The 93,358-nt window shown below is 70.7% G+C and carries 78 protein-coding genes, 1 tRNA gene and 1 riboswitch; of the genes, 34 read left to right on the top strand and 45 right to left on the bottom strand.

All coding sequences use genetic code 11. The annotated features are described in order from the left end of the window. Positions 1 to 26 precede the first annotated feature (26 nt). On the bottom strand, positions 27 to 191 hold the full coding sequence (locus MOX02_RS12865; RefSeq protein ID WP_109891394.1) for a YqaE/Pmp3 family membrane protein: 165 nt from the start codon (positions 189 to 191) through the stop codon (positions 27 to 29). Between the two features lie 114 nt (positions 192 to 305). On the opposite strand from MOX02_RS12865, the gene MOX02_RS12870 reads away from it, so the two are divergent. Next, a complete protein-coding gene (locus MOX02_RS12870; protein WP_147026192.1) occupies positions 306 to 1,088 on the top strand; it encodes a hypothetical protein in 783 nt (260 codons plus the stop codon). A gap of 90 nt (positions 1,089 to 1,178) precedes the next feature. Here the strand turns inward: MOX02_RS12870 and MOX02_RS12875 are convergent, their stop codons facing one another. The 5 genes from MOX02_RS12875 to MOX02_RS12895 form a co-directional block, all read right to left on the bottom strand. Further along, positions 1,179 to 2,192 carry a DUF4167 domain-containing protein gene (locus tag MOX02_RS12875; protein ID WP_147026193.1) on the bottom strand — a complete coding sequence of 338 codons (1,014 nt, stop codon included), beginning with the start codon at positions 2,190 to 2,192 and terminating at the stop codon, positions 1,179 to 1,181. A 418-nt stretch (positions 2,193 to 2,610) separates the two neighbouring features. Further along, complete coding sequence (prmC, locus tag MOX02_RS12880; RefSeq protein ID WP_147026194.1) at positions 2,611 to 3,516, bottom strand: peptide chain release factor N(5)-glutamine methyltransferase; 906 nt, start codon at positions 3,514 to 3,516, stop codon at positions 2,611 to 2,613. Between the two features lie 7 nt (positions 3,517 to 3,523). Beyond that, entirely contained in the window at positions 3,524 to 4,609 is a 1,086-nt protein-coding gene (prfA, locus tag MOX02_RS12885; RefSeq protein ID WP_147026195.1) for a peptide chain release factor 1, read from the bottom strand. Between the two features lie 189 nt (positions 4,610 to 4,798). Further along, positions 4,799 to 7,063 carry a phosphoenolpyruvate--protein phosphotransferase gene (gene ptsP / locus MOX02_RS12890; protein WP_147026196.1) on the bottom strand — a complete coding sequence of 755 codons (2,265 nt, stop codon included), beginning with the start codon at positions 7,061 to 7,063 and terminating at the stop codon, positions 4,799 to 4,801. Between the two features lie 74 nt (positions 7,064 to 7,137). After that, complete coding sequence (locus MOX02_RS12895) at positions 7,138 to 8,373, bottom strand: aspartate kinase (protein WP_147026197.1); 1,236 nt, start codon at positions 8,371 to 8,373, stop codon at positions 7,138 to 7,140. A gap of 171 nt (positions 8,374 to 8,544) precedes the next feature. Between MOX02_RS12895 and ubiG the strand changes: the two genes are divergently transcribed. The 3 genes from ubiG (at position 8,545) to MOX02_RS12910 (ending at position 10,962) form a co-directional block, all read left to right on the top strand. Then, positions 8,545 to 9,291 (top strand): bifunctional 2-polyprenyl-6-hydroxyphenol methylase/3-demethylubiquinol 3-O-methyltransferase UbiG, encoded by a 747-nt coding sequence (gene ubiG / locus MOX02_RS12900; protein ID WP_147026198.1) that lies wholly within the window; start codon positions 8,545 to 8,547, stop codon positions 9,289 to 9,291. Positions 9,292 to 9,354: 63 nt separating this feature from the next. Next, a complete protein-coding gene (locus MOX02_RS12905) occupies positions 9,355 to 9,927 on the top strand; it encodes a YbhB/YbcL family Raf kinase inhibitor-like protein (protein WP_147026199.1) in 573 nt (190 codons plus the stop codon). Between the two features lie 60 nt (positions 9,928 to 9,987). Further along, entirely contained in the window at positions 9,988 to 10,962 is a 975-nt protein-coding gene (locus tag MOX02_RS12910; RefSeq protein ID WP_147026200.1) for an NADPH:quinone oxidoreductase family protein, read from the top strand. A gap of 15 nt (positions 10,963 to 10,977) precedes the next feature. On the opposite strand, the gene MOX02_RS12915 is transcribed toward MOX02_RS12910, so the two are convergent. The 3 genes from MOX02_RS12915 to msrQ all read right to left on the bottom strand — a co-directional run bounded on the left by MOX02_RS12915 (position 10,978) and on the right by msrQ (position 13,538). Next, positions 10,978 to 11,991, bottom strand: coding sequence for an adenosine kinase (locus MOX02_RS12915; protein WP_147026201.1), 1,014 nt, complete (start codon positions 11,989 to 11,991; stop codon positions 10,978 to 10,980). 266 nt (positions 11,992 to 12,257) lie between these two features. After that, positions 12,258 to 12,575, bottom strand: a complete 318-nt coding sequence (locus tag MOX02_RS12920) for a hypothetical protein (protein WP_147026202.1) — start codon at positions 12,573 to 12,575, stop codon at positions 12,258 to 12,260. A gap of 72 nt (positions 12,576 to 12,647) precedes the next feature. Further along, complete coding sequence (gene msrQ, locus MOX02_RS12925) at positions 12,648 to 13,538, bottom strand: protein-methionine-sulfoxide reductase heme-binding subunit MsrQ (RefSeq protein ID WP_147026203.1); 891 nt, start codon at positions 13,536 to 13,538, stop codon at positions 12,648 to 12,650. Between the two features lie 314 nt (positions 13,539 to 13,852). Between msrQ and ligA the strand changes: the two genes are divergently transcribed. After that, complete coding sequence (gene ligA / locus MOX02_RS12930; RefSeq protein WP_373866740.1) at positions 13,853 to 16,234, top strand: NAD-dependent DNA ligase LigA; 2,382 nt, start codon at positions 13,853 to 13,855, stop codon at positions 16,232 to 16,234. 81 nt (positions 16,235 to 16,315) lie between these two features. Then, positions 16,316 to 17,230, top strand: a complete 915-nt coding sequence (locus MOX02_RS12935; protein WP_147026205.1) for a 3'-5' exonuclease — start codon at positions 16,316 to 16,318, stop codon at positions 17,228 to 17,230. Between the two features lie 57 nt (positions 17,231 to 17,287). Here the strand turns inward: MOX02_RS12935 and MOX02_RS12940 are convergent, their stop codons facing one another. From MOX02_RS12940 to MOX02_RS12955, 4 genes are all read right to left on the bottom strand, one after another. Further along, complete coding sequence (locus tag MOX02_RS12940; protein WP_147026206.1) at positions 17,288 to 19,489, bottom strand: 3-hydroxyacyl-CoA dehydrogenase NAD-binding domain-containing protein; 2,202 nt, start codon at positions 19,487 to 19,489, stop codon at positions 17,288 to 17,290. A 194-nt stretch (positions 19,490 to 19,683) separates the two neighbouring features. Further along, the gene (locus MOX02_RS12945; RefSeq protein ID WP_147026207.1) at positions 19,684 to 20,166 is read right to left on the bottom strand and encodes a DUF2059 domain-containing protein; all 483 of its coding nucleotides are present in this window, start codon (positions 20,164 to 20,166) and stop codon (positions 19,684 to 19,686) included. 128 nt (positions 20,167 to 20,294) lie between these two features. Then, positions 20,295 to 21,503: an acetyl-CoA C-acetyltransferase gene (locus MOX02_RS12950; protein ID WP_147026208.1), complete on the bottom strand. Its 1,209-nt coding sequence runs from the start codon at positions 21,501 to 21,503 to the stop codon at positions 20,295 to 20,297. 73 nt (positions 21,504 to 21,576) lie between these two features. Further along, on the bottom strand, positions 21,577 to 23,370 hold the full coding sequence (locus MOX02_RS12955) for an acyl-CoA dehydrogenase C-terminal domain-containing protein (RefSeq protein WP_147026209.1): 1,794 nt from the start codon (positions 23,368 to 23,370) through the stop codon (positions 21,577 to 21,579). Between the two features lie 284 nt (positions 23,371 to 23,654). Here MOX02_RS12955 and MOX02_RS12960 point away from each other — a divergent pair, with 284 nt between their 5' ends. Together MOX02_RS12960 and MOX02_RS12965 are read left to right on the top strand one after the other, a co-directional pair. Then, positions 23,655 to 26,999, top strand: coding sequence for an SEL1-like repeat protein (locus tag MOX02_RS12960; protein ID WP_147026210.1), 3,345 nt, complete (start codon positions 23,655 to 23,657; stop codon positions 26,997 to 26,999). Positions 27,000 to 27,120: 121 nt separating this feature from the next. Beyond that, positions 27,121 to 27,558, top strand: a complete 438-nt coding sequence (locus MOX02_RS12965; RefSeq protein ID WP_147026211.1) for a DUF3429 domain-containing protein — start codon at positions 27,121 to 27,123, stop codon at positions 27,556 to 27,558. A 7-nt stretch (positions 27,559 to 27,565) separates the two neighbouring features. Here the strand turns inward: MOX02_RS12965 and pdeM are convergent, their stop codons facing one another. Genes pdeM through MOX02_RS12980 form a run of 3 tightly spaced genes read right to left on the bottom strand, consistent with a single transcriptional unit; the run spans position 27,566 to position 31,785 of the window. Further along, on the bottom strand, positions 27,566 to 28,279 hold the full coding sequence (gene pdeM, locus MOX02_RS12970) for a ligase-associated DNA damage response endonuclease PdeM (protein ID WP_147026212.1): 714 nt from the start codon (positions 28,277 to 28,279) through the stop codon (positions 27,566 to 27,568). 35 nt (positions 28,280 to 28,314) lie between these two features. Beyond that, a complete protein-coding gene (locus MOX02_RS12975) occupies positions 28,315 to 30,816 on the bottom strand; it encodes a ligase-associated DNA damage response DEXH box helicase (protein WP_147026213.1) in 2,502 nt (833 codons plus the stop codon). Between the two features lie 6 nt (positions 30,817 to 30,822). Further along, complete coding sequence (locus tag MOX02_RS12980; RefSeq protein ID WP_147026214.1) at positions 30,823 to 31,785, bottom strand: alpha/beta hydrolase; 963 nt, start codon at positions 31,783 to 31,785, stop codon at positions 30,823 to 30,825. 274 nt (positions 31,786 to 32,059) lie between these two features. Between MOX02_RS12980 and MOX02_RS12985 the strand changes: the two genes are divergently transcribed. After that, complete coding sequence (locus MOX02_RS12985; protein WP_147026215.1) at positions 32,060 to 32,398, top strand: DUF6460 domain-containing protein; 339 nt, start codon at positions 32,060 to 32,062, stop codon at positions 32,396 to 32,398. A gap of 58 nt (positions 32,399 to 32,456) precedes the next feature. Then, complete coding sequence (locus MOX02_RS12990) at positions 32,457 to 33,812, top strand: MATE family efflux transporter (protein ID WP_147026216.1); 1,356 nt, start codon at positions 32,457 to 32,459, stop codon at positions 33,810 to 33,812. A gap of 16 nt (positions 33,813 to 33,828) precedes the next feature. On the opposite strand, the gene MOX02_RS12995 is transcribed toward MOX02_RS12990, so the two are convergent. Next, positions 33,829 to 34,215 (bottom strand): hypothetical protein, encoded by a 387-nt coding sequence (locus tag MOX02_RS12995; protein ID WP_176601344.1) that lies wholly within the window; start codon positions 34,213 to 34,215, stop codon positions 33,829 to 33,831. Positions 34,216 to 34,307: 92 nt separating this feature from the next. Next, positions 34,308 to 34,697 carry a tautomerase family protein gene (locus tag MOX02_RS13000; protein ID WP_147026217.1) on the bottom strand — a complete coding sequence of 130 codons (390 nt, stop codon included), beginning with the start codon at positions 34,695 to 34,697 and terminating at the stop codon, positions 34,308 to 34,310. Positions 34,698 to 34,872: 175 nt separating this feature from the next. Here MOX02_RS13000 and MOX02_RS13005 point away from each other — a divergent pair, with 175 nt between their 5' ends. Beyond that, entirely contained in the window at positions 34,873 to 35,757 is an 885-nt protein-coding gene (locus tag MOX02_RS13005; protein WP_147026218.1) for an HpcH/HpaI aldolase/citrate lyase family protein, read from the top strand. A 55-nt stretch (positions 35,758 to 35,812) separates the two neighbouring features. Here the strand turns inward: MOX02_RS13005 and MOX02_RS13010 are convergent, their stop codons facing one another. Both MOX02_RS13010 and MOX02_RS13015 read right to left on the bottom strand, forming a co-directional pair. Beyond that, positions 35,813 to 36,889 carry a quinone-dependent dihydroorotate dehydrogenase gene (locus MOX02_RS13010; RefSeq protein WP_147026219.1) on the bottom strand — a complete coding sequence of 359 codons (1,077 nt, stop codon included), beginning with the start codon at positions 36,887 to 36,889 and terminating at the stop codon, positions 35,813 to 35,815. Beyond that, positions 36,886 to 37,245 carry a DUF952 domain-containing protein gene (locus tag MOX02_RS13015; protein WP_147026220.1) on the bottom strand — a complete coding sequence of 120 codons (360 nt, stop codon included), beginning with the start codon at positions 37,243 to 37,245 and terminating at the stop codon, positions 36,886 to 36,888. The genes MOX02_RS13010 and MOX02_RS13015 overlap by 4 nt, the downstream gene beginning before the upstream one ends. A gap of 235 nt (positions 37,246 to 37,480) precedes the next feature. Between MOX02_RS13015 and MOX02_RS13020 the strand changes: the two genes are divergently transcribed. The 3 genes from MOX02_RS13020 (at position 37,481) to MOX02_RS13030 (ending at position 40,402) form a co-directional block, all read left to right on the top strand. Beyond that, the gene (locus MOX02_RS13020) at positions 37,481 to 38,113 is read left to right on the top strand and encodes a S24 family peptidase (protein WP_147026221.1); all 633 of its coding nucleotides are present in this window, start codon (positions 37,481 to 37,483) and stop codon (positions 38,111 to 38,113) included. Positions 38,114 to 38,207: 94 nt separating this feature from the next. Beyond that, the gene (locus MOX02_RS13025; protein WP_147026222.1) at positions 38,208 to 39,287 is read left to right on the top strand and encodes an ATP-binding protein; all 1,080 of its coding nucleotides are present in this window, start codon (positions 38,208 to 38,210) and stop codon (positions 39,285 to 39,287) included. Positions 39,288 to 39,427: 140 nt separating this feature from the next. Next, on the top strand, positions 39,428 to 40,402 hold the full coding sequence (locus MOX02_RS13030) for a Tim44 domain-containing protein (RefSeq protein ID WP_147026223.1): 975 nt from the start codon (positions 39,428 to 39,430) through the stop codon (positions 40,400 to 40,402). 36 nt (positions 40,403 to 40,438) lie between these two features. On the opposite strand, the gene rsmA is transcribed toward MOX02_RS13030, so the two are convergent. From rsmA to lptF, 5 genes are all read right to left on the bottom strand, one after another. Next, positions 40,439 to 41,302, bottom strand: coding sequence for a 16S rRNA (adenine(1518)-N(6)/adenine(1519)-N(6))-dimethyltransferase RsmA (gene rsmA, locus MOX02_RS13035; RefSeq protein ID WP_147026224.1), 864 nt, complete (start codon positions 41,300 to 41,302; stop codon positions 40,439 to 40,441). Further along, complete coding sequence (gene pdxA, locus MOX02_RS13040) at positions 41,299 to 42,426, bottom strand: 4-hydroxythreonine-4-phosphate dehydrogenase PdxA (RefSeq protein ID WP_147026225.1); 1,128 nt, start codon at positions 42,424 to 42,426, stop codon at positions 41,299 to 41,301. The genes rsmA and pdxA overlap by 4 nt, the downstream gene beginning before the upstream one ends. A gap of 118 nt (positions 42,427 to 42,544) precedes the next feature. Next, positions 42,545 to 45,136 (bottom strand): LPS-assembly protein LptD, encoded by a 2,592-nt coding sequence (locus MOX02_RS13045; RefSeq protein WP_147026226.1) that lies wholly within the window; start codon positions 45,134 to 45,136, stop codon positions 42,545 to 42,547. A gap of 55 nt (positions 45,137 to 45,191) precedes the next feature. Next, positions 45,192 to 46,280 (bottom strand): LPS export ABC transporter permease LptG, encoded by a 1,089-nt coding sequence (gene lptG, locus MOX02_RS13050; protein WP_147026227.1) that lies wholly within the window; start codon positions 46,278 to 46,280, stop codon positions 45,192 to 45,194. 9 nt (positions 46,281 to 46,289) lie between these two features. Then, on the bottom strand, positions 46,290 to 47,450 hold the full coding sequence (lptF, locus tag MOX02_RS13055; RefSeq protein WP_147026228.1) for an LPS export ABC transporter permease LptF: 1,161 nt from the start codon (positions 47,448 to 47,450) through the stop codon (positions 46,290 to 46,292). Between the two features lie 297 nt (positions 47,451 to 47,747). Between lptF and MOX02_RS13060 the strand changes: the two genes are divergently transcribed. The 4 genes from MOX02_RS13060 to msrP all read left to right on the top strand — a co-directional run bounded on the left by MOX02_RS13060 (position 47,748) and on the right by msrP (position 52,862). Beyond that, on the top strand, positions 47,748 to 49,244 hold the full coding sequence (locus MOX02_RS13060) for a leucyl aminopeptidase (RefSeq protein ID WP_147026229.1): 1,497 nt from the start codon (positions 47,748 to 47,750) through the stop codon (positions 49,242 to 49,244). 73 nt (positions 49,245 to 49,317) lie between these two features. Next, positions 49,318 to 50,037 (top strand): hypothetical protein, encoded by a 720-nt coding sequence (locus MOX02_RS13065; RefSeq protein ID WP_174804919.1) that lies wholly within the window; start codon positions 49,318 to 49,320, stop codon positions 50,035 to 50,037. An 11-nt stretch (positions 50,038 to 50,048) separates the two neighbouring features. Further along, entirely contained in the window at positions 50,049 to 51,797 is a 1,749-nt protein-coding gene (locus tag MOX02_RS13070; RefSeq protein WP_373866739.1) for an AMP-binding protein, read from the top strand. Between the two features lie 120 nt (positions 51,798 to 51,917). Continuing rightward, positions 51,918 to 52,862, top strand: coding sequence for a protein-methionine-sulfoxide reductase catalytic subunit MsrP (gene msrP, locus MOX02_RS13075; protein WP_147026231.1), 945 nt, complete (start codon positions 51,918 to 51,920; stop codon positions 52,860 to 52,862). 6 nt (positions 52,863 to 52,868) lie between these two features. On the opposite strand, the gene MOX02_RS13080 is transcribed toward msrP, so the two are convergent. From MOX02_RS13080 to carA, 8 genes are all read right to left on the bottom strand, one after another. Then, complete coding sequence (locus tag MOX02_RS13080) at positions 52,869 to 53,759, bottom strand: LysR family transcriptional regulator (protein WP_147026232.1); 891 nt, start codon at positions 53,757 to 53,759, stop codon at positions 52,869 to 52,871. A gap of 356 nt (positions 53,760 to 54,115) precedes the next feature. After that, entirely contained in the window at positions 54,116 to 55,093 is a 978-nt protein-coding gene (trxB, locus tag MOX02_RS13085) for a thioredoxin-disulfide reductase (protein WP_147026233.1), read from the bottom strand. A 23-nt stretch (positions 55,094 to 55,116) separates the two neighbouring features. After that, on the bottom strand, positions 55,117 to 56,109 hold the full coding sequence (locus MOX02_RS13090) for a mitochondrial fission ELM1 family protein (RefSeq protein WP_238178928.1): 993 nt from the start codon (positions 56,107 to 56,109) through the stop codon (positions 55,117 to 55,119). A gap of 73 nt (positions 56,110 to 56,182) precedes the next feature. Then, a complete protein-coding gene (locus tag MOX02_RS13095; RefSeq protein ID WP_373866741.1) occupies positions 56,183 to 56,689 on the bottom strand; it encodes a hypothetical protein in 507 nt (168 codons plus the stop codon). A gap of 50 nt (positions 56,690 to 56,739) precedes the next feature. Next, entirely contained in the window at positions 56,740 to 57,216 is a 477-nt protein-coding gene (greA, locus tag MOX02_RS13100; protein ID WP_174804920.1) for a transcription elongation factor GreA, read from the bottom strand. A gap of 126 nt (positions 57,217 to 57,342) precedes the next feature. Continuing rightward, positions 57,343 to 60,816: a carbamoyl-phosphate synthase large subunit gene (gene carB / locus MOX02_RS13105; RefSeq protein WP_147026236.1), complete on the bottom strand. Its 3,474-nt coding sequence runs from the start codon at positions 60,814 to 60,816 to the stop codon at positions 57,343 to 57,345. 219 nt (positions 60,817 to 61,035) lie between these two features. Beyond that, the gene (locus MOX02_RS13110) at positions 61,036 to 61,410 is read right to left on the bottom strand and encodes a hypothetical protein (protein WP_147026237.1); all 375 of its coding nucleotides are present in this window, start codon (positions 61,408 to 61,410) and stop codon (positions 61,036 to 61,038) included. A 113-nt stretch (positions 61,411 to 61,523) separates the two neighbouring features. Further along, a complete protein-coding gene (gene carA, locus MOX02_RS13115) occupies positions 61,524 to 62,759 on the bottom strand; it encodes a glutamine-hydrolyzing carbamoyl-phosphate synthase small subunit (protein WP_147026238.1) in 1,236 nt (411 codons plus the stop codon). A 194-nt stretch (positions 62,760 to 62,953) separates the two neighbouring features. Between carA and MOX02_RS13120 the strand changes: the two genes are divergently transcribed. The 9 genes from MOX02_RS13120 to MOX02_RS13160 all read left to right on the top strand — a co-directional run bounded on the left by MOX02_RS13120 (position 62,954) and on the right by MOX02_RS13160 (position 74,090). After that, a complete protein-coding gene (locus tag MOX02_RS13120; protein ID WP_147026239.1) occupies positions 62,954 to 63,418 on the top strand; it encodes a GatB/YqeY domain-containing protein in 465 nt (154 codons plus the stop codon). Positions 63,419 to 63,499: 81 nt separating this feature from the next. After that, on the top strand, positions 63,500 to 65,410 hold the full coding sequence (dnaG, locus tag MOX02_RS13125) for a DNA primase (protein ID WP_147026240.1): 1,911 nt from the start codon (positions 63,500 to 63,502) through the stop codon (positions 65,408 to 65,410). 198 nt (positions 65,411 to 65,608) lie between these two features. Beyond that, a complete protein-coding gene (gene rpoD, locus MOX02_RS13130; protein WP_147026241.1) occupies positions 65,609 to 67,603 on the top strand; it encodes an RNA polymerase sigma factor RpoD in 1,995 nt (664 codons plus the stop codon). Between the two features lie 241 nt (positions 67,604 to 67,844). Further along, positions 67,845 to 69,113, top strand: a complete 1,269-nt coding sequence (locus MOX02_RS13135; RefSeq protein ID WP_147026242.1) for an adenylate/guanylate cyclase domain-containing protein — start codon at positions 67,845 to 67,847, stop codon at positions 69,111 to 69,113. 28 nt (positions 69,114 to 69,141) lie between these two features. Further along, a riboswitch (TPP riboswitch) is annotated at positions 69,142 to 69,271 on the top strand. Positions 69,272 to 69,342: 71 nt separating this feature from the next. Further along, positions 69,343 to 70,557 (top strand): glycine oxidase ThiO, encoded by a 1,215-nt coding sequence (thiO, locus tag MOX02_RS13140; RefSeq protein WP_147026243.1) that lies wholly within the window; start codon positions 69,343 to 69,345, stop codon positions 70,555 to 70,557. Continuing rightward, positions 70,554 to 70,766, top strand: a complete 213-nt coding sequence (gene thiS, locus MOX02_RS13145; protein ID WP_147026244.1) for a sulfur carrier protein ThiS — start codon at positions 70,554 to 70,556, stop codon at positions 70,764 to 70,766. The genes thiO and thiS overlap by 4 nt, the downstream gene beginning before the upstream one ends. Before the next feature lie 3 nt (positions 70,767 to 70,769). Continuing rightward, complete coding sequence (locus tag MOX02_RS13150; RefSeq protein WP_147026245.1) at positions 70,770 to 71,576, top strand: thiazole synthase; 807 nt, start codon at positions 70,770 to 70,772, stop codon at positions 71,574 to 71,576. After that, positions 71,573 to 72,202, top strand: coding sequence for a thiamine phosphate synthase (locus tag MOX02_RS13155; protein ID WP_147026246.1), 630 nt, complete (start codon positions 71,573 to 71,575; stop codon positions 72,200 to 72,202). The genes MOX02_RS13150 and MOX02_RS13155 overlap by 4 nt, the downstream gene beginning before the upstream one ends. 112 nt (positions 72,203 to 72,314) lie before the next feature. Then, positions 72,315 to 74,090, top strand: a complete 1,776-nt coding sequence (locus MOX02_RS13160) for a peptidase domain-containing ABC transporter (RefSeq protein ID WP_170267850.1) — start codon at positions 72,315 to 72,317, stop codon at positions 74,088 to 74,090. A gap of 4 nt (positions 74,091 to 74,094) precedes the next feature. Here MOX02_RS13160 and MOX02_RS13165 read toward each other — a convergent pair whose 3' ends face one another. From MOX02_RS13165 to map, 6 genes are all read right to left on the bottom strand, one after another. Then, positions 74,095 to 74,844: a proteasome-type protease gene (locus MOX02_RS13165; protein ID WP_147026248.1), complete on the bottom strand. Its 750-nt coding sequence runs from the start codon at positions 74,842 to 74,844 to the stop codon at positions 74,095 to 74,097. A 41-nt stretch (positions 74,845 to 74,885) separates the two neighbouring features. Continuing rightward, a complete protein-coding gene (locus MOX02_RS13170; protein WP_147026249.1) occupies positions 74,886 to 75,713 on the bottom strand; it encodes a transglutaminase family protein in 828 nt (275 codons plus the stop codon). Between the two features lie 28 nt (positions 75,714 to 75,741). Continuing rightward, on the bottom strand, positions 75,742 to 76,686 hold the full coding sequence (locus tag MOX02_RS13175) for an alpha-E domain-containing protein (protein ID WP_147026250.1): 945 nt from the start codon (positions 76,684 to 76,686) through the stop codon (positions 75,742 to 75,744). A gap of 104 nt (positions 76,687 to 76,790) precedes the next feature. Further along, on the bottom strand, positions 76,791 to 78,221 hold the full coding sequence (locus tag MOX02_RS13180) for a circularly permuted type 2 ATP-grasp protein (protein WP_147026251.1): 1,431 nt from the start codon (positions 78,219 to 78,221) through the stop codon (positions 76,791 to 76,793). A gap of 279 nt (positions 78,222 to 78,500) precedes the next feature. After that, the gene (radC, locus tag MOX02_RS13185) at positions 78,501 to 79,262 is read right to left on the bottom strand and encodes a RadC family protein (RefSeq protein ID WP_373866742.1); all 762 of its coding nucleotides are present in this window, start codon (positions 79,260 to 79,262) and stop codon (positions 78,501 to 78,503) included. Then, positions 79,259 to 80,089 (bottom strand): type I methionyl aminopeptidase, encoded by an 831-nt coding sequence (map, locus tag MOX02_RS13190; RefSeq protein WP_147026253.1) that lies wholly within the window; start codon positions 80,087 to 80,089, stop codon positions 79,259 to 79,261. Before map ends, radC begins: the two co-directional genes overlap by 4 nt. Positions 80,090 to 80,342: 253 nt before the next feature. Here map and MOX02_RS13195 point away from each other — a divergent pair, with 253 nt between their 5' ends. From MOX02_RS13195 to MOX02_RS13210, 4 genes are all read left to right on the top strand, one after another. Further along, positions 80,343 to 80,600, top strand: a complete 258-nt coding sequence (locus tag MOX02_RS13195; RefSeq protein ID WP_147026254.1) for a zinc-finger domain-containing protein — start codon at positions 80,343 to 80,345, stop codon at positions 80,598 to 80,600. 18 nt (positions 80,601 to 80,618) lie between these two features. After that, the gene (locus MOX02_RS13200; protein WP_147026255.1) at positions 80,619 to 81,806 is read left to right on the top strand and encodes an FAD-dependent oxidoreductase; all 1,188 of its coding nucleotides are present in this window, start codon (positions 80,619 to 80,621) and stop codon (positions 81,804 to 81,806) included. A gap of 34 nt (positions 81,807 to 81,840) precedes the next feature. Then, a tRNA-Leu gene (locus MOX02_RS13205) sits at positions 81,841 to 81,927 on the top strand. 541 nt (positions 81,928 to 82,468) lie between these two features. Continuing rightward, positions 82,469 to 84,142 (top strand): methyl-accepting chemotaxis protein, encoded by a 1,674-nt coding sequence (locus MOX02_RS13210; protein ID WP_147026256.1) that lies wholly within the window; start codon positions 82,469 to 82,471, stop codon positions 84,140 to 84,142. A gap of 52 nt (positions 84,143 to 84,194) precedes the next feature. Here MOX02_RS13210 and MOX02_RS13215 read toward each other — a convergent pair whose 3' ends face one another. Next, positions 84,195 to 84,605, bottom strand: a complete 411-nt coding sequence (locus MOX02_RS13215) for an MliC family protein (RefSeq protein ID WP_147026257.1) — start codon at positions 84,603 to 84,605, stop codon at positions 84,195 to 84,197. 287 nt (positions 84,606 to 84,892) lie between these two features. On the opposite strand from MOX02_RS13215, the gene edd reads away from it, so the two are divergent. Beyond that, the gene (gene edd / locus MOX02_RS13220; RefSeq protein ID WP_147026258.1) at positions 84,893 to 86,716 is read left to right on the top strand and encodes a phosphogluconate dehydratase; all 1,824 of its coding nucleotides are present in this window, start codon (positions 84,893 to 84,895) and stop codon (positions 86,714 to 86,716) included. 28 nt (positions 86,717 to 86,744) lie between these two features. Beyond that, positions 86,745 to 87,362 carry a bifunctional 4-hydroxy-2-oxoglutarate aldolase/2-dehydro-3-deoxy-phosphogluconate aldolase gene (gene eda, locus MOX02_RS13225; RefSeq protein ID WP_147026259.1) on the top strand — a complete coding sequence of 206 codons (618 nt, stop codon included), beginning with the start codon at positions 86,745 to 86,747 and terminating at the stop codon, positions 87,360 to 87,362. Positions 87,363 to 87,399: 37 nt separating this feature from the next. Here the strand turns inward: eda and MOX02_RS13230 are convergent, their stop codons facing one another. From MOX02_RS13230 to MOX02_RS13245, 4 genes are all read right to left on the bottom strand, one after another. After that, complete coding sequence (locus MOX02_RS13230) at positions 87,400 to 88,125, bottom strand: Crp/Fnr family transcriptional regulator (RefSeq protein ID WP_147026260.1); 726 nt, start codon at positions 88,123 to 88,125, stop codon at positions 87,400 to 87,402. A gap of 165 nt (positions 88,126 to 88,290) precedes the next feature. Then, on the bottom strand, positions 88,291 to 88,584 hold the full coding sequence (locus tag MOX02_RS13235; protein WP_147026261.1) for a hypothetical protein: 294 nt from the start codon (positions 88,582 to 88,584) through the stop codon (positions 88,291 to 88,293). Between the two features lie 191 nt (positions 88,585 to 88,775). Next, a complete protein-coding gene (locus MOX02_RS13240) occupies positions 88,776 to 90,890 on the bottom strand; it encodes an ABC transporter ATP-binding protein/permease (protein ID WP_147026262.1) in 2,115 nt (704 codons plus the stop codon). A gap of 182 nt (positions 90,891 to 91,072) precedes the next feature. Beyond that, a complete protein-coding gene (locus MOX02_RS13245; protein ID WP_147026263.1) occupies positions 91,073 to 91,369 on the bottom strand; it encodes a hypothetical protein in 297 nt (98 codons plus the stop codon). Between the two features lie 384 nt (positions 91,370 to 91,753). Between MOX02_RS13245 and MOX02_RS13250 the strand changes: the two genes are divergently transcribed. Further along, a complete protein-coding gene (locus tag MOX02_RS13250; protein ID WP_147026264.1) occupies positions 91,754 to 92,458 on the top strand; it encodes a hypothetical protein in 705 nt (234 codons plus the stop codon). Positions 92,459 to 92,805: 347 nt separating this feature from the next. Here MOX02_RS13250 and MOX02_RS13255 read toward each other — a convergent pair. Then, a partial coding sequence (locus MOX02_RS13255) for a TCP-1/cpn60 chaperonin family protein (protein ID WP_280525317.1) occupies positions 92,806 to 93,358 on the bottom strand: 553 nt, incomplete at its 5' end.

Consider the following 93,358-nt stretch of genomic DNA (forward strand, 5'->3'; position numbering starts at 1 on the left):
GGCACGTTCAGGACACCGAAGCCGCCTCAGCGATTGCGCATGATGATCCAGATCGCGTGGATCATGCCCGGTACGCCGCCGAGCAGCGTCAGCAGGATGTTCAGGAGGAATTGCAGCCCGATCCCCTCCGTGATCAGCACGGCGATCGGCGGTAGGAAGATGGCGAGCAGGATGCGGACGAGGTTCGACACGGGATCTCCGGGGGAGGGGGCTTTGTCCATGGCGGAAACGAAGCTCTGCCGTTCGCGTTCCCGCGGTTCGGGTTTCGACACCGGCATGAGCGCGCCTCCGAACCTGAGAATGGCATGCTGAGGGCCTGGGCGCTCTATCTTACGAACCCGGCTCATCCGGCCTTGCGCCGGTTGGGCTACCTTCGTGAGAGCGTCTCCCTGTATTACCGATCTCGCCGTTGCCGCGCGGCGTGGCATTCGCATCTCGAGGCGAGCCGCGGCGTCATCCTGAATGCCGTGGAGCAGTTGCCGAAGCGGCGGACGGTGATCGTCCTCGGTTCAGGGCTTCTGGACGATATCCCGCTCTCGGCGCTGGCGAGCGGCTTCTCAAGGGTGGTCCTGGTCGACGCGATCCATCTCTGGCCCGTGCGGATCGCGGTACGCCGATATCCGAACGTCGAGCGCGTGACGCTAGATATCAGCGGTACCGCCGGGATGTTGCTCGGCAGCGCCTCCGCACCCGACGACACGATCGGCTCGCTCTGCGCGGAAGAGAATGTCGACCTCGTGGTCTCGGCGAACCTACTCTCGCAACTCCCGATCCTTCCCCTCGACTGGTTCGAGGAGCGTGGCCTGCCGGTGCCGTCCCATCTCGCGCGCAACCTGATCAGGTCACATCTCGACGTGCTCACACGGATGGAAGCACGGGTCTGCCTGATCACAGATACCGTGGAGATCGAGTTGGATCGGAACGGCAGCGAGACGGACCGTCTGGACCTCATGCACGGGGTCGCCCTGCCAAAGCCGGACAAGACCTGGGATTGGGACTTGGCGCCCTTCGGCGAGGCGGCACCCGATCACCGCCTCCTGCATCGCGTGGAGGCCTATTCGGACTGGCACGAGGCAGTGCGCGGCTGAGGGTGCGGTATCGAAGCGCGAGAGCCGCCTCCGTGGTTACGGAAGCGGCTCTCGACAGCTACAATTTTGTGTGAAGGGTGCGGCAGCCTCTTACTCTGCCGAACTCTCGGCCGGTGCCGTTATCTCAACGGCGCCTTCGGCACCCTCCGTGCCTTCGAAACGCGCGCGACGGCGGCGGCGGGGCTTGGCAGGAGCGCGCGCCGTCTCATCGGCGGCGTCGGGCGCCGCATCGACGGGATGCGGAGCTGCGCCATTCACAGGCTGCTCCGCGGGCGTCTCGACCGGAGTGGACGTCGGCCGGGCCGGGTTGACCAGAAAGGCCGGCAGCCCGCTCTGCTCCTCGGGAGCGTTGCGCGCGGCCTCGTCCCGACGGCGCTCACGGCGCGACTGCCCCTCGCCGGAGCGCTGGAAGTCCTGGCGCGGCGAGTCCGGCCGCACCGGCTCCTGCCGCTGGTACTCGCCGCGCCCGTTCTCGAAGCGGCTCTCGCGGGACTGGTCCTGGCGTCCGAAATCCTGGCGCGGCTGCTCGGACCGGGCGTAGTCCTGCCGATGTTCCTGCCGATGTTCCTGCCGGTTGTCCTGACGCTGATTGTCGAAGCGCGGGTTGTCGAAGCGCTGGCGGTCGCCGCGGTTCTGGTTCTGGAAGCGCTCGCGCCGCTCATTGCGGCTCTGCCGGCCCTCCTGCTGGCGCAGGTCCTGGCCGTTGTCCTGCCGCATCTCGTAGGGCTGCGGCTGCTGGCCGGGATCGGCGTAATCGTCGCCGTACTGGCCGTAGCCCTGGCCGTTCGGCCCGCCGTGACCCTGCTGCACACCCTCCTCGTCACCCTCGTCGATCTCGTCCTCGAAGGACTGGCGGGCGTAACCGAGGCCGGCCTGCGGCCGGTTCTGCTCCTGAGCACCGGAGATGATGCGGAAATAGTGCTCGCCGTGCTGGAAATAGTTCTCGGCCGCCACCGGGTCGCCGGCCGCCAAGGCATCGCGCGCGAGTTGGGCGTACTTGTCCGCGATGTGCTGAGCGGTGCCGCGGATCTTCACATCGGGACCGTTGGACTCGTACGACCGCGTGAGAGGATTGGGACCCTTCGGGCGGTTGCGGCCACGCATCCGTCTATTCTGGTTTGGTCTCATCGGTCTCGATTGACCCTCGTTCGTGCGAAAAGCGCGTCTGTTGATCCGGCCGTGCCGGCGAAGCCTCGATCCGCATCGCTTCGTCGACAGGCATTGCCCATCGTGAGCGATCCGTGATCCGCTTGCCGTGCTGGCCGTCCGTCCCGTCCAATCGGGGCCTACGCTTGCGTCCGAGACGCCGTTCGATTGTCAGGTTCGAATGTCACCGAGCCGCGTCGCGACATCTGAAACGCGCCTGCTCGGTGGTGAGGAGATCTGGAACAGCTCGGCGGGAGGGATCGTCGCCAACCTTACCGCTGCCCGACTTAACGGACCGTTCGCGATCTACACCCCGGACAGTAACGGCTCGACCCGGGCACAACAAGCTTTTTTTCATGCGAAAGCGATGATCGGCCTAGGATTTTCCCTGCGAATCGCTTTCCCGGACGCGGCGGAGCATCACGACGCGTCCATGTCCTGCGAGATCGTATCGGATTGCGGCGTCTTCAAGACCTGCCCTCGCGCCGATGGCGCGGACCGCCTCCGCCTGGTCGTACCCGACCTCGACGCAGAGCGCCCCGCCCGGCATCAGGAGGTCGCCGCCTGCCACGTCCGCGAGGATGCGGCGGTACGCGTCGAGACCGTCCGTTCCCCCGTCGAGCGCACCTGACGGGTCGTGCAGGCGCACCTCCCGCGCGAGCCCCGGGATGACGACGCTCGCGATGTAGGGCGGATTGGAGACGATCAGATCGAACGGTCCGCGCAGGCTCGCGCACCAGTCGCCGGCCAGGAAGGCGGCGCGGCTGAGAATGCCGTTCCGGTCTGCATTCTCGCGCGCCGTGCGCAGCGCGCCGATCGACCGATCCAGCCCGAACCCGAAGGCGCTCGGCAACTCGCTCAGGAGCGCGATCAGGATGCAACCGGAGCCCGTGCCGAGATCGAGAATGCGCGCGGGAGCCCTGCGGTCGGAAAGAGTGGACAGGGCCGCCTCGACGAGCGTCTCCGTGTCGGGCCGCGGGACAAGTGTCTCGGGGGAGAGCCGGATGGGCAGGCCCCAGAACTCCCAGGCGCCGAGAATGCGGGCGACGGGCTCTCCGGAGAGGCGGCGCGCCAGTGCCGCGCCGAGGGCGGCCGCCCCGTCAGGGCCGATCGGCACCTCGCCCTCGATGGTCAGCTCAAAGGCGGAGAGGCCCAGGATGCCGAGGAGGAGGAAGCGCGCGTCGCTGGATGCCGCCTCCATTCCCTCGCGCGCGAGAGCCTGCTCGGCAAGTCGCTGGGCGGCTCGTCGCGACAGCGTCGGCGCGAAGTGCGGCGCGACCATGCCAGGCTCAGGCCATGCCTTCGGCGGCCAGAAGTTCGGCTTGGTGCTCTGTCACGAGAGCATCCACAAGTTCGTCGAGGGCGGTGCCGTCGAGAATCTCGGCGAGCTTGTAGAGGGTGAGGTTGATGCGGTGGTCGGTCACCCGCGCCTGCGGGAAATTGTAGGTCCGGATGCGCTCGGAGCGGTCGCCGGAACCCACCTGCGCCCTGCGGTCGGCGGCCCGGGCCGCGTCCTTGGCGGTGCGCTCGGCGTCGTAGAGCCTCGCGCGCAGCAGCGCCATCGCCCGAGCCCGGTTCTTGTGCTGCGAGCGCTCCTCCTGGACGAAGACGACGATGCCGCTCGGGATATGGGTGATGCGAATCGCGGATTCCGTCTTGTTGACGTGCTGGCCGCCGGCGCCCTGGGCGCGCATCGTGTCGATCTTCAGATCGGATTCGTTGACGACGATGTCGACGTCCTCGGCCTCCGGCAGCACGGCGACGGTCGCCGCGGAGGTGTGGATGCGCCCCTGCGTCTCGGTCTCGGGCACACGCTGGACGCGGTGCGCTCCGCTCTCGAACTTCAGCCGGGCGAAGACGCCGCGGCCCTTCACCTCCGCCACGATCTCACGGTAGCCCCCGACGGTGCCCTCACTCTCCGAGATCACCTCGACCTTCCAGCCCTTCGCCTCGGCGTATTTCGCGTACATGCGGAAGAGATCGCCGGCGAACAGCGCCGCCTCGTCGCCGCCGGTGCCGGCGCGCACCTCGAGGATGGCGCTCTTCTCGTCGGCCGCATCCTTCGGCAACAGCATGAGTTGGAGGGCGCGGTGGGCGGCGAGCAGCGCCGCCTCGGCTTCCGGCTTCTCGTCGGCAGCCAGCGCCCGCATCTCCGGATCGCTGCCGGGCTCCTCGATCAGGGCCTCGACTCCCCGCAGGTTCTCGTCGGCCGCCCGATAGGTCCGGATCGCCGCGACAACGGGGTCGAGCTCGGCGAGTTCGCGGGAGAGCTGAACGAAGGTCTCGGCATCGGCCGAGCCGGCGCTGAGCGTGGCGGTTGCGATGTCGTGGCGAGCCAGAATGGCGTCGAGCCGGTCGGGAGGAAGTGGGGTCATCGCCCGGATGTTACTCTTGCCTGAAGCTGTTTGATCTGGAGGCGCCGCCCGGCAGGCGGGGCGCCCAGGTCCGGCCGCCGACGGGAGCGGCGTGAAATCACGAACCGACGATGCGCGGGGCACGGCATCCCCGCGAAACTCCCCGCGCTGCCACCGGGGCGCCCGGGGCGGGAGTTCCGCGGGGAGCCTCTAGATAGGCACGCCCTGGGCCTTGGCGAAAGCCGTGAGGGCCGGGCGCAGGCTCTCGCCCTCGCTACCGCGGGCGAGTTCCGTCTCGATCAGGGCGCCGACAGCGGCCGCGTCCATGCTGAGGACCGTCGCCTTCACGGGGCCGATCGCGGCGGGCGACATGGACAGGTCGCGGAAACCGAGGCCGATCAGCGCCATCGCCTCGAGCGGACGCCCGCCGATCTCGCCGCAGACCGTGACAGGGCAGCCCGCGGCCTGGGCCCTCTCCGCGATGATGCGGAAGGCGCGCAGGGCGGGGGCGCTGAGCGGGTCGAAGCGGTCGGCGACGCGCCGGTTCTCACGATCGACGGCGAACAGGAACTGCATGAGGTCGTTCGAGCCCACCGACAGGAAGTCGGCGTGGCTCGTCAGCTCGTCGAGCTGGAACAGGAGGGACGGCACCTCGATCATCGCGCCGAGGCGGCAGTCGCTCGGCAGAGGGTGTCCATGCCGGCGCAGATGCGCCTTCTCGCGGTCGACGATGGCCTTGGCGCGGACGAACTCGTCCACCGTCGCCACCATCGGGAACATGATCTTGAGCGGGCGCCCGCCCGACGCCTTCAGGAGCGCGCGCAACTGCACCCGCAGGAGAGCCGGGCGGTCGAGGCCGATGCGGATCGCGCGCCAGCCCAGGGCCGGGTTCTCCTCCTCGAGCTTCGGCATGTAGGGGAGGATCTTGTCGCCGCCGATGTCGAGCGTCCGGATGGTGACCGGCTTGTCGCCGGTCGCGGCAAAGACCGCCTCGTAGAGATTCTGCTGCTCCACCGCCGAGGGCATCCGCTCGGCCACCATGAACTGCAGCTCGGTCCGGAACAGACCGATGCCCTCCGCCCCCGTCTCCTGAAGGTGCGCGAGATCGACGAGCAGGCCCGCATTCAGGTGCAGGCCGATGCGCAGACCGTCGCGGGTGATCGCGGGCACGTCGCGCAACGCCCGGTATTGTTCCTGCCGCCGTGCGCGCAGCCGGACCATTTCCGCGTAGGACGCTTCGACCTCGGGACTCGGCCGGACATGGATCTCGCCGGCCACCCCGTCGACGATGATGGCGTCGGCCGAGTCGCACAGGGCCGTGGCGTTGGCGACCTCGCCGACGGCCGGGATGCCGAGGGCGCGCGCCACGATGGCGATGTGGCTCGTCGGGCCGCCTTCCTCCAGCACGACGCCCCGCAGGCGGGTACGGTCGTAGTCGAGCAGCGCGGCCGGTCCCATCGAGCGCGCCACGAGGATCGCGTTCTCCGGCAGGGCACCCGCGCCCTCCGCGGACTGCGCGCCGATGAGCTGGCGCAGGAGGCGGTTGGCGAGATCGTCGAGGTCGTGCAGGCGGTCGCGCAGGTAGGGATCGCTCTGTCGCAGCATCCGGGCACGATTGTCGGACTGCACCCGCTCCACCGCGGCTTCCGCCGTGAGGCCGGAAACCACCGCCTCGCGCATGCGCCTCAGCCAGCCCTTGTCGTGCGCGAACATGCGCACGGTCTCCAGCACCTCGCGGGACTCGCCGGTGCCGATCGAGTCGCCACGCTCCACGAGGTCGTCGATGGCCGAGCGCACCTCGCCGATCGCTGCCTCCAGCCGCTCGACCTCGCGCTCGACGTTCTCGGCGATGAGCGTCTTCACGACGATACGCGGCTCGTGCAGCACCACGTGGCCGAGCCCGATGCCCTCGGCAAGCGCGACGCCGCGCTGGCTCACGGGGCGTCGTGCAGCCGGGCCGGTGCCCGGAGCGAGGCTCTGCAGCTCGCCCGAGGCGATCATCTCCGCGAGCACCATCGCGGTGGTCTGGAGCGCCTCGATCTCCTCCTCGGAATAGACCCGGTAGGTCTTGTTCTGGACCACCAGCACGCCGAGCGTGTTGCCGGCCCGCAGCAGCGGCACGCCGAGGAAGGCGTGATAGGCTTCCTCGCCCGTCTCCGGACGATATGAGAAGGCCGGGTGGGACTGGGCGTCGGAGAGCGAGAGGGGCTCGGCCGTGCGCGCGATCAGACCGACGAGGCCCTCGTCCGCGCGCAGCCGCGTCAGGTGCACCGCCTCGCGGTTCAGGCCTTCGGTGGCGAACAGTTCGAGGATGTTGTCATCGCGCAGGACGTAGACCGAGCAGACCTCGGCCACGACGTTGGCGGCGATCAGGACGACGATGCGGTCGAGGCGTGCCTGTGCGCTGACCGGCTCCGCCATCGCTTCGCGGAGGCGGCGCAGCAGCAGGCGCGGGCCTCCAGGCGCAGCGGGCATCGTTTCGTCAATCCAACCTGGCGGCCGGTGCAACCTTGACGCCGCTCGGGCGCCAGCCGCACCAGCGCGGAGGTTCAGGCCTGATCGAGGCCGTATAGCGAGTGGAGCGTGCGAACGGCAAGCTCCGTATAGGCCGCGTCGATGAGGACGGAGAACTTAATCTCAGATGTGGTGATCGCGCGGATGTTGATGCCCTTCTGCGCCAGCGCCCGGAACGCCTTGGCGGCCACGCCCGCATGGCTGCGCATGCCGACGCCGATCGCCGAGACCTTCACAACGTCGGTGGCGCCCTCGATCTGGCCGTAGCCGATCGTCTCGCGCTGGCCGTCGAGGATCGTGCGGGTGCGCTCGTAATCGGCGGTCGGCACCGTGAAGGTCATGTCCGTCGTCGACTGGTCGCCCGACACGGTCTGGATGATCATGTCGACGTTGATGTTGGCGTCGGCCAGCGGACCGAAGATGGCGGCGGCGACGCCGGGGCTGTCCTTCACGGCCCGGAGCGTGATCTGCGCCTCGTCCTTCGAAAACGCGATGCCGGTGATGATCTGCTGTTCCACGATATCGTCCTCGTCGCAGATGAGGGTGCCGGGGCGGGCGGCGTCCGGCGGGTCGAAGCTCGACCGCACCGTGGTCGGCACGCGATGCACCATGGCGAGTTCCACGGAGCGGACCTGCAGCACCTTGGCGCCGAGCGAGGCCATCTCCAGCATCTCCTCGAAGGTCACGCGCTCCATGCGCTTCGCCTTCGGCACGACGCGGGGGTCGGTGGTGTAGACGCCGTCCACGTCCGTGTAGATGTCGCAGCGCTCCGCGCCGATGGCCGCTGCCACCGCGACCGCGCTGGTGTCCGAGCCGCCGCGCCCGAGCGTCGTGATCCGGCCGGTCTCGGCGTGGATGCCCTGGAAGCCGGAGATCACCGCGACCTCGCCGCGCTTGAAGCCGGCATCGAGATTCGCGCCGTCGATACCGGCGATGCGCGCCGAGCCGTGCGCGTCGGAGGTCTCGATCGGGATCTGCCAACCCTGCCAGGAGCGGGCCTTGATGCCGTCCTTGCGCAGGGCGACGGCGAGGAGGCCGGAGGTGACCTGCTCGCCCGAGGCGACGACCGTATCGTACTCCGCCTCGTCGTAGAGGGTGTTGGCGTCCTTGACCCAGCCCACGAGCTCGTTCGTCTTGCCCGACATGGCCGAGACCACGACGGCGACATCGTAGCCGGCCGCGACCTCGCGGGCGACGTGGCGCGCCACGTTGCGGATTCGATCGACGTTGGCGACGGAGGTGCCGCCGAATTTCATCACCAAACGGGGCATGTCGCGTCCGCTTCGATTTGTATCGAGCCTGTCCGGGAGCGCCGCGAGGCGCACGTCCGAGTGCCGGGGCCGCATTGCGGCTGTACCGGGCCGGGCTTCGGCGGGTACAAGGGGTGCATCCACCTGTCAACAAAGAGCCCGGGTGCCGGGCGCCGATATCCCGCGGAGCCGATGCGCGTCACTGAAGCCTCCTCCATCGATCGCGACGAGGTCGCGCGCTTCGATGCCCTCGCGGCGACGTGGTGGGACGAGCGCGGTCCGATGCGGGTGCTGCACCGGTTCAACCCGGTGCGCCTCGCCTATATCCGTGACGCCGCCTGCCGGCACTTCGGGCGGGATCCGCACGCGCCCTTCGCCCTCGATGGCCTCAGCGTCGTCGATGTCGGGTGCGGCGGCGGCGTCCTGTCGGAGCCGCTGGCCCGACTGGGCGCGCGCGTCACGGGGCTCGATCCGGCCGCGGAGAACATCCGCGTCGCCGCGGCGCACGCGGAGGCCGAGGGCGTGCCGGTCGAGTACCGTTCTGAGACGATCGAGGCCGTGATCGACGCGGGCGAGCGCTTCGACATCGTGCTCGCCATGGAGGTGGTGGAGCACGTCGTCGACATGCCGGCCTTCGTGCGCAAGGCCGCGCAGGGCGTGAAGCCCGGTGGCCTGATGTTCGCCGCCACCATCAACCGCACGATGCGCTCCTTCGCGCTGGCCATCGTCGGGGCCGAGTACGTGCTGCGCTGGCTGCCGAAGGGCACGCACGACTGGGAGAAGTTCGTCACCCCGGCCGAGCTCGCGCGTGCCGTCGAGGCCGGCGGCCTCGCCGTCACCGACACGATGGGCGTCGTCTACAACCCCATCGGGGACACGTGGCGGGCGAGCCGAGACACCGGCGTCAACTACATGATCACGGCCGAGCGCCGGAGCTGATCCGCTCCGGCCTGAACCGTGGGCACCGCGCTTCGTTGACGCCGAGAACGAGAGGAGGCGTCCATGCTCGAGAAGATTCCGCACGCGGTCGGCGAGGCGCTGTCGGGCCTCAAGGCCGGCCTCGAGAAGACCGCCTATCACGCCACATTCGCCGGCGTGCCCGCCTCGATCACCGTGACGAGCAGGGATTTCTCGGACGGCGCGCCGATGCCCGCACGCTTCACGGAGGACGGTGCCAAGGTCTCGCCGCCGCTCGCCTGGACCGGCGTGCCGCAAGGAGCGCACAGCGTCGCGATTCTCGCCGAGGACGCCGACAGCCCGACGCCGAACCCTCTCGTCCACCTGATCGTCTGGAACCTCGCGGGCACCAACGACGCGCTGCCGGAGGGCGGGATCGCGGGTCCCGGCGGCCCGGGTGCCCACCTCAACCTCGGCCGAAACAGCTTCCTGAAGGACCGGTACCTGCCGCCCGACCCTCCGAATGGGCACGGTCCGCACCGCTACGTCTTCCAGGTCTACGCCCTCGACCGGACGCTCGATCTCGCGGCCTCGCCGGGCCGCACCGCGCTCCTCGACGCGATGCAGGGCCACGTCCTCGCCAAGGGCCAGCTCACGGGCACCTACGCGCGGGGCTGACGCCCGCTTGCTGCCCGGCGCCGATTCCGGCAAGCACGGCCGGACCGGCGGAGACGCGCGATGAAGGCCTTGCTGTGCACACGCCTCGGTGACCCCGAGGACCTCGTCATCGAGACGCTGCCTGACCCCGAGCCGAGACCGGGCGAGGCGCTGGTGCGAATCACGGTCGCGGCCCTCAACTTCTTCGACACGCTGATCATCGCGGGCCGCTACCAAGTGAAGCCCGACCTTCCCTTCTCGCCGGGGGGCGAGGCTTGCGGGACCGTCGAGGCGTTGGGGTCCGGGACCGAGGGTTTCGCGGTCGGCGACCGCGTGATCGTCCACGTGAAGCACGGGACGGCGCGCGAGCGCGTCGCAGTCTCCGTGCGCCATCTCACCAAGGTCCCGGAGGGGGTCTCGGACGAGCAGGCGGCCGGGCTCACCATCACCTACGGCACATCGCTTCACGCCCTCAGGGACCGCGCCCGCCTGCGGCAAGGCGAGACGCTGGCCGTGCTGGGCGCCTCGGGCGGGGTGGGGCTCGCCGCGATCGAACTCGGCGCCTTGCTCGGCGCCCGGGTGATCGCCTGCGCCTCCTCCGAGGAGAAGCTTGCCGTCGCCCGCGCGCACGGGGCGCACGAGACGCTGGTCTACAGCCCCGAGACGCTGCGCGACGACCTCAAGGCGCTGACCGGGGGCGCGGGCGTCGACGTGGTCTACGATGCAGTCGGCGACGCCTATGCCGAGCCGGCCCTGCGGGCGCTCGCCTGGAAGGGCCGCTTCCTGGTCGTCGGGTTCGCCGCGGGCGAGATCCCGCGGCTGCCGCTCAACCTCGTCCTTCTGAAGGGCGTGGACGTGCTCGGCGTCCACTGGGGCGTCTTCGTCGAGCGCGAGCCGGAGGCGCATCAGGCGAACCAGCGACAGCTCCTCGACTGGGTCGCCGACGGCCGACTGACCGCGAAGGTCCACGGGGTCTACCCGCTCACCGACTACGTCGAGGCGCTGGGCATCCTCAAGCGGCGCGAGGCCGTGGGCAAGGTCCTGCTGAGGCCCTGATCCGGCGACCGGATCTCAGATCAGGCCCTGCTCGCGGGCGAGCGCCACGAGATCCGATTGCGGCCGCGCACCGATGTGCTGGATGACCTCCGCGGCCGCGAGCGCGCCGAGGCGAGCGCTCGTCACGTAGTCGAGGCCGCGGGCGTGGCCCGCGAGGAAGCCCGCTGCGAAGAGATCGCCCGCGCCGGTCGAGTCCACCACCTCGCGCACCGGCGAGATGCCGACACTGCGGATCTCGCCGCCCTTCACGACGACCGAGCCCTCCTCGGAGCGCGTGACAAGGCCGAGCAGGTGCCGGCCGTGATTGTCGCGCTCGTCGCGAAGCGCCCGGATCGCCGCTTCGGCATCCTCGGTCTCGTAGAGGCTCTTCAGCTCGCCGATGTTGGCGAACAGGATGTCGACGCTGCCGTCGCGGATAAGGCCCAGGAACTCCTCGCGGTATCGCCCGACGCAGAAGGCGTCCGACAGCGTGAGGGCCACGGCGTGTCCCGCATTGTGGGCGATCTTCACGGCCTTGCGGAACGCGTCCTTGGCGGCCGGCGGATCCCAAAGGTAGCCCTCGAGATAGGTGACGCGGGCCCTCGCCACGGTCGCCTCGTCGACATCGGCCGGGGACAGGCCCTGACAGGCGCCCAGATAGGTGTTCATCGTGCGCTCGCCGTCCGGCGTCACGAGAACGAAACAGCGGGCCGTCGCGGGGCCGTCGGTCGCGGCGGCCACACCGAAGCGCACGCCGGTCGCCTTGAGGTCGTGCGCGAAGAGGGCGCCGAGCTCGTCGTCGCGGACCTTGCCGACGAACCCTGTGCGGGCGCCGAGGAGCGCTGCGCCGACCGCCGTGTTCGCCCCGGATCCGCCGGAGACGATCGTGGCCGGTCCCATGACAGAGAACAGCTCCTCGGCGCGCCCCTCGTCGATCAGCTGCATCGCCCCCTTGTGAACGCGCTGGGCTTCGAGGAACCCGTCGTCCGTACGGGCGATCACGTCCACGATCGCGTTGCCGAGGACGAGGAGATCGAGAGGTTCGGTCATGCGGGCATCCTGCTCAGACGGTCGAGAAGCGTGGGCGCGCTGTCGCACCCGGGCAGGCGAGGGTCAAGCCGCGGACCTTTCGTCGGGAGGCGGACGACCGGGGAGACGGCGGTCTCCGGAAGGCTAAGCTCGACGAGCCGGACGCGGGGGCGCGGGCCGGATACCGCCGGGGATCTACGACGACGTGCCGCCGCGGCTGCGCGATGAGGTGAAGAAGGGAGTTCGGCCCTGATCGAGACGGCCATCCTTCCGAACGATGGTACCCTCTACTGCAGAGTCTTCACCTCACACTGCGCGTAATCCGAGCTTGCTTTAACGTAGGCGTTGAGCTTCTGGACGTAGGCCTCCGCGAGGGGCCGGAAGGCTTGCGCCTGCGCGTTGTAGGCCCTCACCGCGTCGTTGTAGCTGTAGGCCTCCCAGCCCGGGCAGCCCTCCTTCGCGTCGAGGCAGGCGGGCTTCTGCGGCAGGGGCGGCTTCGCGGGTTTGGATTCCGGCGGTGGAGGCTCGGGCCGCGTGCAGGCGGCCTCGGCACCGGCCGACAGGGCAGCCAGGATCAGAAGACCCCACAGAAGCGTGCGCGCCATGCTCTCCCTCCGCACCGCGATCGGACCGCCGGGTTTTCGGGTATCGCCGCCTGCCGGGCAAGTCCGCCCGCACTACTCGGCGGGCGCCATCCGGGAGGGCGCGGCCGGGCGAGACCGTCCGGTAGCCGGAGAGCCGCGCACGAGGTTCACGAGCGGCAACAGCAGGCCGGCCGCCAGGACCCACCACGCCGGGCGCACGACGTAGGAGAAATCGAGGTTGGCGCCGAGGACCACGCTCGCCGGCACGCCGCTCTTCAGGCCGTACCAGGCCGCCTCCAGCAGCGCGGTGGCGAGCGCCGCGGCGACGGCGAGCCCGACGAGCGCGAACGGACGCGTCGTCACCCCGACTCGCTGCATCAGCCGCCAGCCCATCAGGAGGAGGAACAGGCCGGTCCAGAATACCGGGTCGGACACGTCGATCTTCGACTGAAGGAAGTAGTGGAAGAGGCCGAGCGCCGAGATCGCGTAGACGATGCGGTGGAGACGGTTCCAGGCCGGCCCCAAGCGCCGGATCATCGTGTCTGTCGACGTGACACCGAGCGCGACCAGTCCGAGGAGGGCGACGAAGCCGATCGTCAGGTAGAAGCGGAGCGCGATCTCGGACACGACCTTCGTCAGGATGAAGTTCTGGTCGACCACGTAGAGCGCGAGGTGGATCACCGCGTAGCTGAGCGCCGTGAGCCCGAGCATGCGCCGCAGGTTGATGAGCTTCGGCCAGTTGGCGATCCGCCGCAGCGGCGTGACGGCGAGCGAGAGCAGCAGGAAGCGGATGCACCACTCGCCGGTCCCGTGCAGGAGCGCCGTGATCGGCTTCGCACCGAGGGCATCGAGCGCGTAGGCGGCGGCGAGGTAGAGGCCGGGCGCCAGCGCGAGCAGAAAGGTGGCGAGCTTCAAGCCGGAGAACCGGCCGCCCCGGTCACGCCAGGGCCGGGGGAGGGTATGAGGGTGCGCGGTCGTGGGCATCGTGGGTTTGATTGATCCGGCTTGCGTGGGCGGCGTCCGTCCGGGCGTTGGGGCTGGGCTCAGCACTTGCGTATGAACCGGGACGCACGATGGCGTCGGCCCGTTCCCGCTGAGGGCCATTCGCCGCGGCGCCGCGTCGGTTACCTCGGGCGGATGTCCCATCCCCGAATTTCTCGGCGCGACGCGTCGCCTCCGCACCGGCGTTGGGCTAGGTTTCGCGCCCGCTTCCCGCTTCCCACGGAAACACGCCGCGATCCATGGCCGCACGACACGCCTCACAGGACAGAAGCCTCGACGCCGACGCGCCCGAGGCGATGACCGAGGAGGAGGCCAAGGCACGCCACGAAGCCCTCTCGACCGAGATCGCGGAGGCCGACGAGGCCTACCACGGCGCCGATGCGCCGATCATGACGGATGCGGAGTACGACGCCCTGCGCCGCCGGCTCGAAGCCATCGAGGCGCGGTTTCCGGATCTGGCCGGCACCGGCGTCGCCAGCGCCTCGGTGGGAGCGAAGCCCTCGGAGAAATTCGCCAAAGTGCGGCACGCGGTGCCGATGCTCTCGCTCGGCAACGCCTTCTCCGACGAGGAGGTCGAGGAGTTCGTCGCCCGGGTCCGTCGCTTCCTGAACTGGCCGGAGAATGAGCCTCTCGGCTTCACCGCGGAGCCGAAGATCGACGGTCTGTCCTTGTCGCTGCGCTACGAGGGCGGCCGGCTCGTCACGGCGGCGACCCGCGGCGACGGCGAGGTCGGCGAGAACGTCACGGCGAACGCCCGCACGGTTCAGGACATCCCCGAGACGTTGCTGGGCTCGGATGTGCCGGAAGTCTGCGAGGTGCGCGGCGAGGTCTATCTCAGCCACGCGGACTTCGCGGCGATCAATGCCCGGCAGGAGGCCGCCGGCAAGCCGCTCTTCGCCAACCCGCGCAACGCCGCCGCCGGCTCGCTCCGCCAGCTCGACCCGGCGATCACGGCCTCGCGCCCCTTGCGCTTCTTCGCCTACGCCTGGGGCGAGGTGGTTCCCCCGTTCGAGGGGACGCAGCACGGGGTCATCGAGCGCTTCGGGGCCTGGCGCCTGCCGGTGAACCCGCGCACGGCGCTGTGCGATGGGGCGGCAGCGATGCTCGCCCATTACAGGGCAATCGAGGAGGCGCGTCCGAACCTCGGCTATGACATCGACGGCGTGGTCTACAAGGTGGACGACCTCGCCCTCCAGCGCCGCCTCGGCTTCGTGTCGCGCGCGCCCCGCTGGGCGCTAGCCCACAAGTTCGCGGCGCAGAAAGCCTTCACGGTGGTGGAGGATATCGAGATCAACGTCGGCCGCACAGGCTCGCTCAACCCGCTGGCGAAGCTCCGCCCGGTGACGGTGGGCGGCGTCGTGGTCTCGAACGCGACGCTCCACAACGAGGGCTACGTGCAGGGTGTCGGCGCGGACGGCGAGCCGATCCGCGAGGGGCGCGACATCCGGATCGGCGACACCGTCATCGTGCAGCGGGCCGGCGACGTGATCCCGAAGGTGATGGACGTCGTCATCGAGAAGCGGCCCGCGGACGCGAAGCCGTACGCGTTCCCGACCGTCTGCCCGGCCTGCGGCAGCCGGGCGGTGCGCGAGACGAACGCCCGTACCGGCAAGCTCGACGCGGTGCGCCGCTGCACCGGCGGCCTGATCTGCCCGGCCCAGAGCATCGAGCGCCTGAAGCACTTCGTCTCGCGCAACGCCTTCGACATCGAGGGTTTCGGCGAGACCTACATCGAGGTGTTGTTCGAGGCAGGCGTCGTGCGCCAGCCGGCGGACCTCTTCCGGCTCGACTTCGACGCCCTCAAGAGCGCCATCGTCGCCCGGCGCGAGGCGCTCTCGGCCGAGCGGCGCGCTGCCGGCGAACCCCCGCCGAAGAAGCCGACGAAGAAGAAGGGCGAGGACGAGGACAAGGCGATCAAGAACCTCGTCGCCGCAGTCGAGGCGCGGCGTCGCCTGCCGCTGAACCGCTTCCTGTTCGCGCTCGGCATCCCGCAGATCGGCGAGTCGACCGCCAAGGCCCTCGCCAAGCGCTTTCAGGACATGACCGCGCTGATGGAGGCGCTGAGGGCGGCCGCCGACGCTCAGGCCGGCCCCGACTGGATCGAGATCTCGACGGTCCCGCGGATCGGACCGACCACCCGCGACCGCCTTCTCGAGGTCGAGGCCTCGGAGGGGGCTGAGGGGTCGCGCGCGCGCCTGACGGCGAGCCAGCGCGACAGCCTCACGGCGCATTACGGGAGCCTGGAGGCGGCCCAGGCGGCGCTCGCCCGCGCCGCCGCCCAGCAGCCCGGGGAGGCCTACCACCTCTTCGCCGACGACGGCGAGATCGGTCCCGTCGCGACCGATTCGCTGATCCAGTTCTTCTCCGAGCCGCACAACGACGAGGCGGTACGGGCGCTCCTCTCCGAGGTGACGGCGGAGCCGATGCAGGCCGCCGGCTCGTCGGCGGCCTTCTCCGGCAGAACGGTGGTGTTCACGGGCTCGCTGGAGCGCATGACCCGCAACGAAGCCAAGGCCACGGCGGAGCGCCTGGGTGCCAAGGTCTCGGGCTCGGTATCGGCCAAGACCGACCTCGTGGTCGCGGGTCCGGGCGCCGGCTCCAAGCTGAAGGACGCCGAGAAGCACAAGGTGAAGGTCGTCTCCGAGGAGGAGTGGCTGGCCATGGTGACGGGTGCCTGATCGGGGCGCCGCTACGTCAGTCTGACGCGTCCGGCGCTTCACGGTTGCGCGGCGAGTCCGCCTGCTCCTATCGTCCGCCGCATGACCTGCCTCGCCATCGACTTCGAGACGGCCAACGAACGACGCGACAGCGCGTGCGCGGTCGGGCTCGCCTGGATCGAGGACGGGCGCGTGGTTCGGCGCGCGTCGCGCCTGATCCGGCCGCCGGAGATGCGCTTCTCACCCGGCAACATCCGGGTCCACGGCATCCTTCCGGCCGACGTGCGGGACGCGCCTCCGTTTCCCGTTGCGATGGCGGAGTTCCTCCCCGATCTGGAGCACGGCCTGATCCTCGCCCACAACGCGCCCTTCGACATGGGCGTGCTGCGGGCCTCCCTCGCAGCGCATGGGCTGCCGGTGCCGTCGTTCTCCTACCTTTGCACCCTGCAGGTGGCGCGACAGGTCTTTCCGGACCCGGCGGGATGCGGTCTCGGGAAGGTCGCGAGCCGCCTCGGCATCCGCTTCGAGCATCACGACGCCGGCGAGGACGCCTTCGCCTGCGCCGAGATCGCGCTGGCGGCCGTTCGGGTGACGGGCGCGGAGAGCGTCGCGGGGCTGACGCGGGTACTACCGCTGCGGGTGACCACGCTGCCGCCCGGTCCCGAAATGCCGAGGTACCGGGCACCGGGCCGGGAGGGGATCGCGGGGCGCGCCGCCCTGTCGGCCCGGCGGCAGTTTGCGGATGCCGAGGTGCGCTTCATGATCCGCGGCAGCACCGGCAACCGCTACGAGGTCGCGCTCGAAGAGCGGCCGTCCGGCCTCTACCTGCGCTGCACCTGCATGGCCGGACGCAACCGCCGCCGCTGCCGCCACGTGGACGCGATGGTGGACGGCGACGTCACCGATCTGATCTCGGAGAACCTCGCCGACGTGGAGCGCCTGCGCCGGTTGATCGAGGACGCCCCGGCCGGGCACCGCGTCGAGCCGGAGCGGCTGCGCCGCGTACAGGCGGCGTGACCGCTCCCCCTCCCGGCCGGGAGAGGGAGGCTCGTGTCCGATCCGAAATCGGGTTTCCTACGCCGCCTGCTGAGCGGCGTCTCCGTAGAAGGTGCCGCCGGCCTCGGCCATCCGCAGGAGGTTGTCGGGCACGCTGAAGCGGGCGCCGTGCTTGGCCTCCAGGCCGCGGGCGAGGCCGACGAAGGCTTCCGCACCCATGAAGTCGATGTAGGAGAGCGCGCCGCCGGTGAACGGCGCGAAGCCGAAGCCCAGGATCGAGCCGACATCGGCCTCTCTCGGATCGGTGACCACGCCCTCGCCGACCGTGCGGGCCGCCTCCAGCGCCTGCACCACGAGGAGGCGGTGCTTCAGTTCCTCGACGTCGACGGAATCCGGGTCGAGCCGCGTCGGCTGGAGACCCTTGAGCCCGGGCCAGAGGCGCTTCGGCGCGCCCTCCGGATAGTCGTAGAAGCCCTTCTTGTTCTTGCGGCCGAGCCGCCCCTGGTTCTCGACGAGCTCAACGAGGAGCTGCTTCTGGCCCGGGTCGACCGCCTCGGGTCCGAGCTGCGCCTCGGTGGCCTTGGCGATCTTGAGGCCGAGGTCGAGAGCCACCTCATCGTTGAGCGAGAGCGGGCCGACCGGCATGCCAGCCATCCGACCGGCCGCCTCGATCATCGCCGGCGGCACGCCCTCGAGGAGCATCTTGTGGCCTTCCAGCAGGTAGGCCGTGACGCAGCGATTGGCGAAGAAGCCGCGGGAATCGTTGACCACGATGGGCGTCTTCTTGATCGCACGCACGTAGTCGAGCGCGGTCGCGATGGCGCGCTCGCCGGTGCCCTCGCCCCTGATGATCTCGACGAGCATCATCTTCTCGACGGGCGAGAAGAAATGGATGCCGACGAACTGCTCCGGCCGGCCCGACGCCTTGGCGAGGCCGGTGATCGGCAGGGTGGAGGTGTTGGAGGCGAAGATCACGTCCGCGCCGATCACCGCCTCGACCTTCCCGATCACCTCGGCCTTCACCTTCGGATCCTCGAACACGGCCTCGATCACGAGGTCGCAATCCTTCAGGTCCGCGTAGTCCGCGGATGCCTGTATGCGCGCGAGGAGCGCGTCGCGGTCGGCGGTCTTGGCGCGGCCCTTGTTGATCTGGTTGGTGACGAGCTTGTGGGCGTAGGCCTTGCCCTTCTCGGCGGCCTCCACCGACTGGTCGAGCAGCACGACCTCCATGCCGGCATTGGCGCTGACGTAGGCGACGCCCGCGCCCATGAAGCCGGCGCCCACGACGCCGACCTTCCGCACGGAGGTCGGCGCCACGTCCTTCGGCCGCCGCGCGCCCTTGTTCAGCTCGCCCATCGAGATGAACAGCGTGCGGATCATCGCCGCCGCCTCGTTCGAGCGCAGGATCTTGGCGAAGTACCGGCTCTCGACCTTGAGGGCGAGATCCATCGGGAGCTGCAGGCCCTCGTAGACCGACGTCAGGATCGCCTTGGCGGCGGGATAGTTGTCGTGCGTCTCGCGGCGGTAGATGGCGTTGGCCGGCGGCCAGATCATCATGCCGGCGGGCGAGTAGACCTTGCCGGAGGGCGCCTTGAACTTCGGGACGTCCCAGGACGCGACGGCGGAGCCGCCGCCCTTGATCCACGCCTTCGCGCTGGCGACGACCTCGTCCTTCGGCGCCACCGCGTGGGCGAGGCCCATGTTCTTCGCCATCAGTGGGCGGATCTGCTCGCCCTTGAACAGCATCTGGAGCGCGTCGCCGGTCTGCATGAGGCGGGCCACGCGCTGGGTGCCGCCGGCGCCCGGGAACAGGCCGACCTTGATCTCGGGCAGGCCGACCCGGGTCTTGTCGTCGTCCGAGAGGACGCGGTGGTGGCAGGCGAGCGCCAGCTCGAACGCGCCGCCGAGGCAGACGCCGCTCACCGCCGCCGCGAACGGCTTCCCGCAGGTCTCGAGCTTCCGGTAGAGCAGGCTCAGGCGGCGCGACTCCTCGAAGAAGTGGCGCATCGCCGCCTCCTCGCCCTGCTCGGCCCTCATGCGTTCGTACTCGCGGCCGAGTCCCTGCAGCATGGTGAGGTCGGCACCGCCCGAGAAGTTGTCCTTGCCCGAGGTGACGACGCAGCCCTTGATCGCCTCGTCGCCCGCGACGGCGTCCACGATCTGCGCCAGTTCGTCCATCACCTCGGGGGTGATGACGTTCATCGACCGTCCCGGCATGTCCCAGGTGGCCAGCGCGATGCCGTCGGCGTCGGTCTCGAAGCGGAAATTCGTGAGATTCATCGCTGATCCTCGGGTTCGCGTCGGCGGCCCGATCGTTCGGGCCCCAGGTCGTTCGGGCTGTCCCTCGCCGCGCGGGACGGAGTTTCAGGGTCGCGGCGCCAGTTCTTGGGGCGGGGCCGGGACCCGAAGGTCCCGGCCGCCTCGCGTCGGGGCGGCACCGGCCGGAGCGGCCGTCCGTCCCGAGGCGCGCCGCCTCATTTCGCCGGCATCGGCATGCCGGCGGGCGCGCCCTGGTTGTCGCCGGCGGCGGCGACCGTCAGCATGTTGATGAGCTTGGTGACCGCGTTCTGGGAGATCGTGGTCACGGTGGAGGACGGGTCGGCGTTCAGCGCCTGGAACTTCTGGTAGGTCTTGTCGTCGTAGATGCCGTTGATGTGCTTGAGTTCGTCGAGCGAGAACTTGCTCGCGTACTCCTTGGCGAGGCCCTCGACCATGATCTCGCGCTGCTTCTCGAACTCGGCACGGATCTCCTTGCGGATGGCGTCGGCCTTCTCGTCCTTCATCGGCGCGACGGTCTTCTCGAGGGCGACGTTGAAGCCGGTCTCGAGGTTCTTGATCACGGTCTTCTGAACGAGGGCCTTGGCCTGCGTGAGCTTGTCCGCGGCCTCGTCGGCGTGGGCGGCGAGCGGCAGACCGAGCGAGGCGGTCAGCAAGAGGGTGGCGAGCAATCGCGTCATCGTGGCGTTTCTCCCGTGGATGGTATCGAGGCCGTGCCGCCGAACGGCGGGGCCGGCCGCCCTCTACCAGCCCAGGCAAGGGTTTGGGAGGCGCGGCATCCGCGCCGCACCCCCGGCCCTTGCGGTGTTCACACCCGCTCGATGATGGTCGCCGTACCCATGCCGGCGCCGATGCAGAGGGTGACGAGAGCCCGCTCCTTGCCGGTGCGCTCCAGCTCGTCGAGCACCGTGCCGAGGATCATCGCGCCGGTGGCGCCGAGGGGATGGCCCATCGCGATGGCGCCGCCGTTCACGTTGACCTTGGCCGGGTCGAGGTCGAACGCCTGCTGGAAGCGAAGCACCACCGAGGCGAAGGCCTCGTTGATCTCGAACAGGTCGATGTCCGACAGCTCCATGCCGGCCCGTTTCAGGACCTTGCGCGTCACGTCGACGGGGCCGGTCAGCATCAGGGCCGGGTCGGAGCCGATATTGGCGAAGGCGCGGATACGGGCGCGGGGCTTCAGTCCGGCACCGTTTCCAGCCTCCTTCGAGCCGATCAGCACGGCTGCGGCGCCGTCGACGATGCCCGAGGAATTGCCGGCGTGGTGGACGTGATCGACCGCCTCGACGTCCGGGTGCGCGTCGGTCGCCACCGCGTCGAAGCCGCCCATCTGGCCCATCTGAACGAAGGAGGGCTTGAGGCTCGCTAGCGACTGCATGTCAGTGCCCGGCCGCATGTGCTCGTCGCGGTCGAGCAGCGTGATGCCGTTCACGTCCTTCACGGGCACGACGGAGTTCCGGAACAGGCCCTCGTCCCAGGACTTCGCCGAGCGCTTCTGCGACTCCACCGCGTAGGCGTCGCAATCGTCGCGGCTGAAGCCGTACTTGGTGGCGATCAGGTCCGCCGAGACGCCCTGCGGCATGAAGTAGGACTTGATGGCGATGTGCGGATCGACCGGCCAGGCGCCGCCGGAGGCCCCGAGCCCGACGCGGCTCATCGACTCGACGCCGCCGCCGACGGTCATGTCGTGCTGGCCGGCCATCACCTGCGCGGCCGCGAAGTTGATCGCGTCGAGGCCCGAGGCGCAGAAGCGGTTGATCTGCACGCCCGGGACATGGGTGCCGTAATCGGCGACGAGGGCGGCCGCGCGGGCGATGTCGCCGCCCGCCTCACCGACAGGATCGACGCAGCCGAGCACCACGTCGTCGACGAGGCCCGTGTCGAGGCCGTTGCGCACCTGGATCGCCCGCAGGGCGGCTTCCGCGAGTCGGAGCGCGGTCACCTCGTGCAGCGAACCGTCCGGCTTGCCGCGCCCGCGGGGCGTGCGGACGTGATCGTAGATGTAGGCCTCGGGCATGTGCGTTTCCCTGATCTGTTCGTCGCCGCGCGGGGTGCCTCCGCCGCGTCGGCGGGGAGACAGCGTCGCGTCCTCAGAACGCCTCGACCGGCAGCGCCATCGTCGAGTCGGCGCCGGCCTTGATGCGGGTCAGGCGGAGTGCCGTCTCCGGCAGGACCCGCTCCATGAAGAAGCGGCCGGTGACGAGCTTGCCGTCCATCCGCTCGGCCGAGCCGGCATCCTCCTGCTTCCTCGCGGCCGCCGCCTTGGCGATGCGCGCCCACATGTAGCCCATCGCGACGAGGCCGAGGAGGTGCATGTAGTCGGTGGCGCCGGCGCCCGCATTGTCGGGCTTGGCGAAGGCGTTCTGCATGAACCACATCGTGGCGCCCTGGAGGTCGTTGAGCGCCGCCTGGAGCGGGCCCGTGAAGGCCTTCAGCACCTCGTCCTCGTTGTGGTCCTTGATGAAGGTCTGCACCTCGCCGAGGAACGCCATCATGGCCCGGCCGCCGTCGCGGGGCAGCTTGCGCCCGATCAGGTCCATGGCCTGGATGCCGTTGGCGCCCTCGTAGATCATGGCGATGCGGGCATCGCGCACGAACTGCGACATGCCCCATTCCTCGATGTAGCCGTGGCCGCCGAACATCTGCTGGGCCATGACCGCGTTCTCGAAGCCCTTGTCGGTCAGCACGCCCTTCACCACCGGCGTCATCAGGCCGAGCTGATCGTCCGCCGCCTGCCGCTCCTTCGCGTCCTGCGACCGGTGCAGGATGTCCGATTGCAGGGCCGTCCAGAGCGCCAGGGCGCGGGCCGCCTCGTTGAAGGCGCGGATCTGCATCAGGGTGCGGCGCACGTCCGGATGCACGATGATGGGGTCGGCCGCCTTGTCCGGCGCCTTGGCGCCCGTCAGCGCGCGGCCCTGAAGGCGGTCCTTCGCGTAGGCGACGGCGTTCTGATACGCGACCTCGGACTGGCCGAGCCCCTGCACGCCGACCGCGAGCCGCGCCTCGTTCATCATCACGAACATGGCGTTGAGGCCACGGTTCTCCTCGCCGACGAGCCAGCCGCGGGCGCCATCGTAGTTCATGACGCAGGTGGAGTTCCCGTGGATGCCCATCTTGTGCTCGATCGAGCCGCAGGACACGCCGTTGCGCTCGCCGACCGAGCCGTCCGGGTTCACGAGGAACTTCGGCACCACGAACAGGGAGATGCCCTTGGTGCCGGCCGGCGCGCCCTCGATGCGGGCGATGACGAGGTGGACGATGTTCTCGGAGAGGTCGTGCTCGCCGGCGGAGATGAAGATCTTGGTTCCGGTGAGGCTGTAGGAGCCGTCGCCGTTGGGCACGGCCTTGGTCTTGAGAAGGCCGAGATCCGTGCCGCAATGCGGCTCGGTCAGGTTCATGGTGCCGGTCCAGGCGCCCTCGACCATCTTCGGTACGTAGGTCTTCTTCTGCTCCTCGGAGCCGTGGACGAGGAGCGCGGCGATGGCGCCCTGGGTCAGCCCCGGATACATGCCGAGCGCGAGGTTGGCGCCGGAGGCGAATTCCTGCATCGCGGTATTCAGCGTATGGGGCAGGCCCTGGCCGCCGAACGCCTCCGGCACCGAGAGGCCCATCCAGCCGCCCTGAGCGTAGGCGTCGTAGGCCGCCTTGAAGCCCTTCGGCGTCGTCACGCAGCCGTCGGCGTTGCGGGTGCAGCCCTCTTGGTCACCGACGCGATTCAGGGGCGCCATCACCTCCTCGGCGAGTTTGCCGCCCTCGGCGAGCACGGCCTCGACCACGTCGGGTGAGGCGTCCGCGAAGCCCGGAAGGTTGTCGTGGCGGTGGAAGCCGAGCACGTCGTTCAGGAGGAACAGCACGTCCTCGACCGGGGCGCGGTAGCTCGGCATCTCGTATCCTCCGTCGCGGGGCTCTTGCTCGCCCTCGATACCACGGCCTCGCTCGGCGGACCGCGATTCTCTCGATAGTTCATATGTAAACTATCTGGCGGGTGGAGGGCAAGAGGGTGCCGGTGCCGGGTGCCGCAGCCGAACTGTCCGGAACGAGACCGTGCTTAACGGGGTGTTTACCAAGAAAGTTAATTGTTCGGGGAACCGGCTCGGTCTGCGCAACCAGCATTATGGGCGCGCGGACGGGTGGCCGGCACCGGAAGCTGCCGAGCCCAGGCCCGACGATGACACGCAACGCCAACCCGAGCTTCGACGGCTTCGACCCGGACGTGCTGGACGCCGCCCGGGAGGTGGCCCGGCGCGCCGGCGTGCCGCTCGAGACCTGGATGGCCTCGGTGCTCCCCGCCGAGAAGAAGCCCGGGCGCCGCCGCCGGTCAGCCCAGGAACCCGCAGGCCGGGAGGAGGGCGCGTCCGAGGCGCCCGCACCGCAAGGAGCGCCCGAGGCCGAGATCGCGCCGACGACGATGCCCGACCCGCGGGCGACGGCCGCCGATCCGGGCGAACGCTTCTCGCGGACGCTCGACGCGCTGATGAGCCGCCTCGACGCGATCGACCGCACCATCGCAGAGGATCGCCGCACGAGCCGCGACGCGGCCGGTCGGCGGATCGACGAGATCGAGGCCCGCATCGCCCAGGCGGTCGGCTCCGGCACGGCGCCCGTGCAGCAGGTGGCCGAGCGACTCGGCGACATCGAGCGCCGCATGACCGAGCTCGGCGAGCAGCTCGCCGCCCCGCGGCCGCTCGGGCGCCGGGGCCGGCCCGCCGACGCCGAGAAGCGCGATGCCGTCAGCGAGATCCGCCAGCGCCAGCGCGAGCTCGGTGCGGCGCAGGGTGCTTCGCCGCCCACCGAGGCCGGCACCGTCGGCGCACTCCAGCGCGACCTGGAGAGCCGCCTCGAAGCCTCCCGCAGCCCGTCTCCCGCCATCACCGAGCTGCAGCGCGAGACGAGCCGCCTGCGCGAGTCGATCGGCGGCCTGGCGACGGGCCGCGACGTCGGCGCGCTGGAGCAGGCCATGCTGTCCCTCGCCAACGGCGTGGAGCGGACGCAGAAGCCCGCCGACCTCGCCGCCATCGCCGCGCCGATCGAGCTGATCCGCGTGCAGGTGGAGCGCCTCGCCGATGACGTGGCCGACAACGTCCACGCCCGCGTCGCGAGCGACGTCGAGCGCCTCGCCGCCCGGGTGGACAAAGCGCTGAGCGGTGGCGCGGCCGGCTTCGCGGATCGCGACGCCCTCGCGAATCTGTTCGGCGAGCTCGACGAGATCCGCCGCCTGATCGCGTCGCTCGCCGGGCCGGAGCGCATCCAGAGCCTCGCTCAGGGCGTGCAGGCGATCAGCGCCCAGATCGCGCAGCTGCCGCGCGGCTACGGTGCGGACCAGTCCGAGATGGCGGAGCTGCGCCCGCTGCTGGAGGAAATCCGAAGCGGCCTCAAGGTGCCGAACGCGGGCGATCTCGCGGGCCAGATCCAGGCCATGGCGGCCAAGCTCGACGCCCTTCAGGACAGCGCCGACCGCTCGGCACCCGCCGAGTCGCGGGCCATCCTCGGCCGCATCGATGCCCTCGCCGACCGGATGGAGCGCGTGAGCGCGAGCCCCGTGGGCGATCTCATCGACCGCCTGGAGGATATCGGCGAGAGCCTGCGCAAGCCCGCGCCGCAGGGCGCCGAGCTGGCTTCCATCCAGGCGCAGCTGCGCACCCTCGCCGAGAAGGTCGACCGCGTCGGCGCGAGGGACGGCAGCGAGGGGCTCGACGCCCTCGAGCGGCAGGTGCTCGCCCTGACGAACCGGATCGACGCCCGCGGTGCCGATCCGACGCTCGCGAGCCTCGAGCGGACGATGAGCGAGCTCCTGAGCCAAGTCTCAGCTCTGCGCGACGAGGTGCCGATCGAGGCTGCGGCGGAACTCGCCGCCCGCACCGCCGTGGCCGAGGTCGTAGGGCGCTCGCACGATGCGGGTGCGATCGGCGACCTGCGCACCGCCTTCGCGGACCTCGTCAGCCGGCACGAGGCGTCGGACCAGCGCCTGCAATCGACCCTCGTGGGCGTGCAGACGGCCCTCGACCGCCTCGTAAACCGCCTCGGCACCCTCGACGGCGCCGCCCCGCGGCAGCCGCAGGCCCTCGAGGAATCGGTCGAGGAGCGGCTCCTCGCCTCGACCAGCATGCCGACCGCGCGGACCCGTGCGGCCAAGCGGCCGGAGTTGCCTCGCGTCGCGGTCGGCGCGACCGCGCCCGCCGCCGGTCCTGGCCGGGTCGCGGACGAGCTCCTGGAGCCCGGCGCCGGGCGGCCCCCGCGCGAGCGCGCCGTCGAGCCTTCGGAACCCGCCGAGGCTGCCGACATCAAGACGAGCTTCATCGCCGCCGCCCGCCGCGCCGCTCAGGCGGCCCAGGCCGAGGTCGCCTCGGAGGCGAGCCTCGCCGCGGACCTGCGTGGCGAGCGCACCGGCATCCGTGCCTCCGTTGCCGCGCCGCGCGCGGCCGGCCGGGCGTCGCGGCTCAAAGCCGAGATCGACCGCCGTCGCCGCCCCTTGCTGCTGGGCCTCGCGGCGATCGTGCTCGTGCTCGGCGCGCTACAGGTGATCGGGCTGCGCGAGGATTCGGCCCCGCCCGCTCCGCAGGTCGTCGAGGCCGCCCCGCCACGCGAGACGCCTGCTGCTGAAACGCCCGCGCCCGCCCCCGCTCAGCCGAGCGCCGCGCCGTCTTCGTCCCCCGCCGAGCCCGCCCGCAGCGCGGCGCCCGCCGACCCGCAGACCACGCAGGCGATCGACCGCTCCGGATCATCCGAGCCGGCGCGTCCGGCGCTTGCCAAGTCGGCGGCCCCGCAGGTCGCCGGGATGGGCAGCCTCGCGGGCGACCTCGCCGGCGTGCCGGCCGGCCTGTCCAAGCTGCGGCAGGCGGCGCTGGAGGGAGACGGCGCCGCGATCTACGAACTCGCCGCCCGCGAGGCAGACGGGCGCGGCATGACCCGCGATCTCGCGCTCGCGGCGAAGCTCTACGAGAAGCTCGCGGCGACCGGCTACGCGCCCGCGCAGTACAAGCTCGCCGGCCATTACGAGAAGGGCTCCGGCGTGGTGCGCGACCTCGGGCAGGCGAAGCTCTGGTACGGCCGCGCCGCCGAGCAGGGACATGCTCGCTCGATGCACAACCTCGCGGTTCTCTACGCGGAAAATCCGGGGCCGTCCGGGCGTCCCGACTACGCCACCGCGTCCTCGTGGTTCCGCCGCGCGGCCGAGTTCGGCGTGCGCGACAGCCAGTACAATCTCGCGGTGCTCTATGCCCGCGGCATGGGCGTGACGCAGGATCTCGCGCAATCCTACGCGTGGTTCTCCGCAGCGGCCGCCCAGGGCGACGAGGACGCCGGCAGGAAGCGGGATGACGTCGGCGCCAAGCTCCCCGCAAGCGATCTCACCGTCGCCCGCAGCATCGCCGCCGGTTTCAAGCCCCGCAAGCCCGAGCCCGCCGTCAACGAGCCGCCGGCTCCGAAGGACGCGCCCGCGGCGATGACGCTTCTCGGCGCGCCGCCGCCGAACGCGATCCCCGGCACCTTCACGCCGCCGAAGAACCGGATCTGAGGCGAGGGCTCGGGCAAAGCTTGGCCATATTGCCGCAGCGCGGGAACCGCCCGCAGCGCCGGCCGTATACCCGTTCGGACGCGTCGGCCTTCAGGCCGGCGCCTTGCAGCCGGGAGTGCGGATGCCGCGCGTGACTCCGGTTCCGGTTGGAGCCGTCATCCTCGGTGTTGCCGGGCTCATTCCCTTCCTCGGTTTCGCGGCGCTCGCCGTGAGCGGGAGCGACGGGGGACTCGGCACCATCGGCCTGTCGCCGCGCACGATCCTGTCCGCCTACGGGGCGGTGATCGCCTCGTTCCTCGGCGGGATCCGCTGGGGCGCTGCGGCCGCGCGAAACGCCGGCAACGCCGACTACCTCATCGCGATCGTGCCCTCGCTCCTCGCCTGGGCGGCTCTCGCCGCACCGGCCCCCTGGGACCTGCGCATCCTGGGCGGCCTCGTCCTCGCCTGGGGCCTCATCGACCAGGACCTGCCGCGGCGCGGCCTCGTGCCGGTCTGGCTCGGGCGGCTGCGCCTCGTCCTGTCCGGCGTGGCGGGCGCCGCACTGCTGATCGCCGCCTGAGCCGCGCTCAGTCCCGCGCCAGCATGGTGCGGCCGATCGCGAAGACGCGCCCGTCGCCGAGCAGATGCGCCGTGAAGCCGTTCGGGAAGAGCGGCTCGAAGGCGCGGTCGCGCACGTTGAGACCGCCCGCGTAGGCGCCGAAGGCCGGCATGACGAGGCGGTGCCCGTCCGTGACGAAGCAACGTCGGCGGACGGCGCGTCCCCGCATCGCGACCTTGCCGCAGGGGTGGAGATGGCCGGCGATCTCACCGTCCGCGACACCCGGCGTCGGTTCGTGCCTCAGCGTCAGACCACCGAGCGTCAGGGTCTCGGCATAGCGCCCGCCGACCCCCTCGTTGACCGCCGCATCGTGGTTCCCGGCGATCCAGACCCAGTCGCGGCCCTCCTGCAGGGCCGCGATCATGGCCCTGTCGCCGGGCTCCATCCGATCGGGACCCCGCGCATCGTGGAAGGAATCGCCGAGCGCGACCACGCGGGCCGGGTCGAAGCGGGCGACCGCCTCGTGCAGGCAGGCCAGCGTCTCTCGGGTGTCGTAGGGCGGCAGGAACTGGCCGGAGCGCGCGGCGTAGGCCGAGCCCTTCTCCAGGTGCAGGTCGGAGACGACGAGCGTCCGGTGCGCCTCGAGCCACAGGCCGCCGCACAGGTCGAAGGTCAGGCTCTCGCCCGCGAGCGTCAGGCCGGAGGGCCGAACAATCTTCTCAAGTCTCTGGCCGAGCGCCAAGATCGCATCCTCTCGCGTGGGAGGGGCGTCATCGCTCACGCCAGCGCCTCTTCGAGAAGCTGCGCCTCGGCCTCGGCCAGAATCTCGTCGGCCCCTTCGCCGTAGACCCGCTCGCGCCCGATCTCGAGCATCACGGAGACGGAGAGGGGAGAGACGCGGTCGAGCGCCTTGTGGATGATTCGCCCCTGGATGCGCCTTAGCATCATGCCGAGCCGCCTCACGTCGAGGAGTCCGGTTGCCGCATCCTGGCGGGCTGCACGCAGGAGGAGGTGGTCGGGCTGGTGCTTGCGCAGCACGTCGTAGACCAGGTCCGTCGAGATGGTGACCTGCCGCCCGGTCTTCTTCTGTCCGGGGAAGCGCCGCTCGATCAGCCCCGCGATCACGGCGCATTGCCGGAACGTGCGCTTCATCATCGCGGATTCATCGAGCCACGCCTCGAGGTCGTCGCCGAGCATGTCCTCGGCGAAGAGATCCTCCAGGAAACGGGGCTCGAAGCCGATGCGCTCGCTGAGGTCGCGGTTCGTCCAGATGGCGATGCCGTAATCGTTGGCCGCGAATCCGAGCGGGCGAAGCCGCGCCCGCTCCAGGCGCCGGGTCAGCAGCATGCCGAGGGTCTGGTGGGCGAGGCGCCCCTCGAACGGGAAGGCGGTGAGGTAGTGGCGCCCGCCCCGGGGAAAGGTCTCCACGAGGAGGTCCCGCGGGCCCGGCAGCAGCGAGCGTCGGCGCTGCTGGAGGAGGTAGTCGGAGACCTGCTTCGGCAACCGGTCCCACTCGAACGGGTCGGCGATGAGGGCGCGCACGCGCGCGGCGAGGAAGGTCGAGAGCGGGAACTTGGCGCCCGCGTAGGAGGGGATGGCCGGGTCCGTCCCCGGGCCGGCCTTGGTCACCAGCGCCTCGTCCTCGGCGAGCCCCTCGAAGCGCAGCACCTCGCCGGCGAACAGGAACGTGTCGCCGACGGTGAGCGTCTCGGCGAAATCCTCCTCGATCTCGCCCAGCACGCGCCCGGTCTTCGGCAGGACGGTGCCGGGCTTGCCGCGCAGCGAGCGGGCGAGGCGCACCTTCACCGTCGTCGCCTCGATGATGGTGCCGACATTCATGCGGTACTGCTGAGCGGTGCGGGCGTCACGCACCCGCCAGAGCCCGTCCGGCCCGCGCAGGATCTTGGCGAAGCGCTCGTAGGCGCGCAGGGCGTAGCCGCCGGTCGCTACGTAGTCGACGACCTGCTCGAATTCCTCCCAGGTCAGGCCCACGTAGGGCGCCGCGGCCGTCACCTCGTCGTAGAGGGCGACCGGATCGAAGGCGTCGGCGCAGGCCATGCCGAGGACGTGCTGGGCGAGCACGTCCGGCGCGCCGATCCGCGCGTCGGGCGTGTCCTGCGCGGCCTCCTCGACGGCGTCGAGGGCCGCCCGGCACTCCAGGATCTCGAATCGGTTGGCCGGCACGAGATACGCCTTCGAGGGCTCGTCCATCCGGTGGTTGGCGCGCCCGATCCGCTGCATGATGCGGCTCGCGCCCTTCGGCGCGCCGATGTTCACCACGAGATCGACGTCGCCCCAGTCGATGCCGAGATCGAGGGTGGCGGTGCAGACGATCGCGCGAAGCTGGCCGGCCGCCATCGCGGCCTCGACGCGGCGGCGCTGCTGCGCATCGAGGGAGCCGTGGTGGAGGGCGATCGGCAGCACGTCGTCGTTGAGCCGCCAGAGCTCCTGGAACGTGTATTCCGCCTGGAGGCGCGTATTGACGAAGACCAGCACGGTCCGGTGCGCGCGGATCAGGTCGTAGATCGCGGGCATCGACTGGTAGGCGGTGTGCCCAGCGAGCGGCAGACGCCGGTCGATCTCCAGCATGCGCAGATCGGGCTTGGCTCCGCCCTGGACGACGACGAGGTCGGCCAGGGAAGGCGCGTCGGGGGCCTTCTGCGGCACCAGGTACTTCCGCAGCTCGTCCGGCTCCCGCACCGTCGCGGAGAGACCGATGGCGGTGAGCCCCGGGCTCAGGCGGTGCAGCCGGGCGAGCGCCAGCGACAGCAGGTCGCCGCGCTTCGAGGTGACGAGGGCGTGGAGCTCGTCGAGCACGACGCAGCGCAGCTCCGCGAACAGGGCCGCGGCCTCCCGGTGCGCGATGAGCAGCGAGAGCTGCTCAGGGGTCGTCAGCAGGATGTCGGGCGGCCGGTCGATCTGGCGGGTGCGCTTGTGTGCGGGCGTGTCGCCGGTCCGGGTCTCGACGCGCACGGGAAGGCCGATCTCCGCGATCGGCGCGTCGAGGTTGCGGGCGATGTCGACGGCGAGCGCCTTGAGAGGCGAGACGTAGAGCGTGTGCAGGCCGCCGGCCTTCGCCCCCTTCGGCCTGCCGGCCAGCGCGACGAGGCTCGGCAGGAAACCAGCCAGCGTCTTGCCGGCCCCGGTCGGTGCCACGAGGAGGGCGGAGCGGCCGCTCCCGGCGATCCGCAGCAGGTCGAGCTGGTGCGCCCGCGGCCGCCAGCCCCGCCGGTCGAACCAGTCCGAGAAGATGGGCGGAAGGAGCGGATCCCCGGACAAGGTCCCTCAGACGAGGGCCGTGAGGAAGCGGTCGATCAGCTCAAGGGCGCGCTCGGTCATCTCGCCCGGGTAGCGCACGAAGACGTGGCAGCCTCCGGGATAGACCGCCGTGTGGCCGCCGTTCCCGGCCACCGCCCAGCGGGCCGACATGTAGAGGGTGTCGTCGATGAGCGGGTCGGCGGTGCCGATGGTGAAGAGGGCCGGCGGTAGGCCCTTGAGGTCGGCGTAGAGCGGCGACACGTCCGGCCGCCGCCGGTCGACGCCGGGACGCACGTAGTCGTCGGCGAAGCGCGTCAGGTCGCGGGTGTTCACGACGAGGCGTTCCTCGCCCCAGTTGCGCACGCTCGGCGTGAGGCCGAGATCGTAGAAGCCCGCGTTGAGATTCGCGCCGCGGAAGGCGCGCGGCATCTTGTGCCGGTCGCGCAGGCGCAGGAGCACCATTACGGCGAGGTGGGCGCCGACCGACTCGCCGCCGATCGTCAGCGCCTGCACGCCGAGCTGGGCCTTGCCGGGGCCCGCGAGCCAAAGCGCCGCAGCCTCGCAATCCTCCAGCGCGGCGGGGTAGGGGTGCTCCGGCGCGAGGCGGTACTCGACCGAGAGGCAGACGAAGCCGCAATTGTCGGCGATGCGCTCCAGCCACGGGTCCTGCTCGTCGGCCGAGCCCCAGACCCAGCCGCCCCGGTGGATGTGCAGGTAGGCGCCGCGCGGCGACTGGCCGGGCTTCAGGCGCGGGCGGATCACCCGCAGCGGCAGGGCGCCGCCGGGTCCAGCGATCGTCATCGTCTCGGCGCGCGCGCTGCGCGGCATGGCCGGCGAGGCCTGCGTGCCGCGGCGGCGGCGGGCGCGGACCTCCTCGATCGGCAGGTCCCAGGGGTCCTCCTGCGCGGCGTGCGCAGCGACGATCTCGGCGTTCAGCCGCTTCGTCTCGGGATCGATCGTCGCCGGGTCGAAGAGGGCGTGGTCGATCATCGGTCGTTCGTCTCGTCGGTGGGTTTCGAGCGTAACACAGTTGTGCGCAAGCTTGGACGGCGCGTCCGGCTTTCGCACAGGTCGTTGACCAGGCAAGGATCATCGGCGGCGGCCGTGATCTTGGCGGGTCCGGGCCGCATTGCCATTTCGAGGTGACCCGCGAAACCGCCTAACGCCTCAGTCGCCGGCGGGTTTCGCGGAAGGTGTGACGCTTCCGTCACGCTTCCGCCGGGTTCGGGCGGTTGAGAAGGGGCGATTTCGCCGAGGGACACGCATGATCGTCGAGCACGACCCGCGCCGCCAGGGCTCGCACTACCAGGCGCCGCCGCACGGCTACCGCGAGCCGCACGCCTCGGCGCTGCGCCGCTTCCTCGGCGGCTCGCCGACGGGGGTGTTCCTGCGTCTGCTGTTCCTGTCGATCCTCGTCGGCGCCTTCATGGCGATGCTCGGGCTCACCCCGGCGCGCCTGTTCTGGCACGCCTACGACACGCTGCGCGCGCTGGTCGATCTCGGCCTCGACGCGTTCCACGATTTCGGCGGCTGGATCCTCGCGGGCGCCGTGGTGGTGGTGCCGCTCTGGCTGATCTCGCGGCTGTTCGCGGTTTCGAAGTAGTCCCGTCTCCGCTCCGCGTCGGAGCGGAGGAACCGAGCCTCAGGCGGATCCCGCGCCCATGCACTCCCCCGGCCCCGTGACAGGCCGGCGCGTCCTCGCGCTCGCCCTGCCGATGACGCTCGCGAACGTCACGACCCCGCTTCTCGGCTTCGTCGGAGCGGCGGTGATCGGGCGGCTCGGCGACGCGGCCCTCCTCGGCGCCATGGCGCTCGGGGCGGTGATCTTCGACGCGATCTTCTGGTCCTTCGGCTCTCTGCGGATGGCGACCGCAGGGCTCACCGCGCAGGCGGTGGGCGCGCGCGACGGCGCGGAGGTCGACCGCACCCTCGCGCGAGCGCTGGCCGCCGGCGGTCTCGCCGGCCTCGCCATCGTGATCCTGCAGGTGCCCCTCGGCGCTGGCGCCATCGCGGTGAGCGGGGCGAGCCCGGCGGTGGCGGAGGGGCTCGCGAGCTACTTCCACGTCCGCATCTTCGCCGCACCCTTCACCCTCGCGAACTACGCGGTGCTGGGCTCCGTGCTCGGGCGCGGCCGGACCGATCTGGGGCTGCTGCTGCAGGTCGTGATCAACTGCGTCAACATCGCGCTGACCCTGCTCTTCGTCCTCGGCTTCGACTGGAGCCTCGCCGGCGCGGCGGGGGCGACCCTGCTCGCCGAGGCCGCCGGGCTCGTCCTCGGCCTCGCAATCCTCGCCCGGCTCGGCACCCGTCCGTTCCGGGTGCCGCTCGCGGCGGTGCGCGATCCGAAGACCCTGAGGCGCATGCTGAGCGTCAACCTCGACGTGCTGATCCGGACCCTCGCCCTGGTCGCGGGCATCGCCCTGTTCTCGGCGCTGGGCGCCCGGATGGGCGACACGGTGCTCGCCGCCAACGCGGTCCTGTGGAATCTCTTCCTGATCGGCGGATTCTTCCTCGACGGTTTCGCCACCGCCGCCGAGACCCTGTGCGGGCAGGCGGTCGGCGCGCGCTCGGCCGAAGCGTTCGGCCGGGCCGCCCGGCTCAGCCTCGTGTGGTGCCTCGCCTTCGGCCTGGGGGTGAGCCTGATCGCCTATCTCGGCGGCGGCCTGTTCATCGCCTCGGTGACGACGAACGCGGAGGTGCGGGAGGTGGCTCGGCAGTACCTGCCGCTCGCGGCGCTCGGACCCGTCGCGGCGGCGACGCCCTTCGCCTTCGACGGCATCTATATCGGGGCGACCTGGACCCGCGCGATGCGCGACCTGATGCTGGCGGCCGTGCTCGCCTACACGCTGGTGCTGGCCGGGCTTGTCTGGGCCGGCCTCGGCAACACGGGCCTGTGGATCGCCTTCCTGACCTTCCTGGCGGCCCGCGGCGCGGGACAGGCGCTCGCCTACCCGCGGCTCCTGCGAAAGACCTTCGCCCTGGAAGCCGGTCCCGCGCCCGAGCCGGCGCGGGGATGACGTCGTGGAATCCGCCTCAGCGGGGGTCCTTCCAGGCCGTGCCGGAGACGGAGCCGGTCTGGCTCGGCGCCCGTGGCGTGAGGCTGGGCTGGGCTGCCGAGGACGCGGCCGGCTCGGCCCCGCGCTGGACGTAGCGGCGCACCGGGGCGGCCTCGGCCCGGGACCGGCGATAGGCGCGGACCCTGCGGTAGCGGCGTCCGCTGGCCCGCTCCCTCGACGAGCCGACCACGCCGCCGATGACCGCGCCCGCCACCGCCCCGATCGGGCCGCCGACGATGGCCCCGGCCACGGCGCCCGAGCCGACGCCGATCGTCGTGCTGCTGCCCGCGAGCGCCGCCCGCGGCGCCGCACCTGCGGCGGCGAGCATCAGGCCGAAACAGACCGCCTTCATGGCAAGCTTCATGGCGTGTCATCCCCCATCTGTGCGCCGGCTCTGGCAGCCGAACGTGACCAAACGGGGGCGTATGGGAGCCCGGCCGGGGCGCTCCCGGCCGCTCACAATTCTCCGGTGAGGAACTGTGCGCGGCCGTGGCCGAAGCTCCAGTCCTCGTCCGAATTGACCACGCAGGAGACCATCACGTCGGCCGGCGCGATCCCGCAGCGCGCCTCCAGCTTCTCGGTCAGCAGGCGGTAGAAGGTCTGCTTCATCTCCTGCGAGCGCGGCCGCGTGATCATCTGCACGACCACGACGTCGCGCGTGCGCGGGATGTCGAGGCCCGTATCCTCGATGATCATCCGCGAAGGCTTGTGCTCGGTCACGATCTGGTAGCGGTCGCCCGGCGGCACGCGGAACGCCTCCAGCATCGCCTCGTGCGCGGCATCGAGCAATGTCTTCAGCTCGGCCTCGGAGCGGCCCTCGATCAGATCGAAGCGAAGAAGCGGCATGGGATCTCTCGTTGAAGCATCGGGGGGCCTACCTAGCAGGTGCGGCCTGTGTTCGCCGCGGTGTCGCGGGAATCCGGTATCAAATGCCCGCGTTTATCGCGGATTCCGTGTCGCGTGTTCTGGCGTGGCCGGAGGCTTGCTCTAAAGGGTTGCGCAAACCACGAGGAAGCAACCGATGTCCGATCTCCGCCTGCGCCGTAGCGTGCTCTACATGCCTGGGTCGAACCCGCGGGCGCTGGAGAAAGCCAAGACGCTGCCGGCCGACTCGCTGATCCTCGACCTCGAGGACGCGGTCGGGCCCGAGGAGAAGGAGCTCGCCCGCGAGCAGGTCTGCGCGGCGGCGCGCAGCCGCGAGTACGGCGACCGCGAGATCATCATCCGGGTGAACGCCCCGCAGACGCCCTGGGGCGAGGCGGACCTGCGCTGCGCCATCGAGGCGCGCCCCGACGCGATTCTGATGCCGAAAGTGTCCTCCCCGGCGGTTCTGGAGAGCATCGCCGACCATCTGGAGGCCCTCGACGCGCCGCCCGAGATCAAGATCTGGGCGATGATCGAGACGCCGGCCGCGATCCTCAACATCCAGAAGATCGCCGCGGCCCGGCGCGACCCGCGTACGCGGCTGACCTGCTTCGTGCTCGGCACGAACGATCTCGCCAAGGACACCTGGGCGCAGCTGGTGCCCGGCCGCGTGCCGATGCTGCCCTGGATCATGTTCACCCTGGCGGCCGCCCGCGCCGAGGGCCTGACCATCCTCGACGGCGTCTGGAACGACATCGGCGACGTCGAGGGCTGCCGCGCCGAGTGCCGGCAGTCGCGCGACCTCGGCTTCGACGGCAAGACCCTGATCCATCCGAACCAGCTCGAGCCCGCCAATACCTCCTTCGCGCCGACCGAGGAGGAGGTGCGCCGCGCCCGCCTCGTGATCGACGCGTTCGACCAGCCCGAGAACGCCAAGCGCGGTGCCATCAAGGTCGAGGGCCGCATGTACGAGCGCCAGCACATCAGCATGGCCAAGCGCGCGGTGGTGTGGTCCGAGGCGATCGCCGCCAGGGGGCACTGACCGCCATCGTCATCCCAGGCGCGCCGGCGGCGGTCCGGGATGACGGTCGAGAGGCTCAGGCCGACCGCGCCAGGTCGGCCGCGTCCCGGCCGACGACGGAGGAGAGGCCGGTGAGGCCCTCCGCCTTCATCCGCTCGACGAGGCCCGCCTTGATCTCGCCCACCAGCGCGGGCCCGGCGTAGACGAGCGCGGAGTAGAGCTGCAGCAGGCTCGCGCCGGCCCGGATCTTGGTCCAGGCCGCCTCCGCGGAATCGATCCCGCCGACCCCGATGAGGGGCACGCGGCGCTCGACGCGCCGGTAGGTCTCGGCGAGCAGCCGCGTCGCCGGGCCGAAGAGCGGGCGTCCGGAGAGGCCGCCGGTCTCCTGCGCGAGGCGCGCCTCGACCAGGCTCTCGGGCCGCGCCACCGTGGTGTTCGAGACGACGAGCGCCTGCACGCCGCGCCGCAATGCCGTCGCGCAGATCGCGTCGAGGCTCGCGAGATCGATGTCGGGGGCGATCTTGAGCAGGATCGCGGTCGCCGGGCACGCCCCATCGCGCGCCTCCACGGCGCGCGCGAGCAATTCGTCGAGGAAGGCCTCGCCCTGGAGGTCGCGCAGGCCCGGCGTGTTGGGCGAGGACACGTTGACGGTGATGAAGGCGACGAGCGGCGCGAGCGCCCGCGTGCAGGCGACGTAGTCGGCGAGCCGATCCGCCGAGTCCTTGTTCGCCCCGATGTTGACCCCGACGATCCCCGTCCGGCCGCGCCGCGCCTCGAGCCGGCGCGCGACGACCGAGAGCCCCTCGCTGTTCAGGCCGAACCGGTTGATGACGGCGCGGTCGGCGGCGAGCCGGAAGACGCGCGGGGCCGGGTTGCCGGGCTGGGCTTTCGGCACCACGCCGCCGACCTCCACGAAGCCGAAGCCGAGTCCGAGCATCGCGTCGGGAACCTCGGCGCCCTTGTCGAAGCCCGCCGCGAGGCCGACCGGATTCGGGAAACGCCGGCCGAGGCAATCGACCGTCAGGCGAGGGTCGTCCGGCGCCGGGCGCCGGGGCGGCATCACGCTCAGCGCCCGCAGGGTGAGATTGTGCGCCGTCTCGGCGTCGAGCCCGTGGAGGACCGGGCGGACCAGGGGAAAGAGCGCGCCGATCACGGGCGGTCCTCCGCCGGGAACGCCTCGGGGAAGACGTGGCGCCCGTCTTCGCCGAGGGGCAGGTCGTGGACGCCACGCACCGCGTCGAGGGACAGGTCGCCGTAGAGATGCGGGAAGAGGTCGCCGCCGCGCGAGGGCTCGTAGCGCAGGGCGGGGCCGAGGGCATCCGCCTCGACCGACACGAGCAGCAGGTCGTCCTGCCCCGCGAAATGGCGCGCGGCCGTCTCGCGCGCCTGCACGGCGGTGGAGAGGTGGATGTACCCGTCCGCGCGGTCGACGGGCGCCCCCGTGAAGCGGCCCGCCGCCTCGGCCGCGCGCCACAGCGTCTTCGGACAGATCTTGTAGATGAGCGTCATCCGGGCCCCGAGACCTCCAGTTCGACCGGCCGTCGATAGTGCCGAGCCCGTACCCGACGCAACCGCCGCATCGGTGGAATCCACGTGTCCCGTGTGCGGTTGATGACATTGCCCGCGACCGATCGCGCGGCCGGCTGGAAACATTCGGAAGCACAATTGCCTTTTCGTTCAGGTAGTTCTACTTTCCTACAACTAGGCCGTGCGTCTTAGCGGTCGACCCAGCCTTGAGCCCGAGATGCTGTCCCACGAGCAGATCTGGACTGCGATCGATCGCTTGGCCGAGCGTCACGGATTCTCGGCCTCCGGCCTCGCGCGGCGGGCTGGTCTCGACGCGACGAGCTTCAACCGCTCGAAGCGGATCGGGCCGGACGGGCGCAAGCGCTGGCCCTCGACCGAATCGATCTCGAAGGTCCTCGTCGCCACGGGCGCGAGCCTCGACGAGTTCCTGCGCCTGATCGAGCCCCGGGAGGGCCCGCCGCGGGCGATGATACCGCTCATCGGCATGACGCAGGCGGGCGCCGGGCGCCTCTTCACCGAGGAAGGCATGCCGACCGGCGGCCCGGGCTGGGAGGAGATCGAGTTTCCCGATCTCGGCGAGGAGCGCGCCTTCGCCCTCGAGGTGCAGGGCGACTCGATGACGCCGCTATACCGGGACGGCGACGTGCTGATCGTCTCGCCCACCGCGGGCCTGCGCAAGGGCGACCGCGTGGTGGTCCGCCTCGGCTCGGGCGAGGTGCTGGCCAAGGAGTTGCGCCGCCGCACCGCCCGCACGATCGAACTCGCCTCGCTGAACCCCGACCACGAGGACCGCACGGTGAATGTCGGCGACATCGCCTGGATGGCCCGCGTGATGTGGGTGCGTCAGTAGGATCCGGGGCGCCGCTCCGCCCTCGACCCGTCGCGCCGTTGCCGCTATCCGTGGGCGAACCGTGGCCTCATGGCCCGTCGAGGCCGACAGCGCGATGCCAGAGCCCGGAACGGACGGAACGAGCGGCGTGGCCGGGATCGAGCCGGGCTGGAAGTCCCTGCTCGACGCGGCCGCCCTTCCGGCCTTCCTGACCGACGCGCGCCGAGACGGCGAGCCGGTGGTCTACGCCAATTCCGCCTTCCTGGCCCTCAGCCGGCGCGCCGAGGACGAGGTCTGCGGCCGTCCCATCGCGAGCCTGTGGCCCGGCGCCGTCCCGGGGGAGGGCGGGAGCGCCGCGGAGTTTTTGGCGCAGGCGGGCGACGGCTCCACCTTCTGGGCGAGCCTGACGCTGGCACCCGTGGCGGGAACCCCTTTCCGGTTGGGGCAGATCGTCGATGTCACCCGGCGCCGCGACTTCGAGGGCGCGCTCGCGCTCTCGCGCCAGCGCGAGGCGCTGGGTCTCCTCACGAACAGCGTCGCGCACGAGTTCAACAACTTCCTGCAGATCCTGATCGGCTACATCGATGGCTTGAAGCGGCGGCTCGGCGACAGGCCCGAGCCGTTCATCCAGCGCGCCGTGACGCGCTCGACGGACGCGGCCGAGCGGGCGGCCGTGCTGACGCGCCAGCTCCTCGCCTTTTCCCGCCGGATCGCGCCGGAGGTGCGCCCGGTCGATCTCGACGCGGTGGTGGCCGAGATCGCCGGCCGCCTGCGCATCTCCCTGCCGGCGAGCATCGCGCTCACGGTCGAGACGACGCCCGACCTGCCGCGGGCGCTCAGCAACCCGACCCAGCTGGAACTCGCTCTCGCTCACATCGTCGCCAACGCCTGCGAGGCGATGCCGCGGGGCGGCACGATCACGATCGCGACCTTCCTCGTGCCTGTGGGCGACCGCACGATCCAGCGCCCTGCCGACGGCGCGGTCGGGGTGTCCGTCAGCGACACCGGCACCGGCATGTCGCAGGAGATGCTGGCCCGCGCCCTCGCGCCCTTCGCCACGAGCCGCGAGGCGGGGCGTGGGGCGGGGCTCGCCATCGTGCACGGGCTGATGAAGCGCCAGAACGGCACCGTCGCCCTCGACAGCCGCCAGGGGGAGGGGACGAGCGTCCGGCTGATCTTCCCGGCCGCCGCGTGAGAAAGTCTTAACCGCCGCGCGATCGGGCGCCGCCCGTCAGATCAATTCGTGCGCGGAACCGGACTAAAACATCGGCTCACGCGTCACCATATCGTCGGTGGCGCTCAAGCCACCACGTTTTCTCTCGCAGAGGCGTATCGATGCTCACCTCCACCACGCGCCGCAAGCGCACCGCGATCCTTCTGGCGCTCGCCGCAGCGCTGACGGTCGCCGCGCCCGTCGTCGAGGCCCGTCCGGGCGGCGGCGGCTCTGTCGGCTCGCGCGGAAGCCGCACCTTCAACGCACCGTCCGCGACCACCACGGCGCCCGGCACGGCCGCGCCGATTCAGCGCTCGCAGACCTCGCCGAGCCCGGGCATGAACAATCCCGGCATGCAGGCCCCGAACCAGGGGCGCCGTTTCGGTGGTGGCTTCTTCGCGGGCCTCCTCGGCGCGGGTCTTCTCGGCGCGCTGATCGGCGGCGGCTTCTTCGGCGGTCTCGGCGGCATCGCCTCGTTCCTCGGCCTGCTCCTGCAGGTCGGCCTCATCGTCGGCCTGATCGTGCTGGCCGTGCGCTTCTTCCGCCGTCGCCAGCAGCCGGCCGGCGCCGGCGCGCCCTACGCCCGTCAGAGCCTCGACAACGGGCCGGACCCGCGTGCTCAGCCCGGCCCGGGCGGCCTCGGCGGCATGATGGGGGGCGGCACGATGGGCGGCGCGCAGCGGCCGGCCCAGCAGCGACCCGTGCAGATCGGCCCGCAGGACTATCAGGTCTTCGAGCGGATCCTCGGTGACGTGCAGGACGCCTATTCCCGCGAGGACATGGTCACCCTGCGCAACATCGCGACGCCGGAGATGGCGGGCTACTTCGAGGAGGAGCTTCGGGCGAACGCGGCGCGCGGCATCGTCAACCGGATCTCGGACGTCAAGCTCCTGCAGGGTGACCTTGCGGAAGCCTGGGGCGAGGGTCAGGCCGAGTACGCCACGGTCGCGATGCGCTACGCGCTGAAGGATGTGAAGCTCGACCGCAACACCAACCGGGTCGTCGGGACCGAGCCGGCAGAGGCGACCGAGATCTGGACCTTCGTGCGCGGCCCCGGCCGCCCCTGGATGCTCTCGGCGATCCAGCAGACCGCCTGATCCTCGGAACGACCGATTCTCAAGGGCCGGCGCCGCTCACGCGGCGCCGGCTTTTCTGTGCGCGTCCCAGGCGTTGGCGAGCGCCACGAAGCCCGCGACCGGCACTTCCTCGGCGCGCGCCGTCTCCGGAATGCCGGCCGCGGCCAGGATCCGGCCCGGCTCGGGCAGGAGCGCCTTGAGGCTCTGGCGCAGCATCTTGCGGCGCTGTCCGAAGGCCGCCCGCGTCACCGCCTCAAGCGCTCCGGCGCGGCAGGGCAGGGGGGCGGTCCGCGGCACGAGGCGGACCACGCTGGACGTCACCTTCGGCGGCGGCACGAAGGCCGAGGGTGCCACGTCGAACAGGATGTCGGCCCGCGTCCGCCAGCCACAGAGCACGCCGAGGCGCCCGTAATCCGCGCGCGCACCCTCGTCGGCCACGATCCGTTCCGCGACCTCGCGCTGGAACATCAGCGTCAGCGAATCCCACCACGGCGGCCACGCCTCGCCCTCGAGCCACCCGGTGAGGAGCGCGGTGCCGACATTGTAGGGAAGGTTCGCCACGATCCGGGCGGGGCCCGGCCCGAGAAGCGGGCGCGGGTCGAATTCGAGCGCGTCGGCGTCCACCACCTCCAGGCGTCCGGGATAGTGCGCCGCGATCTCGGCGAGCGCCGGCAGGGCGCGCGGATCCCGCTCGATCGCGATCACCCGCCCGGCTCCGGCAGCCAGCAGTGCCCGCGTCAGCCCGCCCGGTCCCGGGCCCACCTCCACCACCGTCACGCCGTCGAGGGGCCCGGCCGCCCGCGCGATACGGCCGGTCAGGTTGAGGTCGTAGAGGAAATTCTGGCCGAGCGCCTTCTTCGGCTCCAGGCTGTGCCGGCGCACGACCTCCCGCAGCGGCGGCAGCCCGTCGGAGCTGGTCATAGCTCGTCGGTCGGATCGAAGTGGGTCGGGCGGGGCGGGCGCGGTCGGTCGGCGTAGGCGCTGATCGGGATGATGTCGGCGCTGGCCGGCACCGCGCGCCCGGAAGCGGCGTGCCGGGCCAGGCGCTCGGCGAGCCGCAGGGCGGCGATCAGGCTGTCCGGCCGCGCGATGTTGCGGCCGGCGATGTCGAAAGCCGTGCCGTGATCGGGCGATGTCCGGATGAAAGGCAGGCCGAGCGTCACGTTCACGCCCTCGTCGAAGGCGATCGTCTTGATGGGAATCAGGGCCTGGTCGTGAGTGGGCGCGAGCGCGACGTCGTAGGTCTGCCGGGCACGCGCGTGGAACAGGGTGTCGGCGGGCAGCGGCCCGCGGATGTCGATTCCCTCGGCCCGCAGCCGCTCAACCGCGGGCGCCAGCACGTCCCGATCCTCCGTCCCCATCGTGCCGGCCTCCCCGGCGTGCGGGTTGAGGCCGGCGAGCACGAGGCGGGGCCGCTCCATGCCGAAGCGTCCCCGCAGGTCCGCCGCGACGATCCGGGCCGTGCGTTCCACGAGCTCGGCCGTGAGCAATTCCGGCACCCGTCGCAGCGCGACGTGGATCGTCACCGGCACCACCGCGAGTCCGTCGCTCCAGATCATCATGACGGGAAGCGGCGGCTCGGCGCCGGGCGCGACCGAGAGGGAAGCGAGGAACTCCGTGTGGCCCGGATAGGCGAAGCCGACCTGCGTGAGGACGTACTTGGCGATCGGGTTCGTCACCACGGCGGAGGCGCGGCCGGCCTGCACGAAGGCGACCGCGGCGGTGATCGATTCGAGCGTCGCGCCGGCAAGGGCCGGGTCCGGCTTGCCCGGCTCCGCCGCGATCTCTGCGCCGCTCGGCAGGGGCACCACGGGCAGCGCCCTCGGGAAGACCTCGGCGGCGGTCTCGGGATCGATCTCGGCGACGGGAACGCTCTCGCCGAGACGGTTCGCTGTGCGCTCCAGGAAGGCGGGATCGGCCACGACGAAGAAGGGCGGGACGCCCGGATTGATCGTCCGCAGGCGCCAAGCGGCCAGGGCGAGCTCCGGGCCGATGCCGGCGGGATCGCCGAGCGTGAGCGCGAGGGGAGGTCGGTCCTGATTCATGCGGTCACCGGTGGGGTGCTGGCGTTCGGCGCGAGGGGACAACGCGCCGTCGCGCCGACGAGCCTCCGCGCGGCCGACATCTCGCCCGCAGCGCGGGGACGATCCGTGGCCAGGATGCTCAGCGCGCGGCCGCGATGCCGTCGGCCGTGATCGGCGTGCCGACGGACTGGCGCAGGTCGGCCTCGCCGAGCGTCTTCAGCTCGACGCGCAGCAGCACGGTCTGGTTGCGCTCGCGGACGCCGAGGGCGGTGGCGATCGGCGAGACGATGTAGTTCAGCGAGACCGTGGTGCACTCGTCCTGGTAGCCGCCGCCGAGGCTCATCCCCGACAGGTAGAAGCGGTTGCCGCTCGGCGGAAGCGGCATCGCGCCGATCGGGTTGGCGAGATAGGTGCGCAGGGCGTCGTTGTAGGAGTCGCGCGCGTCGAGATAGTGCGTCAGGTCGAGGAGCGCCGAGCCCGTGAGGAACCAGTTCGGCGTGATGTGATAGGTGGCCGAGGCGGTGATGCCCTCGCGACGGTTGTTGAAGCCGAGCAGCGGCTGCGCCTGATAGTACGAGTAGAAGGCCGAGACCGACAGCGGCAGGAAGGGCGAGAACCGCGCGGTGACGCCGCTCTCGAACCGGTTCACGCCGAAATCGGCCTGGTCGAACCGGGCCCGCGTGATCAGGCTGATGTGCTGGTTCGGCGAGAGCTGGAAACGGCCGACGAAGTCGGAGCGGCGGTTCTCCAGGCCCGATTCGAGGCCGACATTGGCGATGTCGCCGCGGCGGAACGAGTTCACGCCCGCGATCTGCACGGACTCTCCGAACAGGACGTTCGCGTACCAGCCGGCCGGCGTTACCACGGAGTACTGGCCGCCGAGATTGGCGCGCAGGCCCCCCTCCACGCGGTCGTAGCCCGAGAACTTGTCCCACTCGAATAGCGAGGTGTCGTCGAAGACGAGGCTCTGCGCGTCCTCGTTCGGCAGCCGGCCGATGCGGGTCTCGCTCGGCCGCGCGATGACCTGGGCGATCGGCTCCAGGGTATGGACGCCGAGGCGGCCGAAATCCCCGACGAAGGGATAGCGGTAGTCGATGCCGACCGCCGGCATCACGCGGCCCGAGGAGCCCTCGCCGATGTTGGCGATCGTCGGCACGAGCGCGTTCTGGTAGCCGGACAGGCTCGGGTTCACGAAGAAGGCGTCGGTGCGCAGGTACGCGAAGGGGGTGATCACCTGACCCAGCGGATCGATGAAGCTGCGCCGCCAGGAGACCTGCGCCGAGGCGCGGGTGTTCGTGCCGGCGAGGCCCCGGATCAGGCAGGTCGAGCGCGTGAAGGTGCTGCACGTGTCGTAGAGCGGGTAGTTGATGCCGTTGACGCTCGGGCTGAACAGGTAGGCGTTCGAGCGCGGCAGGCCCTGGAAGTCCGTGGCCTCGCGGGTCAGGCTCGTGATGTTGCCCTCGAAGCGCAACTCGCCGCCGACCGGGTCCGGCCCGTTGATGCGCTTCTCGTAGTCGATCACCGGGGCGACGACGGGCTGCTCCTTCTGCCAGTCGAAGCTCGACAGGACCTTGAAGTAGTAGCCCCGCGCCTCGAACCAGGAGCGGTCGCCCTGGCCGTTGAGGTAGGCCGTCGAGACCGCCTCGCGGAAGTAGTCGGTGACGAGCGCTTGGTTGCGGATGCGGTAATTGTCGAGGAACCACTTGTCGGTGACGCCGACGACGTCCCAGCCCGTGGTCCAGCGGTCGTTGATGTAGAAGCGGCCCTTGCTCTCGATCGAGCCGCGGAAGTCGCGGTCGCCCGCGCCGAGGGGGCCGGGCAGGAAGGCGCTCGGCGTCGTCTGGAAGATGCCGCTGACCCGCGCGCTGTAGGCGCCGGTCTCCAGCCGGTGGCGGAACTCCGCCTGGCCGAGCACGCCCTGCCGGCTGAGGAAGGCCGGCGTGACGGTGAGGTCGTAGTTCGGCGCGAGGTTCAGGAAGAACGGCGTCGCGACGCCGGTTCCGATCGCCGTCGAGGTCAGGAAGCGCGGCGTCAGGAAGCCGGTCTTGCGCTTCACGCTCGGGTCGGGCGCCTCGAAATAGGGCAGGTAGGCGACCGGGATGCCCGCCAGCTCCAGGCGCGAATCCTCGAAGTAGACCGTGTGGGTCTCGTTGTTGTGGATGATCTTCGCCGCGCGCACCTGCCAGAGCGGCGGCTTCTCCGGGTTGTCCTTGCACGGCTCGCAGGCCGTGTAGGTGCCGTACTCGAAGCTCGTCTGCTCGCCGGCGATGCGCTCGGCGCGGGGCGCCGAGAAACGCGTGCGCACCACCTCGCCGCGCTGCTCCACGGTCTGCTGCACGCGCAGCGAGTCGATGAAGCCGTTCTTGAAGTCGTCCGTCAGCTCCATCCGGTCGCCGGTGACGACGGCGCCGTCCCGGTCTGTCAGGCGGACGTTGCCCTCGGCGATGACCCGGCTGGCGCCGCGATCGTAGCGGACGCTGTCGGCCTGGAGCGTGCGGGGGCCGTAGTGCAGCTCGGCGTTGCCCCGGGCTGTGACCGTGTTGCGGTCGTTGTCGTAGATGAGCTCGTCCGCCTCGACGAGGAGCTTGTCGGCGGGCTGGCCGGCCCTGGCTTTCGGGGCAGACGCGCCGGCCTTCTGGGCAGCCGCCTGCGTCGCGGTCGCCAGCGGTGCGGCGGCCGTCAGCAGCGCCAGCAAGCCGGCGGCCTTCGCGATGTCGGCGACCCTACGCAACGCGCGTCCCAACTCCTGCCACGGTCGACCTCGCCACCCGTCCGAGGCCGGAGCCTCAGCCGTCCTCCTGGTACAGAAGCGTGAGCGTACCGAGAAGACTCCCTACCACGGCCGGGAACCACGCCGCCACTGGCGCCGCCACGATCCCCGAGGCGCCGAGCCCTTCCATGACCTGACGGGCGACGTAGAGGGCGAAGCCCGCCGCGACGCCCCAGAGCACGAGCTTGCCGACACCACCAAAGCGGAAGAACCGTAAGGAAACGGTTGCCGCCACGAGGACCATGGCGACGAAGAGCATCGGCCTGGCCAGGAGCACATCATACTGGAGTCGGTACCGGGTCGCATCCAACCCGGCCCGCTCCGTCCGTGCGATGGTCTCGGGTAGTTGCCAGAATGGCACGGAATCCGGGGGCGTGAAGCGCTGGCGCACCTGCCCCGGATCGAGCGGCGAGGCGATGAGGTAGCTGCCGAACGACTCGGGCGGCGCGCCCGGGGCGAGGAGGCGCGCCTCGCTCAACTCCCAGTAGCCGTCGTGCAGGGTCGCTCGGGCGGCCTCGATCTGCGAGACGAAGGAGCCGGCCTCGTCGAAGGTGAAGACCGAGACGCCGGCCAGCGTCGTCGTCCCCTCGATGGCGGTCTCGGCCCGCAGGATCGCCTGCCCGTCCAGGCTCCGCTGGCGGATCCACAGGTCCTTGCCCGAGCTCGCCTTGGTGGAGCGGGCGAAGATCTTCGCCTCGATCTCGGTGGAGCGCTGCTTCAGCATGGCCGAGACCGGGTTGTAGACGCCGACCGTGAGGGCGCCGATGGCGAGCGCCACGAACACCCCCGGCTGCAGGAACTGCCACGCGGAGATGCCCGCCGCCCGCGCGACCACGAGCTCGAGCTTGCGCGAGAGCTGCAGCAGGGTCGCGATGGAGCCGAACAGCACGGCGAAGGGCAGCACGCCCTCGGCCACGGCCGGCGTGCGGAAGAGGGAGAGCTGCGCCATCAGCCCCGGCGAGGCGCCCTCGGAATCGCCCGCCCGTCGCAGGAGCTCCACGAAATCCAGGGTGTAGACGAGCGCGAAGACGGTGATGAACACGCCGAGCACCGTGCGCACGAAGCGCATGGCGAAGTAGCGTCCGAGGGTCCCGCCGATCAGCATGGCGCGGCCTCAGCTCGCCGCGAGCCGCGGCGCGCGGGGGCGCAGGCGCCGGATCCGGTCGCCGAGGCGGGTGCCGAGCGCGCGCACGGCCGGGCCGTGGAAGATCACCAGCGCGGACAGGCCGATGGCGAGGAGCGGCACGGCGTAGATCGCCACCACGGCCCCGGCGCTGCGCGCGGCCGCGCTCGTCGCCGCGAAGCCCGCGATGCGCAGCACCGTCACGGCGACGATCGCGCCCGCTATGGCGAGGCCCCGGCCCTGGCGCGTGGTGCGCGGGTCTCCGAGGGCCGCGAAGGCGATGAAGGTGAGGGCGATCGGGTAGAGCCAGGCGGAGAGGCGGTCGTGCAGCTCGGCCCGGAAGCGGCCCTTCTGCGCCAGGTAGTAGCGCTCCGTGCGGTCGGGGAAGAGGAGCTGCGTCGTCGAGCGCTCGCGCGGCTTGTAGACGATCTCGGCGTCCGGCGGCGCGAAGGCGGCGAGATCGATCGTATAGCGCTCGAAGGTCAGGATCGAGGAGGCGCGCGAGTCCTTGAGCTGCTGGTGCACGCTGCCCTTCTCCAGCGCGAGGTAGCTCTGGCCGTCGAGCTCGATCGCCTGCCCCCTTTCCGCGAGGTAGACCTTGGTCTTCCCGGCCTCGCGTTTGTCCTGGATGAACAGGCCGAGCAGGGCGCCGCCCTGGCCGCGCTCGCGGAAGTGGAAGGTGATGCCGTTGTCGAGGCTGGTGAACTGGCCCTCCTTGACGACGTTCGCGATGAGGTCGCCGCGCACCCGCGTCACCACGTCCCGCAATTCCTGGAAGCTCGAGGGCATCACCTGGATCGTCAGGAAGGCGGTCAGGAACGAGATCGCGAAGGCCAGCGTCAGGAAGGGGCGCAGGATGGCGCGCGGCTTCATGCCCGCCGCCGACATCACGATGAGCTCGGAATCGCCGTTGAGCTTGTTGAGCGCGTAGATCACCGCGATGAACAGGGCCATCGGCGAGATCACGGCGATCAGGGTCGGCAGCGAGAGGCCGGTGACGAGCAGGAAGATGAGGAGCGTCTGTCCCTTGGCCGTGATCAGGTCGAGCTCGCGCAGCGCCTGCGTGACCCAGATCGTGCCGGTGAGGCCGATCAGGCAGGCGAGGAAGGCGGAGAGCGCGATCCGGAAAATGTAGCGCTCGATCTGCGTCATGGCGTCTTCATGGGGGTCTCGACGGGCCTTCCGCCCCTCGACGCTCGCGCGACCGTGATCGCTCTGCACGGCCGGCGAGCACGTCGCGTCCGCCTGCCGCTTCGCCCGGCTCGCCCCCGCGCCGACCGACCCCGCTCAAGGCTCCCGAAAAGGGGCCGTTTCAGGGCGCGCGACCCGCGAAACGCGCCCCGCCGTCGCGTTGCGTTCTGCGGCTCAGCGGCTACACAGGCAGTCGGACAGCGGGTCGGGCGCCCCGGTCGGCGCCAGAGACACCATCGGCTCACGGAAAGCAACGACATGGCGGACGCTATCACCATCACCTTCGGCCCGCTCGGTTCCGCCGGTCGCGGCGATCTGGTGGTGTTCGTCGGCGACGACCTGGCCCTGGGCGGCGCGGCGCGCGACGTTCTGGGCAGCGGCGGCGCCGACCTCGTGGCCCGCGCGGCCTCGGTCGAGAAGTTCAAGGGCCGCTCGCTCTCCGCTCTCGTGCTGCCGGCCCCGGCCGGCATCGAGGCGGACCGCCTCGTGGTGGTCGGCCTCGGCTCCGACAAGGATCGCGCGAAGATCGACTGGCCGGTGCTCGGCGGCTTCACGGCCGGCAAGGTCTCCGGCCGCACCGCGCGGGTGGTGCTCGGGGCCAACGGCGCGCCCGTCACTGCCGAGAACGCCGCGGAGTTCGCCCTCGGCGCGCGCCTGCGCAGCTACAGGTTCGACCGCTACAAGACCAAGAAGAAGCCGGATTCCGACGAGAACGGCGGCACCACGCTCCACCTGCTCCTGTCCGAGCACGAGGCCGCCGCGCAGGCCGCCAAGGCGGCGGAGGCGGTGGCCGAGGGCGTGGTCATCGCCCGCGACCTCATCAACGAGCCGCCGAACGTCCTCTATCCGGAGGAGTTCGCGCGCCGCGCCTCCGAGCTGACGAAGCTCGGCGTCGAGGTCGAGGTGCTGGAGCCCGCCCGCATGCGCGAGCTCGGCATGGGCGCCCTGCTCGCCGTCGCTCAAGGGTCGGTGCGCGAGCCCCGCGTCGTCGTCATGCGCTGGAACGGCGCCGACTCCGCCGAGACGCCGGTGGCGCTCATCGGCAAGGGCGTGGTCTTCGATTCGGGCGGCGTCTCGATCAAGTCCGCGGGCGGTATGGAGGACATGAAGGGCGACATGGGCGGCGCCGCCGCCGTCGTCGGCACCCTCCACGCGCTGGCGAGCCGCAAGGCGAAGGTGAACGTCGTCGGCGCCATCGGCATCGTCGAGAACATGCCGGACGGCGGCTCCTACCGCCCCTCCGACATCGTCACTTCCATGTCGGGCCAGACCATCGAGGTCATCAACACGGACGCGGAGGGCCGCCTCGTGCTCGCCGACGTGATCTGGCACGTCCAGAGCGCCTACAAGCCGAGGTTCATCATCGACCTCGCCACGCTGACGGGCGCGATCATCGTGGCCCTCGGGCAGGACATCGCCGGCCTGTTCTCGAACGACGACGACCTCGCCGCGCGCATCACCGCGGCCGGCGAAGCGACGGGCGAGAAGGTCTGGCGGATGCCGCTGGCCCCCTCCTTCGACAAGGCGATCGACTCGAAGTTCGCGGACATGAAGAACACCGGCGGTCGCCACGGCGGGGCGGCGACGGCGGCCTCCTTCATCAAGCGCTTCGTGAACGACGTGCCCTGGGCGCATCTCGACATCGCGGGCGTGGGCATGTCCTCGAACGCCACCGAGATCAACCGGAGCTGGGGCGCGGGCTGGGGCGTGCGCCTCCTCGACCGGCTGATGCGCGAGCACTACGAGACGAAGTAGGGCGCGCGGCCCGGCCGGCCCCGACGGAGGCGGCGATGCGAGACGGGCTCGGCGAGCGCGGGGACTGGCGGCCATGAGGCCCGAACTCATCGTGGCGGGTGCGCCGCTCGCCGCCGCGCTCCTCGCCGCGGCGCTCGCGGCGGCGACCGGATTCGACCAGAACGCCGCCCTGCCGCCGGCGCTCCAGGCCCGCTTCTACGGCTTCTTCCTCGACAAATACCCGCTCTTCGCCTTCGCGATCGTCTACGCGCTGGCGCGCATCCTCGCAGTCGCCCTCGGGCCGGGCTCCGCCTCGGTTCCGCGCCGCATCCTCGGTGCGATCCTCGGCGCCGCCCTCGTTCTCGGTGTCAGCCTGCACCCGACCTTCGGCGGATTCGTGCTGCGTGCCGGCTTCGCCACCGGCGGCATCGGCTTCCTGAACCAGCTTCCCTACTGGCTCGCCTACGCGCTGGGCACCGCCGCCGCCGCCTTCCTGTTCGGGGGCGTGCTCGGCCTGTCGGTGATCGTCACGAATCGCGGCACCCGCCCGCGCGAGGGTTGGGGCCGCGTGATCCGCACCGCTCTCGTGGGCGCCGGCCTTCGCTTCCTCGCCCTCTGGCTCGGCTTCGCCGTGCTGGGGCTCGCCCGCGAGGCCGGGATCGGGCTGTGGCCGCGGCGGCCACTGAGCATACCGCAGTTCGGAATTCTCGCGGGATTGCTGGTCGCCGGCCTTCTCCCGCACAGCGTGATCACCGCCCTGCGCGCACATACTTATTCCCGAAATGCCTTGATCAATCCGGTCCGGTCCCGCTAATCGGTTCGGCAATGGGGAAAACCCACGGCGGCCGCGGGCAGCCGACAAGGAGAGGGAGGATCGCCGTGATCCAAGACATCCGTGCCGAGCGGCCCTGGCTGGCGGCCTACCCGCCGGGCGTGCCCGCCGAGATCGATCTGGACCGGCTCGGCACGCTCGCCGACCTGTTCGAGACCAGCGTGCGCCGCTACGGCGACCGTCCGGCGATCATCAGCTTCGGCAAGGCGGTGACCTATTCCGAGCTCGGCGCCCGCGCCGAGGCGCTCGCCGCCTGGCTGCAGGCGCAGGGGCTCGGCAAGGGCGACCGCGTCGCGATCATGATGCCGAACGTGGCGGCCTATCCGGTCGCGCTGTTCGCGGTGCTCATCGCCGGCTGCACGGCCGTCAACGTGAACCCGCTCTACACGCCCCGCGAGCTGACCGCGCAGCTCAACGACTCGGGCGCCCGCGTCCTGCTGGTGCTGGAGAATTTCGGGCACACGGTCGCCGAGGCGCTGCCGGACCTCGACCTCGAGCGCATCGTGGTGGCGGGTCCGGGCGACGGGCTCGGCCTCAAGGGACGCCTCATCGACATGGCCTCGCGCCACCTGAAGAAGGCGGTCAAGCCGTTCCGGCTGCCGCCGGAGAAGACAACGCGCTTCGAGGCCGCGGTGAAGGCGGGGCGGGGGCTGCGGCGCAAGCCCGTCGCGCTCGCGCCGGAGGATCTCGCCTTCCTGCAGTACACGGGCGGCACCACCGGCATCGCCAAGGCCGCGATGCTGACCCACCGCAACATCATGGCCAATGTCGAGCAGTGCCAGCTCTGGTTCGGCGCCACCGACACGGAGGAGCGGCGCACCATGGTCACGGCGCTGCCGCTCTATCACATCTTCGCGCTGACCTGCTGCTTCTTCTTCTTCATGCGCCTCGGCGGCTGCTGCCTGCTGATCCCGAACCCGCGGGACGCAGACGGTTTCGTGAAGACGCTCGCCAAGAGCAACTTCACGCATTTCTCGGGCGTGAACACGCTCTTCAACCTGCTCAACAACCACCCGAAGATCGGCACGGTGGACTTCTCGCACGTCGACTACGTGGTGGCGGGCGGCATGGCCGTTCAGAAGACGGTGGCGAGCCGCTGGAAGGAGGCGACGGGACAGGCCATCGTGGAGGGCTACGGCCTCTCCGAGACATCGCCGGTGGTCTGCGTGAACCCGCACCGCCTGTCGGAATGGTCCGGCACCATCGGCTTCCCGCTGCCCTCGACGGAGGTGTCGATCCGCGGCGAGGACGGGATGCCGACCCCGCTCGGCGAGCCCGGCGAGATCTGCGTCCGCGGCCCACAGGTGATGAAGGGCTACTGGATGCGGCCCGACGAGACGGCCCGGGCCACCACAGCCGACGGCTTCTTCCGGACGGGCGACGTCGGCGTGATGCTGGCGGACGGGCAGATCCGGATCGTCGACCGGATGAAGGACATGATCATCGTCTCGGGCTTCAACGTCTACCCGAACGAGGTCGAGGACGTGCTGGCGAGCCACCCGGCCGTGCTCGAATGCGCCGTGGTCGGCGCGCCCTCCGCCGAGTCCGGCGAGATGGTCGTCGCGCACGTGGTTCTGCGCGACAGGAGCGCCACGCAGGAGGTGATCCGCTCCCACGCGCGCACGCAGCTCACCCCCTACAAGGTGCCCCGCCGCGTCGTCTTCCACGAGACGCTGCCGAAGACCAACGTCGGCAAGGTGCTGCGGCGCGCCCTGCGCAACACGCCCCCCGACGGGGCCTGAATCATCGCTCCCCGGCCAAACTGTCGCGGGCCTGAAACCTCCGGCCCGCCGTTGACGAAGAAGAGGGTCGCAACAGTTTCGCGCGCCCGGCCGGGGCGCCGAGAGACCGAGGGACGAGCCATGCACATCAAGCGCCGCCGCGGCTGGGAGATCCCGGAGAATCTGGCAACGCCGGAGGCCGTCTTTCTCAGCCGCCGCAGCCTGCTCGGCGGCGCAGCCGGCCTCGCCGCCGCCTCCGCCTTCGGCCGCAGCGCCGCGCAGGCTGAGGACGCGCTCTACCCGGCCAAGCGCAACGAGGCGTACACGCTCGACCGGGCGGTGACGGCCGAGCGCTACAGCGGCGACTACAACAACTTCTACGAGTTCGGCACCTCGAAGACCGTGCTGCCCGCAGCCAATGCCCTGAAGACGAATCCCTGGACCATCAGGATCGACGGCCTCGTCGAGAAGCCGTTCGAGATCGACGTCGAGGATCTCGTGCGGAAGACGGGCCTGGAGGAGCGCCTCTACCGGCACCGCTGCGTCGAGGCGTGGTCGATGGCCGTGGCGTGGACGGGCTTCCCGCTCGCGAAGCTCGTGGCGCTGGCCAAGCCCACCTCGGGCGCGAAGTACGTCCAGTTCCAGACCTTCATGGACAAAGCCGTGGCGCCCGGCCAGCGCCAGTTCTTCTATCCCTGGCCCTACGTCGAGGGGCTGACCATGGCCGAGGCGAACAACGACCTCGCCTTCATGGTCACCGGCATCTACGGCAAGCCGCTGCCGAACCAGTTCGGCGCGCCGATCCGCCTCGCGGTTCCGTGGAAGTACGGCTTCAAGTCCGCGAAGTCGCTCGTGAAGGTGTCCTTCGTGGCCGAGCGCCCGAAGACCTTCTGGGAGGGGCTGCAATCCTCCGAGTACGGATTCTGGGCGAACGTGAACCCGGCCGTTCCGCACCCGCGCTGGAGCCAGGCGAGCGAGCGGGTGCTCGGGACAGACCAGCGCGTGCCGACCCTGATCTACAACGGCTACGGCGAGCAGGTCGCCAGCCTCTACACGGGGCTGGAGAAGGAGCGCCTGTTCGTCTGACGGCGCTCAGTAGGTCCAGCGCTGGGCCTTCGTGACGAGGAAGTCGCGGAAGGCCTGGACGCGGGCGACGGAGCGCATCTCCTCGGCGTAGACGAGGTAGCTCTCCAGGCTCGGCATCTCGCTCTCGCCGAGCACCTGGACGAGGTTCGTGGTGCCGTCCACCGCGTAGTCCGGCAGGATGCCGATCCCGACGCCGGTCTCCATCGCCACCTGCAGGGCGGTGATGTTGTTGACGGTGAAATGGATCGCCCGGCGCTCGCGGCCCTCGCGGCCGATGCTGGCGAGCCAATGGGCCGCCAGCAGGTAGGACGGCTCGTTCCCGCCGAACGAGACGAGCCGGTGCTCGTCGAGATCGTCGAAGGTCTTCGGCTCGCCGAAGCGCTTGATGTAATCCTGGCTCGCGAAGGCGTGGTAGTGCACCGTGAACAGGCGGCGCTGAATCAGGTCCGGCTGGGCCGGGCGCCGCATCCGGATCGCCACGTCGGCTTCGCGCATGGCGAGGTCGAGCTCCTCGTTTGTGAGGATCAGCTCGATCCGGACGTCCGGGTAGAGGTCGAGGAACTCGGACACGCGCTGCGCGAGCCACGCCGTGCCGAGCCCGACCGTGGTGGTGACCTTGAGGTCGCCCGTGGGGCGCTCGCTCGTCTCGACGAGGCGCGCCTTGGTGTTCTCCAGGCGCAGCTTCATGTCCCTGGCGGCGCGGAACAGGAGGTCGCCCTGCTCGGTCAGGATGAGGCCGCGGGCGTGGCGGTGGAACAGGGGCGCCTTCAACTCGCGCTCAAGGGCGCTGATCTGGCGGCTCACCGCCGACTGGCTGAGGCCGATGTCGTCGCCCGCTCGCGTGAAGCTGCCGGCTTCCGCCACGTTGAGGAAGATCCGGATCTTGTCCCAGTCCACCGTCGAACTCCCCGAAGGCGGTCCGACGCAGGAGGCGCTGCTCGCCCCGTGGCCGTCCGCTGGCGCGGGCTTGAGAAACCCGTCGCCGCCCATCCGTGTCCAAGCACTCGCGGCGGCGGATCGATGGTGCACCGGCCGTGGATGCGGGACGGAACGGCATCGGCGCAGACCGACACCCTCAGGATAGGACTTCCCTCTTGCGGTTTGGTTGCACCACAAGGCAAGTCCATTTGCGAAGATTTTGTTGACGGCTCAAGGAAGCGGTGTCGCCTGACGCGAAATCGTTCCTTGGCGGGAGCGTGTGGCAAGGCCCTCCGCGCCCGCCGGGCGGGTTGGCCCGGTACGGGCGCCGCGAATCACTCCGCGGCGGCCTGCTGCGGCGTCTCGCCGACCTCGAGGTTCGCCAGGAACTTCTCGGCCTCCAGCGCCGCCATGCAGCCCATGCCGGCGGCCGTGATCGCCTGCCGGTAGACGTCGTCGGTCACGTCGCCCGCCGCGAAGACGCCGGGGATCTCGGTCTCGGCGGTGCCCGGCTTCACGCTCAGATAGCCGCCGTGGCGCATGGCGAGCTGGCCCTCGAAGATCCCGGTCGCCGGAGAGTGGCCGATGGCGACGAAGACGCCGTCCGTCGGCCGCTCGGTGACGGCTCCGGTGCGGGTATCCTTGAGGCGCACGTGGGTGACGTTCGGGGCCGGGTCGAGCGTGCCGCAGATCTCCTCGATCGCGCTGTTCCAGAGAACCTCGACGTTGGGGTGCTTGAACAGGCGCTCCTGCAGGATGCGCTCGGCGCGGAACGTGTCCCGGCGGTGGACGACCGTGACCTTCCTGGCGAGGTTGGCGAGGTAGAGCGCCTCCTCGACCGCGGTGTTGCCGCCGCCGACGACCACGACCTCCTTGCCGCGGAAGAAGAACCCGTCGCAGGTCGCGCAGGCCGAGACGCCGCCGCCCTGGAACTTCGCCTCGGAGGGGATGCCGAGCCACTTCGCCTGGGCGCCCGTGGCGATGATCAGCGCGTCGCAGGAGTAGGTCTCGCCGGAATCGGCCTCCAGCCGGAACGGCCGCGTCTGCAGGTCGACCTTGGTGATGTATTCCGAGACGATCTTGGTGCCGACATGCTCGGCCTGGAGGCGCATCTGCTCCATCAGCCAGGGGCCCTGGATGGCCTCCGCGAAGCCCGGGTAATTCTCGACGTCGGTGGTGATCATCAGCTGCCCGCCGGGCTGGAAGCCGGAGATGAGCAGCGGCTCGACCATGGCGCGGGCGGCGTAGATCGCGGCCGTGTAGCCGGCGGGCCCCGAACCGATGATCACGAGCTTGGCGTGGGTGTGAGCCATAACGTCTTCGTCTCCTCAGGCCGTCAGCGGCCGGCGAGCCCGTCCCGGCGCGCGGCATAGGCCGCGGCCAGCGCCTGCGCGATCACGGGCGTCGCGTCGATCGGCTTGTACGACAGCGGCTCCAAATGACCCATGAAGGGCTTGAGCGCCCCGGCCATGGCGAGCCCGGCGAACATCCGCCGATGCCGGATATAGGTGCGCGGAAGGTCGAACAGCAGGACCGGCACGCCGGTGCTCACGGCCTCGCTGACCATGTTCGCCGAATCGGAGGTCACCACGACGGCCTCGGCGAGCGCCAGCATCCCCACGTAGGGGTTCCCACAGGTCCCGTCCCAGAAGAAGCCGCCGGTCTCGGCCGCGAGCGCCTGGAGCGCGTCGCGCAGCGCCGGCGGGGTGCGCCGGGACACCGTGACCATCAGGCGGCGCTCGCCGCCCGCGAGCTTGCGCAGGTCCGTCACGAGCCGCTTCATGTCCGCCGCGCGGTAGCTCAGATGCCGGCTGTCCCCGCCGATCAGCACCGCGATCCGCGGGCCGTCGAGAGCGGCGAGGCGCGGGTCGGGCTTGCGGCGCGCGGCGGCGAGGCGCGCGGCGGTGACGAGATGGGGGGCGGTGAGCGTCGTGAAGACGTTGGGGCCCCGCAGGTCGTCGTAGTCCGGCACCCAGATGAAGTCGGCGCTGTCGTGCCCGGTCCGCGGATCCTTCAGGAAGGCCGTGAAGGTCCGCCCCAGCGTGGCGCGGCGCACCGCCCGGAGATAGGGAACCGAGCGGCGGCCCGAGGCGATCAGCAGGTCCGGGAAGGGTCCGGCGAGGGCGCCGCTCGCCCGGCCCGGGCCCTGGCGCGGGTCGATCGGCCCCCACGGCGCCGTCCAGCCGAAGGGGCCGCGGGCGGGCACGCGGCGGATCTCGTAGGCGAGGCCGAGCGTCTCGGCGATGCCGATGCACTGGTTCTCGTCGCCGGCCTTGCCGTCGGTGACGATCCAGGCGCTCAAGCCGGCGAGCGAGGCCGGGGCGGGCAGCGGGGACGGGTCGGGGCTGGCCTGGGCCGCCGCACCGCGCGCCCGTTGAATCCGGTCGATCACGTCGGCCACGTCAGTCCGCGGGAAGCTGGCGACGCAGCCATTCGGAGTAGATGTTGGCCACCGCCGTCACGCGCCGCCGCTCGGAGACGGGGTCGTACCACGGCCCGCCGTAGCTCGACGGCGTCGCCGTGAGCTGCGGATGGCGGCCGAGCACCTCGCCGCCGCGCCCGACGAGAAGGGCCTCGCCGTCGAGATAGTCGGTCTGGTTGCCGCCCCCGAGGCCGCCGCGCCCGCCGCCCTGCGCGCCCGCGTAGGGCGGCAGCGACAGGCCGCGCACGAGCACGACGAGCACCGGCCCGCGTCCGCCCAGGCGTCCGGCGAAGGAGCGCCGCAGCGCCGCGGTCAGGTCGGACCGCAGGGCCTCGGCTTGGAGGCCGTTGCCCTGCGCGATGAGCGGGCGCACGTCGACGCGGACGTCGGCGAAGCGCTCGCCGTTGAGGCGGGGGAAATCGTCGGCCGCGGCGTGGCGGCCGGGCAGCGCGAGCCCGGCGGCGAGCGCGAGGGCGGCCAGGAGCACCGGCCGGGCATGCCGGCCGAGCGCGGCGAGGCGGGGGAGGGGCACGGCGCTCAGCCGCCGTACTGCACGCCGACGACCTCGTAGGACTTGCCGCCGCCCGGCGTCGTCACTTCGACGGTGTCGCCGACGCCCTTGCCGATGAGCGCCCGGGCGATCGGCGAGGTGATGGAGACCCGGCCCGAGCGGACATCCGCCTCCGGCTCGCCCACGATCTGGTAGGTCTTCTCCTCCTCGGTGTCCTCGTCGACGAGCTTCACCGTGGCGCCGAACTTGATCTTGTTGCCGGACAGCTTTGAGACGTCGATGATCTCGGCGCGCGAGATCATGCTCTCGAGCTCCAGCACGCGGCCCTCGTTGTGGGACTGGGCTTCCTTGGCGGCGTGGTACTCGGCGTTCTCCGAGAGGTCGCCCAGCGCCCGCGCCTCCGCGATCGCCTGGATGATCCGCTGCCGCTCGACCTGCTGGCGATGCTTCAGCTCCTCCTCGAGAGCCGCGAAGCCACGCACCGTGATCGGAACCTTGTCCATCGTCATCGTCTCGCGCCACAATGAAGAGGCCCGGCCGGGAGCCGATTTGCTCCCTCCGGGCCAGATGAAGTCAAATCCCGAACCGCTCGCGATCGCGGAAGTGGACTCTCCCGCGCCGCTTCGTGTTCAGGCCGCGAAGTATTCCTGCAAGGCGCGGACCTGGAGATCACCCTCGAGGTAGGCCCTGATCCCTTCGGCCGCCGCCATCGCGCCGGCTAGAGTGGTGTAGTACGGCACTTTATGCAAGAGGGCCGCCCGGCGCAGGGAGCGAGAGTCGGACAGGGCGCCCGCACCCTCGGTGGTGTTCAGCACGAGGTGGATGTCGCCGTTCTTGATGGCGTCGACCACGTGCGGGCGGCCTTCCAGCACCTTGTTGATGCGCTCGGTCGGCACCCCGTTCTCCACGAGGTACTTCTGGGTGCCGCCGGTGGCCAGGATCGCGAAGCCGAGATCCTTCAGGAGGCGCACGGCGGGCAGGATCCGGGCCTTGTCGGCGTCGCGCACCGAAACGAAGACGGTGCCGGTGGTGGGCATCAGCGCGCCGGCCCCGAGCTGGCTCTTGGCGAAGGCCACGCCGAAGCCGCCGTCGAGGCCGATCACCTCGCCCGTCGAGCGCATCTCCGGCCCGAGCAGCACGTCGACGCCGGGGAAGCGGGCGAACGGGAACACCGCTTCCTTCACCGCGATATGGTCGAGGGTCTTCGGCTTCAGGCCGAAGCTCGCCAGCCGCTCGCCGGCCATCACGCGGGCGGCGATTTTGGCGATGGGCTCGCCGATCACCTTCGCGACGAAGGGCACGGTGCGGGAGGCGCGGGGGTTCACCTCCAGCACGTAGATGACGCCGTCCTTGATGGCGTACTGCACGTTCATCAGGCCGCCGACCCGAAGGGCGAGGGCCATCGCCTTGGTCTGGCGCTCCAGCTCGGCGATGATCTCGGGCGAGAGCGAGCGCGGCGGCAGCGAGCAGGCCGAGTCGCCCGAGTGGATGCCCGCCTCCTCGATGTGCTCCATGATCCCGGCGATGAAGACGTCCTCACCGTCGCAGACCGCGTCGACGTCCACTTCGACCGCGTCGGACAGGTAGCGGTCGAACAGGAGCGGGTTCTTGCCCAGCACCGTGTTGATCTGGCCGGTCTTGTCGTTCGGGTAGCGGGCCTTGACCTCGGAGGGGATCAGACTCGGCAGGGTGTCGAGGAGGTAGTCGGCGAACTGGGTCTCGTCGCGGATGATCGCCATGGCGCGGCCGCCGAGCACGTAGCTCGGGCGCACCACGAAGGGCAGGCCGAGATCGGCCGCGACCAGGCGGCTCTGCTCCACCGAGTAGGCGATGCCGTTCTTCGGCTGCTTCAAGCCGAGCTTGTCGAGAAGCCGCTTGAACTGGTCGCGGTCCTCGGCGAGGTCAATCGCGTCGGGCGAGGTGCCGAGGATCGGCACGCCGGCAGCCTCCAGAGCGCGGGCGAGCTTCAGGGGCGTCTGCCCGCCGAACTGCACGATGACGCCGTGGAGGGTTCCCGCCTGCCGCTCGGTCTCGATGATCTCCAGCACGTCCTCGGCCGTCAGCGGCTCGAAGTAGAGCCGGTCCGAGGTGTCGTAGTCGGTGGAGACCGTCTCCGGGTTGCAGTTGACCATGATGGTCTCGAAGCCCGCCTCGGAGAGCGCGAAGCAGGCGTGGCAGCAGCAATAGTCAAACTCGATGCCCTGCCCGATCCGGTTCGGCCCGCCGCCCAGGATGATCACCTTCCTGGCGGAGGTGGGCTGCGCCTCGTCGGCCACCGTGCCGGCGAAGGGCGCCACGTAGGTCGAGTACATGTAGGCGGTCGGCGCCTTGAACTCGGCGGCGCAGGTGTCGATGCGCTTGAAGACGGGGCGCACGTCGAGGGCCCGGCGGCGCTCGCGCACCGTGGCCTCGTCGAGACCCGCGAGCACGGCGAGCCGAGCGTCCGAGAAGCCCGCGGCCTTGAGCTGGCGGAAGGCGCCGGGCGTCGTCGGCAGGCCGTGGGCCTTCACCCGGTTCTCCAGGTCGACGATGGCCTGGAGCTGCTCCAGGAACCAGGGGTCGATCTTGCAGGAGGCGTAGACCTCCTCGTGGCTGACGCCGAGCCGCAGCGCCTGCGCGACCTTGAGGAGGCGGTCTGGCGTCGGCGTGCCGATCGCGGCCTTGATGGCGTTGTGGTCGTCGCCCTTGCCGAGGCCCTCGATCTCGATCTCGTCGAGGCCGGTGAGGCCCGTCTCCAGCGAGCGCAGCGCCTTCTGCAGCGATTCGGCGAAGCAGCGGCCGATCGACATGGCCTCGCCCACCGACTTCATGGCGGTGGTGAGCGTCGGCTCGGCGCCGGGAAACTTCTCGAAGGCGAAGCGGGGGATCTTCGTGACGACATAGTCGATCGTCGGCTCGAACGAGGCCGGCGTCGCGCCGCCGGTGATGTCGTTGGCGATCTCGTCCAGCGTGTAGCCCACCGCCAGCTTGGCCGCGACCTTGGCGATGGGGAAGCCCGTCGCCTTCGAGGCGAGCGCCGAGGAGCGCGACACGCGCGGATTCATCTCGATCACGATCATGCGCCCGTTCTCGGGGTCGATCGCGAACTGCACGTTCGAGCCGCCGGTCTCGACGCCGATCTCGCGAAGCACCGCGAGGGAGGCGTCGCGCATCACCTGATACTCCTTGTCGGTGAGCGTCAGCGCGGGGGCGACGGTGATCGAATCGCCCGTGTGCACACCCATCGGGTCGATGTTCTCGATGGAGCAGACGATGATGCAGTTGTCGTTGCGGTCGCGGACGACCTCCATCTCGTACTCTTTCCAGCCGAGCACGCTCTCCTCGATCAGGACCTCGTTCGTCGGCGAGGCGTCGATGCCGCGCTCCACGATGTCGAGGAACTCCTCGCGGTTGTAGGCGATGCCGCCGCCGGTGCCGCCCATGGTGAAGGACGGGCGGATGATCGCCGGTAGGCCGACCTCGGCGAGCGCCACGAGCGCCTGGCCGAGCGCGTGCTCGGCGTAGCGCTTGCGCCGGTCGCCCTCGCCACCCTGCCACTTCTTCTCGAACTCGGTGAGCGCCGCCCGGCGCGCGGCCGGGTCGGCATTCGCGGCCTCGATGCGGGCGACCTCGGCGAGGTACTTCTCGCGGTCGGCCTTCTTGGCGGCCGACGCGTTGGCGAGCGCCGATTTCGGCGTCTCGAGCCCGATCTTGGTCATCGCGTCGCGGAACAGGTGCCGGTCCTCGGCCTTGTCGATCGCCTCGGCGGTGGCGCCGATCATCTGCACGCCGAACTTCTCGAGAACGCCCATGCGCTGGAGCGAGAGGGCGCAGTTCAGCGCCGTCTGGCCGCCCATGGTCGGCAGGATCGCGTCGGGGCGCTCCTTCTCGATGATCTTGGCGACGATCTCGGGCGTGATCGGCTCGACGTAGGTCGCGTCCGCCATGTCCGGGTCGGTCATGATGGTCGCGGGGTTCGAGTTCACCAGCACGATGCGGTAGCCCTCCTCGCGGAGGGCCTTGCAGGCCTGGGTGCCGGAATAGTCGAACTCGCAAGCCTGTCCGATGATGATCGGACCCGCACCGACGATCAGGATCGAGGAGATATCGGTGCGTTTGGGCATCGTACGCCTTCTTACAGGCACGCGCGCCCGTCCGCGCGCGGCGCCGTGGAAGCGGAGCGGCAACGAGGCGAGCGCAGGCGGCGTGGATTGTCGTTCGGCCCCGCGTTTACACGCAGCCGTCCGCGTTTGAAAGAGCGGGATCGGGATGCGGACGCGCGCCCGGCGCGTCCCTCCGCGCACCCCTCTCGGGTGCGCCCTCCGTCCGCGTCCCGATCGGCCTCAGAGGCCGATGTAGAGGGCGGCGACCGCCCGGTCGATCGAGAGGTAGAACACGCCGAAGGCGACCATGGCGGCGGCGGCGAATTCGAGCGTCAGGTTCGGCAGGGTCTGCGTCCGGCGCATCACCTCGCGGCCGAAATAGACCGTCACCCAGGCGAGCGTGAGCACCGCCGGCATCACGAACAGGAACGACAGGGTGCTCTCGACGCGATCGAGACCGGTCGGGTCGATGAGCGCGCGGATGTTGCGGACCCACGGTGCGTAGAAGGCGGCGTAGAGCGTGGTGAGCCAGGACAGGCCGACCGCGACGCCGAGATGGAAGGTGAAGATGCGATGCAGCCGCGAGAAGTCGTCGCGCGCTTCGTCCAAGGTCATCCGACAGCCCCGATCTGTTGTCCGCACCGCCGACGCTGCCTTGATGCAGCGCCGTTGACGGGCGCGGACGTCGGATGCGGGGCAAACCGGGGTTTTTTATGACGCGCGGGCGATCAGCCGTGCTTCATCTCGGGCTCCGGCTTGTTCTCGCGCATCAGCGTGACGAACCGCTCGAACAGGTAGTGGCTGTCCTTCGGGCCGGGCGAGGCCTCCGGGTGGTGCTGCACCGAGAAGGCGGGTCGGTCGGAGAGCGTCAGGCCGCAATTCGAGCCGTCGAAGAGCGAGACGTGGGTCTCGACCGCGTTGCCGGGCAGGCTTCCCGGATCGACGGCGAAGCCGTGGTTCATGGAGACGATCTCGACCTTGCCGGTGGTCTTGTCCTTCACCGGGTGGTTCGCGCCGTGGTGACCCTGCGCCATCTTCACCGTGCGCCCGCCGAGGGCGAGGCCCATGAGCTGGTGGCCGAGGCAGATGCCGAAGGTCGGCACCCGCTCGTCGAGGAGCTTGCGGATCACGGGGACGGCGTAGGCGCCGGTGGCGGCGGGGTCGCCGGGACCGTTCGACAGGAAGACGCCGTCGGGCTTCAGCGCCAGGATCTCCTCGGCGCTCGTCGTCGCCGGCACCACGGTCACGTCGCAGCCGGCCTCGGTGAGCAGGCGCAGGATGTTGCGCTTCACGCCGTAATCGACCGCCACGACCCGGTAGCCCCGGCCGGGCTCGCGCCGCCCGTAGCCGCCCTTCACCGCCCAGACCGTCTCGGTCCAGGCGGAGGTCTCGCGGCTCGTCACCGGCGGCACGAGGTCGAGCCCCTCCATCGGTGCGAGGGCAGCCGCCTGGGCCTTCAGTGCATCGCGGTCGAACCGGCCCTCGGGGTCGTTGGCGATCACCGCGTTCGGCATCCCGTTGTCCCGGATCCGCGCCGTGAGCGCGCGGGTGTCGACGCCGGTGATGCCCACGATCCCGCGGGCCCGCAGCCACGCGTCGAGATGGCTCGACGAGCGCCAGTTCGAGGGCTGGGTCACCGCCGAGGCGATGACGACGCCGCGCACGCCCGAGGCCGGCGCCGCCTCGAGGCTCTCCAGATCCTCGTCGTTGGTGCCGACATTGCCGATGTGGGGGAAGGTGAAGGTGACGATCTGCCCGGCGTAGGAGGGATCCGTCAGGATCTCCTGGTAGCCCGTCATCGCGGTGTTGAAGCAGACCTCGCCCTCGGCGACGCCGGTCTGGCCGATGCCGAAGCCTTCGAGGACGGTGCCGTCCGCGAGCACGAGGAGAGCGGTCGCCAGGGGCTCCGACCAGGGCTCGGGCGCGGGGCTCGAATGCGCGGGCGCGCCATCGTCTTGCAGCATCGGCGTGATCTCGCTTATGTCCGGCCGACCCGGCGCGGGACCGAGAGGCGGCCCTTCGCGCGTGCGGGTGGTCTTGAAATCCTGGGCGCTCTTAGCGAGCGGCCCGCGTCAGGGTCAATGTGGCCCCGGCGGGCGGCCGGCTCAACCGCCGGAAATCGCAGGCCACCCAACAGATTTTCGAATTGGAGAGACCGATGTCCCTGCGCGAGCGCCTGACCGCGGAGATGAAGGAGGCCATGAAGGCCGGCGAGAAGGCCAAGCTCGCCACGGTGCGGATGATCCAGGCCGCCATCAAGGACCGCGACATCGAGGCCCGCGGCGCCGGCAAGGGCCAGGCGACCGAGGACGAGGTGCTGGCGCTCCTCCAGAAGATGATCAAGCAGCGCAACGAATCGGCCGGCGTCTATGACCAGGGGGGACGCCCCGAGCTCGCCGAGAACGAGCGCAACGAGGCCGCGATCATCGCGGGCTTCCTGCCCCAGCAGATGGACGAGGCCGAGACCAGGGCCGCGATCGAGGCCGCCATCGCCGAGACGGGTGCGGCCGGCCCGAAGGACATGGGCAAGGTGATCGGCGCCCTGAAGGGCAAGTATGCCGGCCGCATGGACTTCTCGAAGGCGAGCGGCTTGGTGAAGGACGCGCTCAACGCCAAGGCGTGAATCACGGGCATGGCGGGCGCCGGCCCGGGACTCGCCCGGCCCGTTCCGGTATGATCGCGGGCCCGTCACCCGGACCTCAGCGTGCGCTACCCGCCCCACCTCCTCGATGAGATTCGCGCCCGGCTGCCGGCCTCCGACGTGATCGGCCGGCGCGTCCGGCTGAAGAAGGCGGGGCGCGAGTGGCGCGGGCTGTCGCCCTTCAACGCGGAGAAGACGCCGTCCTTCTACGTCAACGATCAGAAGCAGTTCTACCACTGCTTCTCGTCGGGCAAGCACGGCGACGTCTTCACCTTCCTGATGGAGACGGAAGGTTTGAGCTTCCCCGAAGCCGTGGAGCGGCTGGCGGGGGAAGCCGGCGTCGCGCTGCCGGCGCCGAGCGAGGATGCCCGCGCGATGGAATCGCGCCGCCGCGGCGCGATCGAGGTGATGGAACTCGCGGCCTCCTACTACGAGGAGCAGCTGCGCGCACCGGCGGGCACCGAGGCCCGGCGCTACCTCGACCGCCGCGGCCTCGGCCCCGAGATCCGCGCCCGCTTCCGCATCGGTTATGCCGGACCCGAGCGGTACGGCCTGCGCGATTTCCTCGCCGCCAAGGACGTGGGCAAGGACCTGATGGCCGAGCTGGGCCTGCTCTACGCGGGCGAGGACGTGGCCGTTCCCTATGACCGCTTCCGCGATCGCATCATGTTCCCGATCGCCGACATCCGAGGGCGCGTCATCGCCTTCGGCGGCCGCGCGATGCAGGCCGACGCGAAGGCGAAGTACCTGAACTCGCCGGAGACGCCGCTCTTCCACAAGGGGCAGGGCCTCTACAACCTGCATCAGGCTCGCAAGGCGGCCCACGATCGCGGCACGATCATCGCGGTCGAGGGCTACGTGGACGTGATCGCCATGACGATGGCGGGGCACGCCAACACGGTGGCGCCCCTCGGCACCGCCCTGACCGAGGAGCAATTGGGGCTGCTCTGGCGGCAGGCGGACGAACCGATCCTCTGCTTCGACGGCGACAGGGCGGGGCAGCGCGCGGCCTTCCGGGCGCTCGACGTGGCGCTGCCGATGCTGGAGCCGGGCCGGTCGCTCCGCTTCGCTCTTCTGCCGGAGGGCCAGGACCCGGACGACCTGCTGCGCTCCGGCGGGGCGGCAGCCATCGACCGGGTTCTGGAGGCGGCCAAGCCCCTCGTCGAGGTGCTCTGGGCGCGCGCGGTCGAGGCTGGGCCGATCGACACGCCGGAGCGCCGGGCGGGCCTCGCCAAGAGCCTGCGCGAGACGGTGGCGGTCATCCGGGACGAGACCGTCCGGCGCTACTATCGCGACGAGATCGAGGAGCGGCTGCGGGCGCTCTCGCCGCGCGCCGCGCACGGGCGTCCGAATTTTCAGGCCGGCGCGCGACCGGGCGGATTTCAGCGCCGCCCTGGGCGCCCGGGCGAGCTTCCGGCCTCGCCGCGCCTCACCGTGGCCCCGAGCCCGCTCCTCGCGCGCTCCACCGGCTTCGCGGGCGGCGGCAGCTTCCGCGAGGCGATGATCGTCGGAAGCCTCGTCGCCCATCCGGAGCTCCTCGGCATCAACGTCGAGGAGCTGGCCGAGCTCGAGCTGGAGGATCCCGACGCCGCGTCGCTCCGCTCGTTCCTGCTCGACCGCGCGGCGGAGGCCGCAGCGGTCGATGCCGGACTCGTCGAGAGCCAGCTCGGTCGCGCCGGACTCGAGGAGGCGGTCGCGCGGCTCGCCGCCCGGGTTCGTCCGGGCGACCGCTGGGCGCTCGACCCGCACGCCGACACTGTGCGTCTCGAAGACGCATTGCGTCAGGCTATGATCTTGCACCGCAAGGCCGGAGCGCTACATAGCGAACTCCGTCAGGCCGAGCGGGCTCTGGTCGAAGAGGAAACCGAGGCCAACTTCGCGTGGCTCTGCGACGTGAAAGCACGCTTGGCGGTGGTTGCTGGAGCGGAGGCCGAAGCGGACGTGCCGGAGACGATTGACTCGACCGCGCCGTAAAGCTGGTGCAAAGGCGTCGGGGCGACGCTCCGCCGCCGCATAGTTAACAATCGGTCAAGCGTCTTGCTTGCATACCGGATGTAGGATCGAGGCGGCCGGGTCGCGAACCGGTCGCGGTTCACGCGCATTGCGGTGTCGGTGGCGCGGAGCGGCCCGAAAGCTCCCGCATCGCACCGCCACGAAAACAATAGGCTGATCATGGCGACGAAGGCAACTGAACGGGACGAGACGGACGCCGCTCCGGCGGAACAGACCGACGGGCCGCTCCTCGACCTGACGGATGCCTCGGTGAAGCGGATGGTGAAGCTCGCGAAGAAGCGCGGCTACATCACTTACGAGGAGGTCAACGAGGTTCTGCCGGACGGTCAGTCGGATCCGGACCAGATCGAGGACGTGCTCGCCCAACTCTCGGAGATGGGCATCAACGTCGTCGAGGCCGAGGAGACGGACGAGGCGGCGACCGAGCGGCCCGCCAACGGCGAGGCCGCCGAGGACGACGAGGCGGCCGAGGGCACCGAGGTGGCCGAGGTCTCGCCGGCCCGCGCCGTTGCGGTGCGCTCCGAGACCACCAAGGAGCCGACCGACCGCACGGACGACCCCGTGCGCATGTACCTGCGCGAGATGGGCTCGGTGGAGCTCCTCTCCCGCGAGGGCGAGATCGCCATCGCCAAACGCATCGAGGCCGGCCGCGAGGCGATGATCGCGGGCCTCTGCGAGAGCCCGCTGACCTTCCAGGCCATCATCATCTGGCGCGACGAGCTCGTCGACGGAAAGGTGCTGCTGCGCGACATCATCGACCTCGAGGCCACCTACGCGGGCCCCGACGGCAAGAACGCGCCGCAGATCGCCGAGGGCGAGGAGAGCGAGGATTCCGAGGCGCCGACGCCCCCGGAGGGCGGCGACGACGAAGACGACATGGAGAACAACGTCTCGCTCGCCGCCATGGAGGCGGAGATCAAGCCCCGCGTCCTCGAGACGTTCGACGCGATCGCCGACAACTACCGCAAGTTGCGCAAGCTCCAGAACGAGCAGGTCGCCCGCAAGGCGTCCGGCGAGGCCACGACCGCGGCGCAGGGCTCCAAGCAGGCCGAGCTGAAGGACATCGTCGTCGCGGACGTGAAGTCCCTCTCGCTCAACAACAACCGCATCGAGGCGCTGGTCGAGCAGCTCTACGACATCAACAAGCGGCTCCTCTCCCACGAGGGCCGCCTGATGCGCTACGCCGAGAGCCACGGCGTCGCCCGCGACGAGTTCCTGCGCCACTACCAGGGCTGGGAGCTCGACCCGAACTGGATGGAGCGCGTCGGCACGCTCGGCGGCAAGGGCTGGAAGAACCTCGTCGAGAAGGGCAACCGGCAGGTCACCGACCTCCGCGAGCAGATCCTGACGCTCGCCTCAGAGACGGGCCTGGAGATCGGCGAGTACCGCAAGATCGTCAACATGGTCCAGAAGGGCGAGCGCGAAGCCCGTCAGGCCAAGAAGGAGATGATCGAGGCGAACCTCCGGCTCGTCATCTCGATCGCCAAGAAGTACACGAACCGCGGCCTGCAGTTCCTGGACCTGATCCAGGAGGGCAACATCGGCCTGATGAAGGCGGTCGACAAGTTCGAGTATCGGCGCGGCTACAAGTTCTCGACCTACGCCACCTGGTGGATCCGGCAGGCGATCACCCGCTCGATCGCCGATCAGGCCCGCACCATCCGCATCCCGGTGCACATGATCGAGACGATCAACAAGATCGTCCGCACGAGCCGCCAGATGCTGCACGAGATCGGCCGCGAGCCGACCCCGGAGGAGCTGGCCGAGAAGCTCGCCATGCCGCTCGAGAAGGTGCGCAAGGTCCTCAAGATCGCCAAGGAGCCGATCTCGCTCGAGACGCCCATCGGCGACGAGGAGGACAGCCACCTCGGCGACTTCATCGAGGACAAGAACGTCGTCCTGCCGATCGACGCGGCGATCCAGTCGAACCTGCGCGAGACGACGACCCGCGTGCTGGCCTCGCTGACCCCCCGCGAGGAGCGCGTGCTGCGCATGCGCTTCGGCATCGGCATGAACACCGACCACACCCTGGAGGAGGTCGGCCAGCAATTCTCGGTGACCCGCGAGCGCATCCGGCAGATCGAGGCGAAGGCGCTGCGCAAGCTGAAGCACCCGAGCCGCTCGCGGAAGCTCCGCAGCTTCCTCGACAACTGAGCGGGGGCTGGTCCCTGCCATCGTCCCGGGGCTGCGTGAGCGGGCCCGGGCGCCATGAACCGCCGGCATGGCCGAGTTTCGCCTCGCCGGTGGGACGTCTTCGAGACTGATCGTCCGCCCGGGCACGCGTCCCGACGTTTCCATTTCTGGTTTCGGACGGTCGTCGGTAATGTTCGCGCGCCGCGGGCCGAATCCGGCCGCGGCCATTGTCGCTGACGCGTCGCACCACCACCTTGGCCGTATGCTCGATCGTGGCCCCCAGAAGACGCCGTCGTCCCCGACCGCCGAAGCGGACGGGTCGGAGGCCGAGGGCGTACCCTTCGGACACCTCCAGGATTGCGTCGGCCTGCGCGACTGGCTCCTCAGCGAGGGCACCCGGACGCTCGCGGCCGACGATCTCCTGGCGGGGCTCGCGGAGCGCCTGAACGAGCTCGACGTCCCGGTCGACCGGGCGAGCACCGCGATCGACACCCTCCACTCCGAATATGCCGGCGTCGGTCGCACCTGGAGCCGAGAGGAGGGGGCGACGGTCCGCCTGTTCCCCCACGGCGAGGCGTCCGACAAGGCGTACCGGGCGAGCCCCTTCTACACCGTCCACCAGACGGGAGACTGGCTGATCCTCGACCTCGCCGAGACGCCGGACGAGACCTACTCCATCATCCCGGAGCTCAAGGCCGCGGGCTATCGGCACTACCTCGTGGCGCCGCTCATCTTCACCAACGGCGCCCGCAACGGCATCACGTTCGCCACCCGCGCGGCGGAAGGTTTCCGCGACGACCACATCGCGATCCTGCGCTTCGTCATGCCGACGCTCGCCGCGGTGATGGAGATGCGCCTCGTCAACAAGCAGCTCGACCAGGTGCTGCGCATCTACGTGGGCGACGAGCCGCACCGGGCGATCCTGTCGGGCGCGATCCGGCGCGGTCACGTCCAGCGCATCCGCTCCGCGATCCTGTTCGCCGACATGCGCGACTACACGCACATCTCGGCCGACATGACTCCGGAGGAGGCGGTCGACCTCCTCAACATCTTCTTCGACTGCCTCGTGCCCGCCATCGAGCGGGAGGGCGGCGAGATCCTGAAATATCTCGGCGACGGCCTGCTCGCGATCTTCCGCGAGCCGGGCGACGATCTCGGCGGGGCGGCCAAGGGCGCGCTGACGGCGGCGGAGGCCGCGCTCGCCGCCCTCGACGAGGCGAACGGGCTCGGGCGCTTCGCGAACCCCGTCGCGGCCGGCATCGCGCTGCATCACGGCGAGGCCGCCTACGGCAACGTGGGCTCTGGCGCCCGGCTCGACTTCACCGTGATCGGCCGCGACGTGAACCTCGCGAGCCGCCTCGCCCGGCTCAACCGGACGTTGGGCGAGCCGCTCCTCATGTCGAAGCCCTTCGTCGACTTCCTATGGGGCGATCCGGAGCCGCTCGGCATCCACGTCCTCGATGGGTTTCCGGAGCCGATGGCGGTCTATCGGCCGGGAGCGCGGGCTGCCGCGAGCCGGCGGCGGGCTTGACCCGGGAGGGCGGAACGTCCAAATCTCATCCTGTTCCAGGGAGATCCCCGGCAAGGGGCTGAGAAACCGATGGGCCGTCCGCGTCAGGACGGCGGCGCGGAAATCCTTCGAACCTGATCCGGCTCATACCGGCGTAGGGATTGGACCGCGGGTTTCCGACAAGGACCCGGTTGCTTCCGAGAGAAGCTGAAGGACACCAATCTCTGCGGGCTATCGCGGAGGGTACTCCTTGGCATCCGTGCCGACCTCACCCATCGGACTTCGCCGCGCGAGGCAGGCCGCCGCGGCACCGGCGGACCTGCCGGACCGTGCCGACATCCTCGTCGTCGGCGGCGGCCTGATCGGCCTGTCGATCGCGTGGCGCCTCGCTGAATCCGGCCGCTCCGTCGTCGTGCTGGAGCGCGAGACGCTCGGCGCGGGCGCGAGCCTCGCCGCCACCGGCATGCTGGCCCCGGCCGCCGAGCACGAGCCGGGCTCGGACCCGCTGCTGCCCCTGGCCCTGGAGAGCCTGCGCCGCTGGCCGGGCTTCCGTGACGCGCTCCAGGCGGCCTCGGGCACGCAGATCGATTACCGCGCGGACGGCACGTTGGTGATCGCGGTCGGCCGAGATGAGGTGGACCGCCTGCGCTTCCGCTACGATCTGCAGCGCCGCTCCGGCGTCGCCGCCGAGTGGATCAGCGGCGCCGACGTCCGCCGCCGGGAGCCCATGCTCCGGCCGACCGTCACGGCGGGCATCGCCTGCCCCCTCGACCATCAGGTCGACCCGCGGCTCGTGATGTCGGCTCTGGCCTCGGCCTGCGTCCGGGCCGGCGTCAGGATCGTGGAGCGCGCCCCGGTCACCGCCCTCGACTGGGCGGGGGGCCGCGTCGTCGGCGCCCGGACCGAGGCCGGCCGTGTCGCGGCCGGGACCGTGATCCTCGCCACGGGCGCCTGGAGCGGGGAGGGCGGCCTCCTGCCCGACGCCCTGTCGCTGCCGGTGCGGCCGATCAAGGGCCAATCCCTCGCCCTGCGCACCACGCGCCATACGAGCAATCTCTCGGGCATGGTCTGGACCGAGCAGGTTCACCTCGCCCCGAAGAGCGACGGACACCTCATCGTGGGCGCGACGGTGGAGGATTGCGGCTTCCGGGCCGGCGTCACCGCGGGCGGGCTCTACGCCCTCCTCGAGGGCGCGCGCCGGGTCCTGCCCGGGGTCGAGGAGATGGAGGTCGAGGCCGTGTGGAGCGGCTATCGCCCGACCTCGGACGACGATGGCCCGATCATCGACACGCTGGCGCCCGGCCTCGTCGTCGCCACGGGCCACCACCGCAACGGCTACCTTCTGGCACCGGCGACCGCCGATGCCGTGGCGGAGCTCGTCGCGGCGGGCGCGCTGCCGGGTTTCGCGCGCGCCTTCGGCCTGGGCCGCTTCCGGGAATCTCACACCGTGAGGGCCAGCGCATGAAGCTCACCGTCAACGGCCAGCCCCGCGAGCGCGAGGCCGCCGACATCGAATCCCTGTTCCGCATCGAGGCCGAGGAGACCGGCATCGAGAGTCCGCAGGGCATCGCCATCGCGCTGAACGGCCGGGTCGTGCGCCGCAAGGACTGGGCGGGGACGCCCGTCCGGGAGGGCGACCGGATCGAGATCGTGCGCGCCATGCAGGGAGGCTGACCCATGACACCGACCGACACCGTCACGCCGCTCCGCCCGCCCGAGGAGGACGGCCTCGTCATCGCCGGCGTGCGCCTCTCCTCGCGCCTTCTCATCGGCACGGCGGGCTATCCGACCCAGGCGATCATGCGCGAGGCGGTCGCGGCCTCCGGCGCCGAAATCGTCACCGCCTCGATCCGCCGAGTCTCGCTCCAGGGCCACGGCTCGGACACGGTGCGCATCCTGAAGGGCTACCGCTTCCTGCCGAACACCGCGGGGTGCGAGACCGCCCGCGACGCCATCATGACGGCCGAACTCGCCCGCGAGGCGCTCGACACGAACTGGATCAAGGTCGAGGTGATCGGCGACCGGGAGACGCTCTACCCGGACGTCGCCGAGCTGATCGAAGCCTGCCGCCACCTCGTCGACGAGGGCTTCGTGGTGCTGCCCTACTGCAACGACGATCCGGTCGTCTGCCAGCGGCTCCAGGACATCGGCTGCGCCGCCGTCATGCCGATGGGTTCGCTGATCGGCTCCGGGATGGGGGTGGCGAACCCCGCCAACATCGAGCTGATCTGCCGCCGCGCCAGCGTGCCGGTGATCGTCGATGCCGGCATCGGCACGGCCTCGGACGCGGTCATCGCGATGGAGCTCGGCGCCGCCGCATGCCTCATCAACACGGCCGTGGCCAAGGCCGACGATCCGGTGCGGATGGCGCGGGCCATGCGCCTTGCCGTCGAGGCGGGGCGCTGCGCGCACCTCGCCGGCCGCATCCCGCGCCGCGGGCGGGCCGACCCGTCGAGCCCGCAGCTCGGCCTCGTGGGCTCGTGAGGCGCCTGCCGGGGCCGCTCCTCGCGATCACCGACCATCACGCTTGCCGGTACGGCCTCGGCGTGATGGTCGACGCGCTTCTCGACGGCGGCTGCCGCTGGATCTGGTTCCGCGACACCGACCTCGCATCCGACGAGCGATGCCGCCTCGGCGGGGACCTTCTCGCCCGCGTCCGGCCGCGCGGAGGTCGCCTGACGATCGGGCGGGACGCAGCCCTCGCGGCCGCCCTCGGCGCGGACGGGGTGCACCTGCCGGGCGGCACCGGCCCGGCCGAGATCGAGGCCGCCCGCCGCATCCTGCCGGCGGATGCCCTCGTCGGCGTCTCGGCCCACGGCCCGACCGATCTCTCTCGCGCGCGCGACGGCGGCGCCGATTACGCGACGCTGAGCCCGGTCTTCGAGAGCGTGAGCAAGCCGGGCTACGGGCCGGCGCTCGGCGCGGCGGGCCTCGTCGAGGCGTGCCGCCTCGGCATCCCCATCGTCGCGCTCGGCGGCGTCACCCCCGCCACCGCGCCCCTGTGCCGCCGGGCCGGCGCCACCGCGGTCGCGGCCATGGGCGGGCTGATGCGCGCGCCCGACCCGGCCGGCACCGCGCGCAACCTCCTCGCCGCCTGGGAGCGAATCTGAGGCCGCCGCTCACAGGATCATGACGCTGCCGGCTGCCCGGCGGCCCCGGTGCGGTCGCGCGGCGGGGCCGTCCTCGCGTATACGCGGATCCGACCGAGCGGGGGCGGGATCGATGCACACGGCGCGAACATCCTTCGGCTGGCGCTGGATCGGGCGTGCCCTGCGGCTGCGCCGCGGCCAGATGATGCAATTGCTGCTGGTGGTCGCGGCCGGATACGGCGCCGGGCTCGTCTTCCCCATCGCGACGCAGCGCATCGTCGACGCCATCGTGGCGGGCCGGGCCGACCTGCCGCTCGCCGGCCTCGCGCTTCTCGCCGTGGCCGCCATCGCCGCCGAGGTCGTCCTGTTCTCCCGGCGCCAGACGCTGGTGATCGGGCTCGGCACCTTCCTCGACCGGCGGATCTCGCGGCGCGTCTTCGCGCATCTGCTGCGCGTCCGGCTCGACGGCGCCCGCTTTCGCTCCGGCGAGATCCTCAACCACTTCCAGCAGGTCACGAAGATCCGGGATTTCGTCCTGCATCAGGTGCCCAACGCGGTGATCGACGCGGGCGGCGCCGTCGTGGCCCTCGGTCTCGTCCTGCACTACGACGGGGTGATCGCCATCGCCCTCGTCGCGGCGGCGCCCGTCATCATCCTCGTCGCGAGCAACCAGATCAGCGAGATCTGGAAATCGGCGGAGGCCCACTACAGGGCGATGGGTCACCGGAACAGCACGCTGGCCGAGACGGTCAACGGGCTCGTCACCGTGCGGTCGCTCGCGCTCGAAGCCTCGCGCATGCGGCGCTGGGAGCGGGTCACGGCCGTGGCGCTGGCGGAGCTGCGCACCGTGATGGACCTTCAGCGGCGCTACGGCGTGCGCGCGCAGGCCGTCTCCCGCGGCATGACGCTGCTCGTCATCGGCGTCGGGTGCTGGCGCATGTACGGCGGCCACCTCTCGGTCGGCGAGTTCCTGGCGATCCAGGTCGTGGCGGCGCGGATCACCGGGCCGCTTCTCGGCAGCGCCGACATCCTGCGCATGACGCAGGAGGTCAACGTGGCGATCGAGCAGGTCCGCGGGCTCCTAAACCTCCCGACGGAGCGCGCCCGGCTCCACCCGCCCCTGCGCCGGCTCGGGCCGGGCGGGATCCGGATCGAGGGCGTCGCGCTGACATATCCGGGCTCCGACCGGCCCGCCCTGCGGGACGTCAGCCTCGACCTGCCGGAGCGCGGCATCGTCGCCGTCGTCGGCCGCAACGGGTCCGGCAAGTCGACTCTGCTCCGGATCCTGCTCGGTCTGCAGCGCGACTATACGGGGCGCGTCGAGGTCGGCGGGGCGGACCTGCGCGACTACGATCCGCGCTGGCTGCGCGGCCGGATCGGCGCGGTGGATCAGGACACCGTCCTGTTCTCGGGCAGCGTGGCCGACAACCTCGCGGAGCGGCGGCAGGACGAGGCGGCCGTGCGGGAGGCGCTGCGCTTCGCGGGCGTCCTGGGTACCGTCGAGGACCTGCCGGAGGGGCTCGCGACGGAACTCGGCGAGAGCGGGCGCAGCCTGTCGGGCGGCCAGCGGCAGCGCATCTCGATCGCGCGCGCGGTGATCCGGGACCCCGCCCTGGCCATCCTCGACGAGCCGACGGCCTTCCTCGATCCGGAAGCGGCCCTGGCGCTCGAGCGCAACCTCACCGCCTGGGGCAGCGACCGCCTCCTGATCCTCGTGACTCACAATCTCGCCGCCGTGCGACAGGCCGACCAGATCGTCGTCCTCGACGAGGGGCGCGTGCTCGGGACGGGCCGGCACGAGGACCTGATCCGCCGCGTGCCGGTCTACGCGTCCCTGTGGGACGACCACACCCGCTCGCTCCGCGAGCACGCCGGCGCGGGCTCCGGCAGGGCGCCGGTCCCCGCCTGACGGATCAGCGCACCGCCGGGCCGTAGGGCGGGCGCGGGATCGCGCGGTGCGCCGCGCGCAGGGCCGCCGACCAGCGCTCGCGCAGGTCGTGGAAATAGGGCTCGCCCGCCTCGATCCGGTGGCTGACCTCGAGGTCGAGAGCGTTGCGCCGCGCAACCGCCACGTCGATGGGCAGGCCGACGCCGAGATTCGATCGCATGGTCGAATCCATCGAGACGAGGCCGACCTTGAGCGCGTCGTAGAGGTCGGTCGCGTAGGTCACGGCCCGGTCGAGGATCGGCTTGCCGTACTTGTGCTCGCCGATCTGCAGGAAGGGCGCGTCCACGCTGCACTCGATGAAGTTGCCCGCCGAGTAGATCAGGAACAGCCGCATCGGCTCGCCGCCGATCTGCCCGCCGAACAGGAAGGACACCTCGAAGCGGAGATTGGCGGCGGCAAACCCCTCCCGCTCGATGGCGCGCACGCGGCGGATCGCGTCGCCCACGAGCTGCGCCGCCTGGAACATGGTCGGCGCCTCGACGAAGCGCATCGGCGGCTCGCCGTCCGCGCCCGGCACGCCCTCCGCGAGAAGGCTCAGCACCGACTGGGTGACCGAGAGGTTGCCCGCGGAGGCGAGCATCATCACGCGCTCGCCCGGCACGTTGAAATGGTGCAGTTTGCGGTAGGTGGATATGTCGTCGAGCCCCGCATTGGTGCGGGTGTCGGCGATCATCACGAGACCGTCCTCCACGAGGAGCCCGACGCAGTAGGTCATGGCACGGTACCTTCCTCAGCGCCGTCCTGACGGCGCCCGCATCAGGATTGCGTAGCGGCCTGTGCTTGCTCCACCCGGAGGTGCACGTCCAGGGTTTCGGTGCCGCCCCCGGTACGGCTGCCGCGGATCGGGGCGGCGCCGAGATAGTCGAGGCCCGTGGCGACCCGGATGTAGGCTTCCGTCGTGCCGATGCAGTTCGACGGGTCGAACCCGACCCAGCCGAGGTCTGGCACCAGCGCCTCGGCCCAGGCATGCGCCGCCTTCTGCTCCGCCTCGCCGTCCTCGCGCCGGAAGTAGCCGGAGACGTAGCGCGTCGGGATCTCGAGGTGGCGTGCCGCCGCGATGAAGACGTGGGTGAGGTCCTGGCAGACGCCGCGCCCGACCGCGAAGGACTTCGCCGCGCTGGTGCTGGCGCTGGCCGGGCCCGGCTCGAAGCTCATGGTCTCGCAGACCGCGCCGAGCAGCCGGTGCAGGGTCGCCAGCGCGTCGCGCTCGCCCGAGGAGGCGACCCGGCGGGCGAGGTCCTGGATCTCGTCGCTCGGGGCCGTGAGGTCGGTCTCGCGCAGGTAGAACGGATCCGGCAGGCGCTCGACGGCGCCGCGCACGATGCCGTGGGTCTCGTTGGTGTCGACCTCGCCGGCGACCCGGATCACCAGGGCGTCCGCCGGCTCGTCGGGCGAGAACCAGTGGACGATGTTGCCGAACCCGTCCTCCCGCTCGGTCAGGTGCCCGTCGACGGAGGGCTCGATCCGCCAGCGCCGGACGTACTGCCCGTCGTGGTCGCGCGGGGTCATGCGCAGCACCTGGATCAGGCCGCGGGCCGGCTGCTCGTAGCTGTAGATGGTCTCGTGGACGACGCGGATTCGCATGGGGAGGATTCTGCCCGTGTTGCCCGTCTCAGACCAGATACTGCTCGGTGATGGCCGCGCCGACCCGGTTGTTCTCCCCGATGAAGGCGGTGACGAACTCGTGCAGGCCGGCGGCGAAGATGCGGTCGATGTCCTCGCTCTCCAGGCGCGCCAGCAGGTTGCTGGCGAGCCGCTGGCTGGCGCCGCGGCGGCCGTAGGCGTCGGCGATGAGGTCGAGGTGCTCCACGACCATGCCGTAGCAATTGGCGAAGGAGCGCGGCATCTGCCGGTTGAGGATCAGGAGATCGGCCACGAGCAGCGGCTTGATGCTCTCCCGGTAGACCCAGTGATAGGCGTTGAAGGCCGAGACTTCGCGCAGGATCGTGGTCCACTGGAAGTAGTCGAGGCTGCCGCCGACCTTCTCGTGGGCGGGAAGCAGGATCTGGTACTTCACGTCGAGGATGCGGGCCGTGTTGTCGGCCCTTTCCAGGCCGGTGCCGAGGCGCGTGAACCAGTAGGCGTCGTTGCGCAGCATGGTCCGGTAGGCCGAGCCGTCGAAGGTGAGCGAGATGCCCTTCACCCATTCGAGGAAGCGGGAGAAATCCTCGCGGTTGAGGTCACGCCCCTCGTAGTTGCGCAACTCCAGCCACGCGCCGTTGATCGTATCCCACATCTCCGTGGTCAGCGCCGTGCGCACGCTGCGGGCATTCTCCCGCGCCGCCTCGATGCAGGAGCGGATCGATGAGGGGTTCTGCGGGCTGAAGGCGAGGAAGTTGCTCACCGTGTCGGCGTTGATCCCGTCGTAGAGCGGCTTGAACACCTCCGGGTCGCCCGCCGAGGCCAGCGCGGAGGCCCACTCGTTGGTCTCCCCGCCGCCGTAGTTCGTCGGCAACGAGGCGAGGCGGTGCGCCGCGTCGAGGATGCGCGCAACGAACTCGGCGCGCTCGACGTAGCGCGAGAGCCAGTAGAGGTTGTCGGCGGTGCGGGACAGCATGGTCGTTTCGCTAGCGATCGGTCGGTTGGAGGCCCCTCGTCGGAGGGTGCGAGGGGAGGTGCCGCATCTTCAGGCAGCCGTGGCTGTCCGATAAAGCGGCAGGCTCACCCGTCGAGCACCCAGGTGTCCTTGGTGCCGCCGCCCTGGCTGGAATTGACGACGAGCGAGCCCTCCTTGAGCGCCACGCGGGTGAGGCCGCCCGGCACGATGCGAATCTCGTCGGCGCCGCAGAGCACGAAGGGCCGCAGGTCGACGTGGCGGGGCGCGACGCCCGAGGCGACGAAGGTCGGGCAGGTCGAGAGCGAGAGGGTCGGCTGCGCGATGAACCCGTCCGGCGCGTGCCGCAGGCGGCGGCCGAACTCCTCGATCTCGCGCTTCGTCGCGTGGGGGCCCACCAGCATGCCGTATCCGCCGGAGCCGTTCACCTCCTTCACGACGAGCTCGGAGAGGTGGTCCATCACGTAGGCGAAGGCGTCCTTCTCGCGGCAGCGGTAGGTCGGCACGTTGTGCAGGATCGGTTCCTCGCCGGTGAAGAACCGCACGATCTCCGGCATGTAGCTGTAGACCGCCTTGTCGTCGGAGATGCCGGTGCCGACCGCGTTGGCGAGGGTCACCGTGCCGCGCTCGTAGGCGTTCATCAGGCCGGGCACGCCGAGCACCGAGTCCGGGCGGAACACCAGCGGGTCGAGGAAGTCGTCGTCGAGGCGGCGGTAGACCACGTCGACGCGGCGCGGCCCCTCGGTGGTGCGCATGTAGACCGTGTCGTCCTTGGTGAAGAGGTCGGACGCCTCGACGAGCTCGACGCCGAGCTTGTCGGCCAGGAACGAGTGCTCGTAGAAGGCCGAGTTGTAGCGGCCCGGGGTCAGCAGCACGACGGTCGGGTCGCGCGTCGCCGTGGTCGGGGCGAGGCTGCGCAGCGTCGCGAGGAGCGCGTCCGGATAGTTCTCCACGGGCGCAACCCGGTGCCGGGAGAACAGGTCCGGGAAGAGCCGCAGCATCACCTCGCGGTTCTCCAGCATGTAGGAGACGCCGGAGGGCGTGCGCGCGTTGTCCTCCAGCACGAAGAAGTCGTTCTCGCCCGTGCGCACGATGTCGATGCCGGCGATGTGGACGTAGAGGTCGTGCGGAACCCGGAAGGCGCGCATCTCCATCCGATAATGGGCGTTCCGGTAGACGAGGTCGGCCGGGATGACGCCGGCCTTGAGGCATTCCTGCGCCCCGTAGATGTCGGTGAGGAAGGCATTGATCGCGGTGACGCGCTGCTTGAGGCCGCGCTCCAGGAAATTCCACTCGGGCTTCGTCAGCACGCGGGGGATGATGTCGAACGGGATCAGCCGCTCGGTCGACTCGTTGTCGCCGTAGACGGCGAAGGTGATGCCGATGCGCCGGAACAGCAGCTCCGCCTGGCTGCGCCGCGTGTGGAAATGCTCCGGCGGGGTGGCGTCGAGCCAGGTCTTCAGCTGGCTGTAGGCTTCCCGGATGGCAGCCGGGCTGCCCTCCAGACCGCTCATCTCATCGAACGCGACGCGTGCCATCTTCCGCCTCCCTGGCCTGTCACGCTAGAGGCAAGAGGCGCGCCACGCAAAGGGAAAGCCACTAGGGACAGTTGAAAGGACGTGGGAACCGCGGCTTTGTCAGCGGATGGGCAGCGCTCTCCAGCAAAGGCGCAGAGTTGGGGCACCGAGCCGACAGCGACGAGGATCGAAAGAACGGATCTGTACTTCGGCGAGACTGTCGCGCCGAAGTGCGGCCTCGCCCGCGACGGTTCGGCGACCGTCGCGCGCAGTCGTCGCGCCCGACGTCCCGGCGCGCGGTCAGATCAGCTTGAGCCCCTTCAGGCTGGCATGCCCGTCGCGCCCGACGATGATGTGATCGTGGACCACGATGCGGAGCGGATCAAGCGCGCCGATGACCTCGCGAGTCATCTTCACGTCGGTGGCCGAGGGGGTCGGGTCGCCGGAGGGATGGTTGTGGGCGAGGATGATGGCGGTGGCCGAGAGTTCGAGCGCGCGGCGCGCCACCTCGCGCGGGTAGACGGGCGTGTGGTCGACCGTGCCGTGCCCCTGCACCTCGTCGGCGATCAGGTGGTTGCGCTTGTCAAGGAACAGGATCCGGAACTGCTCCCGCGGCGAGAACGCCATCGTGGCCCGGCAATAGTCGAGCACCGCGCTCCAGGAGGAGAGCAGGGGCCGCTCGTTGAGGGCGCCGCGGGCGAGGCGGTGGCCCGCCGCCTCGATGAGCTTGAGATCCGCGATCACGCCCGGCCCGATGCCGTCCACCTCCGCCAGCCGGGCCGGCTCGGCGCTGACCACCTCCGCGAAGCTGCCGAAGCGCCGGATCAGCGCCTTGGCCAGCGGCTTCACGTCCCGCCGCGGGATCGCCCGGAACAGGGCGAGTTCGAGAAGCTCGTAATCGGGCAGAGCCGCGGCGCCGTGCTCCGCGAAGCGGGCGCGCAGCCGCTCGCGGTGGCCGAGATAGTGCGGGCCGTCCTCGTCCGCGGATGCCGCCGCGGGCCTCGCGCCGGCATCCTCCCCCGGTGCGCCGGGCGGCTGGCGGCCCACGGCCCGCCGCCTCAGGCGGCGGGCTGCGAGGGCTGGTGCAGGCCCTTCGGCGAGGTGGTGAAGATCTCGACGCCGGTCTCCGTGACCGCGACCGTGTGCTCGAACTGCGCGGAGAGCGAGCGGTCGCGGGTCACCGCGGTCCAGCCGTCCGACAGGACCTTCACGGCGGGCCGGCCGAGGTTGATCATCGGCTCGACGGTGAAGAACTGGCCGGCCTTGAGGGGCACGTCGTAGCTCGGCTCGACGTAGTGCAGGATGGTCGGCGCGTCGTGGTAGGTGCGGCCGAGGCCGTGCCCGCAGAAGTCGCGCACCACCGAGCAGCGCTCCGCCTCCGCGTAGGCCTGGATCGCCCGGCCGATATCGTTGGTGGAGCCGCCGGGCCGGATCGCCGCGACGCCCCGCATCAGCGCCTCGTAGGTGATCTCGCACAGGCGCTGCGCCTTGCGCGGCACCTCGCCGACATAGGCCATCCGGCTCGAATCGCCGTGCCACCCGTCGAGGATGAGGCAGATGTCGAGGTTGACGATGTCGCCGTCGCGAAGGGGCTTGTCGTTGGGGATTCCGTGGCAGACCACGTGGTTGATCGAGGTGCAGATCGACTTCGGGTAGCCGCGGTAGAACAGCGAGGCCGGGTAGGCCCCGTGGTCCATGGCGAACTCGTAGGCGAGGCGGTCGAGATGTTCCGTCGTCACGCCGGGCTGCGTCGCCTCCATCAGGAGGTCGAGCGCCTCGGCGGTGAGGCGGCCGGCGCGGCGCATCCCCTCGAAGTCCTCCGGTCCGTGGATCGGCGGTTCCTGGGCGCGCCGGGCACCCTGCGCGGCGACTTGGTCTTGCTGGGTCATCGAGGAGACGTCTTGCGGGAAGCGGCGGTGGCGGAGACCCTATGTACGGTGTGCGCGCGAGGACGCCAAGCCGACGGGGCGCACGCAGCGCAGGCACGAAGCGGGCCGCGCACCCCTAGGCTTGCGGGCCCGGAGAGGCTAGAGGCATGGCCGTCCGGGGGCGCGGCGCCCTTCGGGCGCGAATCTCCGGCGGGATTCGCTGGATCGTGGGCCCGGCCTCGCGCAGGGCCCGACGAAAGGGCAGGGCAGCGCGATGGCTGACAAGGCGGTACCGCACTTCCACAACGACATCGGCGCGAGCGCCATCGACGTCGGCTCGCGGGAGTTCATGTGCATCGGGGCGCTGCCGCCCTTCGACCATCCGCACGTCTTCCTCGACATGGGCGCCGACCACGAGATCATCTGCCAGTACTGCTCGACGCTCTACCGCCACCGCCCGAGCCTGAAGGCCGGCCAGGCGGACCCGCCGTCCTGCGTCTGGGACGATCACGCCCGGACGGCGGCCGAGTAGGCGGGCCGCGCGCGCCCGGTGAGCCTCGACGTCGCCATCGTGGGTGCCGGGATCGGCGGCCTCACGGCAGCGCTCGCCCTCAGCGAGGCGGGCCACGGCGTCACTCTGGTCGAGCGCCGGACCGGCTTCAGCGAGGTCGGCGCCGGCCTCCAGCTCTCGCCCAACGCGAGCCGCATCCTGATCGGCCTCGGCCTCGGCGCACCGCTTCGCCGCGCCGCCTGCGAGCCGCCGGGCGTCACCGTGCGCGCCCTCAGGACCGGGCGCACCATCGGCTCCGTCCGCCTCGGCGAGCCGGTGCGAGAGCGCTACGGCGCGCCCTACTACGTGATCCACCGGGCCGACCTCCAGACGCTGCTCCTCGACGCCGTGCGCTCGCGGGCGACCATCCGCCTCCTGATGGGGCGGGACGTGGTGGGCCTCGCCGAGACGCGGGAGGGCGCGGTGCTCACCGTCGAGACCGTCGCCGCCGGCCGCACCGAGACCCTGAACGCGGACCTCGTCGTCGGCGCGGACGGCCTGCGCTCGCGCATCCGTAGCCATCTCGACACGAGGCCGCTGGCGTCAGGCCGCATGGCCGCGTGGCGCGCCGTGGTGTCGCGGGAGGCCGCGCCGGGCGCGCTGCAGGGCGCCGAGACCGGCCTCTGGCTCGGGCCCGGCCGTCACGTCGTGCACTACCCGATCCTCGGCGGCGAGCGGATCAACGTCGTGGCGATCGTGCCCGAGCGCCAGGGCGACGAGGATTGGGGGCGGCTTGGCGACCCAGCCGTCCTGCGGACCCACTTCCGCGACGCCGCCCCTCCGATCGCCGAGCTGCTCGGCCTGCCGGATTCCTGGCTGGTCTGGTCGCTGGTGGAGCGGCCGGTGGCGCGGCCGATGGCCCACGGCCGCGTCGCGCTCCTCGGGGACGCGGCCCATCCCGTCCTGCCGTTCCTGGCGCAGGGGGCGGCGCTCGCGATCGAGGACGCGGCGGTGCTGACGGCCTGCCTCGCCGCCGCGCCCGTGGAGCAGGCGCTCATCGCCTACGACGAGGCGCGCGGCGAGCGCGCCCGGCGGGTCCAGCGGGCGGCGCGGGGCAACGGGCGCAGCTACCACGCGGGCCGTGTCGTCGGCACCGCGCGCGATCTCGTCATGCGCCGGCTCGGGCCCGACGAAATGCGCGACCGCTACGCGTGGCTCTACGGCTGGCGGCCCGGGACCGCCGCTTGATCTGGCGGGCGGCTCCCGCTACCGCAGATCCCGCGCGGACGTGGCGGAACCGGTAGACGCACGAGACTTAAAATCTTGCGGCCGCAAGGCCGTGCGGGTTCGAGTCCCGCCGTCCGCACCAGCCTTCCTGAAACCACAAGCGTTGCGGGTAACAGACGGGCCTTCCGACGCGTTTCGGCGTCCGGCCGGCACAAGCGACGATCCCGGCAACCTCGGCGAGCCGTGCTCCCAGCGGGCTCGGGTCTACAGCGAGGCTATCAGGGTGAAGGTGGTCTTTCGAGACCTCTCTGGAGGAGCGCGTCCGGCGTCCTGCGAACCTTCCTGATGGTCGACGGAAACGCGGGGCATCGCGCGGGAACTCGTTGAACAGGTTGCCCTGCTCAATGCGCCGAAATCTCATCATCCGCTTCGAAGTCCGTCCCCGGCAGCGATGCGTCAACTCGCAACCATCCCTGCAACGCCTGAGCAACGTTCAGCGGAACCGCTATGACACGGACGTTTCCAGCCCAGTTCAACGTTTCCGCTGCTACCTAGATGCGTAATTGTTAAAAAATATGCATTTTAAAGTAGTATTCTCTGACTGAATGCTTCGGGCATTCCACTTCATTAACCAGAAATTGCGTAGATAATCCAGATTGATGCTGCATTCAGGTGAGCGACGAATGTCATCCATTCGATTCCGTGTGATCGCCACGCTCGGCGCCTTTCTCGTTTCACTGTCTCTCATCGCCAGCGTCGGCTGGTACGCTTCGAGTACAGTCGAGCATGGCATGGAAACCATGTACGCAGATCGCGTGGTTCCTCTGCGAAATCTGAAGATCGTCGCCGACATGTATGCCGTCAACATCGTCGACACGTCGCATAAAGTTCGCAACGGTGTTCTGCCCTGGTCGAGCGGCGTCAAAGCTGTCGCGGATGCGCAGATCAGCATCAAGCAGAGATGGGCGGACTATATCGCCACGAGCATGGACGAGCGCGAGAAGCAACTGGCGGGCACGTCGAAAGCAGCCATGGTCGCGGCCGATGCCGCAACGGCCGATCTCCTCAAGATTCTCACGGACAAGGATGCGAGGGCACTCGACCAATTCGTCAGAGAACGACTCTACTCGGTCATCGATCCGGTGAGCGAGATCATCAGCACGCTGATCGACCTCCAGATCGAGGAGGCCAAGGTGGTGCACGGCCACTCGTCGGCCACCTACAAGATGGCGCAGACGATCGGGCTCTGCACGCTCGCGTTCGGCCTCCTGGCAGTGGCGTTCGCTTCGGCGACGATGGTGCGGGGCGTGCTCACGCCGCTGGCGGCCATCACGGCGATGATGCAGCGCCTCGCCGCCGGTGACGCGACCCAACCGGTCCCCGGCTGCGGCCGACGCGATGAGATCGGCCTCATGGCCGCCTCGGTGGGGATCTTCAAGGACAATCTGATCCGCACACGGCAACTGGAGGAGGACACGGCGCTGGCTCGTGCCTCGGCCGACGAGCAACGCAAGGTCGGCATGCGGCAGATGGCCGACAGCTTCGAGCGAGCGGTGGGCGGCATCATCGCGACCATGAGCGCTGCCTCGACCGAGCTGCATGCCACCGCGCAGAGCATGTCGGGGACGGCCGCCGAGACTGCGACGCAGTCAACCACGGTGGCGGCGGCTGCCGAGCAAGCCGCCGACAACGTCAATACGGTCGCGGTCGCGGCCGAAGAACTGGGCGCGTCCGTGCTGGAAATCGGTCGTCAGGTGGACGGCTCGGCGGACCTGGCTCGCTTGGCTGTCGCGGAGGCGGATCAGACCGGTGCGTTGGTGCGGGCGCTCAGCGGCGCGGTCGATCGCATCGGAGATGTCGTCGGCATGATCTCGACCATAGCGGGCCAGACGAACCTGCTGGCACTCAATGCCACCATCGAGGCTGCGCGATCGGGCGAGGCAGGCCGCGGCTTCGCGGTGGTCGCCGCCGAGGTGAAGGAGTTGGCGGGCCAGACCGCGAAGGCAACGGAGGAGATTTCGACGCAGATCGCCGACATTCAGACCTCCACGGACAGCGCCGTGGCGGCTATCGGCTCCATCGGCGCCCGCATCCGCGAGATCGACGGCGTGGCGACGGCCATTGCGGCAGCTGTGGAGGAGCAGGGGGCAGCCACGCAGGAGATCGTGCGCAATGTCTCACAGGCGGCGACCGGCACGGCCGAGGTTACCACGAACATCGCGGGCGTAGCGGGTGCGGCCGAGGAGACCGACGCGGCGGCAAGCCAAGTGCTGGCTTCGGCAAGCGAGTTGTCGCGCCAGTCCGAGCATCTTTCCGCCGAGGTGCGGCGCTTCCTCGCCACCGTGCGAGCGGCCTGATCCCGCTCGGCGGCGCATCTCTGCCGCACATCGTCGACATGCGGCCTTCGGCCTAGTTCGGCTCCGTCCCGAGGGGCGTCGGCATCTGCTCCGTGCACACGACAGGCCGGCCCGACGTGTCCGTCCAGGTGACCTCGCGGCCCTTGCCGCGCAGCTCGCGCGTGCCGTCCCCGTAGCGGAAGCCCGAGCCGCTCTCCTGCGCCTGGAGGGTCACCGGCTCGCCACTCGCGGGGCGCACCACCGCCGGGCGCCCCGGCTCCGAGTTCAGGAACTCGACCGTGAGCAGCGCGCCCTTCGGGCACTCGAAGATCACGCGGCGGATCGCCGCCGTCTCGGACTGCACCGCGTCCGAGAGCGCCCTCTCGGGCTCCTTGGGCGAGGAGGGCTCCTGCGCCCCGGCCCCGCCGCCGGCGAGGATGAGCAGGGCCGCGAGGCCGGGAAGGACGTGATGGAGGCCGGGCATGTCGCGTCTCTCCCGCCGGGATCATGCGCCGGATGCGCCTTGGAAGGTCGGTGCAGAACACCCGAGGCCAGGGGCGCGCGCAAGCGCTCGGGCACGGCGCCAGGGCCCGGTGCGGTATCAAACCTGCGAGCGGTGGTCGAACCGGGGCGCGTTCCGGGCGGCCGAGGCGATCACAGGATCGCGCGGTAGATGCTGTAAACGTTTACATATAGTCCGGCGGCGCGTAGAACCGTTCTCATGGGCGGAGGCTTGCGCCACCCTCCGCCGGACAGACGCAAGGACGAGCCATGACCGAGATCCACCCCGAGGTCGCCGCCGTCACCGACCGCGTGATCGAGCGGTCGCGGCAGACGCGGCGGGTCTATCTCGACCTGATCGAGCGCGAACGGGAGGGGGGCGTGCACCGGCCGACGCTGGCCTGCGGGAACCTCGCGCACGGTTTCGCCGCGGCCGGCGAGGACAAGGCGGCGATCCGCGCCGGGCGGTCGATGAACATCGGCATCGTCACCGCCTACAACGACATGCTCTCGGCCCATCAGCCCTACGGGCGCTATCCGGACCAGATCAAGGTGTTCGCCCGCGAGCGCGGCGCCACCGCGCAGGTGGCGGGGGGCACGCCGGCCATGTGCGACGGGGTCACGCAGGGGCAGCGCGGCATGGAGCTGTCGCTGTTCTCGCGCGACACCATCGCGCTCTCGACGGCGGTGGCCCTCAGCCACGGCATGTTCGACGGGACGGCGCTCCTCGGGATCTGCGACAAGATCGTGCCGGGCCTGATGATCGGCGCGCTGCGCTTCGGTCATCTGCCGACGATCCTGATCCCGGCCGGGCCGATGCCCTCCGGGCTCGCCAACAAGGAGAAGCAACGCATCCGCCAGCTCTACGCGGAGGGCAAGGTCGGCCGCGAGGACCTGCTCGAGTCGGAGGCCGCCTCCTATCACGGCGCGGGCACCTGCACCTTCTACGGCACCGCGAACTCGAACCAGATGATGATGGACGTGATGGGCCTTCACATGCCCGGCGCCTCGTTCATCAACCCGGGCACGAAGCTGCGGCAGGCCGTCACCCGCGCGGCGATCCACCGCCTGACCGAGATCGGCGCGGACGGCAACGATTACCGCCCGCTGGGCCGCTGCGTCGACGAGAAGGCGATCGTCAACGCGGTGGTCGGCCTCCTCGCCACCGGCGGCTCGACGAACCACGCGATCCACCTGCCGGCCATCGCGCGGGCGGCGGGCATCGTGCTCGACTGGGAGGATTTCGACCGACTCTCGGGGGCGGTGCCGCTGATCGCCCGGGTCTACCCAAACGGCGCGGGCGACGTGAACCACTTCCACGCGGCGGGCGGCATGAGCTTCGTGATCGCGAGCCTGATCGACGCCGGCCTCCTGCACGACGACATCCTCACGGTGTCCGGCGCGCGCCTGCGCGACCACGCCCGCGACCCGAAGCTCTCGGGCGAGGAACTCGTCTACGAGGACGCTCCGGAAAGGAGCTACGACGATACGATGCTGCGCACGCCCGCCAAGCCCTTCCAGCCGGACGGCGGCATGCGGCTCGTGAAGGGCAATCTCGGCCGGGCGACCTTCAAGACCAGCGCCGTCGAGGAGAGCCGCCGCACGATCGAGGCGCCCGCCCGCGTCTTCTCCGACCAGGACGAGGTGCTGAAGGCCTTCAAGGCGGGCGAGCTGGAGCGCGACGTCGTCGTCGTGGTCCGCTTCCAGGGGCCGCGCGCGAACGGCATGCCGGAGCTGCACAAGCTCACGCCGCCCCTCGGCGTCCTGCAGGACCGCGGCCACAAGGTGGCCCTCGTCACGGACGGGCGCATGTCCGGCGCCTCCGGCAAGGTCCCGGCGGCCATCCACCTCAGCCCCGAGGCGATCGGCGGCGGCCCCATCGCCAAGATCCGCGACGGGGACATCGTGCGCCTCAGCGCGCCGGAAGGCCGGCTCGAGGTGCTGGTGGACGCGGCCGAGCTCGCCGCCCGCGAAGGCGCGGCGGCGCCGCCCGCGGCCTTCGGCACCGGCCGCGAGCTCTTCGCCTTCATGCGCCACGGCGCCGACGGGGCGGAGCAGGGCGGCTCGGCGATGCTCGCCGCCGCCGGCCTGTGACGCCTGCCACCCAGAGAGGAAACTGCCGATGACCGACATCGACGCCCTGATGCGCTCGGTTCCCGTGATCCCCGTGCTCGTCGTGGAGGACGCGGCCCACGCCGAGCCGATCGCCGAGGCCCTGGTCGGCGGGGGCCTGACCGCGCTGGAGGTGACGCTGCGCACCCCCGCCGCCCTCGACGTGATCCGGGCGATGTCGCGCGTCGAGGGGGCCGTCGTCGGGGCCGGCACGGTGCTCAACGTGCGCGACCTCGACGCGGCGATGGAGGCGGGCGCCCGGTTCATCGTCAGCCCCGGCCTCACGGCGCCGCTCACCGAGGCGGCGATCGAGCGGGGCATCCCCTACCTGCCGGGCGTCGCCAACGCCGCCGACATCATGCGCGGGCTCGATCACGGCCTCAGCCGCTTCAAGTTCTTCCCGGCCGAGGCCGCGGGCGGCATCAAGGCGCTGAAAGCACTGGCCAGCCCGTTCGGGCAGGTGCGGTTCTGCCCCACGGGGGGCATCACGGAGGCGAGCGCGCCCGAGTGGCTCGCCCTCGAGCCGGTGCTCTGCGTCGGCGGCAGCTGGGTCGTGCCGGCGGGCGCGCCGGACGTCTCGGCGATCCGCCGGGCCGCGGAGGGCGCCTCGCGCCTGCGGGCGGCCTGAGACCCGTCGGCGGAACGCGGACGGGCGCAGGCGACCGCTACCGCGGCTCGCTGTGAAGGTGCAGGTAGGAGGGGTCGAACCGCGAGACCTCGACGAGGTTCGACCAGTTCGGAATCGTGACGGTCGGCCCACGCCACGACACGAGGCCGCGCCGCCGCAATTCCTGCAGCGTGCGGTTCACGTGGACGTTCGTGATCCCCAGCATGTCACCGAGTTCGCCCTGCGTGATCGGGAGCGTGTAGCTTCGGTTCTCCCGGTCGGTGAAGCCCACCGCGCCGAGCCGGCAGTAGAGCTCGCAGAACAGGTGCCCCATCCGCTCCAGCGCCGACATCCGGCCGACCGCCACGAGCCACTCCCGGTGGATGGCGGCGTCGATCAACGTCGTCAGCCAGAGGACCCGGGTCAGGTGCGGCTGGGTCTCGGTGATGCGCAGGAGATCCGCGTGTGGCGCCGTCGCGGTCTTGCACGGCGAGAGAGCGATGACGCCGTGATCCATGGTCTTCAGGGGAAAGCTGTGGAGGTCGACGAAGTCGCCCGGCACGTCGATCGAGGTGATCTGCCGGCGCCCGTCCGCGAGGATGCGGTAGCGCCCGGTCATGCCCTCGAGGAGGAGGGTGCTGTGGGTCGGGCGGCTGCCCTGCTCGACCACATCGGACCGCGCGTCGAACGTCCGGGTCTGGGGCGTGAGCTCGCGGAGGATGCGGACCTCTTCCTCGTTCAGCTTGTCCAGGCAGCTCAACTTCCGGACGAGGAGATCACTCATGGCGCTCCCGGGGCGTAACCGTTGCGTGCGCCACCTTTCATCGTCCGCACGCGTTTCGGCAACACCCAAACCGGGGTGCCGGGTTCCGAGACTCACCATGCACAGAGAAACCCGCCGCGCCTGTCGGCGGGCGGGCTGCTCTGCGGGACTGAGCGCCGCTGCGGCTCAGCAGCCGTCGTTCGCGGCCTGCTGCTGGGCGGTCGGCTTACCCTCGGATTCGCGCTTCACGTCCGCCGCGGAGGTCGCGGTCGTCGAGCCGGCGTTGTTCATCGCGCCGACCGTGCCAGGCGACTCCGCCTTCGCGCCGGGCGTGACCTTGGCGGTCGAGCCGGGATCGACGTTCGAGCTCTTGTCCTGCTTGGGCTGGTTCCCGGCCGTGGTGCCGGTCGTGCAGGGGGCGGCGATGGCGGCCGAGCTGATCAGCAGCAGGGCGCCGGCAAGGGTCGTGACCGTCTTCATGCGTTCCTCCGATGTGATTAACATCGAGCAAACGACGGGCCGGCTCGGCAGTTCCCAAATCGCCGTGAGAAGAACCGTACGGGCGGCCGCATGGACATCAATCCGGACGGCCACTCGCCTTCGCGAATATTATTGCGCTGCGCAAACTTCTCACCGCGGACGCACCGCACCTGCGAAGCGATCGCCGGCCATTACTGTGCGGGAAGCGGCTGGCGCAGGTCCCGTGGCACAAAGCGGCCCCCCTCGGACGGCTGAAGGTCGAGCCGGCGGTCGTGGTGCTCGTGCAGCGTCGAGCGGTGGCCGATCGAGACGATCGTGGTGCCCGGCAGGCGCTCGCGGAGCATCCGGTAGATTCCGGCCTCGCTCGCCTCGTCGAGGGCTGCGGTCGACTCGTCGAGGAACAGCCAGTCGGGCTTGGCCAGAACCGCGCGCGCGATGGCGAGGCGCTGCTGCTCGCCGCCCGAGAGCCGCTGGTCCCAGGCGTCGACCTCGTCGAGCCGGTCCGCGAGGTGCGGAAGCTGCGCCGCCACGAGCGCATCGCGGATCGCGGCGTCCGGGAACTGGTCGACGGTGCTCGGATAGACGACGGCGCCCCGCAGCGTCCCGAGCGGGATGTAGGGGCGCTGCGGCAGCAGCAGCGCCGACTGGTCCGCCGGCACGTCGACCCGGCCCTTGCCGAAGGGCCAGATCCCGGCAATCGCCCGGAACAGGGTCGACTTGCCGGAACCGGACGGCCCGGTGACGAGCGTGGCCGCGCCCTTGGCGAGGGCGAGCTTCTCGGCGGCCACGATCTCGCGCCCGTCCGGCAAGGCGAGCGTCAGGCCGGCGGCCGTGACGTCGCGCTTCGTCTCGTTGCCCTGGACGAGGCCGTAGCCCGCGCTGGAGAGGGCCTCCGCCTTCGTCATGGCGCGCTTGAAGGAGGCGAGGCGGTTCGTGTTCGCCTTGTAGGCCGCGATCGTCACGTAGGCATTGATGAAGAAGGACAGGGCGGACTGCACGCTGGAGAAGGCGTCCCCGGTCTGCTGGAACTGGCCCAGCGTGATCTTCTTCATGAAGTAGGACGGCGCGGCGAGGATGTAGGGGAACACCACGCTGAGTTGGCTGTAGGAGAGCGTGAAGCTGCCGAGCTTGATCCGCCGGTAGATGATGCCGAGGTAGTTGTCGATGATCTCGCGGAACAGGCCCCAGAGCCGCACGCTCTCGGCGCGCTCGCCGCGCAGCAGCGCGATCTGCTCCGAGTAGATGCGCGAGCGGGCGAGCGAGAAGCGGAAATCCGCCTCCACCTTCTCCTGCCGGAAATCGAGGCCGATGAGCGGGCGCCCGATCAGGTGGGTGAGCCAGGTGCCGACGACGGCGTAGCCCACCACCAGCCAGACCAGGAAGCCCGGCACGATCGTGTCCGTGAAGGGCAGCACGAAGTCCCGTGACAGGCCCCACAGGATCACCATAAAGGAGACCAGCGTCGCGGCCTGCGAGAGCAGGCGGATCGAGAGCGTCGTCGTCTGCGAGATGAACAGGTTGACGTCCGACTGGATGCGCTGGTCCGGGTTGTCCGCGTGCTCGCCGGTGAACGGGATGCGGTAGTGCGTGCCGCCGTCGAGCCAGCGCTCGTAGAGGCTGCGGGTCAGCCACGTCCGCCAGCGCAGGTGCAGGCTGGCATCCACGAAGGTGTCGAACATGCCGACGATCACCCAGATCGTGGCGAGCGGGCCGAACACCCAGATCAGCTGGTACCAGAAGGCGTCGGCGTTGTATTCCTGCAGGGCGTTGAACAGGTCGCGGAACCAGAAGTTCAGGCGAAGCTGCAGCGCCACCTGCGCGAAGGTGATGAAGATCGAGAGCGCCACGAGCCGCTGGCCGATCCGGCCCTCGGTGGTGCCGAAGAAGCGGAACGGGCCGATCTCCCGCGTCGGCTCGCTGCGCGAGGCGAAGTAGGGGTCGGCGATCAGGGTGATCGCCCGGATCGGCTCCAGGTAGGAGATCGCGAGCACGATGCCGGCGAAGACCACGGCGCCGGTTGCCGCGAAGGGCGGCGGCAGCAGCGCCGCCACGGTCGGCGGCAGCAGCCCCATCGCTGCCAGCGTCCGGCCGCCGGCGAGCACGAGGTAGCCGATCCCGTACACCGAGACGAAGACCCTGAGGTAGGCGGAGAGATTGCCCGAGGCGAGCAGGATGCCCGCCATCGCGAAGCCCGCGAGCGACACGTAGAGGGGCGGGGAGGGGACGCCGGGCGCTGCGAGCAGCACGAGGGCGAAGATCGCGGTGAGGACGGCCTGAATGCCGAGTCCGCTCCTGATTGCGGCCACGCACTTCTCCCCGAACATGAGTTCCGGGCCGGCGCGGGGCGCGCGACCCGAGCCGGCAGTGACGGCGGCTCATGGCGAGATAGTGGCGCGGGGCCCGCTCTGTCTCGTGAAATTTCGGTCATGCGCGGCGCCCGATCGCCGCGTCTATCCCCTTGGCGTGGGCCGTTTACTCAGGGCGGCGCTCACGGCCAGTCCCAGTCCTCGAAGCCCGGTTCCCGGCAGCGGTACCCGACCGGACATTGCGGGTTGTCCCGCGTCGGCGCGAAGCGGAGCTCGGCGATCTCGGTGAACTCGCAGAAGCTGCGGTCGCGCACGACGCGCTCGGGGCCCGGGCCGGTGTTGAGGACGATCGCCCCTTCGGTCTTCACGAGCCGCATCACGTCGTTGCAGGTCATGCGGGCCGTGGCCGACCGGTTCTGCCCGATCGCCGGCATCGTCGTCGCGATGCCGAGCATCAGGGCGAGGGCAGGGCGTCTCATCTGTGCGGGTCGGGCGCCTGGGCGGGATCAGGGCGGAAGCATGGCAGTTTCCGCAGGCAGCGGGAAGAGGGACGAGCGCACCGCCGCGCGGAAGCCGCAATCTGAGGATTTAGGGGATTACAAAAATCGTGGGACACGGCTTAAGATCTCGTGCGAGCCGACCAGAACAACGCTCGACCTGTGGTACTACTTATGCGTGTCTGAGCGTCCCGCGTGGCGCGATCTGCTTGCCGGGCCGCGAAAATCAGAGGCCGCGCCGAGGCGTAAGGCCCGATATCGAGACCGGACGGGGGCGTCCGAGGGAGTGGAAGGGTAGCGGGAGCGACGATGCGTCGCCGCGTGGCGCGGCGCCGGCTCGCTGACGGAGCATTCGGGGGATCCGAGATGGCGGTGGGGATCGATCAGACCCTGGCCGAGGCGGGCGCGGCGAGCACGAGTGCTCACGATTCAAGTGGGGGTTCGAGAAGCTGGCTGGTTCTGGTGCTGATGCTGGCCGCCGGCTGGGGCGCCCTGTTCAGCTACAGCGCCGTCTTCCTCGCCGAGGACGTGCCCCTGCGCTCCGCCGCGCAGCGGGCGATCCCCGAAGCGCTCCCCGACGAGGCCGTGGCCTTCCCGCTGCCGCCCGAGCTGATGCGGCCCGCCGCGCCCGCCGCCGGGCGCCAGGCCGAGATGCGGGCAGCCGAGACGCCCGCGCCGGTCCCACGCCTCGAGCTCGCGGGTACGAACGCCGCCGTAGCACCCGAGACCGGTCCGACGCAGACCGCGGCCGTCCCGTCGACGCCGCCGGTCGAGCGGCCGGACTACATCGGCACCTGGGGCCCGAACGAGGCCGCGTGCGGGGTGCGCTCGCGCCGCCGGGGCTACCTGCCGGCCACGATCACCGCGGAGGGCGCGCGCGCCGGCCGCGTCAGCTGCAGCTTCCACGACCGTACCCGCAGCGGCAGCGCCTGGGTCATGGCCGCCGATTGTACCGACCGCACGCGCCGCTGGACCTCGCAGGTCCGCCTCAGGGTCGAAGGCGACCGCTTGGTCTGGTCGAGCGCCCGGGGCACCTCGTCCTACCAGCGCTGCTCACGCCGGGCCGGCTGACGCGTCGTCCGGGCCGCCCGGCGGCCCGGGACAGTGCGACGAGCTCCTTTCGCTCCGCCCTCTCTGCCACAGACATCGGGCCGACGCCGCGCGAACCCGCGGGGCGATTTTCGGCCATCCGCCCGGATCCGCGCCGGCTCGTGGTCGCCGTGGCCGATGAAGCATGCCTCAGGAGCCGGCGGGCCGGACTCGACCGGTCGGGCCCAACCTCACTTGTCGCGGGGAGATCGCCCGCCCCAACGAGAAAGGGGCCGCCTCGCGGCGACCCCTTTCCCTGACCCGTGGGCCGGCGAATCTGAGGGACTGCACGGAACGCCCGAGCGGTCGGGCGCTCCGCGATCGGGTCCTCAGAAGTCCATGCCGCCCATGCCGCCGCCGCCCGGCATCGGGGGAGGCGCGTCCTTCTTCGGGGCGTCCGCGACCATCGCCTCGGTGGTGACGAGGAGGCCGGCGACGGAGGCCGCGTCCTGGAGAGCGGTGCGCACGACCTTGGCCGGGTCGACGATGCCCGCCTGAATCATGTCCACGTACTCTTCGGTCTGGGCGTTGAAGCCGTAGGTCTCGGAGCCCTCGTTGTCGGTGATCTTGCCGACCACGATGGAACCCTCGACGCCCGCGTTCTGGGCGATCTGACGGACCGGGGCCTCGAGCGCCTTGAGGACGATCTTGATGCCGGCCGCGACGTCGGCGTTGTCGCTGGAGAGGCCGGCGACCGCCTTCTTGGCGCGCAGCAGGGCCGTGCCGCCGCCGGGGACGATGCCTTCCTCGACCGCCGCGCGGGTGGCGTTGAGGGCGTCGTCGACGCGGTCCTTCTTCTCCTTGACCTCGACCTCGGTCGCGCCGCCGACGCGGATCACCGCGACGCCGCCCGCGAGCTTGGCGAGGCGCTCCTGCAGCTTC

The organism is Methylobacterium oxalidis, assembly GCF_007992195.1.
In the GTDB taxonomy this organism is placed as follows: domain Bacteria; phylum Pseudomonadota; class Alphaproteobacteria; order Rhizobiales; family Beijerinckiaceae; genus Methylobacterium; species Methylobacterium oxalidis.

Bases quoted from the DNA above. Each gene is read 5' to 3' on its own strand.
- MOX02_RS12870 (WP_147026192.1), top strand. From the start codon at position 306: ATGCTGAGGGCCTGGGCGCTCTATCTTACGAACCCGGCTCATCCGGCC.
- MOX02_RS12875 (WP_147026193.1), bottom strand. From the start codon at position 2,192: ATGCGTGGCCGCAACCGCCCGAAGGGTCCCAATCCTCTCACGCGGTCG.
- prmC (WP_147026194.1), bottom strand. From the start codon at position 3,516: ATGGTCGCGCCGCACTTCGCGCCGACGCTGTCGCGACGAGCCGCCCAG.
- prfA (WP_147026195.1), bottom strand. From the start codon at position 4,609: ATGACCCCACTTCCTCCCGACCGGCTCGACGCCATTCTGGCTCGCCAC.
- ptsP (WP_147026196.1), bottom strand. From the start codon at position 7,063: ATGCCCGCTGCGCCTGGAGGCCCGCGCCTGCTGCTGCGCCGCCTCCGC.
- MOX02_RS12895 (WP_147026197.1), bottom strand. From the start codon at position 8,373: ATGCCCCGTTTGGTGATGAAATTCGGCGGCACCTCCGTCGCCAACGTC.
- ubiG (WP_147026198.1), top strand. From the start codon at position 8,545: ATGCGCGTCACTGAAGCCTCCTCCATCGATCGCGACGAGGTCGCGCGC.
- MOX02_RS12905 (WP_147026199.1), top strand. From the start codon at position 9,355: ATGCTCGAGAAGATTCCGCACGCGGTCGGCGAGGCGCTGTCGGGCCTC.
- MOX02_RS12910 (WP_147026200.1), top strand. From the start codon at position 9,988: ATGAAGGCCTTGCTGTGCACACGCCTCGGTGACCCCGAGGACCTCGTC.
- MOX02_RS12915 (WP_147026201.1), bottom strand. From the start codon at position 11,991: ATGACCGAACCTCTCGATCTCCTCGTCCTCGGCAACGCGATCGTGGAC.
- MOX02_RS12920 (WP_147026202.1), bottom strand. From the start codon at position 12,575: ATGGCGCGCACGCTTCTGTGGGGTCTTCTGATCCTGGCTGCCCTGTCG.
- msrQ (WP_147026203.1), bottom strand. From the start codon at position 13,538: ATGCCCACGACCGCGCACCCTCATACCCTCCCCCGGCCCTGGCGTGAC.
- ligA (WP_373866740.1), top strand. From the start codon at position 13,853: ATGACCGAGGAGGAGGCCAAGGCACGCCACGAAGCCCTCTCGACCGAG.
- MOX02_RS12935 (WP_147026205.1), top strand. From the start codon at position 16,316: ATGACCTGCCTCGCCATCGACTTCGAGACGGCCAACGAACGACGCGAC.
- MOX02_RS12940 (WP_147026206.1), bottom strand. From the start codon at position 19,489: ATGAATCTCACGAATTTCCGCTTCGAGACCGACGCCGACGGCATCGCG.
- MOX02_RS12945 (WP_147026207.1), bottom strand. From the start codon at position 20,166: ATGACGCGATTGCTCGCCACCCTCTTGCTGACCGCCTCGCTCGGTCTG.
- MOX02_RS12950 (WP_147026208.1), bottom strand. From the start codon at position 21,503: ATGCCCGAGGCCTACATCTACGATCACGTCCGCACGCCCCGCGGGCGC.
- MOX02_RS12955 (WP_147026209.1), bottom strand. From the start codon at position 23,370: ATGCCGAGCTACCGCGCCCCGGTCGAGGACGTGCTGTTCCTCCTGAAC.
- MOX02_RS12960 (WP_147026210.1), top strand. From the start codon at position 23,655: ATGACACGCAACGCCAACCCGAGCTTCGACGGCTTCGACCCGGACGTG.
- MOX02_RS12965 (WP_147026211.1), top strand. From the start codon at position 27,121: ATGCCGCGCGTGACTCCGGTTCCGGTTGGAGCCGTCATCCTCGGTGTT.
- MOX02_RS12980 (WP_147026214.1), bottom strand. From the start codon at position 31,785: ATGATCGACCACGCCCTCTTCGACCCGGCGACGATCGATCCCGAGACG.
- MOX02_RS12985 (WP_147026215.1), top strand. From the start codon at position 32,060: ATGATCGTCGAGCACGACCCGCGCCGCCAGGGCTCGCACTACCAGGCG.
- MOX02_RS12990 (WP_147026216.1), top strand. From the start codon at position 32,457: ATGCACTCCCCCGGCCCCGTGACAGGCCGGCGCGTCCTCGCGCTCGCC.
- MOX02_RS12995 (WP_176601344.1), bottom strand. From the start codon at position 34,215: ATGAAGCTTGCCATGAAGGCGGTCTGTTTCGGCCTGATGCTCGCCGCC.
- MOX02_RS13000 (WP_147026217.1), bottom strand. From the start codon at position 34,697: ATGCCGCTTCTTCGCTTCGATCTGATCGAGGGCCGCTCCGAGGCCGAG.
- MOX02_RS13005 (WP_147026218.1), top strand. From the start codon at position 34,873: ATGTCCGATCTCCGCCTGCGCCGTAGCGTGCTCTACATGCCTGGGTCG.
- MOX02_RS13015 (WP_147026220.1), bottom strand. From the start codon at position 37,245: ATGACGCTCATCTACAAGATCTGTCCGAAGACGCTGTGGCGCGCGGCC.
- MOX02_RS13020 (WP_147026221.1), top strand. From the start codon at position 37,481: ATGCTGTCCCACGAGCAGATCTGGACTGCGATCGATCGCTTGGCCGAG.
- MOX02_RS13025 (WP_147026222.1), top strand. From the start codon at position 38,208: ATGCCAGAGCCCGGAACGGACGGAACGAGCGGCGTGGCCGGGATCGAG.
- MOX02_RS13030 (WP_147026223.1), top strand. From the start codon at position 39,428: ATGCTCACCTCCACCACGCGCCGCAAGCGCACCGCGATCCTTCTGGCG.
- rsmA (WP_147026224.1), bottom strand. From the start codon at position 41,302: ATGACCAGCTCCGACGGGCTGCCGCCGCTGCGGGAGGTCGTGCGCCGG.
- pdxA (WP_147026225.1), bottom strand. From the start codon at position 42,426: ATGAATCAGGACCGACCTCCCCTCGCGCTCACGCTCGGCGATCCCGCC.
- lptG (WP_147026227.1), bottom strand. From the start codon at position 46,280: ATGCTGATCGGCGGGACCCTCGGACGCTACTTCGCCATGCGCTTCGTG.
- lptF (WP_147026228.1), bottom strand. From the start codon at position 47,450: ATGACGCAGATCGAGCGCTACATTTTCCGGATCGCGCTCTCCGCCTTC.
- MOX02_RS13060 (WP_147026229.1), top strand. From the start codon at position 47,748: ATGGCGGACGCTATCACCATCACCTTCGGCCCGCTCGGTTCCGCCGGT.
- MOX02_RS13065 (WP_174804919.1), top strand. From the start codon at position 49,318: ATGAGGCCCGAACTCATCGTGGCGGGTGCGCCGCTCGCCGCCGCGCTC.
- MOX02_RS13070 (WP_373866739.1), top strand. From the start codon at position 50,049: ATGGGGAAAACCCACGGCGGCCGCGGGCAGCCGACAAGGAGAGGGAGG.
- msrP (WP_147026231.1), top strand. From the start codon at position 51,918: ATGCACATCAAGCGCCGCCGCGGCTGGGAGATCCCGGAGAATCTGGCA.
- trxB (WP_147026233.1), bottom strand. From the start codon at position 55,093: ATGGCTCACACCCACGCCAAGCTCGTGATCATCGGTTCGGGGCCCGCC.
- greA (WP_174804920.1), bottom strand. From the start codon at position 57,216: ATGGACAAGGTTCCGATCACGGTGCGTGGCTTCGCGGCTCTCGAGGAG.
- carB (WP_147026236.1), bottom strand. From the start codon at position 60,816: ATGCCCAAACGCACCGATATCTCCTCGATCCTGATCGTCGGTGCGGGT.
- MOX02_RS13110 (WP_147026237.1), bottom strand. From the start codon at position 61,410: ATGACCTTGGACGAAGCGCGCGACGACTTCTCGCGGCTGCATCGCATC.
- carA (WP_147026238.1), bottom strand. From the start codon at position 62,759: ATGCTGCAAGACGATGGCGCGCCCGCGCATTCGAGCCCCGCGCCCGAG.
- MOX02_RS13120 (WP_147026239.1), top strand. From the start codon at position 62,954: ATGTCCCTGCGCGAGCGCCTGACCGCGGAGATGAAGGAGGCCATGAAG.
- rpoD (WP_147026241.1), top strand. From the start codon at position 65,609: ATGGCGACGAAGGCAACTGAACGGGACGAGACGGACGCCGCTCCGGCG.
- MOX02_RS13135 (WP_147026242.1), top strand. From the start codon at position 67,845: ATGCTCGATCGTGGCCCCCAGAAGACGCCGTCGTCCCCGACCGCCGAA.
- thiS (WP_147026244.1), top strand. From the start codon at position 70,554: ATGAAGCTCACCGTCAACGGCCAGCCCCGCGAGCGCGAGGCCGCCGAC.
- MOX02_RS13150 (WP_147026245.1), top strand. From the start codon at position 70,770: ATGACACCGACCGACACCGTCACGCCGCTCCGCCCGCCCGAGGAGGAC.
- MOX02_RS13160 (WP_170267850.1), top strand. From the start codon at position 72,315: ATGCACACGGCGCGAACATCCTTCGGCTGGCGCTGGATCGGGCGTGCC.
- MOX02_RS13165 (WP_147026248.1), bottom strand. From the start codon at position 74,844: ATGACCTACTGCGTCGGGCTCCTCGTGGAGGACGGTCTCGTGATGATC.
- MOX02_RS13170 (WP_147026249.1), bottom strand. From the start codon at position 75,713: ATGCGAATCCGCGTCGTCCACGAGACCATCTACAGCTACGAGCAGCCG.
- MOX02_RS13175 (WP_147026250.1), bottom strand. From the start codon at position 76,686: ATGCTGTCCCGCACCGCCGACAACCTCTACTGGCTCTCGCGCTACGTC.
- MOX02_RS13180 (WP_147026251.1), bottom strand. From the start codon at position 78,221: ATGGCACGCGTCGCGTTCGATGAGATGAGCGGTCTGGAGGGCAGCCCG.
- map (WP_147026253.1), bottom strand. From the start codon at position 80,089: ATGACCCAGCAAGACCAAGTCGCCGCGCAGGGTGCCCGGCGCGCCCAG.
- MOX02_RS13195 (WP_147026254.1), top strand. From the start codon at position 80,343: ATGGCTGACAAGGCGGTACCGCACTTCCACAACGACATCGGCGCGAGC.
- MOX02_RS13210 (WP_147026256.1), top strand. From the start codon at position 82,469: ATGTCATCCATTCGATTCCGTGTGATCGCCACGCTCGGCGCCTTTCTC.
- MOX02_RS13215 (WP_147026257.1), bottom strand. From the start codon at position 84,605: ATGCCCGGCCTCCATCACGTCCTTCCCGGCCTCGCGGCCCTGCTCATC.
- edd (WP_147026258.1), top strand. From the start codon at position 84,893: ATGACCGAGATCCACCCCGAGGTCGCCGCCGTCACCGACCGCGTGATC.
- eda (WP_147026259.1), top strand. From the start codon at position 86,745: ATGACCGACATCGACGCCCTGATGCGCTCGGTTCCCGTGATCCCCGTG.
- MOX02_RS13230 (WP_147026260.1), bottom strand. From the start codon at position 88,125: ATGAGTGATCTCCTCGTCCGGAAGTTGAGCTGCCTGGACAAGCTGAAC.
- MOX02_RS13235 (WP_147026261.1), bottom strand. From the start codon at position 88,584: ATGAAGACGGTCACGACCCTTGCCGGCGCCCTGCTGCTGATCAGCTCG.
- MOX02_RS13245 (WP_147026263.1), bottom strand. From the start codon at position 91,369: ATGAGACGCCCTGCCCTCGCCCTGATGCTCGGCATCGCGACGACGATG.
- MOX02_RS13250 (WP_147026264.1), top strand. From the start codon at position 91,754: ATGGCGGTGGGGATCGATCAGACCCTGGCCGAGGCGGGCGCGGCGAGC.